The sequence below is a fragment of the Aliivibrio fischeri genome (genome assembly GCA_038993745.2).
In the GTDB taxonomy this organism is placed as follows: Bacteria; Pseudomonadota; Gammaproteobacteria; order Enterobacterales; family Vibrionaceae; genus Aliivibrio; species Aliivibrio fischeri_B.
Window position 1 is genome coordinate 977938 of the sequence record CP160629.1, and the last position, 115343, is coordinate 1093280.

99 protein-coding genes, 3 tRNA genes, 1 other RNA gene, 10 pseudogenes and 1 riboswitch (2 of these 114 only partly in view) are annotated in these 115343 nt (G+C 38.2%); of the genes and pseudogenes, 67 read left to right on the forward strand and 46 right to left on the reverse strand.

Annotated elements, in window-relative coordinates:
• Nucleotides 1-375: the 3' portion of a DNA transformation protein TfoX gene (gene tfoX / locus AAFX60_004795; GenBank protein XDF78473.1), read on the forward strand. Its footprint begins 255 nt before the window's first position; the window shows 375 of its 630 coding nt (coding positions 256-630); the start codon falls outside the window, past its left edge; it ends in the stop codon at nucleotides 373-375.
• Nucleotides 376-466: 91 nt separating this feature from the next.
• Here the strand turns inward: tfoX and AAFX60_004800 are convergent, their stop codons facing one another.
• A complete protein-coding gene (locus tag AAFX60_004800) occupies nucleotides 467-1015 on the reverse strand; it encodes a hypothetical protein (protein ID XDF78474.1) in 549 nt (182 codons plus the stop codon).
• Between the two features lie 275 nt (nucleotides 1016-1290).
• On the opposite strand from AAFX60_004800, the gene AAFX60_004805 reads away from it, so the two are divergent.
• Both AAFX60_004805 and serC read left to right on the forward strand, forming a co-directional pair.
• Nucleotides 1291-2592, forward strand: a complete 1302-nt coding sequence (locus tag AAFX60_004805) for a DUF945 family protein (GenBank protein ID XDF78475.1) — start codon at nucleotides 1291-1293, stop codon at nucleotides 2590-2592.
• Nucleotides 2593-2789: 197 nt separating this feature from the next.
• Nucleotides 2790-3872 carry a 3-phosphoserine/phosphohydroxythreonine transaminase gene (serC, locus tag AAFX60_004810; GenBank protein ID XDF78476.1) on the forward strand — a complete coding sequence of 361 codons (1083 nt, stop codon included), beginning with the start codon at nucleotides 2790-2792 and terminating at the stop codon, nucleotides 3870-3872.
• Nucleotides 3873-3962: 90 nt separating this feature from the next.
• On the opposite strand, the pseudogene cydC reads toward serC, so the two are convergent.
• The 4 genes and pseudogenes from cydC to ald all read right to left on the reverse strand — a co-directional run bounded on the left by cydC (nucleotide 3963) and on the right by ald (nucleotide 9832).
• Nucleotides 3963-5683 (reverse strand): annotated as a pseudogene (cydC, locus tag AAFX60_004815) (cysteine/glutathione ABC transporter ATP-binding protein/permease CydC).
• On the reverse strand, nucleotides 5676-7448 hold the full coding sequence (gene cydD, locus AAFX60_004820; GenBank protein XDF78477.1) for a cysteine/glutathione ABC transporter permease/ATP-binding protein CydD: 1773 nt from the start codon (nucleotides 7446-7448) through the stop codon (nucleotides 5676-5678). Before cydD ends, cydC begins: the two are co-directional and overlap by 8 nt.
• A 153-nt stretch (nucleotides 7449-7601) precedes the next feature.
• The gene (gene trxB / locus AAFX60_004825) at nucleotides 7602-8567 is read right to left on the reverse strand and encodes a thioredoxin-disulfide reductase (protein ID XDF78478.1); all 966 of its coding nucleotides are present in this window, start codon (nucleotides 8565-8567) and stop codon (nucleotides 7602-7604) included.
• 147 nt (nucleotides 8568-8714) lie between these two features.
• A pseudogene (gene ald / locus AAFX60_004830) lies at nucleotides 8715-9832 on the reverse strand (alanine dehydrogenase).
• A gap of 156 nt (nucleotides 9833-9988) precedes the next feature.
• Between ald and lrp the strand changes: the two are divergent.
• The 5 genes and pseudogenes from lrp to serS all read left to right on the forward strand — a co-directional run bounded on the left by lrp (nucleotide 9989) and on the right by serS (nucleotide 17548).
• Nucleotides 9989-10478: pseudogene (gene lrp / locus AAFX60_004835) on the forward strand (leucine-responsive transcriptional regulator Lrp).
• Nucleotides 10479-10700: 222 nt separating this feature from the next.
• Complete coding sequence (locus AAFX60_004840; GenBank protein ID XDF78479.1) at nucleotides 10701-14117, forward strand: DNA translocase FtsK 4TM domain-containing protein; 3417 nt, start codon at nucleotides 10701-10703, stop codon at nucleotides 14115-14117.
• A gap of 25 nt (nucleotides 14118-14142) precedes the next feature.
• Nucleotides 14143-14739 carry an outer membrane lipoprotein chaperone LolA gene (gene lolA / locus AAFX60_004845; GenBank protein XDF78480.1) on the forward strand — a complete coding sequence of 199 codons (597 nt, stop codon included), beginning with the start codon at nucleotides 14143-14145 and terminating at the stop codon, nucleotides 14737-14739.
• 27 nt (nucleotides 14740-14766) lie between these two features.
• The gene (locus AAFX60_004850) at nucleotides 14767-16119 is read left to right on the forward strand and encodes a replication-associated recombination protein A (GenBank protein XDF78884.1); all 1353 of its coding nucleotides are present in this window, start codon (nucleotides 14767-14769) and stop codon (nucleotides 16117-16119) included.
• A 121-nt stretch (nucleotides 16120-16240) separates the two neighbouring features.
• Nucleotides 16241-17548, forward strand: coding sequence for a serine--tRNA ligase (gene serS / locus AAFX60_004855; protein XDF78481.1), 1308 nt, complete (start codon nucleotides 16241-16243; stop codon nucleotides 17546-17548).
• Nucleotides 17549-17636: 88 nt separating this feature from the next.
• Here serS and trxC read toward each other — a convergent pair whose 3' ends face one another.
• The gene (gene trxC / locus AAFX60_004860; protein XDF78482.1) at nucleotides 17637-18071 is read right to left on the reverse strand and encodes a thioredoxin TrxC; all 435 of its coding nucleotides are present in this window, start codon (nucleotides 18069-18071) and stop codon (nucleotides 17637-17639) included.
• A gap of 171 nt (nucleotides 18072-18242) precedes the next feature.
• Complete coding sequence (locus AAFX60_004865; protein ID XDF78483.1) at nucleotides 18243-18566, reverse strand: HI1450 family dsDNA-mimic protein; 324 nt, start codon at nucleotides 18564-18566, stop codon at nucleotides 18243-18245.
• 182 nt (nucleotides 18567-18748) lie between these two features.
• On the opposite strand from AAFX60_004865, the gene AAFX60_004870 reads away from it, so the two are divergent.
• Nucleotides 18749-20053, forward strand: a complete 1305-nt coding sequence (locus AAFX60_004870) for an inosine/guanosine kinase (protein ID XDF78484.1) — start codon at nucleotides 18749-18751, stop codon at nucleotides 20051-20053.
• Nucleotides 20054-20145: 92 nt separating this feature from the next.
• Here AAFX60_004870 and AAFX60_004875 read toward each other — a convergent pair whose 3' ends face one another.
• Both AAFX60_004875 and gap read right to left on the reverse strand, forming a co-directional pair.
• Nucleotides 20146-21021, reverse strand: a complete 876-nt coding sequence (locus tag AAFX60_004875; protein ID XDF78485.1) for a D-hexose-6-phosphate mutarotase — start codon at nucleotides 21019-21021, stop codon at nucleotides 20146-20148.
• Nucleotides 21022-21215: 194 nt separating this feature from the next.
• A complete protein-coding gene (gap, locus tag AAFX60_004880) occupies nucleotides 21216-22211 on the reverse strand; it encodes a type I glyceraldehyde-3-phosphate dehydrogenase (protein ID XDF78486.1) in 996 nt (331 codons plus the stop codon).
• Between the two features lie 336 nt (nucleotides 22212-22547).
• On the opposite strand from gap, the gene msrB reads away from it, so the two are divergent.
• Entirely contained in the window at nucleotides 22548-22955 is a 408-nt protein-coding gene (msrB, locus tag AAFX60_004885) for a peptide-methionine (R)-S-oxide reductase MsrB (protein ID XDF78487.1), read from the forward strand.
• Nucleotides 22956-23013: 58 nt separating this feature from the next.
• Here msrB and AAFX60_004890 read toward each other — a convergent pair whose 3' ends face one another.
• Nucleotides 23014-23856, reverse strand: coding sequence for a DUF2989 domain-containing protein (locus AAFX60_004890; protein XDF78488.1), 843 nt, complete (start codon nucleotides 23854-23856; stop codon nucleotides 23014-23016).
• A gap of 123 nt (nucleotides 23857-23979) precedes the next feature.
• Here AAFX60_004890 and AAFX60_004895 point away from each other — a divergent pair, with 123 nt between their 5' ends.
• On the forward strand, nucleotides 23980-24264 hold the full coding sequence (locus AAFX60_004895) for a DUF1315 family protein (GenBank protein XDF78885.1): 285 nt from the start codon (nucleotides 23980-23982) through the stop codon (nucleotides 24262-24264).
• A gap of 146 nt (nucleotides 24265-24410) precedes the next feature.
• Complete coding sequence (locus AAFX60_004900) at nucleotides 24411-24542, forward strand: hypothetical protein (protein ID XDF78489.1); 132 nt, start codon at nucleotides 24411-24413, stop codon at nucleotides 24540-24542.
• A 38-nt stretch (nucleotides 24543-24580) separates the two neighbouring features.
• Here the strand turns inward: AAFX60_004900 and AAFX60_004905 are convergent, their stop codons facing one another.
• The gene (locus tag AAFX60_004905) at nucleotides 24581-25441 is read right to left on the reverse strand and encodes an ion transporter (protein XDF78490.1); all 861 of its coding nucleotides are present in this window, start codon (nucleotides 25439-25441) and stop codon (nucleotides 24581-24583) included.
• Between the two features lie 583 nt (nucleotides 25442-26024).
• Here AAFX60_004905 and adhE point away from each other — a divergent pair.
• A pseudogene (adhE, locus tag AAFX60_004910) lies at nucleotides 26025-28699 on the forward strand (bifunctional acetaldehyde-CoA/alcohol dehydrogenase).
• A gap of 188 nt (nucleotides 28700-28887) precedes the next feature.
• On the opposite strand, the gene AAFX60_004915 reads toward adhE, so the two are convergent.
• From AAFX60_004915 to sodB, 3 genes are all read right to left on the reverse strand, one after another.
• Complete coding sequence (locus AAFX60_004915; protein XDF78491.1) at nucleotides 28888-29559, reverse strand: SDR family oxidoreductase; 672 nt, start codon at nucleotides 29557-29559, stop codon at nucleotides 28888-28890.
• 222 nt (nucleotides 29560-29781) lie between these two features.
• A complete protein-coding gene (locus AAFX60_004920) occupies nucleotides 29782-30288 on the reverse strand; it encodes a VC2046/SO_2500 family protein (protein XDF78492.1) in 507 nt (168 codons plus the stop codon).
• 202 nt (nucleotides 30289-30490) lie between these two features.
• A complete protein-coding gene (gene sodB / locus AAFX60_004925) occupies nucleotides 30491-31075 on the reverse strand; it encodes a superoxide dismutase [Fe] (protein ID XDF78493.1) in 585 nt (194 codons plus the stop codon).
• A 234-nt stretch (nucleotides 31076-31309) separates the two neighbouring features.
• On the opposite strand from sodB, the gene AAFX60_004930 reads away from it, so the two are divergent.
• On the forward strand, nucleotides 31310-31645 hold the full coding sequence (locus tag AAFX60_004930; protein ID XDF78494.1) for a Grx4 family monothiol glutaredoxin: 336 nt from the start codon (nucleotides 31310-31312) through the stop codon (nucleotides 31643-31645).
• 48 nt (nucleotides 31646-31693) lie between these two features.
• On the opposite strand, the gene AAFX60_004935 is transcribed toward AAFX60_004930, so the two are convergent.
• The 3 genes from AAFX60_004935 to rnt all read right to left on the reverse strand — a co-directional run bounded on the left by AAFX60_004935 (nucleotide 31694) and on the right by rnt (nucleotide 35223).
• Nucleotides 31694-33013, reverse strand: coding sequence for a response regulator (locus AAFX60_004935; GenBank protein ID XDF78495.1), 1320 nt, complete (start codon nucleotides 33011-33013; stop codon nucleotides 31694-31696).
• 169 nt (nucleotides 33014-33182) lie between these two features.
• Nucleotides 33183-34511: a Na+/H+ antiporter family protein gene (locus tag AAFX60_004940; GenBank protein ID XDF78496.1), complete on the reverse strand. Its 1329-nt coding sequence runs from the start codon at nucleotides 34509-34511 to the stop codon at nucleotides 33183-33185.
• Nucleotides 34512-34557: 46 nt separating this feature from the next.
• Nucleotides 34558-35223 carry a ribonuclease T gene (gene rnt / locus AAFX60_004945; protein XDF78886.1) on the reverse strand — a complete coding sequence of 222 codons (666 nt, stop codon included), beginning with the start codon at nucleotides 35221-35223 and terminating at the stop codon, nucleotides 34558-34560.
• Nucleotides 35224-35412: 189 nt separating this feature from the next.
• Between rnt and AAFX60_004950 the strand changes: the two genes are divergently transcribed.
• Nucleotides 35413-36291, forward strand: coding sequence for an OmpA family protein (locus AAFX60_004950; protein ID XDF78497.1), 879 nt, complete (start codon nucleotides 35413-35415; stop codon nucleotides 36289-36291).
• 51 nt (nucleotides 36292-36342) lie between these two features.
• Here the strand turns inward: AAFX60_004950 and AAFX60_004955 are convergent, their stop codons facing one another.
• The 11 genes from AAFX60_004955 to AAFX60_005005 form a co-directional block, all read right to left on the reverse strand.
• Nucleotides 36343-36777, reverse strand: coding sequence for a DUF2753 domain-containing protein (locus AAFX60_004955; GenBank protein XDF78498.1), 435 nt, complete (start codon nucleotides 36775-36777; stop codon nucleotides 36343-36345).
• 141 nt (nucleotides 36778-36918) lie between these two features.
• Entirely contained in the window at nucleotides 36919-37335 is a 417-nt protein-coding gene (gloA, locus tag AAFX60_004960; protein ID XDF78499.1) for a lactoylglutathione lyase, read from the reverse strand.
• Nucleotides 37336-37348: 13 nt separating this feature from the next.
• Nucleotides 37349-37984 carry an endonuclease III gene (gene nth, locus AAFX60_004965; GenBank protein ID XDF78500.1) on the reverse strand — a complete coding sequence of 212 codons (636 nt, stop codon included), beginning with the start codon at nucleotides 37982-37984 and terminating at the stop codon, nucleotides 37349-37351.
• A gap of 58 nt (nucleotides 37985-38042) precedes the next feature.
• Nucleotides 38043-38726: an electron transport complex subunit E gene (locus tag AAFX60_004970; GenBank protein ID XDF78501.1), complete on the reverse strand. Its 684-nt coding sequence runs from the start codon at nucleotides 38724-38726 to the stop codon at nucleotides 38043-38045.
• Nucleotides 38726-39358, reverse strand: coding sequence for an electron transport complex subunit RsxG (gene rsxG / locus AAFX60_004975; GenBank protein ID XDF78502.1), 633 nt, complete (start codon nucleotides 39356-39358; stop codon nucleotides 38726-38728). Before rsxG ends, AAFX60_004970 begins: the two co-directional genes overlap by 1 nt.
• A gap of 4 nt (nucleotides 39359-39362) precedes the next feature.
• A complete protein-coding gene (rsxD, locus tag AAFX60_004980; protein XDF78503.1) occupies nucleotides 39363-40418 on the reverse strand; it encodes an electron transport complex subunit RsxD in 1056 nt (351 codons plus the stop codon).
• A gap of 2 nt (nucleotides 40419-40420) precedes the next feature.
• Entirely contained in the window at nucleotides 40421-42775 is a 2355-nt protein-coding gene (gene rsxC / locus AAFX60_004985; protein ID XDF78504.1) for an electron transport complex subunit RsxC, read from the reverse strand.
• Nucleotides 42776-42778: 3 nt separating this feature from the next.
• Nucleotides 42779-43363 (reverse strand): electron transport complex subunit RsxB, encoded by a 585-nt coding sequence (rsxB, locus tag AAFX60_004990; protein XDF78505.1) that lies wholly within the window; start codon nucleotides 43361-43363, stop codon nucleotides 42779-42781.
• A gap of 2 nt (nucleotides 43364-43365) precedes the next feature.
• Complete coding sequence (gene rsxA, locus AAFX60_004995; protein ID XDF78506.1) at nucleotides 43366-43947, reverse strand: electron transport complex subunit RsxA; 582 nt, start codon at nucleotides 43945-43947, stop codon at nucleotides 43366-43368.
• Between the two features lie 133 nt (nucleotides 43948-44080).
• A tRNA-Asn gene (locus tag AAFX60_005000) sits at nucleotides 44081-44156 on the reverse strand.
• A gap of 61 nt (nucleotides 44157-44217) precedes the next feature.
• Nucleotides 44218-44293: transfer RNA gene (locus AAFX60_005005), tRNA-Asn, on the reverse strand.
• A 478-nt stretch (nucleotides 44294-44771) separates the two neighbouring features.
• On the opposite strand from AAFX60_005005, the gene uvrB reads away from it, so the two are divergent.
• The 3 genes from uvrB (at nucleotide 44772) to AAFX60_005020 (ending at nucleotide 48872) form a co-directional block, all read left to right on the forward strand.
• Entirely contained in the window at nucleotides 44772-46802 is a 2031-nt protein-coding gene (gene uvrB, locus AAFX60_005010; protein XDF78507.1) for an excinuclease ABC subunit UvrB, read from the forward strand.
• A gap of 293 nt (nucleotides 46803-47095) precedes the next feature.
• Nucleotides 47096-48526, forward strand: coding sequence for a quorum-sensing sigma-54 dependent transcriptional regulator LuxO (gene luxO / locus AAFX60_005015; GenBank protein XDF78508.1), 1431 nt, complete (start codon nucleotides 47096-47098; stop codon nucleotides 48524-48526).
• 10 nt (nucleotides 48527-48536) lie between these two features.
• Nucleotides 48537-48872, forward strand: a complete 336-nt coding sequence (locus tag AAFX60_005020) for an Hpt domain-containing protein (protein ID XDF78509.1) — start codon at nucleotides 48537-48539, stop codon at nucleotides 48870-48872.
• On the opposite strand, the gene yvcK is transcribed toward AAFX60_005020, so the two are convergent.
• Nucleotides 48861-49739 (reverse strand): uridine diphosphate-N-acetylglucosamine-binding protein YvcK, encoded by an 879-nt coding sequence (yvcK, locus tag AAFX60_005025; GenBank protein ID XDF78510.1) that lies wholly within the window; start codon nucleotides 49737-49739, stop codon nucleotides 48861-48863. The two genes, AAFX60_005020 and yvcK, sit on opposite strands and share 12 nt — an antisense overlap.
• Nucleotides 49740-49984: 245 nt before the next feature.
• A riboswitch (molybdenum cofactor riboswitch) is annotated at nucleotides 49985-50133 on the forward strand.
• Between yvcK and moaA the strand changes: the two genes are divergently transcribed.
• The 4 genes from moaA (at nucleotide 50121) to moaE (ending at nucleotide 52292) form a co-directional block, all read left to right on the forward strand.
• On the forward strand, nucleotides 50121-51110 hold the full coding sequence (gene moaA, locus AAFX60_005030; protein ID XDF78511.1) for a GTP 3',8-cyclase MoaA: 990 nt from the start codon (nucleotides 50121-50123) through the stop codon (nucleotides 51108-51110). It overlaps the preceding riboswitch by 13 nt.
• A gap of 12 nt (nucleotides 51111-51122) precedes the next feature.
• Complete coding sequence (gene moaC, locus AAFX60_005035) at nucleotides 51123-51602, forward strand: cyclic pyranopterin monophosphate synthase MoaC (protein XDF78512.1); 480 nt, start codon at nucleotides 51123-51125, stop codon at nucleotides 51600-51602.
• Nucleotides 51599-51844, forward strand: a complete 246-nt coding sequence (moaD, locus tag AAFX60_005040) for a molybdopterin synthase sulfur carrier subunit (GenBank protein ID XDF78513.1) — start codon at nucleotides 51599-51601, stop codon at nucleotides 51842-51844. Before moaC ends, moaD begins: the two co-directional genes overlap by 4 nt.
• 1 nt (nucleotide 51845) lies before the next feature.
• On the forward strand, nucleotides 51846-52292 hold the full coding sequence (moaE, locus tag AAFX60_005045; GenBank protein ID XDF78514.1) for a molybdopterin synthase catalytic subunit MoaE: 447 nt from the start codon (nucleotides 51846-51848) through the stop codon (nucleotides 52290-52292).
• A 105-nt stretch (nucleotides 52293-52397) separates the two neighbouring features.
• Here moaE and AAFX60_005050 read toward each other — a convergent pair whose 3' ends face one another.
• The 5 genes and pseudogenes from AAFX60_005050 to cmoA all read right to left on the reverse strand — a co-directional run bounded on the left by AAFX60_005050 (nucleotide 52398) and on the right by cmoA (nucleotide 57572).
• Nucleotides 52398-53363 (reverse strand): alpha-L-glutamate ligase-like protein, encoded by a 966-nt coding sequence (locus AAFX60_005050; GenBank protein ID XDF78515.1) that lies wholly within the window; start codon nucleotides 53361-53363, stop codon nucleotides 52398-52400.
• Nucleotides 53364-53366: 3 nt separating this feature from the next.
• Complete coding sequence (locus AAFX60_005055) at nucleotides 53367-54875, reverse strand: inactive transglutaminase family protein (GenBank protein ID XDF78516.1); 1509 nt, start codon at nucleotides 54873-54875, stop codon at nucleotides 53367-53369.
• A gap of 108 nt (nucleotides 54876-54983) precedes the next feature.
• Nucleotides 54984-55753, reverse strand: a pseudogene (locus AAFX60_005060) (ATP-dependent zinc protease).
• 79 nt (nucleotides 55754-55832) lie between these two features.
• Nucleotides 55833-56807 (reverse strand): tRNA 5-methoxyuridine(34)/uridine 5-oxyacetic acid(34) synthase CmoB, encoded by a 975-nt coding sequence (gene cmoB, locus AAFX60_005065; protein ID XDF78517.1) that lies wholly within the window; start codon nucleotides 56805-56807, stop codon nucleotides 55833-55835.
• A gap of 36 nt (nucleotides 56808-56843) precedes the next feature.
• Nucleotides 56844-57572 (reverse strand): carboxy-S-adenosyl-L-methionine synthase CmoA, encoded by a 729-nt coding sequence (cmoA, locus tag AAFX60_005070; GenBank protein XDF78518.1) that lies wholly within the window; start codon nucleotides 57570-57572, stop codon nucleotides 56844-56846.
• A 386-nt stretch (nucleotides 57573-57958) separates the two neighbouring features.
• Between cmoA and aspS the strand changes: the two genes are divergently transcribed.
• The 16 genes and pseudogenes from aspS to nadA all read left to right on the forward strand — a co-directional run bounded on the left by aspS (nucleotide 57959) and on the right by nadA (nucleotide 72424).
• Nucleotides 57959-59734, forward strand: coding sequence for an aspartate--tRNA ligase (gene aspS, locus AAFX60_005075; protein ID XDF78519.1), 1776 nt, complete (start codon nucleotides 57959-57961; stop codon nucleotides 59732-59734).
• A gap of 151 nt (nucleotides 59735-59885) precedes the next feature.
• Nucleotides 59886-60406, forward strand: a pseudogene (gene ruvC / locus AAFX60_005080) (crossover junction endodeoxyribonuclease RuvC).
• Nucleotides 60407-60511: 105 nt separating this feature from the next.
• Nucleotides 60512-61135 carry a Holliday junction branch migration protein RuvA gene (gene ruvA, locus AAFX60_005085; protein ID XDF78520.1) on the forward strand — a complete coding sequence of 208 codons (624 nt, stop codon included), beginning with the start codon at nucleotides 60512-60514 and terminating at the stop codon, nucleotides 61133-61135.
• A 27-nt stretch (nucleotides 61136-61162) separates the two neighbouring features.
• The gene (gene ruvB / locus AAFX60_005090; GenBank protein XDF78521.1) at nucleotides 61163-62176 is read left to right on the forward strand and encodes a Holliday junction branch migration DNA helicase RuvB; all 1014 of its coding nucleotides are present in this window, start codon (nucleotides 61163-61165) and stop codon (nucleotides 62174-62176) included.
• 380 nt (nucleotides 62177-62556) lie between these two features.
• Nucleotides 62557-64143 (forward strand): cytochrome ubiquinol oxidase subunit I, encoded by a 1587-nt coding sequence (cydA, locus tag AAFX60_005095; protein XDF78887.1) that lies wholly within the window; start codon nucleotides 62557-62559, stop codon nucleotides 64141-64143.
• 17 nt (nucleotides 64144-64160) lie between these two features.
• Nucleotides 64161-65297 carry a cytochrome d ubiquinol oxidase subunit II gene (gene cydB, locus AAFX60_005100; GenBank protein XDF78522.1) on the forward strand — a complete coding sequence of 379 codons (1137 nt, stop codon included), beginning with the start codon at nucleotides 64161-64163 and terminating at the stop codon, nucleotides 65295-65297.
• Nucleotides 65298-65309: 12 nt separating this feature from the next.
• Nucleotides 65310-65417 carry a cytochrome bd-I oxidase subunit CydX gene (gene cydX, locus AAFX60_005105; protein XDF78523.1) on the forward strand — a complete coding sequence of 36 codons (108 nt, stop codon included), beginning with the start codon at nucleotides 65310-65312 and terminating at the stop codon, nucleotides 65415-65417.
• A complete protein-coding gene (locus AAFX60_005110) occupies nucleotides 65410-65712 on the forward strand; it encodes a cyd operon YbgE family protein (protein XDF78524.1) in 303 nt (100 codons plus the stop codon). The genes cydX and AAFX60_005110 overlap by 8 nt, the downstream gene beginning before the upstream one ends.
• 177 nt (nucleotides 65713-65889) lie before the next feature.
• Nucleotides 65890-66300, forward strand: coding sequence for a tol-pal system-associated acyl-CoA thioesterase (ybgC, locus tag AAFX60_005115; protein ID XDF78525.1), 411 nt, complete (start codon nucleotides 65890-65892; stop codon nucleotides 66298-66300).
• A complete protein-coding gene (tolQ, locus tag AAFX60_005120; GenBank protein XDF78526.1) occupies nucleotides 66290-66976 on the forward strand; it encodes a protein TolQ in 687 nt (228 codons plus the stop codon). The genes ybgC and tolQ overlap by 11 nt, the downstream gene beginning before the upstream one ends.
• Nucleotides 66976-67422: a protein TolR gene (tolR, locus tag AAFX60_005125; protein ID XDF78527.1), complete on the forward strand. Its 447-nt coding sequence runs from the start codon at nucleotides 66976-66978 to the stop codon at nucleotides 67420-67422. The genes tolQ and tolR overlap by 1 nt, the downstream gene beginning before the upstream one ends.
• A gap of 16 nt (nucleotides 67423-67438) precedes the next feature.
• Nucleotides 67439-68479: a cell envelope integrity protein TolA gene (gene tolA / locus AAFX60_005130; protein ID XDF78528.1), complete on the forward strand. Its 1041-nt coding sequence runs from the start codon at nucleotides 67439-67441 to the stop codon at nucleotides 68477-68479.
• Between the two features lie 10 nt (nucleotides 68480-68489).
• The gene (gene tolB / locus AAFX60_005135) at nucleotides 68490-69842 is read left to right on the forward strand and encodes a Tol-Pal system beta propeller repeat protein TolB (GenBank protein ID XDF78529.1); all 1353 of its coding nucleotides are present in this window, start codon (nucleotides 68490-68492) and stop codon (nucleotides 69840-69842) included.
• 35 nt (nucleotides 69843-69877) lie between these two features.
• Complete coding sequence (gene pal, locus AAFX60_005140) at nucleotides 69878-70444, forward strand: peptidoglycan-associated lipoprotein Pal (GenBank protein XDF78530.1); 567 nt, start codon at nucleotides 69878-69880, stop codon at nucleotides 70442-70444.
• Between the two features lie 25 nt (nucleotides 70445-70469).
• The gene (gene ybgF, locus AAFX60_005145; protein XDF78531.1) at nucleotides 70470-71243 is read left to right on the forward strand and encodes a tol-pal system protein YbgF; all 774 of its coding nucleotides are present in this window, start codon (nucleotides 70470-70472) and stop codon (nucleotides 71241-71243) included.
• A gap of 131 nt (nucleotides 71244-71374) precedes the next feature.
• Nucleotides 71375-72424 carry a quinolinate synthase NadA gene (gene nadA, locus AAFX60_005150; protein XDF78532.1) on the forward strand — a complete coding sequence of 350 codons (1050 nt, stop codon included), beginning with the start codon at nucleotides 71375-71377 and terminating at the stop codon, nucleotides 72422-72424.
• Nucleotides 72425-72475: 51 nt separating this feature from the next.
• On the opposite strand, the gene AAFX60_005155 is transcribed toward nadA, so the two are convergent.
• Nucleotides 72476-72928, reverse strand: a complete 453-nt coding sequence (locus tag AAFX60_005155) for a hypothetical protein (GenBank protein ID XDF78533.1) — start codon at nucleotides 72926-72928, stop codon at nucleotides 72476-72478.
• Between the two features lie 216 nt (nucleotides 72929-73144).
• Here AAFX60_005155 and AAFX60_005160 point away from each other — a divergent pair, with 216 nt between their 5' ends.
• From AAFX60_005160 to AAFX60_005185, 6 genes are all read left to right on the forward strand, one after another.
• A complete protein-coding gene (locus AAFX60_005160) occupies nucleotides 73145-73924 on the forward strand; it encodes a hypothetical protein (GenBank protein XDF78534.1) in 780 nt (259 codons plus the stop codon).
• A 299-nt stretch (nucleotides 73925-74223) separates the two neighbouring features.
• Complete coding sequence (locus AAFX60_005165; protein ID XDF78535.1) at nucleotides 74224-75243, forward strand: helix-turn-helix transcriptional regulator; 1020 nt, start codon at nucleotides 74224-74226, stop codon at nucleotides 75241-75243.
• 176 nt (nucleotides 75244-75419) lie between these two features.
• Nucleotides 75420-76796, forward strand: a complete 1377-nt coding sequence (locus AAFX60_005170; protein XDF78536.1) for an amidohydrolase family protein — start codon at nucleotides 75420-75422, stop codon at nucleotides 76794-76796.
• Nucleotides 76797-76854: 58 nt separating this feature from the next.
• Nucleotides 76855-77496, forward strand: a complete 642-nt coding sequence (locus AAFX60_005175; GenBank protein XDF78537.1) for a DUF3299 domain-containing protein — start codon at nucleotides 76855-76857, stop codon at nucleotides 77494-77496.
• 32 nt (nucleotides 77497-77528) lie between these two features.
• Nucleotides 77529-78785 carry a carbohydrate porin gene (locus tag AAFX60_005180; protein XDF78888.1) on the forward strand — a complete coding sequence of 419 codons (1257 nt, stop codon included), beginning with the start codon at nucleotides 77529-77531 and terminating at the stop codon, nucleotides 78783-78785.
• Between the two features lie 198 nt (nucleotides 78786-78983).
• Complete coding sequence (locus AAFX60_005185; GenBank protein XDF78538.1) at nucleotides 78984-80243, forward strand: amidohydrolase family protein; 1260 nt, start codon at nucleotides 78984-78986, stop codon at nucleotides 80241-80243.
• Between the two features lie 17 nt (nucleotides 80244-80260).
• Here AAFX60_005185 and AAFX60_005190 read toward each other — a convergent pair whose 3' ends face one another.
• Nucleotides 80261-81268, reverse strand: a complete 1008-nt coding sequence (locus AAFX60_005190; protein XDF78539.1) for a helix-turn-helix transcriptional regulator — start codon at nucleotides 81266-81268, stop codon at nucleotides 80261-80263.
• A gap of 266 nt (nucleotides 81269-81534) precedes the next feature.
• On the opposite strand from AAFX60_005190, the gene AAFX60_005195 reads away from it, so the two are divergent.
• From AAFX60_005195 to AAFX60_005210, 4 genes and pseudogenes are all read left to right on the forward strand, one after another.
• Entirely contained in the window at nucleotides 81535-82662 is a 1128-nt protein-coding gene (locus AAFX60_005195; protein ID XDF78540.1) for an HlyD family secretion protein, read from the forward strand.
• Nucleotides 82652-83671 (forward strand): DUF2955 domain-containing protein, encoded by a 1020-nt coding sequence (locus AAFX60_005200; protein ID XDF78541.1) that lies wholly within the window; start codon nucleotides 82652-82654, stop codon nucleotides 83669-83671. Before AAFX60_005195 ends, AAFX60_005200 begins: the two co-directional genes overlap by 11 nt.
• Nucleotides 83672-83696: 25 nt before the next feature.
• Complete coding sequence (locus AAFX60_005205) at nucleotides 83697-84758, forward strand: AI-2E family transporter (GenBank protein ID XDF78542.1); 1062 nt, start codon at nucleotides 83697-83699, stop codon at nucleotides 84756-84758.
• Nucleotides 84739-85412: pseudogene (locus AAFX60_005210) on the forward strand (potassium channel family protein). The gene AAFX60_005205 and the pseudogene AAFX60_005210 overlap by 20 nt, the downstream one beginning before the upstream one ends.
• Nucleotides 85413-85466: 54 nt before the next feature.
• On the opposite strand, the gene AAFX60_005215 reads toward AAFX60_005210, so the two are convergent.
• Both AAFX60_005215 and AAFX60_005220 read right to left on the reverse strand, forming a co-directional pair.
• Entirely contained in the window at nucleotides 85467-86006 is a 540-nt protein-coding gene (locus AAFX60_005215) for a DUF3332 family protein (GenBank protein XDF78543.1), read from the reverse strand.
• 424 nt (nucleotides 86007-86430) lie between these two features.
• Nucleotides 86431-87021 (reverse strand): UPF0149 family protein, encoded by a 591-nt coding sequence (locus tag AAFX60_005220; protein ID XDF78544.1) that lies wholly within the window; start codon nucleotides 87019-87021, stop codon nucleotides 86431-86433.
• 310 nt (nucleotides 87022-87331) lie between these two features.
• Here AAFX60_005220 and AAFX60_005225 point away from each other — a divergent pair, with 310 nt between their 5' ends.
• The 12 genes and pseudogenes from AAFX60_005225 to AAFX60_005280 all read left to right on the forward strand — a co-directional run bounded on the left by AAFX60_005225 (nucleotide 87332) and on the right by AAFX60_005280 (nucleotide 99343).
• Nucleotides 87332-87784: an L-alanine exporter AlaE gene (locus tag AAFX60_005225; protein ID XDF78545.1), complete on the forward strand. Its 453-nt coding sequence runs from the start codon at nucleotides 87332-87334 to the stop codon at nucleotides 87782-87784.
• 178 nt (nucleotides 87785-87962) lie between these two features.
• Nucleotides 87963-88050, forward strand: a tRNA-Ser gene (locus AAFX60_005230).
• A gap of 175 nt (nucleotides 88051-88225) precedes the next feature.
• Nucleotides 88226-88612: a DUF393 domain-containing protein gene (locus tag AAFX60_005235; protein XDF78546.1), complete on the forward strand. Its 387-nt coding sequence runs from the start codon at nucleotides 88226-88228 to the stop codon at nucleotides 88610-88612.
• A 34-nt stretch (nucleotides 88613-88646) separates the two neighbouring features.
• A pseudogene (locus tag AAFX60_005240) lies at nucleotides 88647-89353 on the forward strand (SDR family oxidoreductase).
• Between the two features lie 204 nt (nucleotides 89354-89557).
• Complete coding sequence (gene hflX, locus AAFX60_005245; protein XDF78547.1) at nucleotides 89558-90916, forward strand: GTPase HflX; 1359 nt, start codon at nucleotides 89558-89560, stop codon at nucleotides 90914-90916.
• 296 nt (nucleotides 90917-91212) lie between these two features.
• The gene (gene sigZ, locus AAFX60_005250) at nucleotides 91213-91638 is read left to right on the forward strand and encodes an RNA polymerase sigma factor SigZ (GenBank protein ID XDF78548.1); all 426 of its coding nucleotides are present in this window, start codon (nucleotides 91213-91215) and stop codon (nucleotides 91636-91638) included.
• 156 nt (nucleotides 91639-91794) lie between these two features.
• Nucleotides 91795-93393, forward strand: coding sequence for a glutamate--cysteine ligase (gene gshA, locus AAFX60_005255; protein XDF78549.1), 1599 nt, complete (start codon nucleotides 91795-91797; stop codon nucleotides 93391-93393).
• Between the two features lie 4 nt (nucleotides 93394-93397).
• Nucleotides 93398-95196: pseudogene (locus AAFX60_005260) on the forward strand (ABC transporter transmembrane domain-containing protein).
• On the forward strand, nucleotides 95189-97006 hold the full coding sequence (locus AAFX60_005265) for an ABC transporter ATP-binding protein (protein ID XDF78550.1): 1818 nt from the start codon (nucleotides 95189-95191) through the stop codon (nucleotides 97004-97006). Before AAFX60_005260 ends, AAFX60_005265 begins: the two are co-directional and overlap by 8 nt.
• Nucleotides 97007-97030: 24 nt before the next feature.
• Nucleotides 97031-98491: a glutathione synthase gene (locus tag AAFX60_005270; protein XDF78551.1), complete on the forward strand. Its 1461-nt coding sequence runs from the start codon at nucleotides 97031-97033 to the stop codon at nucleotides 98489-98491.
• A 129-nt stretch (nucleotides 98492-98620) separates the two neighbouring features.
• Nucleotides 98621-98854 carry a hypothetical protein gene (locus tag AAFX60_005275; GenBank protein ID XDF78552.1) on the forward strand — a complete coding sequence of 78 codons (234 nt, stop codon included), beginning with the start codon at nucleotides 98621-98623 and terminating at the stop codon, nucleotides 98852-98854.
• Between the two features lie 66 nt (nucleotides 98855-98920).
• Nucleotides 98921-99343 (forward strand): GNAT family N-acetyltransferase, encoded by a 423-nt coding sequence (locus AAFX60_005280; protein ID XDF78553.1) that lies wholly within the window; start codon nucleotides 98921-98923, stop codon nucleotides 99341-99343.
• Nucleotides 99344-99360: 17 nt separating this feature from the next.
• On the opposite strand, the gene AAFX60_005285 is transcribed toward AAFX60_005280, so the two are convergent.
• The 3 genes from AAFX60_005285 to AAFX60_005295 all read right to left on the reverse strand — a co-directional run bounded on the left by AAFX60_005285 (nucleotide 99361) and on the right by AAFX60_005295 (nucleotide 102014).
• Entirely contained in the window at nucleotides 99361-100401 is a 1041-nt protein-coding gene (locus tag AAFX60_005285; protein ID XDF78554.1) for a zinc-dependent alcohol dehydrogenase family protein, read from the reverse strand.
• A 71-nt stretch (nucleotides 100402-100472) separates the two neighbouring features.
• Nucleotides 100473-100790, reverse strand: coding sequence for a hypothetical protein (locus tag AAFX60_005290; protein ID XDF78555.1), 318 nt, complete (start codon nucleotides 100788-100790; stop codon nucleotides 100473-100475).
• A 63-nt stretch (nucleotides 100791-100853) separates the two neighbouring features.
• Complete coding sequence (locus AAFX60_005295) at nucleotides 100854-102014, reverse strand: MFS transporter (protein ID XDF78556.1); 1161 nt, start codon at nucleotides 102012-102014, stop codon at nucleotides 100854-100856.
• Between the two features lie 239 nt (nucleotides 102015-102253).
• On the opposite strand from AAFX60_005295, the gene AAFX60_005300 reads away from it, so the two are divergent.
• Entirely contained in the window at nucleotides 102254-102889 is a 636-nt protein-coding gene (locus AAFX60_005300) for an oxidase (protein XDF78557.1), read from the forward strand.
• Between the two features lie 51 nt (nucleotides 102890-102940).
• On the opposite strand, the gene AAFX60_005305 is transcribed toward AAFX60_005300, so the two are convergent.
• The 3 genes from AAFX60_005305 to AAFX60_005315 all read right to left on the reverse strand — a co-directional run bounded on the left by AAFX60_005305 (nucleotide 102941) and on the right by AAFX60_005315 (nucleotide 104698).
• Nucleotides 102941-103798, reverse strand: coding sequence for a carboxylate/amino acid/amine transporter (locus tag AAFX60_005305; GenBank protein XDF78558.1), 858 nt, complete (start codon nucleotides 103796-103798; stop codon nucleotides 102941-102943).
• A gap of 120 nt (nucleotides 103799-103918) precedes the next feature.
• Nucleotides 103919-104281, reverse strand: a complete 363-nt coding sequence (locus tag AAFX60_005310) for a DUF333 domain-containing protein (protein XDF78559.1) — start codon at nucleotides 104279-104281, stop codon at nucleotides 103919-103921.
• Nucleotides 104282-104308: 27 nt separating this feature from the next.
• Nucleotides 104309-104698 (reverse strand): cystatin domain-containing protein, encoded by a 390-nt coding sequence (locus AAFX60_005315; GenBank protein XDF78560.1) that lies wholly within the window; start codon nucleotides 104696-104698, stop codon nucleotides 104309-104311.
• 343 nt (nucleotides 104699-105041) lie between these two features.
• Here AAFX60_005315 and AAFX60_005320 point away from each other — a divergent pair.
• Together AAFX60_005320 and AAFX60_005325 are read left to right on the forward strand one after the other, a co-directional pair.
• Nucleotides 105042-106615, forward strand: a pseudogene (locus tag AAFX60_005320) (cache domain-containing protein).
• Nucleotides 106589-107479 carry an EAL domain-containing protein gene (locus AAFX60_005325; protein ID XDF78889.1) on the forward strand — a complete coding sequence of 297 codons (891 nt, stop codon included), beginning with the start codon at nucleotides 106589-106591 and terminating at the stop codon, nucleotides 107477-107479. Before AAFX60_005320 ends, AAFX60_005325 begins: the two are co-directional and overlap by 27 nt.
• Before the next feature lie 83 nt (nucleotides 107480-107562).
• On the opposite strand, the gene AAFX60_005330 is transcribed toward AAFX60_005325, so the two are convergent.
• Nucleotides 107563-110727, reverse strand: coding sequence for a glycosyl hydrolase family 18 protein (locus tag AAFX60_005330; GenBank protein XDF78561.1), 3165 nt, complete (start codon nucleotides 110725-110727; stop codon nucleotides 107563-107565).
• Between the two features lie 528 nt (nucleotides 110728-111255).
• Here AAFX60_005330 and AAFX60_005335 point away from each other — a divergent pair.
• On the forward strand, nucleotides 111256-112584 hold the full coding sequence (locus AAFX60_005335; protein ID XDF78562.1) for a methyl-accepting chemotaxis protein: 1329 nt from the start codon (nucleotides 111256-111258) through the stop codon (nucleotides 112582-112584).
• Between the two features lie 2 nt (nucleotides 112585-112586).
• Nucleotides 112587-113207, forward strand: coding sequence for a methyl-accepting chemotaxis protein (locus AAFX60_005340; GenBank protein XDF78563.1), 621 nt, complete (start codon nucleotides 112587-112589; stop codon nucleotides 113205-113207).
• A gap of 137 nt (nucleotides 113208-113344) precedes the next feature.
• Here AAFX60_005340 and ffs read toward each other — a convergent pair.
• Nucleotides 113345-113440: signal recognition particle sRNA small type (ffs, locus tag AAFX60_005345), an RNA gene on the reverse strand.
• A 238-nt stretch (nucleotides 113441-113678) separates the two neighbouring features.
• Between ffs and AAFX60_005350 the strand changes: the two genes are divergently transcribed.
• Entirely contained in the window at nucleotides 113679-114428 is a 750-nt protein-coding gene (locus AAFX60_005350; protein ID XDF78564.1) for a DUF481 domain-containing protein, read from the forward strand.
• A gap of 186 nt (nucleotides 114429-114614) precedes the next feature.
• On the forward strand, nucleotides 114615-115343 hold the 5' portion of the coding sequence (locus AAFX60_005355; GenBank protein ID XDF78565.1) for a sensor domain-containing diguanylate cyclase. 1167 nt of this gene lie beyond the right edge of the window; only the first 729 of its 1896 coding nucleotides appear in the window; it begins with the start codon at nucleotides 114615-114617; its stop codon lies beyond the right edge, outside the window.

The window sequence follows — 115343 nt, forward strand, 5'->3', positions numbered from 1 at the left end:
ACAATTGCTACTGTAAATTATTTTGATGTTACTGAGTTATTTGAAAAGAAACCGGCTTCTCTTCTTTCTATTGTTCAAGAAGCTATGGAAAATTCTCGTTTAGAAAGAGAGTTTAAAAAATCAAAAGAAAACCGCCGTTTACGTGACTTACCAAATATGCAACTGACATTAGAAAGGATGGTCAAAAAAGCAGGAGTTCCTGATGTTGATTCATTTCTGGAAATTGGTGCTGTTGATGTATTTAAAAAAGTGAATCACACCTATGGTGGTGATGTGGATGTTAAGCTACTTTGGAAATTTGCTGGAGCGGAGTCAGGCGTTCATTGGACTTTATTACAAGAGCCTGCAAAGCAAGCATTATTGCAGCAAGTTTAAATTGTTTATTTCATAAAAAAACCTCGTTATACCGAAACAAATAAAGTTAAGGGATAACGAGGTTTTTTTGTATTTAAATATCTAATTTAAATTAGTATTTAAAACGAGCTGTTAGCAGAAGCTGATCACCGTAGATACCATTGAAGCGACCTTCAGCACCAATAGAGAATAGCTCTGTTGAGTGGAAGCGACCGTATACTGAGAATAGAGTATCGTCGTTATCATCGATAGATAGGTAACCTACTTTACCACCAACTTCAAGTTGTGGACCTAACCATTGACGTACGCCAAGGTTCAGTTCCATACCTGTGTCATTGTGGTATTTATGGTTGTCATCAACAACACGTAATAACATTTCACCTGTGATGTCAGCCCAATTGTTTACTGGAGCGTGGAAACCAAGACCAGCAGCTAGGTCGTAATCGCCGTCTAGCTCTGAATCAATGTTTGCGATAGCGTGAGCATTTGGGTGAATTGATTTGCTGAAACCAGCACCGAATGTTGAAGGGCTAAAGCCAATGCGAGCTTCAACGTAATCGTAGCTGAAGTTGCTCATGATGGCATTGTTTGCGTCATCTGCAGCCATTGAAGTTGCAGAAATAAACATTAGGCTTGATGCTAAAAGTGTTTTACGGATCATGATATTTGAAACCTATCAAATTGAGTGCTGTAAACAAAAAATATGGCCTAGATACTAACAGAAATCGGTATTTTTGCTAGAAAGCAATATATAAATTTGAAGTAACAACAAATCGTCAAAAAATGAACATGTATATATATTTAATAAAATAAAGCAAAAATTAAGCCAAGCATAGTAAGTTTTGTTATATATGACGCAGTTATTTACTAATTAGAGTTGTGTTGGGCTTATTGTGTTAGGTAAACTGATCGAAATAGATAACGTTGGATAACAATATGAACGAGTTAAAAAAATACGCGGCTATAGGTGGTGCAATCGCTCTTGTTGCTTGCTGGCCATTTGCAACAGGTAAGATTGGTGAGGCTATTTTTAAAGATGGGATTGCTTCTTATGATAATTCAGTCATCGCTATTGAAAATTTGTCTTATGACCGTGGTTATTTAAGTTCTACTGCGCAAAGTCGAATTCATGTTGTTGATCCTGGTTTAAGTGCTGAGCTAGAACATGCTGGATATCCGACTGACATTATTGTGAATCATGAAATATCTCATGGTTTATTGTCGATCTCTTCGGTATCAACATTTGAAACTGAAGCCAATAAGTCTGATTTTATTAAAGGACTTAAGTTAACTACTGAGAGTCAATTAACAGGCACAACTGATTTACTTCTTTCAAGTCAAGATGCTAACTTTGTGAATGACGATTTGCGTGCACAGGGTGTTGAAAAGTTATTTGTTGCCGCAAGTGAAGTGTCGGCAACGGTACAAAAAGATGGTCAATTCTCTTTAGTCTATAACCTTCCTAAAACGGAATTACGTTTAGATAATCAGTCAGAATTTATTGTTGATAACGTAAAGGGTCAAAGTGTTGGTCATTATGTAGGTGATATCTTCATTGGTGAAGCAAACATCGGTATGGATAAATTGCTGTTAAATGACGTAGAAGGTCAAAATCACAATGAAGTGAAAGGCTTTAACTATACGAGCATTAACCAAATCAAAGAAGTAAAAGATAAACCAGAAGACAATGTACTTACCTCTAGCAATAAACTAACGATAAATGAAGTTGTTACGGATAGTGGTACGTTAGAAAATGGTGTTTTTGATTTAAGTTTTGAAGAGCTAAACTATGATGCATTAATTAAGTTAGTTCCTCTATTACAAGAGCAAGAAATCACGCCAGAAAAAGTACAACAACTGATGCTGTCTTTTGATTTACTTGCCGCTAAAGGTTTTAAAGTAAATTTAAATGAATTCAGTGCTGATGTTCTAGGTAGTAAAGTGAATAGCCAAATTCTACTTACTTTACCAGCAGGGACAGCACGAGCTTCTCAAAATGCGGATAAATTAGTTCAAACATTACAAGGCAGTTCTGAGCTAGTTATTGCGAAAAAATTGGTAGATGAAACGCCAGAACTTCGTATGCAAATGGATGAATTACTAGTTAATGAATTTGCAACGGAAGAGGGCGATAATTATCGGTTATCTGCGAAGATTGCTAATGGTCAAATTGAGTTACCAAATGGTCAAAAAATGCCTCTATTTATGCTATTAGGCTTTTTAACTTATCTTCGTTAATTCATCTATATTTATACAAATAGCTCACTTTGGTGGGCTATTTTTTTAATTAATATTTTTAATTTGAATCTGTCATCGTTATAGATTTAGTGAAATAGATCACTTTCTGATTCCTTTATGAGATGAAAGGTGTTATTAATTTCGTAATCATTTTTTGTCAGTTAGTGTTGTAAACATCAACAGGAGTTTTAAGAAACATGGAAAAAGTATTTAACTTTTGTGCTGGACCAGCAATGTTACCAGTAGACGTTCTCGCCCAAGCTCAAAAGGAATTGGTAAATTGGAACGGCTTAGGCACATCTGTGATGGAAATAAGCCACCGTAGTAAAGAGTTTATTAAAGTCGCTGAAGAATCAGAGCAAGATTTGCGTGATTTATTAGCCATTCCAAACAACTATAAAGTATTGTTTTGCCAAGGTGGTGCCAGAGCTCAGTTTGCTGCTGTCCCTTTAAATTTATTGGGCGGTAATACTAAAGCTGATTATGTTGATGCAGGTTATTGGGCTCAAAGTGCGGTTGAAGAAGCGCAAAAATATTGTACTCCAAATGTCATTAATACCATTATTGATGTTGATGGTAAAAAAGCGGTTCAACCGGCTTCTGAGTGGGCATTAAGCGATGATGCTGCGTATGTTCATTTTTGTCCAAATGAAACCATCGATGGAATAGAGATTAATGATTTACCAGTAACAGACAAACCGATTGTTGCTGATATGTCTTCAACTATCTTGTCTCGTAAAATCGATGTGTCGAAATACGGTGTTATTTATGCCGGAGCACAAAAGAATATTGGTCCTGCGGGCTTAACGATTGTTATTGTACGTGATGATTTATTGGATTTAGCCTCTCAAGCACTGCCTAGTGTATTAAATTATGGTGTTTTGGCTGATAAAGAATCTATGTTCAATACGCCTCCAACGTACGCTTGGTACCTTGCGGGATTAGTTTTCAAATGGTTGAAATCTAATGGTGGTATTGATGCAATGGAAACACACAACCGTAAGAAAGCAGCGGTTCTGTACGATTACATTGATCAATCTGATTTTTACCGTAACGATGTGCATTCTGATAATCGCTCATTAATGAACGTACCATTTCAACTGGCAAACCCAGAGCTTGATACGAAGTTTCTTGAATTAGCAGATGAAGCGGGTTTAAAAGCATTGAAAGGACACCGAGTTGTCGGTGGTATGCGTGCATCAATTTATAATGCAATGCCATTAGAAGGTGTTGAAGCGCTTGTGCAATTTATGAAAGAGTTTGAAGAGAAGTACGTTTAGGTATTGCTCTTATTAACTGATACAAAAAAGCCGATATGATGATGGTCATATCGGCTTTTTTTATATCCTTAGGTTATCTATCTAAGGTAATTAAAAGCGTTGCCATAATTGGTGGTAAGCACCTTTAAGAGATAGGAGGCTATCATGCGTACCTTGCTCAACGATTTCACCGTGATCCATTAAACAAATATGATCCATCTGTTCTAGGTTCACAAGACGGTGTGTAATAAACACAACGGTTTTATGTTCAATGTGTTTATTAAGTACCGACATGATTTGTTGTTCGGTTTTTTGATCTAAACCTTCTGTTGGTTCATCCAATAATACAATAGGTGCATCATGTAATAACGCTCGTGCAATCCCAATTCGACGACGTTCACCACCAGAGAGTTGTCGACCACCATCGCCTAACCAAGCATTCAGACCTTCGTCGGTTGTTAAATCTTCCAAACCAACTTGATTTAACGTTTCCGTCAGTTTTTCATCGCTTGCTGTATCATCGGCAAGCAGTAAGTTATCTCGCAGAGAGCCATTTAAAATATCCACTCGTTGGCTTACCACTGACATTGCACTACGAAGATTTGTTTCTTTCCATTTAGGTAACTTCACACCATCAATAGCAATGTAGCCTGATTTAGGATCCCACTGACGAGTTAGCAACTGTAGTAAGGTTGATTTACCAGAGCCAGTTTGACCTACAATGGCCATTTTTTGTCCTGCAAGTAGATCAAGTGAGATGGCATTAATTGCATTGGTATCGGCATCCATGTATTGGTAATCAACATTTGAGATGGTTAAATTACCTTTGATGGCTTGATCTACGCCGTTTTCATCAAAAACAGTATCTGGTGCTGCTGTGATGATTTCATTCAAGCGACGAGCCGAGCTTAGTGTTTGCCCTAGATATTGAAAGGCGCCGGCTATTGGCATAAGTAGTTCAAAACTTGCCATTGTCGCAAATGCAACCATCGCAACCATAGGGTCAGGTGTCATTCCTGCAATACCGTCGCCTGCAATCCACAACATTAATAGCAGCGTCCAGCCGTTAGCTAGTAGTAATAGACCATTTGCTAATCCTGTTAATGCTGCCATACGGTGCTGGTTAGCTAATAGTGCCGTTTGTGCATCAAGAATACGTTGACGGTATTGAGCTTCCGCACCAAAAATGCGTAATTCAGCATTACCTTGTAGCCAATCTAAGGTTTTGATCCTCAGTATTGCTTTATTTTGAGTTAACTCTGAGCCATTGTGCTTACCTAACTTGTAGAATAGCGTTGGCCAGATTAGCAATAGAGAAAGTAAAATAGCTCCAAGAGTTAGACCGATAGTGATATCAAACCATGCAAGAAATGCAGTCAGTCCAATAATACCTAAAGTACCGACAATAATAGGGCTAACTAAACGCAAATATACATGGTCCATTGCATCAACATCAGCAACAAGACGGTTTAATAAATCCGCATCACGTAGCTTTGAGAAACGACCTGGGATAAGCGGTATTAGTTTCTTAAAGAAGAAAATACGTAATTCAGTTAGCAGTTTGAATGTGGCGTTATGACTAACAACACGTTCACCCCATCGTCCAGCAGTACGGCCAATAGAGAAACACGAACGGCACCGGCTGGAAGCATGTAGTTGAATGTTTCTCTTGCAATGGTTAAACCTGCAATAGCTGAAGCTGAGATAAACCAGCCAGAAATTGTTAGCAAACCAATAGAAGCAAACAAAGTAGCAAAGCTGAGTAGCATACCAAGCGTTAAGCCGAACCAATGTTTTTTATAGAGTTTGATATAAGGAAGTAAATCACGCATCGAGATCACCTTGCACTGGTTGTTTTGCCGCTAGCATATTCGCAAATAGGCCAGAATCTTTTATCTCATCAAATGAGCCAGATTGAACTATTTTCCCTTTATCTAATACAAGGATAGAGTCCATTGCATGAAGTTGATCTAAGCGGTGAGTGATCATTAATGTAGTTAAGCCTTGAGTCGCTTGATTTAAGCTCTTCATGACTAAACGTTCACTTTTTGCATCAAGACTTGCTGTTGGTTCATCTAAGATCCATAAACGCCCTTGTTGCAATAATGCTCTTGCTAATGCCAGTCGCTGTGCTTGTCCTACAGATAAACCACCTGAACGATCAGAAATCGCATGTTGATAACCAAGATCAGCAATAAACTCGTTAGCGAATGCATGCTCACATGCCGTATCTAGTTGTTCTTGAGTAATCTCTTGTTTACCTAGAGTGATGTTTTCTTGAATAGTACCGTGAACCAATGTTGGGTTTTGACCGACCCAGTTGATTTCTTTATACCATTCAGTTTTATCTAATTCTGATAATTCAATGCCATTAATTTTGATACTTCCTTGATATGGAAGGAAGCCAAGAATGGCATTAATCAAACTTGTTTTACCAGCACCACTAGGACCAATAAGTGCAGTTTGAGAGCCTTCTTCTAGATGGAAACTAATAGGACCTAAGAGGTTTTTTCCATCGTGAGTCGTTACGATTAACTCTTCAACTTGAATATCGAGGGTTGAAGATTCAGAGACTTTTTTATCACCTTGAGCTTGCTGTTCTGTTTTGGTGTCTAGAAATTCAACCAGCGATTCTGCAGCACCGATCGCTTGTGCTTTGGCGTGATAGAAGGTACCTAAATCACGGAGTGGCTGATAGAACTCTGGAGCAAGAATAAGAATAAATAGGCCTGTAAACAGAGTAACAGTTGTTCCGTAATGACCGAAATCTAGCTCACCAATAAAAGTAAAACCGAAGTAAACCGCAACAATAGCAATTGAAATTGAAGTGAAAAACTCTAGAACAGCTGACGATAAGAATGCCAGTCTTAGTACTTCCATCGTACGTTTACGGAAAATTTCCGAAGCACCATGTAAGTGTTCAGTTTCTTGTGCTGTTTTATTGAATAAGCGTATGGTTGTCATTGATTGCAGACGATCATAAAAATGACCAGATAAACGTTGCAATGCTTTAAAATTTCGTCGGTTAGCATCTGCAGCTCCCATACCAACCAGTGCCATAAATAATGGAACTAACGGAGCGGTAAGCAAAAAGATTAACCCGGCAGCCCAGTTTTGAGGGAACACCACGATTAATATAACAAACGGAATTAAAACCGATAGAGACATTTGTGGAAGGTAGCGAGAGAAGAAGTCTTGCATGTCTTCAACTTGTTCAAGTAATAAGGTTGCCCATGTACCAGCAGGTTTCCCTTTGATATAAGCTGGACCTAATTCTTGAAGTTTATTCAAAATCAATTGTCGAATGTGTACTCGAATGTGTTCACCACACCGGTAACCTGCAATCTCTCGTCCCCAACTACAAAGGGCACGAATAGCAACAAACACTAAGATAGCAACAAAGTGCGAAATCAGTTCGTATTTATCGACTTGTTCTACGATTAATTGGTGCAGAATATCGGCAAGTAATGCCGCTTGAGCAATAAGAAAAAGACTGGAAAGAAAGCCGAGCCCGATAGAGAGGGTGAGCCATTTTTTTGCAAGCTTGCTTTGACCCTTGAGCCATTTACCTAACTCGCGTTGTTGTATTTTATCCATAATATTGAAAGCTTACGTTTTGTATTATTTTGCACGCACTACTTTTTCTATTTTAATAATTTGAATATCAGAAAAAATAGGCACATCAACAAAATAAGATGAGCAAAAGAAACCCGAAGCATTAACTTCGGGTTTAACGTTAACATAGATAGTTTAACTTTCTTTTGCTTCTAACGCATCTAAAAAGCGTTCTGCATCTAAAGCGGCCATACAGCCAGTACCTGCAGACGTAATTGCTTGGCGGTAATTATGATCCATAACGTCACCTGCAGCAAAAATACCTTCAACACTTGTTTGAGTCGCATTACCTTCAAGGCCTGATTTTACTTTGATATAGCCATTTTCCATATCAAGCTGACCATTGAAAATAGCGGTATTTGGTTGGTGGCCAATAGCAATAAACGCGCCCATAACTTCTAAATCTTCAGTAGCATCCGATTTGGTGTCTTTTAAGCGAACACCGGTTACGCCCATATCATCACCTAGTACTTCTTCTAATGTACGGTCGGTATGTAGGATGATGTTTCCGTTTTCTACTTTATCCATCAGACGATCGATTAAGATCTTTTCAGAGCGGAAAGAGTCACGACGGTGGATTAAGTGCACTTCAGCCGCAATGTTTGATAAATATAATGCTTCTTCAACAGCAGTATTACCGCCACCAACAACCGCTACTTTTTGGTTACGGTAGAAGAAACCATCGCATGTTGCACAAGCAGAAACGCCACGACCTTTAAATGCTTCTTCAGATTCTAAACCTAAATATTTAGCTGAAGCGCCTGTTGAGATAATTAACGCATCACAAGTGTATTCACCTGAGTCACCTTTTAGACGGAAAGGACGTTGGCTAAAATCGGTTTCATTGATATGGTCAAAAATGATTTCAGTATTGAAGCGCTCTGCGTGTGCCTTCATTTCTTCCATTAAGCCTGGGCCAGTCATATCGGCAGCACCGCCAGGCCAGTTTTCAACTTCAGTAGTCGTTGTTAATTGACCACCTTGTTGCATACCTGTGATCATCACTGGATTTAAGTTAGCTCGTGCAGCGTAAACAGCAGCTGTGTAACCCGCAGGACCAGAACCAAGAATTAGTAATTTTGAATGCTTAACGTTGCTCATAGGATCTCCGAGCTAAAACAAAAAATAGAGAAAGAGGAAGGTAACATCGAGTTATCAACCAATATCCTGATTGTAGGGAATTTATTCGATGAAAGAAAGGGCACCGTAATAGGTGCCCTCAAATGATTTGGTTATAGGATATGCTTTTTAAGCACTGATAGCCGTTTCAGGAGCAACGTATTCTAAGTCGAAACTTTCTGCTACTTCTTTGCAGGTTACTTTTCGTGAATAACGTTCAAACCACCTAAAAAGCCTTTATCTTCTAATAAAGCCGCTTTATATCCCTTATCTGCTAATTTAATTATGTAAGGAAGTGTTGCATTATTTAGGGCAAATGTAGAGGTTCGAGCAACCGCTCCTGGCATGTTAGCAACACAATAATGAACAACGTCATCCACAATATAAGTTGGGTCAGCATGAGTGGTGGCATGAGAGGTTTCAAAACAACCGCCTTGGTCAATGGCAACATCAACAACGGCTGCGCCCGGTTTCATGCGTTTAATATGTTCTGCTGTAATTAACTTAGGTGCTGCTGCGCCCGGAATAAGTACGGCACCAACGACTAAATCAGCTTCTAGAACGTGTTTTTCAATGGCATCCACCGTAGAATAAACGACTTTAGCTCGACCTTGAAACTCTTCATCTAGATGACGTAGCGTATCGATATTGCGATCTAATATGGTGACATCAGCACGCATTCCTACGGCCATACGAGCAGCATTTGCTCCAACAACACCACCGCCAACAATGACGACTTTCGCAGGTTCAACACCCGGAACACCACCTAAAAGTAAGCCTCGACCACCGTTTGATTTCTCTAATGTTTGTGCGCCTGCTTGAATGGACATTCGACCTGCAACTTCTGACATTGGCGCTAATAGTGGCAGACGACCCATATTATCTGTTACAGTCTCATATGCGATGCAGACAGCTTTACTCTTGATTAGGTCTTTAGTTTGTGGAAGATCTGGTGCAAGATGTAAATACGTGAATAAAATTTGCCCTTCACGAAGCATTGCACGCTCAACAGCCTGAGGTTCTTTAACTTTAATAATCATTTCAGCTTTAGCAAATACGTCTTCAGCTGTAGGAAGAATGGATGCACCAACCGCGATGTAGTCTTCGTCGGTAAAACCAATGCCTGAGCCGGCTTTTGTTTCGACAAATACGGTGTGGCCATGAGATATTAATTCGCGAACACTCGCAGGGATCATACCAACGCGATATTCATGATTTTTTATTTCTTTAGGTACTCCAATGATCATCCTGATTTCCTTTTGTTTTATGGTTATTATGACTGGTTGTAGGGTTTTTGTTTCGAGTTTTTATCTAGTATAGATTGTAAATGGCAAAATTTGATGCTAAATATTAAAAAGTTGTAGTATATTTTTTTGCAAGGAAGTAATAAGGTGGAATAAAAAATGGTAGATAATAAGAAACCTTCCAAGGAACTGGATCGTATCGATCGCAATATTTTGAATGAACTCCAGAAAGATGGTCGAATTTCAAATGTTGAATTATCTAAGAGAGTAGGCCTGTCGCCAACTCCATGTTTAGAGCGCGTTCGCCGTCTAGAACGCCAAGGGTATATCAATGGTTATACAGCATTGCTAAACCACAATATCTTGATGCGTCATTATTAGTATTTGTTGAAATCACGTTAAACCGTGGTGCACCGGATGTATTTGAACAATTTAATGCTGCAGTACAGTTATTAGACGATATTCAAGAGTGTCATCTTGTATCGGGTGATTTTGACTATCTTTTAAAGACTCGTGTATCAGATATGAGTGCTTATCGTCGATTACTTGGTGATACACTATTACGACTTCCGGCGTTAACGACACTCGTACTTATGTTGTTATGGAAGAAGTAAAACAAACGAACCATTTAGTGATTAAGACTCGCTAATTGAAGCAAGATTGTAAATATCGAGATATTTTCTTTATTTTTACAAAAACTTGCAGAGCTTAATGGCATTTTAGGTATATTATTTACCTGTGATTACTATTAAGTAATGACGAGCGGCGTAGTGCCGCTCGACTTGTTTTTATTTTATAGAGATTCAGTGATCCTTACTTCTCCTCGAATTCGCATTTTAAAGAGGGATGACTAAATCTAAGTATCGTATCAATGGACAGTATTTTGTTTACAAAGATTAAAGAAAAAATTGCAGAAAGAAAAATGCAGCTTACGACATTAAAAGTTGAGGCCGTGGCAGAACCTGAAAAAGAGCGTTTGAATGGCAACCAACGTCTACAAGAAGCGCTTTTTATCGTAGGTTTACTCGCAACAATATTCATCACGATTTCATTATTGAGTTTTAATCCTGCCGATCCATCATGGACTCAAACTGCATGGGCGGGCTCAGTAGAAAATGCGGGTGGTTCATTTGGTGCGTGGATTGCTGATACGCTTTTTTTTGCTTTTGGGTCTTTAGCTTATTTACTACCAGTGATCTTACTTGGTTGTACTTGGATTGTTTTCCGTAGAAGAGAAGAAGAGCAAGAAACTGAATTAGATTTTATGATGATTGGTACTCGTATTTTAGGGTTACTGATCTTGTTCTTAACAAGCTGTGCTTTAGCGGATACTAACTTTGATGATCTTTGGTATTTCTCATCTGGCGGTGTCGTTGGTGATGTTTTAACTAGCATTACAAACCCTATTTTAAATGTATTGGGTTCTACGCTTATCTTCATGTTCTTATGGGGCGCAGGTTTAACTTTATTCACTGGTGTATCTTGGCTAACGATAGTCGATAACCTAGGTGGTTTTGTTTTAGAAGCAACTCGTGCTTTAGTAAATAAGGTTCGTAAAACAGAAGATGAAACTTATGAAGTTGAGAATGAACAACCAATCGTAGAAAGCAAACCTGAATCTTCTCAACCATTTGTTTCTGCACCGTCGATGACGGCGGTTGAAGACGATGAACCTCTTGACCCGTATGCGACACCTAAGATCTCTGCAAGTGAGTTACCACGTTTTGGTGCCGCTGGGGCGGGTGTGGTTGTTTCGGCTGCGAAAGCGGATGATGATTTTTATTCGACAGATGATGACCCTCTGTTTTCAACATCGACGGTTGATGTATTTTCTGATAATTCAGAAGTGTCTCAACCTTATGAAGATCCACTATTTACAACGAATACGCACATTGATGAGCCAAATGTGGCTGATTCAACAGTAGCTCCAGAAGAGTTTAATACTCAAGAGGTTACTGAAGTTGCTCAAGACTTAGAAAGCAATGTTGAAACGATGCAGGTAAATCAAGAACCTGAACTATTAGAAGATGGTTTGAATTTATCTATGCGTAGTAATGCGACGATTGCAGAGCTTGATCATGAGGCTTTAGAACAAGATCCATTATTGAGTCAAGTTGATGCTGAAACTGCCTTTGTGCAGAATGCTACCGCAGCTGCTGTTACTACTGCAGCTATGAGCAGTGACGCTTTATCTGACGTTTCAATTGATGCTCCAGAAATGCCTACATCAGGATTTGAAACGCAGGATAGTGCATTTGAACCATCGTTTAGTGCAGCACAAGAAGTAGAAGAAAATACAGAACAAGACCATTCTGTTTTTGCTAAAGAAGAGCCTGTAACGTCACCTGTTTCAACTTCAGAAGTGAGTGAGGGCTATGCCACTTCTTTTGAAGAAGATAATACCGTCGGATCTGATGCAGTTAGCTTTGATTCTGCTGATTATGACGTTGAAGAAGGTGACGAATTAACGACTCAAGCTCACTTCTCTGCTCAAGAAGCATCAGAAAGTGAGGAAGAATCTACGTTACTAACATTCAGTGCAGTAGAGGCTGATGATATTGATGATGAACCAAGCTTCGTTCAATCTCAACATCAGGTTGCTGATACGCTTGAAGTTAATGTTACGCCTGTTGCAGAGCCTGTTTTTGAAGAAGTAGAAGATGAAACGCCAACGCATTCTGATGCTGATGTAGCTGCGTTCCAAGCGCTAGTTGCAAAAGAAAAGGCGACTCAGGCAGCATTACAAAATCCGTTTTTAGTACAGTCAGAGCCAAATTTACCAAAACCAACATCACCAATGCCGACGTTGGATTTGCTTTACTCACCAGATACGCGTGAAGAGTTAGAGTCTCGTGAATCGTTAGAACATACGGCACGTTTGGTTGAAGCTAAATTAGCGGATTACAAAATTAAAGCTCGTGTGGTGGATATTTTCCCAGGGCCTGTAATTACCCGATTTGAATTAGATTTAGCGCCGGGTGTTAAGGTTAGTCGTATCTCAGGTCTAGCGATGGACTTAGCTCGTTCACTATCAGCAATGGCTGTGCGTGTCGTTGAAGTTATTCCGGGCAAACCATATGTTGGTCTTGAATTACCTAACTTTAATCGACAAACCGTTTTCTTCTCTGATGTTGTAGGTAGCCAGAAGTTTATTGAAGCGAAGTCTCCAACAACGGTTGTAATGGGACAAGATATTGCTGGTGAAGCGATCATTGCTGACCTTGCGAAAATGCCTCACGTATTGGTTGCCGGTACAACAGGTTCAGGTAAATCAGTTGGTGTAAACGTAATGATCTTGAGTGTGCTTTATAAAGCGACACCAGAAGATGTACGTTTCATTATGATCGATCCAAAAATGTTGGAACTTTCTATCTATGAAGGAATCCCACACTTATTGACGGAAGTGGTAACGGACATGAAAGACGCAGGTAATGCTCTGCGTTGGTGTGTTGGTGAAATGGAACGTCGTTATAAGTTAATGTCTGCATTAGGTGTTCGAAATCTAAAAGGCTTTAACGATAAATTAAAAATGGCAGCTGAAGCGGGACACCCAATCCACGATCCATTATGGAAACCGGGTGACAGCATGGACGAAATGCCGCCATTGCTTGAGAAGTTACCATCTATCGTTGTTATCGTTGATGAATTTGCTGACTTAATGATGGTTGTTGGTAAGAAAGTAGAAGAATTGATTGCACGATTGGCTCAAAAAGCACGTGCAGCCGGTATTCACTTAATTCTAGCAACACAACGTCCATCTGTTGATGTTATTACGGGTTTGATTAAAGCAAACATCCCAACACGTGTGGCGTTTACAGTATCAACTAAAACTGACTCAAGAACCATTCTTGACCAAGGTGGTGCAGAGTCACTACTAGGTATGGGTGACATGCTTTATCTAGCGCCGGGTTCTAACCACACAGTACGTGTTCATGGTGCTTTTGCATCAGATGATGATGTACATGCGGTAGTGAACGATTGGAAAGCGCGTGGTCGTCCAAATTATATTGATGCGATTACTAAGAGTGATCAAGGTGCTGAAGCATTACTTCCAGGAGAAAAACCTGAAGGTGAAGAAGAGCTAGATCAGTTGTTTGATCAGGTGGTTGAGTTTGTAACAACATCACGTCGTGGTTCAGTGTCAGGTGTTCAGCGTCAATTTAGAATCGGCTATAACCGAGCTGCTCGTATTGTCGAACAATTAGAAGCGCATGGCATTGTTAGTACTCCAGGTCACAATGGTAACCGTGAAGTAATTGCACCGCCTCCAGTAGGTATGCACGATTAATCCAAATTTTTAGAAGTGAAGTGTAATGAAAAAGATTTTATTTTCTCTCTGTTTATTAAGTTCGACGGTATTGGCATCACCTCAAAGTGAACTAACCGAACGATTGAACCAGAATGCAGGTTTTGAAGCTGGTTTTACACAAAAAGTATTAAGCCCAGAAGGTGATGTACTAATGCAAGGCGAGGGTGATGTGAAGATCCTGCGCCCTAATTTGTTTCGTTGGCATACACAAACGCCTGATGAAAACCTATTAGTTACCGATGGCAACACCTTGTGGTATTACAACCCATTTGTTGAGCAAGTAACATTAATGGGGTTAGAGAAAGCAACAACTCAAACACCATTCGTATTATTAACTCGTAATAAAGCGTCGGATTGGGACAATTATTCAGTAAGCCAAAATGGTGATGCGTTTACGGTTTCACCAAAAGCAGATTCTGCTGTAAAAAGTGAATTTATTGTTCGCATCCAAGAAAACGGCAAAGTAACGGGTTTTTCGGTTGTTGAGCAAGATGGCCAACGTAGTGATTTTGATTTCACAAAGTTTGAAGCGAAGAAGCCTGCCAAAGATAATTTTACATTTGCGATTCCTGATGGTGTAGATATTGACGATCAACGTTAATAAGCGTGCATCTAAGAAACTAAAAGGATAAACGTGAGTAATTTCAGTTTAGATTTTTCAGCAGGGGACGATTATCGTCCCCTTGCTGCTAGAATGCGTCCGCAAAATATTGAGCAATATATTGGTCAACAACACTTGCTAGGTGTTGGTAAACCACTGCGTCGAGCGTTAGAAGCGGGTCAAATCCACTCTATGATTTTGTGGGGACCTCCGGGAACGGGTAAAACAACATTAGCGGAAGTCGCTGCCAATTATGCGAACGCAGAAGTTGAACGTGTTTCAGCGGTAACCTCTGGTGTTAAAGATATTCGAGCGGCAATCGAAAAGGCCAAAGAAAATCAAATTACGGGTCGAAGAACCATCATGTTTGTGGATGAGGTGCATCGCTTTAATAAAAGCCAGCAAGATGCATTCTTACCGCATATTGAAGACGGCACGATTACCTTTATTGGTGCAACAACAGAAAACCCGTCTTTTGAACTTAATAACGCCTTGTTATCTCGTGCACGTGTATACAAATTAAAATCACTAGAAAAAGAAGACATTGTTCAAGTCATTGACCAAGCTTTAATAGATAAAGATCGTGGTTTAAATGATGAAAATTTTGTACTACCTGATGCTGTTAAATTGCAGCTAGCTGATTTAGTATCAGGCGATGCTCGTATGTCTCTAAACTATTTAGAGCTTTTGCATGATATGGCAGAAGAAAACGCACAAGGTAAAAAAGTCGTCGATTTACCATTATTAGCGGAAGTAGCAGGTGAAAAAGTTGCACGCTTCGATAATAAAGGTGATATGTGGTATGACTTAATATCAGCGGTTCATAAGTCCATTCGTGGTTCAAATCCTGATGCGGCTCTTTACTGGACGGCTCGAATTATTGCCGCAGGTGGTGACCCTCTGTATGTAGCTCGTCGTTTACTTGCTATTGCTTCAGAAGATATCGGTAACGCTGATCCTAGAGCGATGGAAGTCGCAATGAATGCATGGGATTGTTTTACTCGCATTGGTCCTGCTGAAGGTGAACGAGCCATTGCTCAAGCCGTGGTTTATTTAGCGTGTGCTCCAAAAAGTAATGCGGTTTATACGGCATGGAAACAAGCACAAATGGATGCGATAAATTCACCAGATTATGAAGTGCCTAATCATCTTCGTAATGCTCCGACCTCATTAATGAAAGATATGGGGTATGGGTCAGATTATCGTTATGCTCATGATGAGCCAAATGCTTATGCGGCGGGTGAGAACTATTTCCCACCTGAAATGCGTGATCGTAAGTATTATTTTCCTACAAAACGTGGCTTAGAAACCAAAATTAGTGAAAAGCTAGAATATTTAGCCCAATTAGATCAAAACAGTCCGTTAAAACGCTACCAATAAAAGGGCATTTTCGGTATCTTATTCGAATCGCAATTTGGAAATGAAAATTGCACAGGATTTTATTATTAAGTGGGTTCTTTTTATTTTGAACACACCATTACTATAAGGCATAGGATTACAAATGCTTGATTCAAAATTACTTCGTACAGAGCTGGATGAAACAGCTGAAAAACTGGCACGTCGTGGCTTTAAGCTAGACGTAGAGACACTTCGCAACCTTGAAGAACAACGTAAGTCCCTTCAAGTAAAAACTGAAGAGCTTCAAGCGCAGCGTAACTCCCGTTCGAAGTCCATTGGTCAAGCAAAAGCGAAAGGTGATCACGAAGAAGCTGATCGCATTATGGCTGATGTTGCGAATCTGGGTTCTGAACTGGATGAAGCAAAAGCAGCACTAGCAGAGCTTCAACAACAAATCGAAGACATCGCGCTTTCTGTACCTAACATCCCTGATGATTCAGTACCACTAGGTAAAGATGAGAACGAAAACGTAGAGGTATTACGTTGGGGTACACCTTTAGCGTATGACTTTGAAGTTAAAGATCACGTTGATCTAGGTGAAATGGCTGATGGTCTTGATTTCGCAAGTGCGGTTAAGATCTCTGGTTCTCGTTTCATCGTAATGAAAGGTCAATTTGCTCGCCTTCACCGTGCTCTTTCTCAGTTTATGCTTGATCTTCACACTGAAGAGCATGGCTACACAGAAATGTACGTACCATACCTTGTAAACCCAGATAGCCTATTTGGTACTGGCCAGCTTCCTAAATTTGGTGAAGACTTGTTCCACACAAGTCCACTAACAGAGCAAGTAAGTGATGTTCCACTTAAGAAACTATCACTTATCCCAACAGCTGAAGTTCCAGTAACTAACATGGTGCGCGATACCATTACTGATGAAGCTGATATGCCACTTAAGATGACGGCTCACACTCCATGTTTCCGTTCTGAAGCGGGTTCTTACGGTCGTGATACTCGCGGTCTTATCCGTATGCACCAATTCGACAAAGTTGAATTAGTACAAATCACTAAACCTGAAGACTCAATGGCTGCACTTGAAGAACTAACAGGTCATGCTGAGAAAGTTCTTCAACTATTAGAACTTCCTTACCGTAAAGTGGTTCTATGTACAGGTGATATGGGCTTCGGCTCTCGTAAAACTTACGATTTAGAAGTATGGGTTCCAGCACAAGAAACGTACCGTGAAATCTCTTCTTGTTCAAACATGTGGGATTTCCAAGCTCGTCGTATGCAAGCTCGTTTCCGTCGTAAAGGCGAGAAAAAACCTGAACTTGTGCATACACTAAACGGTTCTGGTCTTGCTGTAGGTCGTACAATGGTTGCGATTCTTGAGAACTTCCAACAAGCTGATGGTAAAATTGCAATCCCACAAGTACTACGTAAGTACATGAATGGTGTTGAGTTTATCGGTTAATCTATATTAATAGATAACACATAATAAATAGTAAAAAGCCCCTTTATGCAGAGTCATAAAGGGGCTTTTTGTTTGTCTGCTATTTACATTATTTAAGCAGTGCTTGATTTAACCATTGATCAAATTGACCTTTAGGTAATGCACCATTAATCATGTCTACACGCTGACCGTTTTTAAATACCATGATCGTTGGTATTGAGCGGATCTGATATTGTGCTGCAATTTGTTGTTCAGCTTCTGTGTTGACTTTAATACAACGAATTTGTCCATTACGTTCTGCGGCAACATCTTCAAAAACTGGCGAAAAGCCAACGCATGGGTTACACCAAGGTGCCCAGAAATCGATAACAACGGCTTTATCGCTATTAAGTAAAGCGGCTAGGTTATCCATTGTCCCTTCTACTGGTTTACCATCTAATAATGGTTCCTTACAGCGACCACAAGTTGCACTATCGTCGACTCGTTCAGTAGGAAGACGGTTTAACCCATGACAAGATGGGCATCGAGTTTGAAATTGTGACATGGTATTCCTTTATCGTTATTCTGTGTTAATACCAATTATTATTGGGAAATTGGTTTAAACAGTTTGTGAGCATAAAGAAATAATGGGGATGCGAAGAGCTAGATTCAATAAATACAGAAATAAAAAAGGAGCAAATGAATGCTCCTTTTTAACAATATGGTAGGGATTAACTTAATCACGTTTCCATAGCATGTGACAGAATTTATGTTCAGGATCACGGCTAACTAGCATGCGAGCAAAAACATCATCTAATGCATCAGATTCTTCATTTACTAAGCCGATTAATACTTCAGCATATGTTTCTTTATCTACTTCAAATCCAACGTGTTCAGCCCAGTCATCACGGGTATCAACAACCTCAGCTGCGCCACGATCATCAAATTGCAAAGTGAATAAAGCAACGTCTGCAGGTTCAAGATTATCTTGAGCCATTTCTAGGAAGATATCGTAAGCGACTTCAATTACGTCGTCGTAGCTAATTAGTTCAGTAGTCATGGTTATTACTCTTAAAAAATACGCTTTAAATTACCACGAAATCGCTTCCTAAGGCTAGATGTATAAACAAATAGAAAGAGCAAACGTTTGCTATTGATGGTAGTGTATATCAGTAGTTGCGGCAGAGTTATTGAGCGGCTAAACTTCGCAGTTCTTCCATTAGCCAGTTGAATGATTATTTTATGAAATTTCCAGGTCAGCGTAAATCTAAGCATTATTTTCCTGTTCACGCACGTGATCCATTAGTTAGCCAAGCTCAAGAAGCTAAGAAAATGTCTCGTACCCATATTATAGGTATCGACCAAACGCTAGTGGATATTGAAGCGAAAGTAGATGATGCTTTTATTGAAAAATATGGCTTGAGTAAAGGACACTCACTGGTTATTGATAACGATAAAGCAGAGATGCTTTATAATGAATTAAAAGACAATAATATGATCAGCAATGAATTTGCTGGTGGTACGATTGGTAATACGCTTCATAACTACTCTGTTCTTGCTGATGATAAATCAACATTATTAGGTGTTATGAGTGAAGATATTCACATAGGCAGTTATTCATACCGTTATTTATGTAACACATCTAGCCGAATGGACTTAAACTACCTTCAACCTGTTCCGGGTGCGATTGGTCGTTGTTTTGCACTGATAAGTGAAGATGGTGAGCGTACGTTTGCAATTAGCGAAGGCGACATGAACCAACTTCGTGCAGAGAGCATTCCTGAGAAGATTTTCAAAAATGCATCAGCACTAGTGCTAACAGCATATCTAGTTCGTTGTAAAGAAGGCGACCCAATGCCTGAAGCAACAATGAAAGCGATTGAATATGCGAAGAAATACGATGTGCCAGTTGTATTAACTATGGGTACTAAGTTTGTGGTTCAAGATGATCCACAATACTGGCGTGATTTCTTAAATGACCACATAACAGTTGTTGCAATGAATGAAGAGGAAGGTGAGGCGCTTACTGGTGCTACAGACCCTCTAGAAGCTGCAAATAAGGCTCTTGAGTGGGTTGACCTAGTTCTTTGTACTGCAGGCCCTGTAGGTCTGTATATGGCAGGTTACACGGAAGATTCTGCAAAACGTGAAACATCACTACCATTACTTCCAGGTACAATTGCTGAATTTAACCAGTTTGAATTTAGTCGTCCAGCAGTGAAGGACAGCTGTGAAAACCCAATTAAGGTATTTTCACACATTTCACCATACATGGGTGGCCCTGAAAAAATTAAGAACACTAATGGTGCTGGCGATGGTGCATTATCTGCTTTATTACATGATATGGCTGCAAACCATTACCACCGTAATAACGTACCAAACTCAAGCAAGCATCAGCACTCTTTCTTGACGTATTCTTCTTTCTCACAAGTATGTAAATACTCAAACCGTGTAAGTTTTGAAGTATTAGCTCAGCACTCTCCACGTTTATCTCGTGGCTTGCCAGAGCGTGAAGACAGCTTAGAAGAAGCGTACTGGGAAAGATAAGAAACAATCTTTATTTTCCAAACAATAAAAAACGGAAGCCACAGTGGCTTCCGTTTTTGTTTAGGTAAATATCGAAGTCGGTTACCTTGATCTTACGCTTTAATCGTTGTGGTTAGCGTAAATGCATTACCTGGTTCAACGGTTTGGGCTTCTTCTAAGCTAGTTGCATGGTAAGTAGACTCAATACACACCATGGTTTTGTAGCCATCATCATTCATATCAGTCATCGATTCAGCGCCTTCAATCCAAGGGTTCCAAATAACCGCAGCATTATGGCCTGAATTTGTCACCGTTAATGTACGCTGAGAGTCTGAAACTGATACGGTATTTTCTGGTTGAGTATATACACGGTCAATGGCAGCACTTATTGATAGAGTATCTTCGCCTGTACATAGTTTGGCATTTTGAAGGCCGTCAATATATGTTGGACCCATGCCCGTAATTGTTGTTGAAGCAATATCCGCAACGTTAAGATAAGTGTGTAAAGCACCAGAACAATTCCATGCTTTGTTATCCGTATTTTTTGCATCAAGCGTAATACGTAACTCATCACCGATTTCAACGGTTAAGCGTGCTTCAAATTCAAAAGGCCAAATAGCTTTAGTTGCTTCAGATGCTTCTAATCCTAGAACGATAATAACGCCATTATCATTTTCACGGTGTTCAATAAGCGTCCACTCATTATTACGAGCAAAACCGTGAGCAGGATCGGCGATACGACCAAACCATGGCCAACAAACAGGAACGCCGCCACGAATTGCTTTTTCAGGGTTAAAGATGGCTTCTTTACTCATCCAAATAAGATCGTCTTGTCCTTTTGGCGTAAAAGATAAAACGTGGCCACCATGAAGAGAAATGGCTGCATTGGCTTTGTCATGAATGACACGAATCACTTTTACATCATCTAATTGAGCAACAGTGACGTTATCAGATAATACACTGATAATTGGAAGCTGAGTAAGATTCATAGGTAACTCCTAAAATAATAAATATGCATTCTTCTTCTATTTAATATTCAGAGAAATAGTTTCTTTTTGATTGAATAGAAAAAGGATAAATACTGAATTACAGGTATAAAAAAGGCGACAATTAAGTCGCCTTTCATTCTTAAAAGATAGTAAAACCTTTTAAGTTAGCTTTCAAAGAAAGTCTAAACTAATGCTTACTTAGAAACGTGAGCGATTAGGTCAAGAACTTTGTTTGAGTAACCGATTTCGTTGTCGTACCAAGATACAACTTTAACGAATTTGTCAGTTAGTGCAACACCAGCTGCAGCATCGAATACTGAAGTTTGAACTTCACCGATGAAGTCTTGAGAAACAACAGCGTCTTCTGTGTAACCTAGAACACCTTTAAGCTCGCCTTCAGATGCTTCTTTCATAGCAGCACAGATTGCTTCGTAAGATGCAGCAGTTTTTAGGTTAACTGTTAGGTCAACTACAGAAACGTTAGCAGTTGGTACACGGAAAGCCATACCAGTTAGAAGGCCGTTTAGTTCTGGAAGAACAACGCCTACAGCTTTAGCAGCACCAGTTGAAGATGGGATGATGTTTTGAGAAGCACCACGGCCACCGCGCCAGTCTTTAGCAGAAGGACCATCTACAGTTTTTTGAGTTGCTGTAGTAGCGTGAACTGTAGTCATAAGACCAGATTCGATACCGAACTTGTCGTTAAGAACTTTAGCAACAGGTGCTAGACAGTTAGTAGTACAAGAAGCGTTAGAAACGATGTCTTGACCAGCGTAAGATTCGTGGTTAACACCCATTACGAACATTGGAGTAGCGTCTTTTGAAGGACCAGTTAGAACAACTTTCTTAGCACCAGCAGTGATGTGCTTACGTGCAGTTGCGTCGTCTAGGAATAGACCAGTTGCTTCAGCAACAACGTCAACGTTGATTGCATCCCACTTAAGGTCTTCTGGGTTACGCTCAGCAGTTACACGTACAGTTTTGCCGTTTACTACTAGGTTACCATCTACAACTTCAACTGTACCGTTGAAACGGCCGTGAGTTGAATCGTACTTAAGCATGTAAGCCATGTATTCAACGTCGATAAGATCGTTAATACCAACAACTTCGATGTCATTGCGCTCTACAGATGCACGGAATACGAAACGTCCAATACGGCCAAAACCGTTAATACCTACTTTGATAGTCATTATAGTTGCTCCACAACTTAAATTTGAATTTCAGGTTTAAATTAACTGGTAGTAAAATTACAAAATCCTGAGCCAACCTGCAAGTGAAAATCCAAATTTAATTGTTTAAAATCAAAAAATAGACCATATCCTGTTAACATAAAGAAAAATTCTTACGTAATTCGAATAATTTGTGGTTATTTAGTAACCTAAATGACACTTTGTGAAAAAAAGTGACATAACAATTAATGTGATTTCGCTTGGTTGCTGTAAAATTACTTTGGCAAAGTATGTGCTACAAAGGTGATATATAGCAAGGTTTAATTTAAAGAAGTCTAAGAAAGGAGTTTTATAAAAATGGAGACACAAAAAACATTTTTAGAATACACCGATGAAGAGTGGCGAAAAAAGCTTACAAAAGAAGAGTTTGATATTTGTAGAAAACAAGGAACAGAAGCGCCTTTCTCAGGAACGTTATTACATAATAAAGAAAAAGGCTATTACGCCTGTACTTGTTGCCAAACCATTTTATTTGTATCTGATAATAAATATGACTCAGGTTGTGGGTGGCCAAGCTTTGATGCCCCAGTGAACGATCAAGTCATAAGATATATTGAAGATAACAGCCACGGGATGAAAAGAATTGAAATCCGCTGTCGTCATTGTGATAGTCATTTAGGGCATGTTTTTGATGATGGCCCCAAAACAACCAACGAAAGATATTGCGTGAATTCGGTTTCTTTAAATTTTTCGCAAGATAAATAAATCCATATAAAATAAAAAAGGAGCACATTTCGGCTCCTTTTTTATTTACATCAGTAAATTAATTTTTCTCAGCTATCTTTGGTAGTAGCTGTGCTGAGAATTTTTGCTCTTTGATGCTTTTTACTATTACTTCACTTGCTTGTTGTAGTTTTTGTTTTTCTGCATCTGAGAATGAATACAACAGGTCAAGTTGTTGTTGAGAAGAAACTTGTAGGTCAAATTCTTTCCCGACTAAAGCCCAAATATAAGCATGTTCTGTGTTTTGCTCTTTATGATTGATACTTGCTAGCGATTTAATAATCGTTGCATGGAAATCGTTTTTATAATCATCTTTAGTTAATAGTTCTAATGAGTGATTTAATAACGTGATGGTTTTATTTCCATTGCGTAATGCATAAAAGGTAGCAAGTGCATATTGAAGCTCTGCTGTTTCAAGAGAGCGAGAACCTTCAAGTTGTAAAAACTCTCTTAATGCAGACTTATCACCTGTACTCCAACGATAATAAAGAACTTTGGGTTCTTTAGATTCTTTCAATTCGATGCTCAATAGATCAATAGCATCATAGGTATGTATCAGTGCTTCTGAACGTTTTGTTTTAATTTCTTTTGCGGTGATGGGTTCAATTTGTGCAGCGGATGTTAAACATGATTGATATTGATAGGTTGCTTGAATGGTTTTTAGCTTATCTAAATCGCTTTGGCTTTTTAAAGTAGCAAAGCGACTTAATATAAGCGCATCGCGTTGATTAAGACATTGTCCATCTCGCATATTTAATTGATCACATTGTAGCTCAGAATGATCTTCACATAACTGCGTTGTTGTTGGAGTAGTATCAAAACAGCCAGATAAGGAAAATGCAGTAAACGTTATTAGCGAAAATCGTTGAATAGTAGAAAACATGATAAACCTATTGATTGAGAAAATGGAAACGTGATCCGTTACTCCTATTTATCGGCATAATATTGACTAACATTAATGAAAAGATATCGTTTGTTCATATTTTTATAAATAAAAGAGTAGATGATGAATATTGAGACATTATTAGAATCCATGACTCCTGAGGTTTTTAAAAACCTGCAATACGCGGTTGAAACAGGGAAGTGGCATAATGGGACACCATTGTCTGCTGATCAGAGAAGCACATGTATGCAAGCCGTTATGATTTATCAATCTAAATACAATACAGATGCGCAGCATATGACGGTGGCTGAGGGGGGAGAGATCAGTTTTAAGTCAAAATCTGAGTTAAAAAAACAGTTTTCGAAAGACCAACAAGATATTGTTCGCGTGAATGTTTCTTCTGATTAATGGCTTATTTGTACTTTTTATTACGGTAAATAAGCAAATAAGAAAAACAAATGCAACATTGATCCCAAAAGTGGCTTATAAAATTGTCGATAACCTAACAGTCTAGTAGATTATCGCCAATTTCATAAATTATAGAATGACGTAAGATGAAAAAGACCAAAGGACAAGTTCTAACAAAATTTGCTGCGTTTGCCGCTGTATTCTTTTTATTAGCAGTAATTGCTGCACCAAAGTTCCTTGTAATGATTCTGATGCTCATGCGTCGAAAAGTTCGTTAAGTTTATACACTGAATAGCGTCTTTTAAAATGAGTACTATTATTCTTTTGCATTAATAGTATTCACAATTCTCTTGTCTGGTTCTGGTAACCGACTTCCGCAATGCTTACAGTGTATTGCGTCTGACTCATGTCCACCTTTCAAACAATTAGGACAACGAACAAGATCTCTGTGAGTATTCATCTCTTGATTTAATTCCGCAGTAATGATCCCTGTTGGTACAGCAAGTATCGAGTAACCTAATAGCATAGTTAAAGAGGCGATTGCTTTACCGAGTGGGGTGTGAGGAACTAAATCACCATATCCTACAGTAGTAATTGTTACTATAGCCCAGTAGATACTTTGTGGAATACTTGTAAATCCATTCTCCGGCCCTTCAATTACAAACATTAATGAACCAAAAACAGAAACAAGAATCGCAACGGTACTAAAAAATATGAGTATTTTGCGTTTGGCCATTAAGAGTGAGCGCAATAGAATATTTGAATCTTGCAAGTAACGAACAAGTTTCAAAATTCGGAAAATACGCATTACTCGAAGCAAACGAATTATGGCTATATAGCTAGCGCTAGGGAAGAAGAGAGCTAGGTATGTAGGTAATATTGCCAATAAATCAATAATGCCATAGAAGCTTTTTGCATAAGAGCTTGGTCGTGGAGAGCAATAAAGACGCAAAACATACTCAAGTGTGAAGATAGCAGTAAATAAATACTCAAGCTTCCATAATACTTCTCCATACTGTAAACGTACAGAGCTTATAGAATCTAATATCAAAGTTGCTTGTGATAATAAGATTAAAATAATTAAGGCGATATCAAACCTTCTGCCACCTTTAGTATGGGTGCCAAAGATGATTGTATATAGATGATGTTTTATTGGGCTTTTTCTTGTTTTTGTCATTTATCTGTATTTATAAGCTATTGCTGTGCACCAAGAATAATCAAAAAACTCTGACCTCTCTAGTATTTCTTTTAATCAATTTCTAATCCTATCTTTTTAAAAACACTAAAATTTTACAATAAAGTGATCTAGAGCAAATTATTCACGATATAAATGATGTGAATTTTCTGAGACTTATACTACTCTTTAGTGGCACGAATAATTCGCCTTAACTTGTCATTTTTTGCCGCGTTTATGTAATTTTATTACATTTTGATTTTCTGCTATTGACTGATTTATTAAGAGTTGAATGTTTGAAGTGCTTCTATTTTTGTATTAAGTATGTGATATAAATCACTTTTTAAATGTGCTACCCGTAAGAGGTAAGTCGAAAGTGGTAAATATTTTCTGATAACTGATCTGAATCAATACTTTTAAAAATGTGAAAGAATATAATCAGTTTTGAAAGCAATTTACTAAGAAAGTACAGCGAGAACGTGAAGGGAATTTTCGGTCTTGTTATACAAATGAAATAAAAAAATCAAAGTTCTTACTAAATAGTTTTTAATGATTTATATAGTTTTTTAATTTTAGGAGAAACACTATGCCTGTAACTAACCTAGCTGAATTAGATGCTCTAGTAGCACGCGTTAAAGCAGCACAAGAAGAGTTCGCAACTTTTTCTCAAGAGCAAGTTGATGCAATCTTCCGTGCAGCATCTCTAGCAGCTAACCAAGCTCGTATCCCGCTAGCACAACAAGCGGTTGCTGAGTCTGGCATGGGTATCGTTGAAGATAAGGTTATCAAAAACCACTTCGCATCAGAGTTCATCTACAACAAATATAAAGATGAAAAACATGTGGCATTCTTGAAGAAGACGATAACCTAGGAACAATGACTATCGCAGAACCTGTAGGTATTATCTGTGGTATCGTTCCAACAACTAACCCAACATCTACTGCAATCTTCAAATCTCTAATCTCTCTAAAAACTCGTAACGGTATCATTTTCTCGCCACACCCACGTGCGAAAAACTCTACTAATGATGCAGCGAAACTTGTTTTAGACGCAGCAGTTGCAGCTGGTGCTCCAAAAGACATCATCGGTTGGATTGACCAACCATCTGTAGAACTTTCTAATGCACTAATGAAGCACGACGGTATCGCTCTTATCCTTGCTACTGGTGGCCCAGGCATGGTTAAAGCAGCATACTCTTCAGGTAAACCTGCAATCGGTGTTGGTGCTGGTAACGTTCCTGTTGTTATCGATGACACAGCTGATGTTAAACGTGCTGTAGCTTCTGTTCTTATGTCTAAAACATTCGATAACGGCGTAGTTTGTGCTTCTGAGCAAGCTGTAATCGTAATGGATGAAGTATACGACGAAGTTAAAGAGCGTTTTGCTTCTCACAAAGGTTACGTACTATCTAAAGCTGAAGCAGATAAAGTTCGTAAAGTTCTACTTATCGACGGTAACCTAAACGCAAACATCGTAGGTCAACCTGCAACAGCTATCGCTGAAATGGCTGGCGTTAAAGTTCCAGCTGATACTAAGATCCTTGTTGGTGAAGGTATCGGTGAAGTATCTTACGATGACGAATTCGCTCATGAGAAACTATCTCCAACACTAGGTATGTTCCGTGCGTCTTCTTTCGAGAACGCGGTAGACCAAGCTGTTAAAATGGTAGAAATTGGCGGTATCGGCCACACATCTGGTCTGTACACTAACCAAGATGTTAACGCTGACCGTATCCGTTACTTTGGTGACAAACTAAAAACAGCACGTATTCTTGTAAACATCCCAACTACTCACGGTGGTATCGGTGACCTTTACAACTTTAACGTTGCACCTTCTCTAACTCTTGGTTGTGGTTCATGGGGTGGTAACTCTATCTCTGAGAACGTGGGTCCTAAGCACCTTATCAACAAGAAAACTGTAGCGAAGCGAGCTGAAAATATGTTATGGCACAAACTACCTAAGTCTATCTACTTCCGTCGTGGCAGCCTTCCAATCGCAATGAGCGACCTAGAAGGTAAGAAACGTGCATTCCTTGTAACTGACCGTTTCCTATTCAACAATGGTTACGCTGATGACGTAGTTCAACTACTTAAAGCTCAAGGTATCGAAGTTCAAACATTCTTTGATGTAGAAGCGGATCCAACACTATCTGTTGTTGAGAAAGGCGCTGAAGCAATGAAGAGCTTCCAACCTGACGTAATCCTTGCTCTAGGTGGTGGTTCACCAATGGATGCTGCTAAGATTATGTGGGTAATGTACGAGCACCCAGAAACTCACTTCGCAGAACTAGCAATGCGCTTTATGGATATCCGTAAACGTATCTACAAGTTCCCTAAAATGGGTAAAAAAGCTGAGCTTGTATGTATCACTACAACTTCAGGTACGGGTTCAGAAGTTACTCCATTCGCTGTTGTTACAGACGACAAGACTGGTGCTAAATACCCACTAGCTGATTACGAAATTACGCCAAACATGGCAATCGTTGATGCTAACCTAGTAATGAACATGCCTAAGTCTCTAACAGCATTTGGTGGTTACGATGCAGTAACTCACGCATTAGAAGCTTACGTATCTGTTCTTGCTAATGAATACTCTGACGGTCAAGCGCTTCAAGCTCTTAAGATGCTTAAAGAATACTTACCATCAAGCTACAAAAATGGTGCGAACGACCCAATCGCTCGTGAGAAAGTACATAATGCTGCAACTATCGCTGGTATCGCGTTTGCTAACGCATTCCTAGGTGTGTGTCACTCAATGGCTCACAAAATCGGTGCTGAGTTCCACTTACCACACGGTTTAGCTAACGCATTACTTATCTCTAACGTTGTACGTTACAACGCGAACGATAACCCAACTAAACAAACAGCATTCTCTCAGTACGACCGTCCACAAGCACGTCGTCGTTACGCAGAAGTTGCTGACCACCTAGGCCTAAGCCAAGCTGGTGACCGTACTGCTCAGAAGATTGAGCGTCTACTAACTTGGTTAGAAGAGCTTAAGAAAGATTTAGATATTCCACTATCTATCAAAGATGCAGGTGTTAACGAAGCAGACTTCATCGCTAAACTAGATGAACTATCTGTTGAAGCGTTCGATGACCAATGTACTGGTGCGAACCCACGTTACCCTCTAATCACAGAGCTAAAAGAAGTACTAACAACTTCTTACTACGGCAAACCTTTTGTTGAAGGTGAAACGTTTGAAGGCACAACAGTAATTAAAAAAACTGAAGAGCCAAAAGCGAAAAAAGCAAAGAAATAATTGATTGCTAAACGCTGAGTTACTTTCACTAGCAATTTGAAAGTGATAAATAAGAAAGCCACCTAATATTAGGTGGCTTTTTTGCATCTAGAGGTTTGTGCTTAAAAATGTTTATTGAACTGATAATACTAATTTAAATAAGTACCTGACCATTCATCTCACTGCTTATTCAGATTGGTATTAAATTATTAAGCTGTTGCTTCAATAATTCGACCACTAAAATATTCATTAGCAAGAATGTATTCAGTGTTTTTTATTAGTTCTTGATTGATGGTACTTAGATTAGGCGCAGTATCATTATTTGTTATTCTTGGTGTCACACCACCAATTCTTATTTTGAATGGATTTAGCTCTTTAGCCCAACTCTTAGTTAACCCTGCTAAAAGAGCTGTTGAGTTATCTGCTTGGTGCAAATGCGATAAGTCATTGTGATAACCAAGGTTAATAATTACGCCTTCTTTCTTATGAGAACGCATATTTTGAGCGGCAAATTGACCATAGGTGAATAAAGTTGTTGCTAACTCTGTGAGTTGGAATGGACTATTTTGACTTTGAGAATCCAGCAAGCTTGGTAACGTCACAGCAGTATAGTTATTGATTAGCACATCTATGCCGTTATTAAACTCATTATCGATGGCATGAAACAAATGGCGAATACTTTCTTGGCTTTGGTCTTCTAGTTGATAGCTGACAATATTGGATGTTAATTGACTGCAAAAACGATGCGTTTCATTTAACGCTTCTGCATCAGAATCTGTAATGATTAAATAAGCGCCAAGAGAAGCGAAATGACATGAAATGGAACGACCCATAACATTTCCAGCTGATGTGATCAGTATGGTTGAATGTTTTATTTGCATAGCATTCTTTCCTTAGAGCATGAATTGCTTTAATAGCGTTAGTTACTCGATGCTTTAATAATGGAATAGAAATATGACATCTGCTGTGAGATGGGCTTTAAATGATGATTAAATATCAATCAATATTGTGAATTATGCACTAACTCACATATTGCTCAATGATTAATGAGAAGGGAAAGTTAAAACTGTTAATGGCTAATATGGAATGAATGTAATACCGTATTAAACATAAAAATTCATTTCAGAATGACGTTTAGCGGTTACAAGTTCATTATAAAGATCTTGTGGGATAGCATTAAAAATATCATTACCTGATTCTAACTGACGACGTTGGTGGCCTGATAGGTTGTGATAAATTTCTTCAGGTAGGTCACAAGTGTCTTGCGGCATATAAGCCATTGCATCCGGCGCTAGGCCGTGTTGTAGCTTAGCACTCGCCATTCCACCATTGTGGAATTGATAAGCTTGAGCAGCAGAACGAGAATAACTTTCTTCATTACTACGTAATGTTTGTGCATCAGCTAACTGAAAGCGTTGACGTAACAGATCTTCAGTTACTTTTTTCTCGTTAATTTTTTCAACAGGCGTGTTTTCACGTAAGTCATTAGATAGTAATGACATCATTAAAGCGAAATCAGCACGACGACCCGCTTCTACAGCGTGGTTTAGGTTCGAGCCAAATTGAACTTCGCTAATTAATTCTGCTTTGTCTAATGTATGTACTTTCATGAATCAATCCTCTTGGTGATAACTATTTATCGGTAAGGGATTGGAAAGCTTTAGTCTTTTTAGGAAAAAAATTGCCGTTTTTTAAATTATTTTTAGAAATAGGGCAAAGAGTTACCGCAATGGAAGGTAATAAAAAAGGCCAGTATAAAAACTGACCTTTGAAGTGTTTAGCCGCAAGATGCGTCTATTTATAATTCGAAAATTATTTTGCTAGGTTTTCTTCTACGAAAGACCAGTTTACAAGGTTCCAGAATGCACTCATGTAATCAGGACGAACATTACGGAAATCGATGTAGTAAGCGTGTTCCCACAGGTCAACTGTTAGAAGTGGTGTTGTACCTTCTTCTGTTAGTGGTGTTGCTGCGTTAGACGTGTTAACGATTTCTAGAGAACCGTCCGCTTTTTTCACTAACCAAGTCCAAGAAGAACCAAAGTTATTGATTGCTGAATCTGTGAATTGAGCTTTAAATTCTTCAAAAGAACCGAATGCAGCGTTGATAGCTTCTGCTACAGCACCTGTTGGTTCGCCACCAGCGTTTGGAGCTAAACAGTGCCAGTAGAACGTGTGGTTCCAGATTTGTGCTGCGTTATTGAAAACACCACCAGTAGAAGTTTTAATGATCTCTTCTAGTGTTTTACCTTCAAACTCAGTACCAGGGATAAGACCGTTTAGTTTAACAACGTATGTGTTGTGGTGTTTACCGTGGTGGAAATCCAGTGTTTCTGCTGAGATATGTGGTTCTAGTGCATCTTTTGCATACGGTAGAGCTGGTAATTCAAATGACATCGCTCGTGTCTCCATTTAAAAGAGGTCTATGCCTCATTAATTTTCCAAAAATATGTGCTCAATTATAATTAGAGCTTATCTGACTTCGCTTTGATTCTAGCAAGTTTTAAGTTTATTTAAAGAAAAAGTACCGATTTTTCAATAAATAATAACACTACAAATAATAGGTATTTTTTTCTTCACACATAACAAGTAGAATGGATACAACTTAAATGTCGACCATTAGAGGATACAATGGAAACTATCGATAAGATCAAACAACAAATTTCTGAAAACCACATCCTTTTATACATGAAAGGTTCTCCTAAGCTACCTAGCTGTGGTTTCTCTTCTCAAGCTGCACAAGCTTTAATGAATTGTGGTGAGAAGTTTGCGTACGTAGATATTCTACAAAACCCTGATATTCGTGCAGAGCTTCCAGCATACGCACAATGGCCAACATTCCCACAATTATGGGTTGAAGGCGAACTAGTTGGTGGCTGTGACATTATCATTGAAATGTTCCAAAAGGGTGAACTTCAGCCATTAATTAAAGAAGCTGCAGAGCGTAACGCACCAGCTGCTGAATAATCAGAATATTAAAAAAGCCACGTTATTTAACGTGGTTTTTTTTTATCTTTAAAACGAAGACGATGATTTTTGTTGCTTTATGAATGCCATCGTTTGTAACTGAGTTAGAGTTGATGTTCCTTTCTGTAGTTTAGTAAGCCACTTTTCTTCTAACTGAGCTTTTTCGTCGTCTAGCTTCATTTCACAATAAACAAGATACACAATGAATGCGGTTTCATAATCGGCAATATCGTTTATTTGAATGTCTGATATGTGTCGATTTGCTTCACCGTACCGATTAATTTTTAATTGAAATAATGCAGACAGTGCTCGTTGTGCTGCAATACACGGGATCCCACGTAGGCGTCCTTTTAATTTGGCGCTAACACGTTGCCATGCACTTTCTGGTGACCATTCTTGAAGGATGTCTTCAGAAGCTAAATATAAATCGCCCCAAGCGGCCATAGCTCGTTTACCTGCGGAATCAAATGCAGAGTTTGGTAGTAGATAAGCGTATTTAGTGAGTAGGTCAAAAGCGTCGTATTTTTCCCCTTTTGCAAGTAAAGACCAAACGAGTTTGCAAAAGCGAATGTATGAATAAGGGGAGAGTTCAAAGCCTCTTTTCCAAAATCGAGCGGCGATGCCAATATCATCTCTAGCAAAAGAAACTTCAGCTTTTAGATCAATTAACTGCAAGTTATCTTTATTTTTTTGTAGCAGACCATCGATGTGTTGGTTCGCTTGTTCATATTCTTTTTTAGCTAACAGTATTTCAGCATATTGAATATCCGCTTCGATAGATTCTTTGATAATTGAAAGTAAGGCTTTATTGACACTTAGTGCCTCTTGAAGACGGTTTACTTTAATTAGGCGTGATGCCAATTTCAGCATTGAATCTTTTAGGATCACTTTGTTGGGCGCTTGAAAGATTAAGGGTTTAACTCCGGCTAACCCATCTTTTGTATATGCGGCAATCATCCCAGTAGAAAATTGACGTTTAATCAAATCATGATTAATGACTTTAATAATTTCTTCTGGACGAATTGGTTTTTGAATGTATTTAGCCGGCATGTAATCACTGTATGCTAGCTCAATTTGCGGGTCTTCATTACCCGTGACGATATAAATAAGTGTGTTGTCTGTGATAAGACGCAGCAACTTAAGTTGCTCTAGCATTTGTAGACCTGTGCTACCGTGACCTAAATTATGATCAACGAATAACACATCAAATTTCTGACGTTTGCAGTTACCAACGGCTGCACCCGCTGTAGGGCAGCATGAAATATTGTTGGTTGGGACACCTATACGACTGAGTAATGCTCTAAGCGCATTTTGAATGACAGTGCTGTCGTCAATGATAAGAAATGAAGAAAGCTTAATTAATTTCATACAAGATTATAGGTGGTGATTAAACAATGGCAGAGTATAGCAACTGTATCAGTTAAAGATACGTTCAAACAAAGAGATAACGGGGTATTTTTTTGATCTTTATGCAAAAAAACGGCAGAAACATCTGCCATTTTAACGTTTTTTTAAATAAAAATGCAATTCAGTTACATTATAGAACCATTGCTGCAATCCATCCAAAGATAATTAGTGGCAGGTTATAATGCAAAAAGGTAGGTACAACGGTTTCCCAAACGTGTTCATGTTGGCCATCAGAGTTTAAGCCTGATGTTGGACCTAATGTTGAATCCGAGGCTGGAGAACCTGCATCACCAAGCGCTGCCGCAGTACCAACAAGTGCGATGGTTGCCATTGGAGAAAAGCCAAAAGCAATAGCAAGAGGGACATAGATAGTTGCAATGATTGGAATAGTTGAGAACGAAGAGCCGATTCCCATTGTAACTAATAGACCAACAATTAGCATAAGTAGGGCAGCTAGGGGTTTATTATCACCAATAGAGGTAGATAAAGCTTGAACTAGGGTTTCTACGCCACCTGTGGCTTTCATTACAGCGGCAAAGCCAGCAGCTGAAATCATAATAAAGCCAATCATTGCCATCATGTGAACACCACGAGTGAATACGTCTTGAGTTTCTTTCCAAGCAATCACACCACCAAAAGTAAACACCATGAAACCAGCAAGAGCACCAATGATCATTGAGCCAGCATATAACTGAACCGATAGGGCAGCAACGATAGCTAAAATAGAAATTTGGATATGACGTTTATTAAATGTAGGCTCTACTGATGTTGGGGCTAACTCAGAGTTATCAACTTCGGCATACGTTCTTGGCTTACGGTATGAAATAAATACGGCGATTAATAAACCGACAACCATGCCAAGTGCTGGTAAAGCCATTGCTAGTGGTACTTGGCTTGCAAGTACATCTAAATGGTTGTCATGTAGGTTTTTAAGCAGGATGTTATTTAAGAAGATACCGCCAAAACCGACAGGTAAAATCATATAAGGTGTCACTAAACCAAAAGTAAGAACACAAGCAACCAAACGACGATCAAGCTTTAGTTTATTAAAAACTTGAAGTAGTGGTGGGATCAAAATTGGAATAAAGGCAATATGAACTGGCACTACGTTTTGAGATGAAATCGTAACGAGAAGTATCAAGCATAATAGTAAATATTTTACACCGGTTGCGGCGTGGATATTGTCTTTACCATTTATACGTTTGATCACACTGTGAGCAAGCAAATCAGTAACGCCTGATTTTGAAATAGCAACTGCAAAAGCGCCAAGCATAGCGTAACTTAATGCAATAGTTGCACCGCCACCTAGGCCACCTTCGAAAGCTGAAATGGTTTCAGATAATGATAATCCACCTACTAATCCACCGATTAGTGCGCTAAATGTTAAGGCAACAACAACGTTAACTCTAAGCAAAGCAAGGATAAGCATAACTGAAACAGAAAGAATGATTGGATTCATTGTGTTTAGTTCCCTGTAAATTATTATGTAGTTAGCAATTAGCCAATTAATTATTATTAGTATCGTTTTCTGGTTCTGGCATTACAGGCCAGCCACCAAGATCTTTCCATTTATTCACAATACGACAGAATAGTTCTGCCGTCTTTTCTGTATCATAAAGAGCTGAGTGAGCTTCTTTACCATCAAAATCCATTCCTGCTGTTTTACACGCCTTTGCCAATACAGTTTGACCAAGTGCAAGGCCACTGATTGCCGCTGTATCAAAGGTGCAAAATGGATGGAAAGGAATGCGTTTTAATTTTGTTCGTGCCGCTGCTTCCATAACAAAGCTATGGTCAAAATGAGCGTTATGAGCAACCATTATTGCACGTTGGCAATCGTGTTGTTTTTGTTCTTTACGGACAAGTTTGAAGATTTCTTTTAATGCAACGTCTTCAGTGACAGCACCACGTAATGGGCTAAATGGGTCACGTATACCATTAAATTCAAGTGCTTCTTTTTCAATATTAGCACCTTCAAAAGGAGTGACATGGAAGTGGATGGTGGTAGCAGGTTTTAAATTACCTTGCTCATCCATAGCGAGAGTAACAGCACAAATCTCAAGTAATGCATCAGTTTTAGCATTAAAACCTGCTGTTTCAACATCAATAACTACAGGAAAATAGCCACGAAAACGGTTTTTTAATAAATTGTGTTGTTCTACTTCAGTCATCATTCGGTACGTAAGAAAATGTTATGACTATTATTGCAGATTATCCGTAGCATAAAAACTGTAAATAAGGTGTGATAGAGATATATTTATTAGTATCTAACTGAAATTGGCAAGTTGTAAGTAATTATTGGTCTAATTATTGCTTTATTAATAGCATCGTCAACGGCATGACCCATAGATTTAGGTATTATGAAAAAAATATTTGTTACATCTGCTTTATTAGTGAGCTCTTTGATTGCTACTCCTGTATTAGCAAATAAGAATTATGTCGCTAAGCCAGAGCAATCGAAGTGGACGATGTTAGAAAACTCGCCTTTAGAGTGTCGTTTGTCTCATAACATTCCTAATTATGGTAGTGCACAGTTTTCATCTTATGCAAATAAGAAGATGAATCTGGATTTTGAATTAAAAATGAACCGCCCAATGGGTGAAACTCGTGCTGTTAATCTTGTGTCTATGCCTGCTCGCTGGATGCCGGGTGATGGCGCGGAAAGTATGTTGAATTTAAAGTTCTTTAAACAATTTGATGGCTATGTTGGTGGTCCAACAGCTTGGTCTATGCTTGCTGAACTTGAAAGTGGTCGATTCCCAACATTTACTTATGCTGATTGGCAAAGTCCTAAGCAAATGATTGAAGTGGCGTTATCACCCGTTTTATTTCAAGAGCAATATAATGTGTTTAGTATGTGTATTGCTAACTTATTGCCATACAGTTTTGAAGACATCTCATTCACTATTTTGCATTTTGATAAAAACAGCGATGAATTAAATAAGGCATCAAAAAAGCGTTTGTCACAAATTGCTGATTTTATTAAATACACTAAAGATGTGGATTTAGTGTTGGTAGCAACTTATACCGACTCTAGTGGTGGTAAAAATGTGAACCAACAAGTGTCAGAAAGACGTGCGTTAAAATTACAAAATTACTTTGAGTCAATTGGTTTACCTGCTGATCGTATTCGTGTTCATTCGTATGGTGAACGTCGTCCAATTGCAGATAACGCAACACCGATTGGTAAGAATAAAAACCGTCGTGTTGTCATTTCTCTAGGACGAACAATTATCTAATTATTCGTTTTAACATCATCATAAAAAGACGCCTCATAGTAGGCGTCTTTTTTATTGTAATTTAAAACTGGCTATTAACTCACATTGAACTGTAGTATCAATATGTTGTATATGTCGAGCAATTGATGGGTTAGGGTGGCGCTTCATAAAATCCAATAATGCATTCTTGCAACAACCCAAATTATCAACGAAAGATTCACACTCACTATGTGGGCATTGAGGGACGAGTGTTAATATTTTTTCTGATGCGAGTTCAAGGTATTTTAATTCAAAACGACTGTCGTTTTGGCTTCTCCAAAACTGAGCCAGATTATGACAAGAAATAACGGATATGGTTATTTGGTCATTTAAACTGGCTTCATTTCTCTTTATCAGTTCTTCTGAAATAGCAAAGGCTTGCTGATAATGAAGAATGGTTCGCCATGGATCCTCATTCTTAAAAGCTTGTTCAGCTAATAATGTATGTTTTTCCCATAATTCAATCATAGTTAAGCCTCAATTAGTTTATTAAGAATTCCATTATCGAGATAAATCTAACTGAGAACTATTATCAATTAAAGTTTGATGTATAAAAAAACCTGCCTAGATCGCAGGTTTTTTACTGTAAAGTGGATTATAAGGTATTTTTTAACCTTCTAATCCCGCTGATGCACTGCTGTTTTGGATTAACTCAATCATGTAACCATCAGGATCTTTTACGAAAGCAATATGTGTTGAACCACCTTTTACAGGGCCTGCTTCACGCGTAACATTGCCTCCTGCAGCTTTAATGGCGTCACAAGTTGCATAGATATCATCAACACCAATAGCAATGTGACCAAAAGCAGTACCCATGTCGTATTCTTCTGTGCCCCAGTTATAGGTAAGTTCAATTACGGCACCTTGGGATTCATCACCATAGCCAAGAAAAGCCAGTGTGTATTTGTATTCTTCATTCGTATTTTGACGAAGAAGATCCATTCCCATTACTTTTGTATAAAATTCGATGGATTTATCTAAGTTACCCACGCGGATCATGGTATGTAAAATGCGTCCATTAGCCATTGTCTTACTCCTATTAATCTTCTGTTTTTTCTTTGAATTCACATAAATCTTCAATCATACAGCTACCACAACGAGGTTTGCGAGCTATACAAGTATAACGGCCATGTAAGATTAACCAATGATGAACATCTAACTTAAACTCTTTTGGAACTACTTTTAGTAGCTTCTTCTCTACATCATTAACCGTTTTACCCATGGCAAATTTAGTTCGATTAGATACTCGGTAAATATGTGTATCAACGGCAATAGTAGGCCAGCCAAATGCGGTATTTAATACGACATTTGCTGTTTTATGTCCAACACCTGGAAGCGCTTCTAATGCATCTTGGTCTTCAGGAATTTCTCCATCGTGCAAATCAATAAGCATACGGCAGGTCTTAATGACATTTTCTGCTTTCGTATTAAATAACCCGATGGTTTTTATATATGTTTTTAGTCCATCTACCCCTAAATCTAAAATGCTTTGTGGGGTATTTGCTACTGGATATAATTTTCTTGTTGCCTTGTTAACACTCACATCGGTTGCTTGCGCTGAAAGCAGTACAGCAATTAATAATTCAAATGGTGTTGACCACTCAAGTTCGGTTTGAGGATTGGGATTTTCTGAACGTAAGCGTTCTAAAATTTCTAAACGTTTTACATTATTCATACAGCAATTAAATCCTTTTCTTTTTCACGATATTTGAAGTTAACCTATGGTGTTACAGTTACGAAATACGAGCTCGCTCTATCTCTGCTTTTTCTTTAGGTTGACGATCGGCCATTTTCTTATCAATGACGTTTTTTAAAGCAATAAGAAATCCAACGCCAAGGAATGCACCTGGAGGTAGCATAGCCAGTAGGAAGTGGCTATCAACATGGAAAAGTTCAATTCTTAGCATAGTTGCCCAATCACCAAGCAGCAGATCGGCACCATCAAACAAAGTACCGTTACCAAGGATCTCACGCATTGCGCCGAGTAAAACCAAGACCGCTGTCATTCCCATACCCATCCATAATCCATCTAAAACGGCAGGAAGTGGGTCATTTTTTGAAGCAAATGATTCTGCTCGTCCAATGATAATGCAGTTGGTAACAATTAGAGGAATAAATATTCCAAGAGATAAATAAAGACCATAAGCATAGGCGTTCATCAGTAATTGCACACAAGTTACTAGTGAAGCGATGATCATTACGAATACAGGAATACGCACCTCTTGTGGTATCCACTGACGAACCAAAGAAACAATTAGGTTTGAGCCAACCAAAACTAGGATGGTAGCAATGCCTAAACCAAGTGCGTTAGTCACTGTGGCAGAAACAGCAAGTAAGGGACAAAGACCTAATAGTTGAACTAGGGCAGGGTTGTTATCCCATAAACCGTTTTTAATTAATTCTTTATGACTTGCCATTATTTTGTCTCACAATTTAATGGAAGAGTTTGCAGCTCTTCTTGATGTGTCTTATAGAACCAAACCGCTCTTTTTACGGCTTTAACTACCGCTCTTGGTGTGATTGTTGCGCCAGTAAATTGATCAAATTGGCCGCCATCTTTTTGTACAGCCCAATTTTTATCTTCTGCGTTTTCAACCGTTTTTCCTAAAAATCCGTCGACCCAGCGAGTTATTCGAATATCAATTTTATCACCTAGCCCTGGCGTTTCTTGGTGTGAAAGAACACGAACACCAGTGACCATTGCATCGGAATCAACTCCAACGATGATTTTAATGTTGCCACTGTATCCATCTGGCGCTATTGCTTCAATGGCTGCTCCAGAATGTTGGCCATTTAATGAGGCAAGGTAAATTGGCATCGCCTGTTTTGAGCCCAAAGCATCTTTATTTTTTACAAGAACACAAGCTTTATATAGTTCATTATCATGTTGCTCTTTAGGAACAACCTGATTGAGAACTGACAATAACTGCTGTTGTTGTTGATACGCAATTTGATCTTTAGTTAATGCATAAGTAATGGTAACTAGTGCGGTTGCTGCTATCGCAAACAGAGCCAAAACAAGGCTACTTTTTTTCATTGTGGTTAGCATTGTTTTATCCTTTAGTATGGCCGTAAGTTCTTGGTTTTGTGTAGTAATCAATTAATGGAACGCACATATTTGCTAATAAAACAGCAAAGGCGACACCATCAGGAAAACCACCCCAAGTTCGTATGATATAAACTAAAGCACCAATGAGAGCACCGTAATATAAACGCCCTTTTGGTGTGGTTGCAGCCGAAACAGGATCAGTAGCAATAAAGAATGCCCCTAGCATGGTTGCACCAGAAAACAGATTAAATAACGGCGATGTTGCTGTATCTGGTGAGAATAAAGCAAATACGCTGCTAATAATAAATAAGCTGACTAAAAAACTAACCGGTATATGCCAGTGAATTAGACGTTGTTGAAGAAGGAATAAACCACCTAATAAGAATCCAACGTTAACCCATAACCAACCTAAACCTGCGAAACCATTAAAAATAGGTAAGGAAAGTACTTCTGAGGTAGTAAGCCCTGATTTTAATCCTGTTTTGATCGTATCTAATGGCGTAGCCATTGTCATGCCATCAACATTCATCGTTAATTGATGAACAGAGAATCCATCTTGGCTTAATCCATGAAATATAAGCCACAGTGAATCAAGTAAGCTAATATTTTCTGTTAGCAGCTCTTTTACTGGTAGCCAAGTTGTCATTTGTACTGGGAATGAAATTAGTAAGACAACATAAGCAGCCATCGCTGGGTTAAATACGTTTTGTCCTAAACCACCGTATAAGTGTTTAGCGATAACGATAGCGAAAACAACACCGATAACGGTTACCCACCAAGGTGCGAGTGGTGGAATTGCTAATGCTAATAATAGACCAGTTAAGAGAGCGCTATTATCACTTAGATAGGGAGCAAGAGGTCTCTTTCTAAATTTTAAAATAATCGCTTCGGATGCAATTGCGGTAAAAATAGCAATAAGCACTTGTATGATATTACCCCAACCGAAGAAGTAGGTTTGTGCTAATAAGCCAGGAATAGTTGCAAGAGCAACCATCTTCATAATGTGTTTTGTGCTCTTTTTGCTATGAGCGTGGGGTGAGCTAGTGATAAAAAAGGCCACTGTTACTCTTCCTTCTTGTTATTTTCTTGTGCTGCTTTATGTGCTTTTGCACGAGCAATAGCGGCAGCGACGGCTGCTTTTTTTGGATCAGCAGATTTTTCAGTGTTTTGATTCTTCTCTTCAGAGGTCACTGGCGTTTCCGTTTTCTCTTCAGCCTGTGCTGCTTTGCGTGCTTTTGCACGAGCAATAGCGGCGGCGACGGCTGCTTTTTTCGGATCAGCAGATTCTTCAGTGTTTTGATTCTTCTCTTCAGAGGTCACTGGCGTTTCCGTTTTCTCTTCAGCCTGTGCTGCTTTGCGTGCTTTTGCACGAGCAATAGCGGCGGCGATGGCTGCTTTTTTCGGATCAGCAGATTCTTTAGTGTTTTGATTATTCTCTTCAGAGACTACTGACGTTTCTGTTTTCTCTTCAGCTTGTGCAGCTTTGCGTGCTTTTGCACGAGCAATAGCGGCAGCGACGGCTGCTTTTTTCGGATCAGCAGATTCTTCAGTGTTTTGATTATTATCTTCAGAGACTACTGACGTTTCTGTTTTCTCTTCAGCTTGTGCAGCTTTGCGTGCTTTTGCACGAGCAATAGCGGCAGCCACGGCATCTTTTTTCTCTGATTTGTCTGAATCAGTTGCTGTGGTTTCTTCCGCAAGTTTTGCTTTTCTTTCTCTTGCTTGCTGCTTACGCTCTTCACGTAGTTTAGCCATTTCAGAGTTATCTGGTACTGAAGTCTCCGATTTTGCTGCTTCTGCTTGTTTTGCTTTTGCGCGAGCAATTGCAGCAGCAACAGCCGGTTTTGGTGCAGCTACGCCAGATTCTTGAGCTGCTTTTTGTGCTTTGACACGAGCAATAGCTGCAACGATTGCATCATCACCACCTTTATTCTCTGTCTTCATCTCTTTGCGACGGTTTTCAGCGGCTTGTTTAAATTTATTTTCACGTTCAAGTTTATCGCGTTCCAAACGAGCATTTTTTTCTTCAAAACGTAATTTTGCTCGTTCTGCAGCTAATGCATCTTGCTTACGAGAATAAATTTCTGATTTGGCTTGGCGATAATATTGAACTAGCGGTATTTCACTTGGACAGACATAAGCACAGGCACCACACTCAATACAATCGTCAAGGTTATACTCATTACATTTGTCATAATCTTCTGATTTTGAGTACCAGTATAGCTGCTGAGGAAGTAACGATGTTGGGCAGGCATCAGCACAGCTACTGCATCGAATACAAGCCATTTCATGGTTGTACAGAGGCAGTTCTTTTTTATCTGGTGTGATAATACAGTTGGTAATTTTAGTAATTGGAACTTGCTGATGGGGTAAAGTAAAGCCCATTAATGAACCGCCCATGATGATTCGTGGGTGTTTCTTATCAGCTTTATAGCCAACTAATTCCATAAGGTAATCAATACAAGTACCTAGGCGAACCCACAGGTTACCTGGTGTTGACATGCTGTTACCTGTTAATGTGACGATTCGCTCAATAAGAGGTTCGGCATCGCAAATAGCGCGCTTTATGGCAAATACCGTTCCGACGTTTTGAACAATGACCCCAATATCTGTTGAACGGCCATTTGCAGGTACTTCTTGCCCTGTAATTATTTTTGTCAGTTGACGAGAACCACCAGATGGATATTTGGTTGGTATGACTCGAATAATGATATTGTCATGGTCAGTAACCGCTTGGTTAAGTGCTTTTACGGCTTCTGGTTTGTTATCTTCAATGGCAATGATACATACTTTTGGTGTCAGAATGTGTTGTAGGATCTTAATACCATCAATGATCTCTTCAGCATGCTCTCGCATTAAACGATCATCTGCAGTGATGTAGGGTTCACATTCAGCAGCGTTGATAATGAGCATTTCAGCTTTGCCAATACCACTTTGAATCTTACGGCTAGTAGGGAAACCAGCACCACCCATTCCTGATATACCAGATTGACGGATTCTCTCGATAAGATCGATGGGATCTACTGATGAAAAGTCATCAATTGGTGTACGATCTTCAATCCAACGATCTTCGCCATCCGATTCGATTACGATACACAGATCTGTTAATCCTGATGGATGAGCTACGGTGCGAGGCTCAATGGCGGTAATTCTTCCTGATGTTGGTGCGTGAACAGGAACACACATAGCAATATTGCCCTGTGTTAGAGGTTGGCCTTTTAGTACGACATCACCAACAGAGACAAGAATGTCACCTTTTCCACCAATGTGCTGTTTTAAAGGAAGAACAAGTTGAGAAGGGATCCCCGCTTGTTGAATTGCAGCTTGATTAGAGATTGTTTTATTTTCTTCAGGATGAATACCACCGTGAAAGTCCCACAGTTGGCCTTGTTTAATTTGTTCGATAATGGACAACATGTATTACAGCTCCGATGATTTAGAAGGTTGGTCTGTAGAAATATTTACAACAGGGATAGTGTTTAAATCCCATTTCCAATTATCAGGTGTTGTTTTTACAGGGATCATCTCAATACAGTCTGTTGGACATGGAGCGACACATAAATCACATCCAGTACATTCCGATTCAATAACGGTATGTAAGGCTTTTGTTCCGCCAACAATGGCATCAACAGGACAAGCCTGAATACATTTAGTACATCCAATACACATATCTTCATGAATAAAAGCGACTTTTTTAATGCTTTTTTCTTCATCGTGAGCAGAGCTAGGAACATCAACGCCCATTAGGTCTGCAAGTTTTTCGATCGTTGCCTGACCACCAGGAGGGCATTTATTTATCATATCGCCATTTGCGATAGCTTCAGCGTAGGGCTTACAGCCAGGGTAACCACATTGACCACATTGCGTCTGAGGAAGAATTGCATCGATTTGTTCGACAATAGGGTCGGACTCAACTTTAAATTTAATTGATGCAAACCCCAGTATTAAGCCAAATACTAGGGCAAGAGCAGCAATAGCTATAACAGCAATTAAGATTGAACTCATGTTTATAATTTCACTAAACCAGTAAAGCCCATAAAGGCTAAAGACATTAAACCTGCAGTGATCATCGCAATAGAAGCACCTTTAAAAGGTAAAGGTACATCGGCAGCAGCAATTCGTTCACGCATTGCAGAAAATAAGATAAGAACTAAAGAAAAACCAACGGCAGCACCAAAGCCATAAATAATAGATTCTACGAAATTATGATTTTCAGTGACATTTAGAAGAGCAACACCAAGAACGGCACAGTTGGTTGTAATTAATGGTAAGAAAATACCCAATACACGATACAAAGTTGGGCTTGTTTTGTGTACAACCATTTCGGTGAATTGCACCACAACTGCAATAACAAGAATAAAGCTCATTGTTCTGAGGTATTCAATACCTAGTGGAGACAAGATGTATGTTTCGACAAGATACGAACACACTGATGCTAAGGTAAGAACAAATGTGGTTGCTAATCCCATTCCAATAGCGCTTTCTAGTTTTTTAGACACGCCCATAAATGGACAAAGTCCTAAGAACTTAACTAGTACAAAGTTGTTTACTAGAACGGTACCAATAAGTAGTAAGAGATACTCAGTCATGCCAATGATTTTTATGATAATAGATGATCTGGTTATTATCGGACTTTAAGCGCGTGATAACAACCTTAGAAAGAATAGGTTTTTAATATTTTAAGTAAAAAAAAGCCTCGTCGTTAGACAAGGCTTTTAAAAGTGGCTCCTCTTGCTGGACTTGAACCAGCGACATACGGATTAACAGTCCGCCGTTCTACCAACTGAACTAAAGAGGAATTAACTTTTTATATAGTCACGTAATGCTTAAAAAAGAGCAGTAACCTAACTATTTAAATGTGGCTCCCTTTGCTGGACTTGAACCAGCGACATACGGATTAACAGTCCGCCGTTCTACCGACTGAACTAAAAGGGAATCATTTTAAAGCGGGATATTATCTATTCTAAAAAAAACTGTCAACAGTAAAAATTGAAAAAAATTGAGTTCGTTTATTTTGCGGTCAACAGAACAATTTTGAGTAAAAAAGGATTGACATCTCTCTTAAGCTAAAGAGGATAAGGGTTGTGGGTAGTTATCCACTAAAACTGTGGATAACTATGTTAATGGATCTTTGTTAACTGTCTCTAAGCATGATTAAATATAGCTTCAGCGCTTAATAAGTAAAATGAGAAATGAGAACTGGCGACAAAAATCAATAACTTACACCTATTATATGTTTTACTTATCAATAGCAATGATTATTCACGATAAAAATAAAGAGTAAAGTTAAATTGATTATAAATTAATCTTTTCTGGGGAAAACTTTTCTTATTTAAGAGTTTCTATAAAAAAGGGAAGGGATTTGATAGGGTAGTGTCTTATAAAAATAAGTAGGAAAGTGGAGCAGTATAAAATGTCTAGTGCGTATGAACTCGTATCTAATTATCAACCTGCGGGCGATCAACCTCAAGCGATAAAAACACTTAATGAAGGTCTTGAAAATGGGTTAGCTCATCAAACGTTATTGGGGGTTACTGGTTCAGGTAAAACATTTACTCTTGCTAATGTTATTGCTCATTCTGGTCGCCCAACGATCATTATGGCTCATAACAAAACATTAGCGGCACAGTTATATGGTGAAATGAAAGCTTTCTTTCCAAATAACGCCGTTGAATATTTTGTTTCTTATTTTGATTATTACCAACCAGAAGCCTATGTACCAACGACGGATACATTTATAGAAAAAGACTCATCGGTTAATGAGCACATTGAGCAAATGCGTCTATCAGCAACCAAAGCATTATTAGAGCGTAAAGATGCGATTATTATTGCTTCAGTTTCTGCAATATATGGCTTAGGTGATCCAAAAGCCTATTTAAGTATGATGCTGCACTTACGCCGTGGTGACATTATTAATCAAAGAGACATGCTGCGTCGTTTAGCCGAATTGCAATATAAGCGTAATGACATGGCTTTTGAACGAGGTACATTTCGAGTTCGTGGGGAAGTGTTGGATATTTTCCCAGCAGAGTCTGAACATGAAGCCATTCGTATTGAAATGTTTGATGATGAAGTTGAACGTATCAGTAAATTTGATCCACTAACTGGATCAATCATAACGAAAGATATGCCACGTTGTACTATTTACCCTAAAACGCACTATGTAACCCCTCGTGAGCAGGTTTTAGATGCGATCGAAAAGATCAAAGTTGATCTTGCTATTAGACAAAAAGAATTGCTAGAAAATAACAAGCTTGTTGAAGAACAACGTATCACTCAACGAACTCAATTTGATATTGAAATGATGAACGAATTGGGTTTTTGCTCAGGTATAGAAAACTATTCACGTTATTTGAGTGGACGTCCGGAAGGTGAAGCTCCTCCAACCTTGTTTGATTATTTACCACAAGATGGCCTATTAATTATCGATGAATCTCATATAACTGTTTCTCAAATTGGTGCTATGTATAAGGGTGACCGCTCACGTAAAGAGAATTTAGTTGAGTATGGATTCAGATTACCGTCAGCTTTGGATAATCGTCCGTTACGATTTGAAGAATTTGAAGCATTAGCGCCTCAGACTATTTATGTCTCAGCCACACCGGGTAAATATGAGATTGAAAAGTCAGATGGTGAAATTGCAGAGCAAGTAGTACGTCCAACTGGATTATTAGACCCTGTAATTGAAGTTCGCCCAGTAGCGACACAAGTTGATGATTTATTATCTGAGATCCGTATACGAACTAAAAACAATGAACGGGTATTAGTGACAACACTGACGAAACGTATGGCTGAAGACTTAACGGAATATCTTGATGAGCATGGCGTAAAAGTTCGTTATTTACACTCAGATATTGATACGGTTGAGCGTGTTGAAATTATACGTGATTTACGCTTAGGTGAGTTTGATGTCCTTGTTGGTATTAACTTACTTCGAGAAGGTCTAGACATGCCTGAGGTTTCATTGGTTGCGATTTTAGATGCAGATAAAGAAGGATTTTTACGTTCTGAACGTTCGCTAATTCAAACGATTGGTCGTGCTGCTCGTAACTTAGAGGGTAAAGCCATTCTTTACGCTGATAAGATCACAGGTTCAATGGAAAAAGCCATTGGTGAAACAGAAAGACGAAGAGAGAAGCAACAATTACACAATGAAGCGTTAGGTATTGTTCCACAAGCGCTTAAGAAAGACGTTGCCGATATTCTTGAATTGGGTGATATGACTAAAAATAAACGTAAAGTTGTTGCACCTAAGATTAAGTTATCGGAAGTTGCAGAAGAAGGCGCTAGTTACAGTGCGATGTCGCCACAGCAGTTAGAAAAGGCGATTCAGAAGCTAGAAAGTAAGATGTATCAACATGCGAAAGACTTGGAATTTGAACAAGCGGCACAAGTTCGAGATGAGATTGATAATTTAAGAAAACAATTTATAGTGAATAGTTAGTTATTGATTTTATAGCAGAAAAAAAGAAGCCAACCGCAATATCCCGGTTGGCTTTATTGTTCATGTGAAAGTAAATTTCACTAACAACGTCAGTTGGCTAGGTGACCCTTTGGCTTAAAGGGTCAATATACCTATTGCAGGGAGCGTGCCAACTTTTTTACCCGTAAAAATAAGCTAAATAAGCCTAAATAGTGCGCAAAGTCATCCTTTTTTGCATTTTGCAAATTGCGTTTTGCGAATCCTGATTGCATAATGCAAATATCAACCGCGTTTTTACCCTCAAGTTGGATTTGATGATACAAAAAAAATATTTATTAATGGTAGAAGATACCGCTTCCGTTGCTGCGTTATATCGTTCTTATTTAAACCCGTTAGGTTTTGATATTGATGTCGTAGCTAAAGGTGTTGAAGCCATTGAGAAAATCAAATTAAGAACCCCTGATCTTGTGTTACTAGATTTGCGCCTGCCTGACATGACAGGTTTTGATGTGTTGGCTGAAATTCGCAAAGATAACCAAAGTATTCCTGTTGTATTAATGACGGCTCATGGCTCAATTGATGCTGCAGTAGAAGCCATGCAGTTAGGGGCTCAAGATTTCTTAATCAAACCATGTGAAGCTGACCGTTTGAGGGTTACGGTAAATAACGCATTACGACGTGCACAAAAAGATCAGAAAGAATTCCAAGAGAATCCAAAAGATACCAATAAACAGTATCAAGGATTTATTGGTAGTAGCTCTCAAATGCATCAGGTGTATCGCACCATAGATTCCGCCGCACCAAGTAAAGCCACGGTATTTATTACTGGTGAATCGGGGACGGGTAAAGAGGTGTGTGCTGAAGCCATTCATGCGGCTAGTAAGCGTGGAGACGGGCCTTTCATCGCTATTAACTGTGCGGCAATTCCAAAAGATTTAATTGAAAGTGAGCTTTTTGGTCACGTTAAAGGTGCATTTACAGGTGCCTCTGTTGATCGCAAAGGTGCTGCCGAACAAGCAGATGGAGGTACACTTTTCCTCGATGAATTATGTGAAATGGATTTGGATTTACAGACCAAATTACTGCGATTTATTCAAACCGGAACCTTCCAAAAGGTAGGTTCATCTAAAATGAGTCGAGTAGATGTTCGATTTGTGTGTGCGACTAACCGAGACCCTTGGTTAGAAGTACAAGCCGGTCGATTTAGAGAGGATTTATATTATCGTTTACATGTTATTCCTTTAACATTACCTCCTCTAAGAGACAGAGGAAATGATATTATCGAAATTGGTCACTCAATCCTTGGGCACTTTTCTCACGAGGAAGGTCGTGAATTTATTACATTTAGTCCTGAGGTTGTGGATAGATTTTTGAATTACGATTGGCCTGGAAACGTACGACAATTACAAAATGTTATTAGGAATGTAGTCGTATTAAATAAAGGAAAAGAAGTCGAATTATCCATGTTGCCCCCTCCATTATCATTAGATAGTAAGAGTGGTGTAAATATTGCATCTAATGTATCCATAAGCGATTCAACTAAGCCTACAGAATCTATTCTGCCTAGTAATAGGATCTTAGATAGTAAAGATCAAGAAACTATTATTCCGTTATGGCAATCTGAAAAACAGATCATTGAAAACGCAATTGAACTATGTGGTGGGAACATTCCACAAGCCGCTAAGCAATTAGAGGTTAGTCCTTCTACAATATATAGAAAACTACAGTCTTGGAATGAAAGATAAGGGGACTATCGTGAGTCAGTATGTTAATCAAATCGCTGTAAATCAATTAATGCAGGAAGTTGGAGATGAGAATATCCCTGTGCTTTTTGGTATTTTTTGTGATGAGTTAGATGATTTTATTGGGGCGCTTAGTAGTCATCCTGAAATTGATAAAGTAAGAGAGATTAGCCATTGTCTGAAGAGTAGTGCGGGCAGTTTTGGTGCAGATAAGCTTGCAACAATGGCAATTCATATTGAAGAAAAAGCGAAGCAGAAACAAGAAAAGTGGGTTGAGCGCAATATTTCTGAGTTTGTAGACATTGCGCGTCAAACTGAAATGGCTTATCGAGAACTTTTACTTAAGTAAATCAATAATCGCGTCTTTTAACTTTTCTCTATCGTGTCGCCAATCATGATTTGGCGATGCGAGATCAGTCTTCTTGCAATCGTATTCTTGTTGTAATCCATTTAATTCTTTATCTGTTAGGATAATGTCTACTTTTCGCCCTGAACATGCGCGTTCACACCACTCAAGCATCATCCTATGATCCATCTTACCTGCTGGGCCAAATTCTTTAGATAAGTTATCAATAAATACTACTTTGGCTTTCTTGTTTGAATTAATGGCTTTTCCGATACCCGGAAGTAATAGAGGTGGCATAATACTGGTTAAAAAGCTTCCAGGGCCAAGCAATATTAAATCCGCTTGTTTGACAGCATCAATGGCTTCAAGTGTTGCTGGTACTTCAGGGTCGAGAAATAAACGTAAAGGAAGTTCATCCATTTCATCGACATTGGTTTCGCCAGATATTTTACGTAAATCTGAGGTTAATGCTCCCAAGTCTGATGGATGCTCGGACATTGGAATGATATGAGTTTCAACTTTTAGCATGTCACGAATTAGATTAATAGCATCTAATGGACGAACACTTAAGTTATCCAGTGCCGTTAGCATTAGGTTACCCAAATTGTGCCCGTGCAGCTCACCTTGACCTTTAAAGCGATACTCAAACATCATCGAACTGATTGAAGGGTCCATAATTAATTGATTGATACAGTTACGTGTATCACCCCAGGCTATTCCGCCTTGGCATTCACGTATACGGCCTGTGGAACCACCGTTATCTGTTGTTGCAACAATTCCAGTTGCGTTGCCACCAAAGTCACTTAATGCTGCGAGAACTCGACCTAGTCCGTGTCCGCCGCCAATAGCAACTATTTTATGTTCAATCATAGTTTTGATACTTAATTATGTAGTGATAGTTATTAAAGTGTGCTTGATAATGAAAATCAGGACAAGTCAGTATTAGTGAAATGATGAAGTTATCACAGAATACTTTGGTATTTATTATCGAATCGTTACCACTTTATAGATAGTTAGTCATAAATATGGGCTAAAAACGTCTGTAATAGCAAAAAAATTGGAAAAACAGATGAATATTGAGTATTTTAATAAGAGCACCAAACTGAAAATCAGTATGGCTGCCATAACTCCGAGCTCAAGCTACTAAGTTGTTTTTAAGAAGCACTCAATATGTAGCGTGAGCCAGTGACAATTCGGTCACAAGGGTTTGTTTGGAAATGAACAAGCCTCCCGTGTTTGGAAAGGTGTTCCGTGGCGCAACAATTCGCAGATAATTTTGATCGTAAGTTCTATTATTTACGATTATCAGTTACAGACGTCTGTAACTTTAAATGTACTTATTGCTTACCTGATGGTTATAAACCAGAAAATGGAAAGCGTGAGTCCTTCCTTGAACTTGATGAAATCGAACGTACTGTCAGTGCGTTTGCTCGTTGTGGTACGTCTAAAGTACGTATTACAGGGGGAGAACCAAGTCTTCGCAAAGATTTCACTGATATTATTCGTACTGTCGCCTCTCAGCCTGGTATTACTAAGGTTGCAACTACTACCAACGGTTATCGTATGGAAAAGCACGTTGCAGAATGGAGAGAAGCAGGATTAACCGATATTAATGTGAGTGTTGATAGTTTAAATCCACATATGTTTTACCAGATCACCGGCGAAAATAAATTTGCTGAAGTGATGGCTGGTATTGATAAAGCGCTTGAAGTTGGGTTTAAGCAAGTCAAAGTAAATACCGTATTATTAAAAGATCTCAATAGCACCGAACTTCCTTTATTTTTAAAGTGGATTCAAACTCGCCCGATTCAATTGCGTTTTATTGAATTAATGCAAACGGGTGAAATGAATGACCTATTTAAAAATCACCATCAATCTGGTGTGTCTATTCGAAATCATCTTATTGCTAATGGTTGGTTATTAAAAGCTCGTGGCGAAAGTGATGGTCCTGCGCAGGTATTTATTCATCCTGATTACGTGGGTGAAATTGGACTTATCATGCCATATGAAAAAGATTTTTGTCAGAGCTGTAACCGACTTCGTGTGTCGGCAAAAGGCAAGTTGCATATGTGCTTATTTGGTGATTATGGTGTAGATCTTCGTGATTTATTACAGCAAGACTCTCAACAAGATGAATTAATCCAACGAATTCAAACTCAGCTAGATAATAAAGCTGAAGGCCATTTTTTACATGATGGTCACGCAGGAATGACCCCTCATTTAGCCTCAATTGGCGGATAATAAAGAAGAATTATGTCAAATTTTACTCATATTAATGCCTCTGGTGAGGCAAACATGGTTGATGTTTCTGCGAAACAAGAAACCGTTCGTGAAGCTCGTGCTGAAGCTTTTGTTCATATGGCTCCAGAAACGTTAGAGCTTATCGTTTCAGGCTCTCATCATAAAGGTGATGTTTTTGCTACAGCACGTATCGCTGGTATTCAAGCGGCCAAAAAAACATGGGATTTAATCCCACTTTGTCATCCTTTATTACTTTCTAAAGTTGAAGTTCAACTTGAAGCGATTGAGGCTGAAAACATGGTTCGAATCGAGTCAGTATGCAAGCTAGCAGGTAAAACAGGTGTTGAAATGGAAGCATTAACAGCGGCATCCGTTGCGGCATTAACCATTTATGACATGTGTAAAGCGGTCCAAAAAGATATGGTTATTGGTCAAGTTCGTTTATTAGAAAAAACGGGCGGTAAATCTGGACACTTTAAGGCAGACGCATGATTACAGTATTATTTTTCGCACAAACAAAAGAGTTAGTTGGCACTGATAAACTGGAACTATCTGGTGAATACGCAACGGCGGAAGCCATTCGTCAGGAATTAAGCCATAAGGGCGATAAGTGGGATTTAGCGTTAGAAAAAGGCAAGCTGCTTGTTGCTATTAATCAAACGATTTCAAGCTTAGATTCTACTGTTTCTGATGGCGATGAAGTTGCTTTTTTCCCACCAGTAACAGGTGGTTAATATGATTTCTGTTCAAGAACATGATTTTAATGTTGGTGATGAATATCAATTACTAGCAGAAGGTACAGCTGCGGGCGCTGTGGTTACTTTCATTGGTAAAGTTCGTGATATGAACCTAGGTGATGATGTTACAGGTCTATCCTTAGAACATTACCCTGGAATGACTGAGAAGTCTCTTAACGATATCGTGGCACAAGCTAAAGAGCGCTGGCCTCTACTTAAGGTGAAGGTAATTCATAGAGTTGGTGACTTAGAACTTGGCGATCAAATTGTATTTGTAGGTGTATCAAGTGCTCACCGTGGTGCTGCGTTTGATTCTTGTGAATTCATTATGGATTACTTGAAAACCAATGCTCCGTTCTGGAAAAAAGAACGAACAACAAAAGAAGTACGTTGGGTTGAATCTCGTGATACGGATAAAACAGCGGCAGAGCGTTGGGAAAAATAAACGTATAAGAACTGAATTATATCGGTATAAAGAAAAAGGGAAGATAGCATAAGCTCTCTTCCCTTTTTTAATGTTATAGACCCTACAAACAAGTAGGGCTATATATTATTTGTTATAAATACCAAACTGCTCCATAGCGTAGGCTACACGAGCTTCAGGAGTAGGGTAAGGAACGGTTTCTTCTAAGCTTTCAATATGCTTAAGTCTAGGTAATAAACCTGTACCATTTGCAATTTGAATCGCAAGGCCTGGGCGAGCATTCAGCTCTAGAACCATAGGACCATATTCCTTATCAAGAACCATATCTGTTCCCATATAGCCTAAGCCCGTCATTTCCCAAGCACTTGATGCCAGAGTTAATAACTTTTCCCAATGAGGTACTTCAAGTGTGCTTAGTAGCTTACCTGTGTCAGGGTGGGTTTCTACTGGTAAATCAAACTGTACGGCACGTACTGCTCTACCTGTACCAATATCTATACCAACACCCACAGCCCCTTGGTGTAGGTTCGCTTTACCATCTGAGTCTGATGTTGATAAACGCATCATAGCCATAACAGGGTAGCCTTTAAATACGATAATTCGTACATCAGGTACACCTTCATAACTGAATCCATCAAAAACATCATCAAATTGGATTAAGTTCTCGATAACCGCAACGTCATTCTTACCACCCAATGAGAAAAGACCTGCAAGGGTATTGGTAATATGGCGTTCAACATCTTGCTTTGATGCTTCAGCACCAGATGGCTTAGTATAAACGCCATCTTTGTGTGATGTTACAACAAGTATACCTTTACCACCGCTACCTTGAGCAGGCTTAATAACAAAGCCTGGCCAGTCTTTAACGATGTTGTGAATATTTTTTACTTCAGCTTGGCTATCGATCACACCAATTAGCTTTGGAACTGTTGCTCCTGCTTTTTCGGCAATGATCTTGGTTTTCAATTTGTCATCAACCAATGGGTATTTGCTTCTGTCGTTGTAACGGCCAATATAGCTGCCGTTACGTTGGTTCATACCCATGATGCCTTTTGCTTTTAGTTTTGACGGAGAAGTAAATCTACTAAACATAGGTTAGTCCTCCGCTAGTGGCTTAAAGCGACGAAGCTCACTTAGTCGGTAACCTGTGTAGTTACCTAGCATTAGAATAAGTGCTAAGACAATTAGCTGTATACCAATGAAGTTAAATGTAAGGTGCTGTACAAATGGGTTTGTCATTGCGATATAAATAATTACCGCTGTTAGTAATGAACCGCCACCTTGTGTAGCAACTTCTTTCCAACCTTCTTCTTCCCAAAGGATAGACATACGTTCAACCGTCCAAGATAGAATGATCATTGGGAAGAACGTGATACTCAGACCTGCTGTTAATCCAATCTTGAATGCAACGATAGTAAACAGAGAAATGATCATAATAACCGTGATGATAACGGCTGAGATCCTGGCAACTAAGAGTAAGTTAAGTTTTGATAAGTAACTTCGGATAATCAAGCCAGTACCAACAATTAACAAGAAGCCTACAATACCTGTTACTAATTGTGTTTGTACAAATGCAACCGCAATTAGAACGGGCATGAAAGTACCAGATGTTTTTAAGCCGATAATGATTCTTAAGAAAACAACAATCAAGGCTCCAATTGGAATCAACATGATGGTTTTAAACATCGATTGTTCTTCCAGAGGTAGACTGTGAATCGAGAAGTTTAATAGGTTATCTGCTTCTACTTTTTTATCCGTAGCTGCGGCAGGAGAAATTTCCTGTGCAATCATAGAGAAGTGAATTTGACTGTTTTTACCACCAACAACATCTAGTAATGAAACGTTAGTCTCATCCCAAAGAAGTAGATTTGACGGTTGGCCTTGTTCGCCTGTTTCTGGATTAAACAGTATCCAATGTTCACCGCTCCACACTTCAATCATGTGCTGAACTGATTGGCGACGGCGACCATCTTCTAACCAAAGAGTACCAACTACTTTATTGTGGATATTCTCAAAGCTCAGTAATTTAGAGATAGCTTGAACTTTAGTCAGGTCATTAAGAAGTAATGATGCATTTTGGTTATCATTATCATTAAACTGCTTAATAAGCTCACGAGTCAGTGTAATGTCATTAGAAGAACGTTGGCGCGCTTGTTCTAGTAATGAAATTGCTGCTGCTTCATGTGGTCCTTCAAATGTTACAGCTTCTGGCTTCTCTGTTTTAGGTGGCTCAATCGTTGCACTAGCTTGAGGGTCAACTAAAATTTGAGTTTTGTAGTACAGAGTTTGAGGGCCATCAGCTTGACGAATTGTCCATTCAGCTCGACGTCCATGCTCTGTTGTTAGATAAGCAATACCATAGCCTGGAGACGAAGCACTTTCATCGACAATAGTAAAACCGGTTTGAGTTTGTGGAGCAGCCATAGAAACCTTAACAGGTTTATTTATAGCATCAAATTGAATACGGGCTTCAACATCCCATACTTGGCTTCTTTCTCCTGGAGTCCAAGGCACACCATATGAGTCATGGCGAAGCCAGCTCAATGTAAGTCCTGCAACAATTAATAGCGAGATAAGAAAATAAAAAGGCACTCTTGATGGCATAACGTCCTCATTGTAATGGCATAAGTGGAAGATAATTATAATTGTAATTCATGCGGTAATTTATGCTACTAAGATATTGAATAAATTACCGCTTATTTGAGGTAGGAGCTATTTTTTGCTTTGAACGAATTCTTTGCTGACATCAACAACAGCGATATCTTGAATAAACTCACGACCTAATAAAACAGAATGGGTCATGTGAGATCGATCTGCAAGAGTAAATTGAACTTTTTCATGAATTGCACCAAGTTTGATCCATAATTCAACTACTGGACGGCGTTCTGCATCATCAGCTGTTGCTTGACGAATTTTTACGTTACGAATAACAGGTGCTGTAATCCACTCCAATTTGCCATCGTCAGCTTTTACGTCTTGGTTTACTAAATGGAATCGAACCCATTGGCTACCATTACGTTCAAATTCTTGTAAATCAACTGCATTTAAAGAAGAGGTTGTTGCACCTGTATCAATACGAGCGGTAAATGCTTGTTTGATATCAGCGATTTCAACGTTTTCAATTGCGCCAAGCACAATGGTGTCTTTTAGAGCTTGAGATTGCATAGAAACAGGAAGCGGGGCAAGACGTTTTTTCTTAGATGTCGCGACTCTAATGCTGTTTTGAATTTTTGTTTGTTCTGAACGAACAATAGATAATTCTTCAGAAACGTTAGATAACTCTTTTTCTAATGTAGAAATATAGTCATTTTGAGTCTCAATTTTTGTTTCCATATTATCCAAACGGTGTTTAGATTGGTTTCCATTGATTTAATTGCAGCGACGGTTTCTGAATTGTCTGAAGCTAAAGGTTGAGTCTGTTGTGTAAGAGCACAGCCAGAAAGGCTTAAAACTGCAACCAGTGGTAGAATTCGTTGGATCATTTTATGTTCCGTTGAGTTAAATTAACGAGTGCATGATAACGATAATCAATGGGAGCGAATAGCCCCCAAATGTTAAAGTTTAGTCAGGTTTCTTTGCTATTAAAATCGCACGTTTTGGTGCCGGGTGACCTTCAATGGTTTTTGTTGAATCATTTGGGTCTAAGTATTCAGGCAGAGAGTTGTGTTTCATCCATTCAGTAGAGCGTTGCTCGCCTGTTGTTGTCACACATTCATCTACTATTTTTACATCGACAAATCCCACGCTCTCTAACCATACTTTTAGTGCTCGAGCTGATGGGAAGAAGTATACATTGCGCATTTGAGCGTAGCGATCAACTGGCATTAATACTGCGTTTTCGTCGCCATCAATAACTAATGTTTCTAGCACCAACTCTCCACCTGCAACTAATTGATTTTTTAGTTGAATTAGATGATCTAGAGGAGAACGACGGTGATACAACACACCCATGCTAAATACGGTGTCAAACGCATTCAATTCAGGAAGCTGCTCAATTCCTAATGGCAATAAGTGAGCACGTTGGTCATTCCCCATTAGTTTACGAATTGCTTCAAACTGGATTAAAAACAAATGTGAAGGGTCAATACCCACACACAAACGTGCATCTTCACCAAGCATGCGCCACATATGATATCCGTTACCGCAGCCAACATCTAAAACTGAACGATTTTTTAGTGGTGTAATGTGAGGTAACAAACGATCCCACTTCCAATCTGATCGCCATTCAGTATCAATATGAATGTCATGAACCGTAAATGGGCCTTTGCGCCACGGATGGAACGTTTGTAATAAGTTTTCTAATTTTTTGCGTTCGCCATCAATTAATGGTGTGTTATTTGATAGCGTTACTGATGATTTTAAGTCGATATTATCAGCGCATCCCTCTGGGATTTTTTTCAACGCTTTTATCCAACGCTCAATATCACCATGTTCTGCATTCTGCCAATCTGTTAGTTGTTGAGGCAATGTATTTAACCAAGGTTGAAGAACGGTATCTTGGGCAATTAGTTGATAAAAATTAGCAAAATTAAACATAAATATCTTTATATAGTTGGTGATAACAAAACAGGGTTATTTGATAGCAAACATTGAGCCAAAGTTAAAACATTGGAACCATACTTCAGAGCTTTTAAAGCCAATCTCATTAAAGCGCTTTTTGTGCACATCAATTGTGTCAGGTAGCATCACGTTTTCAATAGCACTGCGTTTTTGACTTATTTCTAGTTCGCTGTAACCATTTGCACGTTTAAAGTCATGATGTAGGTCAATCAGTAATTCGTTAGCATTTTCATCTTCAAAAATGTATTTCTCAGATAAAATTAAAATGCCGCCAGGACGCAAGCCTGCATAAATTTTTTCAAGTAATGCGTGACGGTCAGCAGGCGCTAAAAATTGCAATGTGAAGTTCAAAACAACAACAGAAGCATCTTGAATATCAACATCACGTATATCTGCTTCTAGAATCGTTACTGGTGTATCTGAGCGGTAAGCATTAATAAGTAAGCGACAACGCTCGACCATAGCGGATGAATTATCCACTCCAATAATTTGGCAACCTTCTTGATCGATACTTCGGCGCATTGAAAGCGTTGCCGCTCCAAGTGAACAACCTAAATCATAAACATTTGAATGTGGCTTAGCATAGCGCTCGGCCAGCATACCAATAGCTGAAATAATATTGCTGTAGCCTGGAATTGATCGTTGGATCATGTCAGGAAAAACTTCAGCAACGCGTTCATCAAATGTGAAATCACCAATTTTATCGATTGGTGTTGAAAAAATAGTATCAGGGTTAGCCATGGGATTCTCACTAAGGCTTGGTTATGACATCCATACGAAACTCATACAACTCTAGGTAAATATTGAACTCTACTTACCTAGAACGGCATGATTCATAGCACTCCAGCTTATGATGGCGCTATTGTAGTGAATTCTTTAGTTAATGTCTTTAGGGCAATGAAAATTGAAAGCGAACTTTTTCAGAGACCTAACAGACTGGAAGTTACTTGGGTATACGTTATTTTTCCTTTATAATATCGGCATATTTTTGCGTTTTGTATATTAATTCAGCAGATTGGCTGGTAAATACGTCATTTAAGCAAGCGTGAATAGAATTATGAAAAATGCAGCACTCCTTTTTTGCTGCATTTACTATTGAACATGTATATTAGATTGGGAAAATCATCATGCGCACCCATTACTGTGGTAACCTGAACAAGTCCCTTGCAGGGCAAACTGTAGAACTTTGCGGCTGGGTAAACCGTCGCCGTGATTTAGGCGGTCTTATCTTTATTGATATGCGAGATCGTGAAGGTATCGTTCAGGTAGTTGTTGACCCAGATATGAAAGACGTATTTGAGGTTGCAAGTCAACTGCGTAATGAATTCTGTATCAAATTTACTGGTGAAGTTCGTGTTCGTCCTGATAGCCAAGTAAACAAAGATATGGCTACTGGTGAAGTTGAACTTCTAGCGACAGGCCTTGAGATCATCAACCGTTCTGCGGCGCTTCCATTAGACTTCAACCAAACTAACTCAGAAGAGCAACGTCTGAAGTATCGTTACATTGATTTACGTCGTCCAGAAATGAGTGACCGTATCAAGTTACGTGCTCGTGCATCAAGCTTCGTTCGTCGTTTCTTAGATGAAAACTTATTCCTAGATATCGAAACGCCAGTATTAACGAAAGCAACACCAGAAGGTGCTCGTGACTACTTAGTACCAAGCCGTGTTCATAAAGGTAGCTTCTACGCTCTACCACAATCACCACAGCTATTTAAACAATTGCTAATGATGTCTGGTTTTGATCGTTACTACCAAATCGTAAAATGTTTCCGTGATGAAGATTTACGTGCTGACCGTCAACCTGAATTTACTCAAATCGATATCGAAACCTCATTCATGACTTCTCAAGAAGTTCGTAATGTGACTGAGCGTCTTGTTCACGATATGTGGAAAGAGCTTCTAGATGTTGAACTTGGTCAATTCCCTGTAATGCCATTCTCTGAAGCGATGCGTCGTTTTGGTTCTGATAAACCAGATCTACGTAACCCGCTTGAACTTGTTGACGTTGCTGACCTTGTTAAAGATGTAGACTTCAAAGTGTTCTCAGGTCCTGCAAATGATGAAAAAGGTCGTGTAGCAGTTATCCGTGTACCAGGTGGTGCTTCATTATCTCGTAAGCAAATCGATGAGTATGGTAACTTCGTAGGTATCTACGGTGCGAAAGGTCTAGCTTGGATGAAAGTGAACGATCGTGCTGCAGGTTTTGAAGGTGTTCAATCTCCAGTTGCTAAGTTCTTAAATGAAGAAGTAGTAAACGCAATTCTTGAGCGTACTCAAGCTGAAACAGGCGACATCATCCTATTTGGTGCCGATAAAGCGGGTATCGTATCGGAAGCTATGGGTGCACTACGTCTTAAGTTAGGTACTGACCTTGAGCTAACAGATACATCTGCATGGGCTCCATTATGGGTTGTTGATTTCCCAATGTTTGAAGAAGACGGTGAAGGTAACTTGCATGCGATGCACCACCCATTCACATCTCCTTTAGGTGTTTCTGCTGAAGAGCTACAAGCTAACCCAGCAGCAGCTAACTCTGATGCATACGATATGGTAATTAACGGCTACGAAGTTGGTGGTGGTTCTGTACGTATCCATAATGCAGAAATGCAAACAGCGGTATTTGGTATCCTAGGTATCGAAGCTAAAGAACAACAAGAGAAATTTGGTTTCTTACTTGAAGCTCTAAAATACGGCACGCCGCCACACGCAGGTCTTGCTTTTGGTCTTGACCGTCTAGCAATGCTACTTTGTGGTACAGAAAACATCCGTGATGTTATCGCGTTCCCTAAAACAACGGCTGCAGCATGTCTACTTACAGACGCTCCAAGCCTAGCAAACCCTGCTTCTTTAGAAGAATTGGCGATTGCAGTTAAACTTGCAGAGAAAAAAGACGCATAATTAGCGTTTAACTCTTTGTAAAAATGCCCGTATTTATGCGGGCATTTTTGTATCTATACTATGTAAAGTGAGACAGCTCTTTATTACTAATACCTTGAGTTTATAGTGGTATCTAGCTAATATACATGTATAAATAATCAGTGGTTTTTATATGTCTATCATTTTAGGGATTGATCCCGGCTCACGTATTACTGGATATGGTGTTATTCGCCAGAATGGCCGTCATCTGCAATATCTTGGCAGCGGTTGTATTCGTATGTCTGAAAAAGAACTACCTGGTCGATTAAAGCAAATTTATGCGGGGTTTCTGAAATCATCACGCAATTCCAACCTGATGTGTTTGCGATTGAACAAGTATTTATGTCAAAAAATGCTGACTCAGCATTAAAGCTTGGTCAAGCAAGAGGCAGTGCAATTGTCGCCGCGGTGAATGCAGACTTACCCGTTTACGAATATGCAGCTCGTTTAATTAAGCAAGCAGTAACAGGGACGGGGGCTGCTGATAAATCTCAAGTTCAACATATGGTCATGAGTATGCTGAAATTACCGGCTAAACCACAAGCCGATGCCGCTGATGCATTAGGCGCAGCTATTTGTCATGCAAATACCAATAAAACATTAATTGCGCTAGCCGGAAAAGCAACGGGTGCACGTCGTGGGCGTTATAGATAAAGAACACCAGTGTCGCTTGTTATAAATTCTCATTTCTTTTACTGGATATCTATCCAGTTCTTTATTACTATCTTAACTTATTATTTATTTTAAAGAGTATCTATTGTGATTGGACGTCTTCGCGGAAATTTATTAGAAAAACAACCACCAGAATTATTAATTGAAGTGAGTGGTATTGGCTATGAAGTACAGATGCCAATGAGCTGTTTTTATGAATTACCAGAAGTGGGTTCGGAAGCCATTATTTATACTCATTATGTTGTACGTGAAGATGCACAGCTACTATATGGTTTTAATACTAAAAATGAACGAGCGTTGTTTCGTGAAGTAATTAAAGCAAATGGTGTTGGTCCTAAACTGGGCTTAGCTATTCTATCAGGAATGACGGCAGCGCAATTTGTGCAAAGTGTTGAACGTGAAGATATCTCAACTTTAGTTAAGTTACCGGGTGTTGGTAAAAAGACAGCGGAAAGACTTGTTGTTGAAATGAAAGATAGATTAAAAGGATGGGGAGCGGGTGATCTGTTTACGCCAGCTACCGATGCAGCGCCAATGGATGATGGTTCAGAGTTCATTACTTCTCCACAAAGTGCTGTGGATGAAGCCGTCAGTGCATTAATTGCATTAGGTTATAAACCTCAGCAAGCATCCAAAACTGTTTCTCAAATTGCTAAGCCGGACATGACCAGCGAAGTATTGATCCGTGAATCATTAAAGTCGATGATTTAATCATCTTCTAATTGTTGAGTACTTATTATGATTGAAGCTGATCGTTTAATTGCAGCAGATAACCCAACTTTTCGTGAAGAGGATGTGATTGATAGAGCCATCCGTCCTAAAAAGCTAGATGATTACCAAGGCCAAGACCATGTTCGTAGCCAAATGGAGATTTTCATTAAAGCTGCACAAATGCGTGAAGAAGCACTGGATCACTTACTCATTTTTGGCCCTCCAGGTTTAGGTAAGACAACATTAGCCAATATTGTAGCTAATGAGATGGGCGTGAATATAAGAACGACATCAGGACCTGTTCTTGAAAAAGCAGGGGACTTAGCTGCATTACTGACTAATTTAGAAGAAAACGACATTTTATTTATTGATGAAATTCATCGTTTAAGTCCTATGGTTGAAGAAGTGCTTTATCCTGCGATGGAAGACTATCAACTTGATATCATGATAGGTGAAGGCCCAGCAGCACGTTCAATAAAGATAGATTTACCTCCGTTTACTTTAATTGGTGCAACGACAAGGGCTGGATCATTAACATCTCCGCTTCGTGATCGTTTTGGTATTGTCCAACGTTTAGAATATTACAAGGTAGAAGATCTTCAACATATTGTTCAACGCAGTGCAGATTGTTTGAATTTATCCATGGAATCTGAAGGTGCATTAGAAGTGGCTCGTCGTGCACGCGGTACTCCACGTATTGCCAACCGTTTATTACGTCGTGTTCGTGACTATGCTGAAGTCATGAGTGACGGGAACATTTCATCTGAGATTGCTGATAAAGCGCTTAATATGCTCGATGTGGACGTTCGTGGTTTTGATTACATGGACAGAAAGTTATTGTTAGCTATTATGGAAAAGTTTGATGGTGGGCCTGTTGGTTTAGATAATATTGCAGCAGCCATTGGTGAAGAGCGTGATACCATTGAAGATGTTATTGAACCTTATCTCATTCAGCAAGGTTATCTGCAAAGAACGCCTAGAGGACGAATTGTATCCGATAGAGCGTATCTACATTTTGGAATTGATAAGCCTGATAAATAGATTTCGTTACAGTATTAATATATTTACACAGTCTATTAATATTTCAAGCTGAGTTAATTGAAAGCGAGTGATCAAAATCACTCGTTTTTTCGTATATGGATTATTGAAAGTGTGAAAAATGAACACTTACTAAAAATAAATGTAATTAACTTACAATTTTGAGACAAACCTTTTGAAAGAAATCTTGTTTCCTATTAATATTAGCGGGTTCTATATTAGAGTTAACTTAACATTAAATTAACCTGATTTACACATTTATGTAACACTTTGTGGTTATTAATACGCTAATGAATATTAAGACTACATAAATAAGGTGTTTACGCTCACTTAAAAGTATGGAAGTACTGTGTCATTCAGCCTGACACAAAGGAGTTCTCATGATCACTGATGTAGTGGAGTTATCGCGTCTGCAATTTGCAATGACAGCGATGTATCACTTCCTATTCGTTCCTCTGACTCTAGGTATGGCCTTTTTATTGGCTATTATGGAGTCTTTATATGTAATGACCGACAAACAAATCTACAAGGACATGACAAAGTTCTGGGGTAAATTGTTCGGTATTAACTTTGCACTAGGTGTAGCAACTGGTTTAACAATGGAATTCCAGTTTGGTACTAACTGGTCTTACTATTCACACTACGTTGGTGATATTTTCGGGGCTCCTCTTGCCATCGAAGCACTAATGGCTTTCTTCTTAGAATCTACTTTTGTTGGTTTATTCTTCTTTGGTTGGGATCGTTTATCTAAACGTCAACACCTTGCAGTAACTTGGTTAGTTGCTTTAGGTTCAAACTTCTCAGCTCTTTGGATTCTAGTAGCTAACGGCTGGATGCAAAACCCAGTAGGTGCAGAATTTAACTTTGAAACAATGCGTATGGAAATGGTGAGCTTCGCTGAAGTTGTACTAAACCCAGTAGCACAAGTTAAATTTGTTCACACTGTAGCATCAGGTTACACATGTGGCGCAATGTTCGTACTAGGTATCAGTTCTTACTACCTACTAAAAGGCCGTGATATTGCATTTGCACGTCGTTCATTCGCAATCGCAGCTTCTTTTGGTATGGCATCAATCCTATCTGTAATGGTTCTTGGTGATGAGTCTGGCTATGAGCTAGGTGAAGTACAACAAGTTAAACTTGCTGCTATCGAAGCTGAATGGCATACAGAAGAAGCGCCTGCTGCGTTTACTGTGATTGGTTTACCAAATCAAGAATCTATGGAAACAGATTACGCAATTAAGATCCCATATGTAATGGGTATTATTGCGACTCGTTCTTTAGATAAGCAAGTGACTGGTTTACGTGATCTTAAAGACCAACATGAACTTCGCATCCGAAACGGTATGGTTGCGTACGGTCTACTTGAGAAATTACGTAATGGTGAGAAAACACCTGAAAACATTGCTGCATTTGATGATGTAAAACATGACTTAGGTTATGGCTTACTTCTTAAGCGTTATACAGATAACGTAGTTGATGCAACAGAAGACCAAATCAAAGCGGCTGCGGATGATTCTATTCCAACTGTATGGCCATTGTTCTTCTCATTCCGAATCATGGTTGCGTGTGGCGTATTAATGCTTGGTATCTTTGCTTTTGCATTCATTCAAACATGTCGTCAAAAAATCGAAGCGAAGCCTTGGTTACTTAAAGCTGCACTATTTGGTATGCCATTACCATGGATTGCGATTGAAGCAGGTTGGTTCGTAGCAGAATATGGTCGTCAACCATGGGCTGTTGGTGAGATCTTACCTGTAAACGTAGCGGCATCAGCACTAACTGCAACTGAAATTCTAATTTCAATGGCTGCAATTATTGGCTTGTACACGATTTTCTTGATTGCTGAAGTTTACCTAATGGTTAAATTTGCTCGTAAAGGCCCAAGTAGCTTGAAAACAGGCCGCTACCACTTTGAGCAAAATGGTCAAGATTCAGAAGCGAAATTAACTCGCCAAGTAGAAGCATAAAAACGGAGATTTGAGCAATGTTTGATTACGAAGTATTGCGATTTGTTTGGTGGGCATTAATCGGTGTATTGCTGATTGGCTTCGCTGTAACAGATGGATTCGATATGGGTGTTGGTGCACTAGTACCTGTTATCGGTAAAACAGATTCAGAACGTCGAGTTATGATTAACTCAATTGCCCCTCACTGGGATGGTAACCAAGTATGGTTAATCACAGCAGGTGGTGCATTATTCGCAGCATGGCCATTAGTATACGCAACATCATTCTCAGGTTTTTACCTAGCAATGATCGTAACGTTAGCAGCACTATGGTTCCGTCCTGTTGGATTTGATTACCGTTCTAAAATTGAAGATAAGCGCTGGCGTTCAGCGTGGGATGCAGCGATCTTTATTGGTAGCTTCGTTCCACCAGTTATCTTTGGTGTTGCGTTTGGTAACCTTTTACAAGGCGTACCATTCCAACTAGATAACCTAATGATGCCAACATACCATGGTTCATTCTTTGGTCTGTTAAACCCATTTGCACTAGTGTGTGGCCTAGTAAGTTCATTTATGTTCATTACTCAAGGCGCTACATGGCTACAAATGAAAACAACGGGTGAGTTGCACACTCGCGCACGAAATATGGCGATGATCTTTAGCGCTCTTGTGGTTGTTTTGTTTGTAATTGCTGGTATCTGGGCTCAAAGCATTGAAGGTTATGTGATTGTAGGTAGCTTAGATCACTTTGCTCCGTCAAACCCATTAAATAAAGAAGTCGCTCGTGAAGTAGGTGCTTTGTTCCATAACTTCAACGAATACCCATTACTATGGATTGCTCCAGCATTAGCTGTGATCATGCCTATCGTTACAATTATTGCATCTCGTGCAAATATTGGTGGTCTTGCGTTCTTAAGCTCAAGCTTAACTAACGCTGGTGTTATCTTAACTTCTGGTTTTGCGTTATTCCCATTCGTAATGCCATCGAGCTTGAACCCTAACCATAGCTTAACTATGTGGGATTCAACTTCAAGTGAGTTAACACTTACGCTAATGACATACGTTGCTATCGTAATGGTACCAATTATTCTTGCTTACACTATCTGGACGTACATTAAAATGTTTGGTCGTCTTGATAATAAATTCATTGAAGAGAACAAAACGTCTCTATACTAAGGAGTATTTACTATGTGGTATTTCGCATGGATTCTAGGTGTTCTACTTGCTTGTGCATTTGGTATCATCAATGCTCTTTGGTTAGAGCACTCAGAAATGATGGATAAAGACAGTGAGTAATCTCGCTGACAAAATCGATAGCGTACAATCTCCAATCAACAATATCGTCATTCGTTTATTGTTGGTTGGTGTTGCAGTGTTCCATATGGCAATGCTTATGTGGGAACCGACAATATACGCTGAACGAATTGGTGGGTTTAGTGGGTTATTGGCTCCAGCTCTAATTTATTCAGTGTGTACCGCTTTCATTTTTGTTGTTGGATTCATTCCTCAAAAATGGGGATGGAAACTTCTGTTTAGCCCATATTTTTCAATGTTGATTTTGATATATTTCAGTTACTTATACTTTATGTAGTTTGCTTGCATTAAAGTCATCAGTTGAAACATAATATTGAGTGGTTTGTTACTTATTTAAGTGACAAACCATTTTTTTTTACGATTTAACCTCAAAATGTAAATATCATATAGTTACCTAGGGTTAAGATCAGTTATAGTTAGCAATTGATTTTTCAATAATAATGAGAAAGGTGAGATGAATACGAATCCATTTAAATGGCCTATAACCATTTATTATGAAGATACCGATGCTGGTGGCGTTGTATATCATTCAAACTACCTTAAGTTCTTTGAGCGTGCACGAACTGAACTATTACGAGATAAAGGGGTCTCCCAACAAGTAATGTTGAATGAATCTATAGGCTTTGTTGTAAAGAGTTTACAGATTGATTTCATTTCAGCTGCTCGTTTAGATGAACAACTTATTGTTGAAACATTAATAACAGAAATTAAAAAAGTATCGCTAACCTTTTGTCAAATATTGGTTAATTCTGACGGTAAAGTATTGTGCAAAGCTACGGTTAAGGTAGCCTGTGTCGATAATTCAGTTATGAAACCAACGGCGATCCCATCGTTTATTTTATCGGAGATATCTTGTGACAGGTGAACTATCAATTCTCGATCTATTTTTACAAGCTAGTTTATTAGTTAAGATCGTGATGCTTATTCTATTAAGCTTGTCTGTAATTTCATGGGCGATGATCTTTAAACGCTCAAAAGTATTATCTGTAGCTCGTAGCGATGCGGAACGTTTTGAAGATAAATTTTGGTCTGGTATGGATCTATCTCAACTGTTCAATGAAGTGAAAGTTCGTAAAGATCGAATTAGCGGAACAGAGAAAATCTTTTATTCAGGTTTTAACGAATTTGCTCGTTTATCTCGAGTAAACTCTTCTTCATCAGAAGCGGTAATGGACGGAACGGCTCGTGCTATGCGTGTGACGGTTTCTCGTGAAGTAGATAACTTAGAGACGAATCTACCTTTCCTAGCAACAGTTGGCTCTATTACACCTTATATCGGCCTGTTTGGTACGGTATGGGGTATTATGCACGCATTCATTGCTTTGGGTGCAGTAAAACAAGCAACACTTGCTATGGTGGCACCGGGTATCGCAGAAGCACTTGTAGCGACAGCTATGGGTTTATTTGCTGCTATCCCAGCAGTTATCGCTTATAACCGTTTAAGTGTTAAAGTAGGCAAGTTAGAACACAACTATGCTGCATTTATGGATGAGTTCTCAAGTATTCTTCACCGTCAAGCTATGGCGAGTCAGGAGAAGTAATGTCTGGTTATCAACCTAAAAAACGTAAGTTAACTGCTGAAATCAATGTAGTTCCATACATTGATGTAATGTTAGTACTATTAATTATTTTCATGGTAACCGCTCCTTTTGTGACTCAAGGTGTTGATGTTGATTTACCTGAAATGACCAATACGAAATCAGCACAAGCAATGGCAGGAGAAGATCCTAATGCGACATTTATTATCGTTGAAGTAGATAAAGACGGTAATTTAGGTTTAAGTGTTGATAACCAAGAAGTGCGCCGACCTATGTCGATGCAAGAAATGATCACTAATGTAAAAGCTGAATTAAGTATTAAACCAAACTCTCCAGTAGCGGTGGGTGGGGATGCTAGTACACCTTATGCTGAAATTGTTTTGGTTTTGGATGAATTGAGTCGAGCGGGTGTTAGTAAAGTAGGCTTGCTCACTGATCTCAAGGAATAGAAGTGAATAACCATTGATGAAAGCGGATAATAATTACACATTTGCCATTGGTGTTTCTGTAGTGCTTCACTTACTGTTAGTGATAGCACTGATATTTGGTAGCGATTTTTCTTTAGATGACAAAGCTAAGCCAAATACGATTCAAGCGGTTGTGATTGATCCTGGCACGATAGCTAAGCAAGCAAATCAAATTCGACAAGAACGAGAAAGAGCTGAGCGAGCTGAGCAAGAACGTTTGAAGAAATTAAAACAGCAAGCGGCACAGTTAGAAAAGAATCGTAAGGCAGAAGAAGAACGTATTCGTCGATTAAAAGAAAAGCAAGTTCAAGAGAAAAAAGCCGCTCGTCAGGCGGAAGAAGAACGCAAAAAAGCAGTAGCTGAAGCGAAAAAAGAGAAAGAACGTGCAGTAGCTGCAGAGGCTGAGCGTAAACGAAAAGCAGACGCAGCAGCTAAAGCAGAAGCGGCAAAACAGGCTAAAATTAAAGCGGATAAAGAAAAAGCAGCGAAAGAGGCTGCTAAGAAAGCGCAATTAGAAAAAGAGAGAGCAGCTAAAGCTGAAGCAGATCGTAAGGCAAAAGAAAAAGCGGCCAAAGCAGAAGCTGAAAGAAAAGCGAAAGCAGAGGCTGAGCGAGTAGCTAAAGCCAAAGCAGCAGAAAAAGCTCGTAAAGAAAAAGCAGCGAGAGCAGAAGCTGAGCGTAAACAGAAAGAAGCAGCATTAAATGATATCTTTGCAGGTTTAGAAGATGAGACGGTTCAGAACTCATCAGCTAAACAACAGCATATTGATAATGAAGTTAATCGCCATGCGGCAATTTATACTCAAATGATTCAGCAAAACTTGCTGGTTGATGAGACATATGTAGGTAAAAGCTGTCGAGTGAAAATTAAGTTGGCCTCTTCCGGATTACTTTTATCTGTGACCACTTTAGGTGGTGATGCTCAAGTTTGTCGAGCTGCAAAAACAGCAGTAACAAAAGTGAATGTGTTTCCTATGCCAAAGGATGCAGATGTTGTTGCTAAGTTAACGAATATAAACCTTACCGTTCAACCAGAATAAGGAAGAGCAAGTGCTTAAACGATGGATATTAACCCTATTTGTGGTTTGTTTAGGTTTTAGTCAGGTTGCAAGAGCCGAGCTAGAACTGGTTATTACAGAAGGTATTGATTCAGCAAGACCAATTGGTATTGTGCCTTTTAAATGGCATGGAGAGGGCAAGTTACCGCAAGATATATCTGCGATTATTTCGTCTGATTTACAGCGTAGTGGTAAGTTTAGTCCTATTGCAACCAATAAAATGCCACAAACACCTTATAAAGATTCGGATATTAATTACGAAGCTTGGACAAAAATGGGTGTGGATGCCATTGTTACTGGCGAGGTTAAATTAAACGCACAAGGTAAGTATGAAGTTACATACAAACTTATCGATGTTGTTCGTGGTCAGTTAACTAAAGGTCAATCTAAGGCATTAGATGAATCAGGTAAGTTAGTACTTACTCGAGATCATATTTTAGTTAATAAAGTGGCGTCATTATCGACAAAGCAATTGCGTAAATATGCACACCGTATTTCTGATGTGGTGTATGAAAAATTGACAGGTGAAAGAGGTGCGTTTTTAACTCGTATCGCTTATGTGGTTGTAAATGACAAAGCACAATACCCATACCAGTTAAGAATTGCTGACTATGATGGTTATAATGAACGCTTAGTTCTGAAATCGAAACAACCTATCATGTCACCAGCATGGTCACCTGATGGTAAAAAGCTTGCATATGTAAGTTTTGAAAATAGAAAGTCACAAATTTTCATTATGAATATTTATACGGGTAAGAGAGAGTTAATTGCTTCTTATCCGCGTCATAATGGAGCACCGCGCTTCTCACATGATGGTGATAAGTTAGCGATAGTATTATCAAAATCTGGAAGTCTACAAATTTATGTTGTGGATTTGAAGACCAAAAAAATGAGTCAAATTACTCGCGGTAGAGCGAATAATACCGAACCTTTTTGGGCTCCAGATAACAAGTCACTTATATTTACATCAGATCGGGGTGGTAAACCTCAGATATATAGAGTAAATTTAGGGGATGGTTCGACTAAACGTTTAACCTGGCAAGGCAGTCAGAATCTTGGTGGGCAGATTACTCCAGACGGTAAATACATCGTTATGGTAAATCGCTCAGAGACTGGATTTAATCTAGCGAAACAAGATTTAGAAACCGGTGCTGTCCAGGTCTTAACAAAGACACTACTGGATGAGTCACCAAGTATTGCGCCAAATGGTGGCATGGTGATTTACAGTTCAATCTATAGAAAACAAAATGTTCTTTCTATGGTTTCTATAGATGGCCGTTTTAAAGCTCGCTTACCAGCGACTAACGGTCGTGTAAGGGCACCAGCGTGGTCGCCATTTTTATAGCTACTAAAAATATTTAGGAAAATAAGGAAAATACAATGCAACTAAATAAACTTCTTAAGAGCCTTTTAATCGCGTTGCCTGTGGTTGCTCTTTCAGCTTGTAGTTCTAGCGACAGCGCAACTGACAGTACTGCTGGCCAAGAATCAACTAATGCTGCAGAGACTCAAACAACTAACGGTGCAGAAGGTCAAACAGATACAGCTGTTCTATCTTCTATCGAAGCTGATGAAGCAATGAACGAAGCTGAAGTACGTGCTCAAGCTGAGCAAGAACTTCGTAAAGTTCAAACTGTTTACTTCGCATTTGATAACTCAACAATCTCTTCAGAATACGAAGATATGCTTGCAGCTCACGCAGCTTTCCTAAGTGCTGATCCTTCAATCAAAGTAACTGTTGAAGGTCACGCTGATGAGCGCGGTACTCCTGAATACAACATCGCTCTAGGCGAGCGTCGTGCTAAAGCAGTATCTAAGTACCTACAAGCTCTAGGTGTTTCTGCAGACCAAATCTCTATCGTAAGCTACGGTGAAGAGAAGCCACTAGTTCTTGGCCAAACAGCTGAAGACTACGCTAAAAACCGTCGTGCAGTATTAGTATACTAATCGATAGTTTATAAGGCTGACTTATATGAAATACAGTAACCTTAAGCGAATCATTCCGCTTACGTTGCTGGCTAGTGCGGCGACCCTTGTGGTCGCCGCACCTGCTCCAGTCACAGATTTAAATGCCAGTTCCAATTCTCCCTCTTCTGCTCCTGCATCATCGGCAAGTATTGAACGCCTAGAACGTTTAATTAAAAGTCGTAATCAAATTCAGCTTCAATTACAACAGCAGTTGGATGGTTTATCTCAAGAACTTTCAGAGATGCGAGGCACGGTAGAGCGCAATAGCTATGAACTTGATCAGATGCTTGAGCGTCAACGTCAGCTGTATATTGAAATAGACAACATAAGAACAGCTAAACCAACTGTAGAAGCGAAGCCTGAAGCAACAGAAGGTGGATCAACAGAAGGTGCTTATGCTGCTGATACTAATGAAAATGCGGCTTATCAAAATGCAGTGGATTTGATCTTAAAAGAGAAAAACTACGCAGGGGCAACAAAAGCATTTCAAGAATTTGTAACGGCATACCCTGATTCAGTATATAGCTCGAATGCACATTACTGGTTAGGACAGTTGTACTTTGCTCAAAAAAATGATGTAGAAGCAGCCAAGAGTTTTGCTAAAGTCGTTAGTTATGAAGACTCAAATAAACGAGCTGATGCTCTACTGAAGTTAGGCGAAGTAGCTAAACGCAATAATAATAATGCGGCAGCAAAAAAATATTATCAAAAAGTAGTTAATGAATACCCAGATAGTACGACTGCAAAAACTGCAGCATCTAAACTGGAATCACTGTAACTTTGCTGAATTTTTAGTATTTTTAAAACATAAAGGAGCCTAAGGCTCCTTTTTTATTTCCCCTAACTTGCTGACTAAATCATTAGGGGTATAATGCTCAAACTATTTGAAAAAAGTTACTGAGCTGAGCAATGGGCCATATTCTAGATCACATCGATACCGTTTATCCTTTCCCTCCAAAGCCAATCGCATTAAGTGCGGAAGAGAAAGTAGAATACATTTCTAAAATCAAACAATTACTTAAAGATAAAAATGCGGTATTAATTGCCCATTATTATACTGATCCTGAAATTCAAGCATTAGCTGAAGAGACTGGTGGTTTTGTTGGTGATTCACTTGAAATGGCTAAATTTGGTAATCGTCATGAAGCAAAAACATTAGTGATTGCTGGTGTTCGTTTCATGGGAGAATCTGCAAAAATTCTAACGCCTGAAAAAACCATTTTGATGCCGACATTAGAGGCAGAGTGCTCACTAGATTTAGGCTGTCCAGCAGACAAGTTTACTGAGTTTTGTGACGCGCACCCTGATCATACGGTTGTGGTTTATGCTAATACTTCTGCAGCAGTAAAAGCTCGAGCTGATTGGGTGGTAACATCAAGCATTGCTTTAGAAATCGTAGAGCACCTAGATGATGAAGATAAAAAAATCATTTGGGGACCAGATCGTCATTTAGGCTCATATATTGCGAATAAAACTGGCGCAGATATGCTTCTATGGCAAGGTGAGTGTATTGTTCATGATGAATTCTCAGCAAAAGCTTTAAAAGATGCTAAAGCACTGCACCCTGATGCTGCTGTGTTAGTTCACCCTGAATCACCAGCAAGTGTTGTTGAGTTAGCGGACGCTGTTGGTTCTACAAGTCAATTAATCAAAGCAGCTAAAGAGCTACCACAACAAAAAATGATTGTTGCAACAGATAAAGGTATTTTCTTTAAAATGCAGCAAATGGTGCCAGAGAAAGAATTACTTGAAGCACCAACTGCAGGTGCTGGCGCAACATGTCGTAGTTGTGCTCACTGTCCTTGGATGGCGATGAATGGCTTAGTTGCTATTGAGAAGTCACTTCGAGAAGGTGGGTCTGAGCATGAGATTTTTGTAGATGAAGAAACACGCTTAAAATCTCTTATTCCATTAAATCGTATGTTAGATTTTGCTGAGCAATTAAACGCAAATAGATAATGCGATAAATGTTTTATATAAAAATGGCGACCATATTGGTCGCCATTTTTTTTATTCTTTATCGCTAAGTGCGAAGTAAATTTTTGATACGATAATTTCTGCTATAAGAATCGTAAATACCACAGCGAAGAAGGCTACGACACCATTTAGAGGGCCTTCAAATGATACTTTATCTCCAAACAGAATATTTATTGCCTCAAGCATAATGAATTTACTACCAACTAAAATCACATAGCTACTTAAACCACGGTATATTTTCGGTGCTGTGCCTGGTTTCGATTTAAAGTAATCTGCAATTCTGTGTTCTGCATTAATTGAAAGTTTCAGTAATAATTGCAATAAAATAGCGGCCGCAAAAGAAACAGTAAATGATTCTATATTTACAAAGTCCCAGTATTCATCAAAAAAGTTTAAAACAGTTAAATCTACAAGTACAGCCAATGTATAGCCGACAAATAAACGTTGTGGAGTATTAAAACCATATTCTTTAGTTGCTGAGCTCATAATGTATTCCTAATTATTTATTAATGTCGTTTTCATTTTCTGTTTATTATATTGCCTAATAATTTACTGTATTAAAAGGCTATCAGAAATGGTTGGCGCTAAATGGTAAATTTATATATTGAATTGCTGACCTAAGTCGTAACTTAATGATTATCCTTCCATCAAATAAAATAAATGTTCTATATTAATAATGTATTTGTTTTTATGGAATTATGTATGAAATATGGATTGTTTCTTTTAGTGTTTTTGAGTGCTTCTGTTTTTGCCAACGAAGAGGAAGAATGGGATTTCTTGCTTGTTTTTCCTATGGTGTGGGCTCCTAGTATTGAAGGAAGTGTATCTTCGGGCCAAGATGTGGTTCGTGTCGATGTCCCATTTGAGAACATATGGGATGGGTTAGCGTTTGGTTTAATGGGGGACTTTTACGCTACAAAAGGAAAATGGTTAGTTGGTGCACGAGCAAATTATCTCTATATGAAAGATTCGACGCAAACTAAAGGCCTTAATGGGCCGATTACGGGTTCTGTTATTTCCCCTGGCCACGATATCACAACAAGAATGCACCTTTCTGTAAATGATTTATTTTTTGGTTATGAAGTCTTCCCTAATCTTGAACTACTAACGGGGGTTCGCCATACATACAGCCAAGTTGAATTGGACATTAATGCATTATCAAATGGTGGTTTGATTAATGTAAATGGATCGGCTTTATTAGCGAAAGAACATTTATTTGATTGGCTTGTTGGGATTAAATATAACAAATATTTTGATGATCGTTGGGGGATATCAGTAAGCGCAGATTTCAATGTTGTTGGTGATAATGATGTTAATCATGGTTTTAATATTATGGGGATTTACCGATTTACAGAAGCACATAATTTATGGTTTGGATACCGCTATTTGAATATTGCAAACGAAATGAAGCAAGATGGTATGAATTTAGAAATTGATCTAGTTGAAAAAGGACCACAGCTAGGATACGCGTATCGATTTTAAACTCAGAGCTGAATACTCATCGTAGTAAATAACTGAGTATCCTCGTAGATTACAAGGCTTGAGAGCTCTTATCTATTGCCATAGGTATAATTTATTTTTCTCATGACTGTTAAATTAACCTTTGGCGTGAAATGGTAAGTAATTTTGTTATGTTTTATTAGAGTAATTAATTTTTGATAAGAAGGTTATTATGATTATTTTCTCTAAAATAAAAGACATTAATGAGTTGGGATTGAATACTGATTTAGCAAGCTTACTTCAGCAATATTTCTTCATCAATGAAGACAGAGCACAACACAATGAGTAGAAGCAATAATATTCAATTAGTGACTAAAGATAGTGTCAAAATCTTCACCACTATATTTAAAGAGTTAGACAGTAAGAGCCATCTTTTGTTAAGAGAGGCAACCATTCCAATTGATATTATTGATGACGATAAAAGGCATTACTTGTACCTTCCAGAGTCTTGTTTAAAGAATTTAATGGAGGTATTAAGTCGTAATGTTGAAAATCATCGACTTGGGGTTTTATTTTGGCGCTTATGTAAAGATACTTATATTCCTAGTTTTATTGAAAGGTTAACTATTGGTGGTGATTTAAAGTCAACGTTAGATGAATTTTCTAATCTGTTGATAAGTGACTCAACTAACTCAAAAGTTTATCTACAAGAAAAGGGGGATACTTGGTGGTTGGTTCGTGAAAAATCAGGTATAGATGAACCTTGGTTTAAATTTGCAGAAATGTTTTCTGTGATTTTTATGTGTGAATTACTACGAAACCTGACAAGTCATGAATGGGCACCAAGCCGTATTGGGATTCGTTGCGATAATGATAGTGATTTTGTAGCACTTCCTGCGTTAAAGAGTGTTCAATTTTTTACTGAAAGACCGGTTACTGCAATTGAGATCCCCAAAGCATTTATATATAAAAAAGTGAATCTGATTCAAAAACAACGGACTCACAACATTTCAAATAATCCATTGAATATAAAGAATATCTGCTTTGTTGAACAATTTAAAATGGCGATATCTCCATATCTTCCTGTTGGAAAATTACCAATTAAACTGGCAGCTGAGATTTTACGGATGAATGTGAGAACACTTCAGCGAAAACTTAAGAATGAAGGAGCTATCTACCAAGTATTAATTGAAGAGATGTGTTTCGAACTCATTACACGAGATATTGTAGAAACAACAAAACCGATTACCATCATAGCCACTCAGTATGGTTATTCCGATGCAGGTCATTTCTCGCGTGCGTTTAAGCGTATTTATGGCATGTCGCCAACTCTGTATCGTAAAAATAATAGTTTAGTTTGAAATCATCTCTAATTTCTATTGTCGTCAAATGGCAATTAAATCGTATTGAATTCCTTTATGTTAGCAACTAGTCTCTATTATGTTTGCATTATGTTTTATTTTGCTGCTGTATATTTTAGTACTTTGAATCTGAATGCAAATGTAAGGGAATTATTTACATACTAAGGAATTTATTTATGAAAAATGCTTTAAGGTTTAGTGTCATAGCTTTGTCATGTGGCGCTGTTTTTTCTGCTTCGGCATCATCAACTCTGTTTACGAATGTAGATATCTTTAATGGAACGAAAAATAAATTATATGAAGATCATTATGTTTTGGTTGAAAATAATTTAATTAAAGCCATTTCAGCCAAACCGATTGAGGCAGGTGATGCATTAGTAATTAATGGCGAAGGTAAAACATTAATGCCAGGTTTAATTGAAGGCCATGGTCACCTTTTATTGAATGCCGGAACGTTAAATGATCATGAAAATAATAGAACAATTGAAGAATTAGCATCTAGAGCAACCGTAAATGCGAATGCAGCATTTCAGTCTGGTTTTACTACATGGCGAGATGCTGGTGGCTTAAATACGGGTTTACGTAAAACCATTGACTCAGGCATGCTCGAAGGACCTCGTTTATATACTTCTGGTGCTTTTATTGGGCCAACGGGTTCTCATGCGGATTTCAGTAATTTAACCACGCCAAATCAACATATTAATGGACCCCAAACATCAATGAGCCGCAGTAATGTGAGTGTGAATACAGACACTGTAGGTGAAATTAAATCGGCAGCTCGTCAAAACTTCAAACAAGGTAACTCTCAGCTCAAAATCATGTCTTCTGGTGGTGTTGCATCATCATTTGACCCGTGGCAATTAAACGCAATGTCTGCAGAAGAAATTGGTGCCGCTGTAGAGGTTGCTGACGCTTATGGTTCGTATGTAATGTCGCATGCTTACAGTAAAAAAGCGATTTTACGCAATCTAGATGCAGGCGTTAAGACCATTGAGCATGGCTTTATGTTTGATGGTGAAATTAATAAAAAAATGAAAGAAAAGGGCGCTTATATTACGACGAATATGACGGCTTTCTCTCCTTATTTAAGTCAAATCGAAGCGATCAATAGTAATCCTGCATCAAAACGCAAAGCTGAATCAGCAACCAAAGCATTCAAAAACTATATTTCTAATGTGAAAAAGTACCAACCGAAATGGGGATTCCATACCGATTGTGTTGGTGATGTAACGTCATGTATTAAACAAACTGACCATACGATTTATCTTGCAGGGAAAGAGCTAGGCAATTTTTATACTCTTAAAGGCATGACATCTGTAAATGGTGAAATTGTGAAATTATCAGGAGTGATGGATCCGTATCCTGAAGGTAAATTAGGTGTAGTTGAAGTGGGTGCTTATGCTGATTTATTGGTGGTAGATGGTAATCCTCTTGAAGACTTATCTGTGCTTGGCGCTAATGAAAAGTGGTTTGATGCGAAAGAGCGAGATCCTGCGCTTGATACGATTAAAGTTATCATGAAAGACGGCAAAATTTACAAAAATACGTTGTAGCAGTTGATGAACCTTTTTGTATAGCCTACTTAATGTAGGCTAGTTATAAGGATCCATAATGAAGAAAATTATCTTTTTATTGGTGCTATGTATCCCGTTCTATTCAATGAGTGACGAACTAATTGAATTAAAGTGGCAGGAATTAGCCATTAAACAAACTGAAGTTAATGTACGTTTACCTGAATTAACTGACCAACAAAAACTGACTCTTAAGCAAATTTTAATATTACAGAATGATGCTACAGCAAAAGCTGAAGAGCAGCGTTTAGAACTAATGAATCAACTAAAAAAAGAGGGGGTTAATGCAACAGAGGCGATTGCTGCAAGACAAGCATACATGACAGCAAAGCAAAAGAATGCAGAAGCAATAACTCAAGAATACGATGGAAAAAAAGTACGTATGCCAGGGTTCATTGTCCCTATTGAGTTTGACGGTTTAAAAACAACCGAGTTTTTATTAGTCCCCGTAGCAGGAGCTTGCATTCATATGCCTCCGCCACCTGCAAATCAAATTGTTCGAGTTTCATATCCAGAAGGCTTTACTGTGCAAAATGTGCAATATCCAGTTTGGATTGAGGGTGATTTTCATTCGAAAAAAGTGACGGAAGAAGTATTTTTAGTGGATGGTCAAAGTAATATCACAATGGGATATGAAATGAATGCATCGTTGATTGAAGATTATTATGAACCCGAAAGTTAATAAACTAGGAGATGACATTGAGTAATAACAATATGATAAAAAATAGTTTATTGATCACGGCGTTAACTTCACCTTTTGCGTTTGCTGCAAATTTCGAAAGTCCCGACTCTGTAGAAAATACCATTGAAAGTAAATCGTCTCTAAAACCACACTGGCGAGAAGAACTATCGAATAAAGGCATCACTTTTGGCATTGATTATTTGGCATTAGGTCTTTCTTCTCCTAATGGTTCTCAAGGAAACAGCATTGATCGTTCATCCGGTATTGCGCGGTTTTATGGGGCTTGGCATTTAGTTGGTAATGGCACAGAGGATACTGGTGGCATTGTTTGGAAGGTTGAGCATAGGCATGCTTACAGTTCAACACCACCTAAAAACATGGCTTTCATTGATGATATTAGTAATGGCCCAGAGGGCTTAGGTTATGTGGGAATGATAGCCCCAGCTTATAACGATCAAGGAACAAGGGTTACTAATCTACACTGGAAACAAAAATTCAATAATGGAAAAACATCTCTGCTCATTGGTTGGCAAGATGTGACTGATTATGTAGATGCATATGCTTTGGCGAGTCCGTGGACTGGGTTTACAAATTTAGCATTTAGTACAGGGGCTGGGGTCATGGGTTTACCTGACGATGGTATCTTAGCTATTTCTGCCGGGCATATGGTCACAGATAATTTTTATGTCGTTGCTGGCATTGCAGATGCAAAAGGAAAGTCTGATGATATTTTTGAAGGGTTTGATACAGCCTTTCATGACAGCACTTATTTTAAAACCCTTGAGTTAGGGTGGACGGATTCACAAGACCAAATTTATACCGACAATTTTCATGTAACGTTGTGGCATTTTGATGAAGGATCAAGACACAGTTTATCATCAACGGTGTTATCTGATGGAAGCGTTATTGGCGGTGAGAGTGGACAAGGTGTTAACTTTTCATGGAGTCAGTTTGTTACTGCTCAATTTATGCCTTTTGTTCGTGGTGGTATATCTGAAGGAGATGTTGCCTTATTCGATAAATCGTTAAGTGTCGGTGTTGGGTACTTTGGACTAGGTACTGGTAATAATAATTTAGGTTTTGCTGTTAACTGGTCTGAAACCAACAGTGATACATTGCAAAAATTTATGGGGGCTGAAAAGTATCAAACTACGGCTGAGTTATATTACAACATGCAAATAGGGGATAATTTTCAGATCACTCCAGATATTCAATATATAAATAATCCAGCTCTTTCAAGTGAAAGCAGTGCGTGGGTCTTTGGCTTACGAGCAAGAATTTTTATATAAATAGAAAGGCATCTAGCAACTTAAATAAGCAATTAATTTTAATGGCTTATTTAAGTTGCTAGATGCCTTTTTTTGGTTGCTGTGTATCTAAAGATTAAAGTAATAAAGCAAAGTGCCCACTTGTCGTCAAATGGCAATTCTCCGGACTAAATTTAACCTATTATCTCTCTGTCCCCACAAAATTAAAGAGAGAAAAATATGACTACAGTAATAACTAATGCAAACGTATTTAATGGCGTAGATAATCAATTACAAGAAAATGTGTCTTTGCTCATTGAAAATAATGTGATCACTCAAATTGGTGATGTTGACTTATCTTTAGCAAGCGAAATTATTGATGCTAAAGGTGGCACAGTGATGCCGGGTCTTATGGATGCACACGTTCATATCACGATGTCTGCGCCTTTTCATGAACTTGATAAAATGACCAGAGAAGAAGTTGCAATCCGCTCTGCAAAAGTTGCAGAAGGAATGCTGATGCGTGGTTTTACAACGGTTCGTGACGTAGCGGGCAATACACTAGGGCTTAAAAACTGTATTGATAATGGTTATGCTACAGGTCCTCGAATTCTGCCTTCTCAAGCGGCTATTTCACAAACTTGTGGTCATTCAGATTATCGTCAAAACCAAGCACAAGAACGTACTGGCAGTCATGAAGATTCTCCTTTAATGAAAACGGGCGCATTTAAAGTAGCAGATGGCCGCTCAGAAGTGCTTAGAGCGGTACGTGAGCAGTTATTTATGGGCGCATCGCAAATTAAAATGATGGCCGGTGGTGGCGCTTCATCGACATTTGATCCACTTGATACGATTCAATACACATTAGATGAAATGAAAGCAGCGGTTGAAGCCGCATCCGATTACGGTACCTATGTCGCTGCGCATATTCATACTGCTGATACCATGAGAAGAGCTGCCGAGGCTGGGGTAATGTCATTTGAGCATGCCACTATTATGGATGATGACATTGCTAAAACCATTAAAGATAAAGGGATCTTTGTTATTCCATCGTACTTTACGTCATCACTGATTGCTGAACGAAAAATACCTCTAGGCAGTGAAACCTTGTATCAAAAAACAGAGCGAGTGGGTAAAGCGATGTTTAAGTCAGCAGAGTTAATTAAAAAGTACGATATCCAAAATATTTGTTTTGGTACCGATTGTGTAGGCACGCTTGATGTCCATAAAACACAGTCAGAAGAACTTCAAGCTATTGAGACGGTATTTGATTCATTGACTGCTCTTAAAATGGTGACATCGAATTGTGGACGTTTGTTTGAGATGTCAACATACAAGCATCCATACCAAGAAGGTAAGCTAGGTCAAATTACTGAAGGGGCTTATGCTGACTTACTTATCATTGAAGGGAATCCTTTGAATGGTGTGTCATGTGTTACTAATACTGAAACACAAAAGCTCATCATGAAAGATGGAGTGGTGTACAAAAATACACTATGAGCAATTCGCATGAGTTGTTAATTTTGTAGACCAAGAATGGTCTTCTTATATAACTTAGGGGTTAATCCGCTGATCCGTTTAAATGCTCGTGAAAAATGCGAGATATTATTATAACCAAGTTGGTTTGATATATGGGTTAGCGAATGCCCCTCTTCCATAAGCTCACAAGAGACAGATAGCATAAGACTTTCTTTTATTTGTCTAAATGATGTGCGTTCTTCTTTTAAGCGTCTTTGAAATGTTCTTGAGGTCATATTTAGCAGTTTTGCAGCTTGATTAACCGTTAAAGAATGCTCTCTCACATAAGGTAGTAAAGCGGTAAATACACTGTCACTAAAGCTAGAGTGCCATTCAACTAATGGCTGCTTTTGTTCGGTATCGGAATGCGATATATGGATTTCTTTGTGCAGTATATCGTCATCAATCAAAACGGCTGTAGTATGCTGACCAATAAACAATTGGGTCTTGCCATTTAATGAAGACAATAAAGCGTCGGCATCGTTGTGTTGAATTCGGATTTGTTGAGGGAACCAATTCGTTTTGGTTAATGCCTGAATGAGTTCTATGATATATAAAACGGCAAACACTTCGCTCCACAAAAAGTAAACACTGTTTTCATAAGGTGTAGATCGACAAAACCAGTGTTTATTGTATTCTTCTTCAAATGAAATTGAGCTTCCCGGTGAGTCACTCTTAAATACATCACTTGCTTTTTCAAGCGCCTCTTTAACGGTAACCGCTTCACTAAATTGTTTGAGTATTTGCGGAATAATGCGTTGTCGGAAAGCTAACCGTAAAAGTTCACTAAAATTGTTAATACCAACTTGAGATGAGAGTAAATAGATCAAACGTTTTACGGGCTCAGTTGGTAAATAATCTTTATCGGTATTAAACAGATCTGGAGGCAGTCCAGAGTCACGTAACAGTTCTTGAATATTTATTCCGTGCTTTGCAAACACATCAATAAGAATTTTTGTATAACCCGTACGGATCATAGGTAATGGTGCTGTGTTAGAAGACGGCATAAATAACTCATTCTATGTAAAACGAATAATAAGTATTGGCGTAAAATGGTAAGTAATCATTCTCTATTTGCTGATATTTTTATCTTTTAGTTCAATTTGCGACACACAACACAATATTGCTGTACTGTTGTATATTGATGAGTATTAGATCTTATATAAATAACTAATTAAATAATAAGTATTTTCTATATAAGTTTCTCGATTTTTTTCAAATAGCGACTATAAATATAGTTTAGGAATGGATTCCAATAGCGGTAGGTAACGGTATGACAGAAGAAATAAAAGCACCAAAAGAAGAGAGTGAAAATACCTCACAAGAAAATAACGCGCCTAAAAAAAATAAGGTTCGAAAAATTACGAATTATTTGTTAATTACGGTTGCTGCTCTACTGTTATTTAGCATTATTTCTGATCGCATTATTCCTTTAACCGATAATGCCCGAGTAAAGGGCTATGTCGTTCCTATAAAGCCTGAAGTCTCTGGGCAAGTTTTAGATATTTTAGTTCAACCTAATCAACTAATTAAAGAAGGCGATGTACTTGCTAAATTAAATCCTGTTGATTATGAAATCGCATTAAAACAAGCAGAACAAAGTTTAGAAATTGCAGGGCAAAATGTAGGTGCTCAAACTGCGGTGATTGCTTCATCTCAAGCAAGATTAACTAGCGCAAATGTTGAATTGGAAAATACGCGACTTCAATCTAATCGTATTCTTGAAATGGCAGAGCGTGGTGTTGTATCTAAAGCTGATGCAGATAAAGCACGAGCGGCATTAGCTACAGCAAAAGCGAATGTTGTTAATGCTCAAGCTGATCTCGAAAAATCGAAGAAACAATTGGGTGCTGATGGTGCTGAAAACAGTCAGATTAAAGCTGCGTTGTTGGCATTAGAGCAAGCTCAAATTAATTTAGAGAGAACGGAAATTAAAGCGCCTACTGATGGCGGAGTGTCTAATTTTAGTTTATCTGAAGGGTTTTATGCTTCTGCTGGTCAGCCAATTATGACGTTTGTTTCAACGGAAAGTATTTGGATTGAAGCGTATTTTAGAGAAAATAGCTTAGGAAATATTCAACCGGGCGATAAAGTTGAAATCGCATTGGATTTTGCTCCAGGCAAAGTGATTCAAGGTACGGTAAGCAGCGTTGATTGGGGCGTTGATTGGGGTCAAAGCAATCAAGCGGGCAAGTTAGCTCAAGCGAATAATCAAACTGGATGGTTACGCCAAACTCAGATGCTACCTATTGCCATTGAGTTTGATCATTCACAAACAACTGGACAATTGCGTATCGGCGGGCAAGCGGATGTAATTGTGTATAGTGGTGATAACGTTATTTTTAATACGATAGGCAAACTGTGGATCCGCTTTGTGAGCTTGATGTCTTATGTCAGATAACGTCATTGAAGATACTCGAATTCAAACTAAGATACTGAGATACACGGTAGGGGTAGGTCTTGCCGTGTTTCTTGCTGCACTAATAGATTGGCCATTAGCCTTCGTTGCCCCTGTTTTTGTGGCTAAGTTTCTGATTGATAAACCTGAGTTAAATAAAGAAACTTTATATGAATTAACCATCGCTATGGTTGCTACCATGGTGCTTGGTTTGTTGCTATCAAATGGAATAACTCAATACCCAATTCCAATGCTTATTTTGGTCGGGATTATGATGTTGTGGGGATACTATTTGTTTACGGACCCTAAATGGAATTTGTTTGCAACCATATTGATTATTGCCATATTAATGCTTCCGTTTATGGCGATATCCAATCCGGGTATGTCGGTTTTTCTTGCGACAGGTTTAGCAAGCTCGGGGGTTGTGGCGGTTATTATTTTTGCTTTAGTTCATATTTATTTTCCTGAGAAAGAATCCTCTTTTTCTGGGTATCAACCTTCACCATTATCCAAGCAACAGCGATGGTATGCAGCATTTAGAGCGATGATTATTTCGTTTCCCGTCGTTTGCTTTTTCTTCATATTTCAAATATCAGAGGCTCTATTAACTATGATGTTTATCGCCTTGTTATCTTTAATGATTACAGGTGAGAAATCAGTTAAATTGAGCGCATTTTTGATTATCGCCAATAGTATTGGCGGTGCTTTGGCGATCGGTGTTTTTTCAGTGTTAAGCCTCGCACCTAATATTTTATTTTATACGTTATTTATTTCATTAATTGCTTTGATAATGGCAACTCAAATCTATACAAAACCAGCAAAAGCTCCAGTTTATGCTACGGCTTTTAGTACTGTACTTGTATTGTTAGGAAGCACATTAATGAGCTCTGGTGATATCGATAGCAATATGTTTATACGTATCTTTCAACTGTTTATGATTGGTATTTATATGATTATCGTTTCTTTCTTTTTAGAAACACGACAATGGGCGTTTTTAAAAATGCAGCCATAGTTTTCATTACGAACAAGGATTGTTTATGAAATTAGAAAATGATTTTTCGAATAAGGCAATAGACGCATTTATTAAAATATCAGCGATCGCTATTTTGGTGTTTTGGTGCTTTTCTATTTTAAAACCATTTATGCTGTTGGTCGTGTGGGGAGGGATCATCGCCACCGCTTTATACCCAATCGTCACTTGGGGGCATAATAAATTTGGAATTTCAAAAGGCAAGGTTAGCGCAGGTTTAGCCTTTATTGGTGTGGTTCTTCTGGTTATTCCTTTAGTTGCACTCTCTACGGGGTTGTATACCAGTGGTTCAGAATTAGTGGCAGGCTATCAAAATGGCACTATATCCATACCTAAACCCAGTATAAACGTTAAAGAGTGGCCATTAATAGGCGATAAGGCGTATGCTTTTGGTATTCATGCGTCTTCAAACTTAGAAAGTGTTTTACTTAAATATGGGGAAGAGGTGAAAGCCATTGTAGGCAAATTGGCGTCGATAGTTGGTTCATTAGGTGGCGGCTTTATTCAGTTTATTATCTCGACCATCATTGCTGGTGCTTTTATGGCAAATGCAGATAAGTGTGAACGTGCTTTTGTATTAGTCGCAAATCGCTTAACGGGTGAACATGGTGAGGCATTAACAACCTTATCTAAAACAACCGTAAGAAGTGTTGTTCAAGGTGTTATTGGGGTCGCTGTGATTCAATCGGTAATGGCGGGCTTAGGTATGGCTTTCGTTGGTGTTCCTGCCATTGGGTTATGGATGCTGCTTGTTATGCTTATTGCCATTATTCAACTCCCACCCATTCTTGCTCTATTGCCCGTCATTCTTTATGTCTTTAGTGTTGATACCACAACAACTGCCGTTCTTTTTCTTATATGGTGTATTGTGGTTAGCGGTAGTGATGCGATATTAAAACCAATGCTACTTAGCCGTGGTTCAGAGACGCCGATGCTGGTTATTTTACTTGGTGCGTTAGGTGGAATGGCAATGTCAGGTATTGTTGGTTTATTTGTCGGTGCAGTAATTTTAAGTCTAACTTATCAATTATTTATGGTTTGGTTAGATAATGAATCGGCAGGGAAATAACAATGAAAAAAGTGTCTGCGACGATAATTTCTATTTTTTGTTTTTTGCTCTACTGGGTTTGCTATTTATGAGTGCTGTTATGCAGCAACTTTTCAGTGGTGGACAGAAAACCGTATTAGCTTTGATCATTATTTGTTTGGCAGTGTCTATTGTTGGTGTCAATCGTAAGCAAGCACTGTATAGAACTTGGTATGGTTTTTTATTAAGTATCGCTTCAATATCTGGAGGATTGTCTTTCTTAGAAGGATATGATCTGTCTTTGATTACCTTAGGGGCACTCTTATTTTTTTTATTGTCTCATACTTATACTGCTTTAAAGCAGGTAATGTTGCCTGATAATGTCAGCCGTAATCAAATTGTGGGTTCCATTTGCGTTTATTTATTATTAGGCGTTTCTTGGGCAATTATTTATCTCATTCAAATAGAGCTTTTTCCTGATTCATTTAATGGAATAGAGCCTAAACCTTGGATGGATAATCTGTTTGATGCGATATATTTCAGTTTTATCACATTAACCACTGTGGTTATGGTGATATTTCACCAATATTGCCTATTCCAAGATTCTTTGTTTTTATTGAATCAATCTTAGGTGGGTTCTATTTGGCGATAATGGTTGCAAGCTTAGTGAGTAGTCACTTAAGTCAATCTCGTTAAAATTAATGATAAAGCCCCGTATTAATTTATATAGGTTACGGGCTTAGTTATTAATTAAACACTTTCTTCTTTAAGTGTTTTTAATTGAGGTATTGTAGTCTGCGATATCAGTTCATCATCAATATAGTAATTAACTTTTTCACCATCACGAACGCCTGTCAGAATGCCGGTATCGCCATTGTTATATACGATATCCATTTGAATGGTATTTTCATCAATGGCTTTCATTTCACCTGTTTTAATCTTTCTATTATTCGTAATTGGTGCGATAGGCGCATCTCTTAATGATGGGTCTAATTCGTCATTTACTTTAAACTGTGTGTCTACTTTTGAATCAAAAATATGTGAATTACCGTTTAAAGGGTTTGTTCCTGTCCAGAATTCTAATGAGTTAAATAGAGTGTAATCAACAGCACTGGTAATGCCATACACTGGAGCAAGAAGTAAGTTAACACCAGCTCTCGCATATCGATTATCTACAACCTCGACATTAAATTTCATTACTTTTCCGGTAACAGCATTACTCCCAATGCAGCCTGTTAATGTTGATGCAAGAAGGATAATGCCAGCTGTTTTTACAAAGATACGTTTCATTTTAAAATTCCAATTATTAATAAGTAAATTTACTTGGTGAGTTGAATGTTTTATTTCATAACGTAGTTATAAGTAGATTTGGCAGTCCAAGCTAAAAGACGAAATGCAAATAGACTTAACTTAATCGTAAATTTTGTTATTGAAATAATGAGTTCTTTAGAGACTTTTAAAATTTGAAATATATCGGTGTGTTTAAAGTCGCTTAATATCATGGTTTAGTTCCAAAAATAAATGGCATCCAATTCCGAGTGAGTGTTATTTGATGAAGTGAATGATACGTTGAAATAAAAATGATATTTACCACTTTGCGCCATGGCAGGTATTTAATCGATAAGCCGGTTATTTATAAGAGGTAGGGTATTGCGGATATAAAAATGGCGACCAGTGCGGTCGCCATTTTTGTAATTTTATTTTTGGACTTTATTTATTCGTCGCGACTTGCTTCTGCTTCTGCAAGTTCATAACCACGCATGGTTAATCCTGATAGCATCATAGGTACAGCATTGTAAATTTCAGTGAATTCGCCTAAACCTTCGATACCTTGTTCTTCTAATGCAGATAGCGCCGTCTCTGGGTCAAAAAGCATGCTAATAGAAAGTAATACACCACCAAGTAGGGCGTTGTTTTCACTTTCTTCTGGCATTAAGGTTTCCCAATCATCACGAGTTAGTTGCCAGCCTTGTAATAGACCTTCTGAAAATTGACGAGTTTCAGAAGTAACGATTTCTTCATCATCTAATTTACACTCTTCAGGCCATTGCCATGTGCCAGATAAAAACGCTTCACGATAATCATTCCATAAGTTAACAACGATGTTCGCATAAGCTTCTAGATCTTCTGCATTAGTAAATGGAGAAGTTTCTTCACCACCCCATAAAAAAGCTAACCATTCATTTGGATTAATCAGATTAGGGGCTGCTGCCATAGCGGCAATAAAACCTTGAGTTTGCGCTTCAGTAAGCAGTTTATTTTCTAATTCAGGGTTTGAAAGAATTGTCGTAAGTGATAAAGACATAGTGTTCTCATTCCATTCAATTTTTTACTATTGTACCAAGAAGTTTTTGCCTTGTCTGAAATGAAATTATGTAGCAATTTTGTATGTAATTTTATTACCTATACTGCCAAGTAGTTGATCAAACTGATTTTGAACGTAAAAGTAGCTGTAAATTTACTACATAGTTTCAACTTCAGTATCTAATTCTGTATACATTGTGGTCTAATAGCCATAATTGCTAGTCAGATCTACCTGTCTAGTTCATTCCACTGGATGCGTTTCATCATCCAGTCCATTAGTCTGATATTTGTGTGTTGGAGAGAGTAAGTTAATGTCTAAGAAAGGGCCATTTAATATCCGCAATGCTGCGGCTGATACATTTGCAATGGTGGTTTTTTGTTTTATTACAGGCATGTTTATTGAAATATTAATTTCAGGAATGACATTTGAGCAGTCGTTGGCTTCTCGAACTCTTTCCATACCAGTTAACATCGCAATCGCATGGCCTTATGGGGTTTTCCGTGATTTTATGCTTCGTCAAGGTGCTCGTATCTCACCGAGTAAATTTATGAAGAATATTGCAGACTTAGTCGCGTATGTGACATTCCAGTCGCCAGCTTACGCCATGATTTTATTAGTCGTGGGGGCAACACCAGAGCAAATCATTACTGCTGTTTCAAGTAACGTTGTTGTCTCATGTGTAATGGGTGTGTTTTATGGTTACTTTTTAGATGCTTGCCGTAAAGCATTTAAAGTTCCAGGTTACTACACACCACAAGCGTAAGTATAAACTTTTATGTTATAGATAGAGCCAGCATATAATTATGCTGGCTTTTTTGTTTATAACACGAGCAAGACGTGTAAAAATGAAGCAACCAATTGAGATTCTGCAAGAAACTCCTTGACCCCTAGAGGCTAAATCATTAAATTAGCGCTCGTTGTTTCAAAAAGAACAACAATTCGGTGAGTTGTCCGAGTGGCTGAAGGAGCACGCCTGGAAAGTGTGTGTACGGCAACGTACCGAGAGTTCGAATCTCTCACTCACCGCCACATTTAAGCCCTAGCAGAAATGCTGGGGCTTTTTCGTATTTATAGCCTACATATCATTCTTATCCATTTTTCTGCAAAATTATCTGACCATTTATTTGGGTTGGTATAAACCTTCTCTTGATCTGAAAAGTCACCTCTGACGTATAACATAGAGAACTTAAACATAGAGGTACATATGTATCAGTTAACCGTTTTTTATGATGGAACTTGTCCATTGTGTGCAAAAGAGATGAGATCGCTCAAACAGCAAGACAAAAACAATGTGATAAAAACCATTGATATTTATAGTGAAGCATTTTCTGAATACCCTAATATTGACCCAAAGGCTGCAAATACGGTTTTACATGCATTAAATCAGAAAGGCGAGTTGATTCTCGGGTTAGATGTAACGTATCTCGCATGGAAATTAGTGGGTAAAGGTTGGCTTTATGCTCCTCTCAGATGGCCGGGAATTAAGGTGCTCGCAGATTGGTGCTATCTACACTTTGCTAAAAATCGTTATCGAGTGTCTTATTGGTTAACGGGAGTATCTCGTTGCAATAAAACCAGTTGTTCAAAATAGATTGTGATGTGACAGAGCTTTACGAGGAATCATGATGAATATACTCATTGTTGGAGGAAACGGAGGTATAGGTTTTGCGATGATAAAGAAGTGCCTTACTCAGTATTCAGATGCTCATATCCATGCAACTTATCGTCAAACTAAACCACGGTTTCAGCATGAAAGAGTGAGCTGGTATCAAGTCGATGTTAGCCATGATGATGAAGTGAAATTATTCAGTGAATTATTTGATGATATCGATTGGGTTATTAATTGTGTTGGTATGTTACATACATCAGATAAAGGGCCTGAGAAAAATTTAGGCGCATTAGATAGTACTTATTTTCAGCAAATAATATTGGCAAATACATTACCAACGCTATTATTAGCCAAATATTTCACCCCAAAACTTAAAAATACAAATCATCCTAAATTTGCCGTTATTTCTGCGAGAGTAGGTAGCATTTCAGACAATGAATTGGGGGATGGTATAGCTATAGAGCATCAAAAGCTGCGTTAAATATGTTCATTAAAACCATGTCAATTGAATGGCAAAGGAGTGTGAAAAATGGTGTGGTATTAGCTCTTCACCCGGGAACGACAGACACTGCATTGTCTAAGCCATTTCAAGCAAACGTTTCACAAAATAAATTATTTTCACCAGAAAAAGTAGCAGGTGATCTTATTGGGTTGATGAAATCTAGTTCACCTCAAGAGAGTGGTAAGTTTTTGGCTTATAATGGGGAAACTCTACCTTGGTAATAAATCAGTTACTTTGCAACAGAGTGATACATCACCATGCTTTACCAGTTTAAGTTTACAGTGTTATATCTATGAGCTCTCACCACCCAAAAGATTATTCTTTATTTAATTTCTATTTACCTATCAAGCTTCTTAATAACAGCGTAGGATTAGACTAACTTTAGCTAAAATCAGGCTTGCACTCCGGTGCTTTAAGATAAAATCATGAAACTAACCGAAAAACCGTTGCTTAATAACGCCTTACTTATTTCTATTTGTACACCGCAATTTAAAGGTGAGGAAGCCAAACAATCCTTGGCTGAACTTGCTCGCTTGGTGACAACCTTAGGTTTTAAAGTTGTTGGAACGCAATCTCAAAAGCAAACCTCTACGCAAAAGATGAGTGTACTAGGTGCTGGGAAATTGGCAGAGATCGCACACATCACAGGTAATCAAGGAGAGGGTACGGATGCCGATACCGAAGATTTCTTTGATGAAACTGATTTTGATGATATTCCTTCAGAGAACTTACCGTTTGGTTGTGCTGATGTTGTTGTCTTTGATTGTGATTTAAGTCCATCTCAACTGCGTAATGTTGAGAATCAACTTGGTGTTCAGGTATACGATCGCACGGGTATTATCATTGAAATATTTAGCCGTCATGCTCGTACACGTACCGCTCGTCTTCAAGTTGAGATGGCTCGACTGAATTATGTCGCCCCAAGATTGAGAGAATCTTCAATCGGTGACAGTGAACGCCAAATGGGTAAAGGTTCAGGTGAGACAAGTTTAGAGCTGGACCGTCGTAAAGTTCGTGATCAATTAGCTGAATTACGTCGAGAGTTAGACAGTGTTCAAGATGAACTGAAAGGTAGACGAGCTCAGCGTTCTGAACTGTTTTGTGTTGCTTTAGTGGGTTACACCAATGCTGGTAAATCTTCAATGATGCGTGCATTAACAGGTAGTGAAGTACTGGTTGAAAATAAATTGTTTGCAACACTAGATACAACAGTGCGTGCGCTGTATCCAGAAACTCAACCTCGAATTCTTGTTTCAGATACCGTAGGGTTCATAAAAAAATTACCCCATGATTTGGTCGCTTCTTTCCACTCAACGTTAGCAGAAGCGCACGATGCTTCATTATTACTGTATGTAGTAGATGCCTCAGATCCCACCTTTAGAACTCAGCTTGATGTAGTTCATGAGGTACTTGGAGAAGTGGGTGTTGATGGCATTGATAAGTTATTAGTTTTAAATAAATCAGATCAACTGACTCCTGAGCAGCAACAAGCATTAATGGAAGAGTTTCCTGATGCGATGATGACATCAACTCGTAATCCACTTGATGTAGCCAAATTGCATAAATATATCGTTAACGCTTCAGAGAAAGGGATGATCGAAGAAGAACTCATTGTTCCTTACGATGCAAAAGGCATAATGGGAGAGATCCGCTCAAGCATGAGTGTGGTGAATGAAGAATATGATTACGATCATATGAAGTTGACGGTACGCTCTAGTGCAATTGATTTAGCAAGATTAAAAAAGCTGATGTCGAATGTATTAAACGAAAATGATAGTGAGTGATCACATAGTAAATAGAGTGATACATACCTATTTAAGTTAAGCCTTAGCAGAAATGTTGAGGCTTTTTCGTATTTATATTGTCATGAATTTGCTGTTTGATGATTAAATACTTATTTTGTTCAAATGCTAGAGCTGATAATGTTAGGGGGGTATTTAGTTTATTTGAGGCCGGTCTTTATGTTGTCAGAATGGCAAAATCACAAAGCACAATTACATAATTATATTCATAAACGAGTGATGATGAGAGTGCAGTTGATGACATACTTCAAGATGTGTACATAAAAGCCAGCAGCAATTTGCATCAGCTAAAATCAAAAGGCAGCTTGAAAGGCTGGTTGTATAAGATTGCCTATAATACGATTATGGATTTTTATCGAGATAAATTGTCTTATGATGAACTACCGGAAGATTTAGCAGCAGAAGATGAAGATGCTGTAGAGGAGGCTCGGAAAGAAATCGCAGAGTGTATGCGTCCGTTAATCGATGAGCTTCCTGATAAATACAGTGTTCCTCTTCGTTTAGCGGAATTAGAAGGTATTCCTCAGCAAGAAATTGCAGATAAATTAGGATTATCATTGTCGGGAGCTAAAAGTCGAATTCAGCGCGGGAGAGTTAAGTTTCGCGAAAATCTTATGACTTGTTGCGATTTTGAAATCAATGATGGGGGAATGGTTACAGGTTATACCCCTAAGAAAACTAACTGCTCTTCACCTAAGAGATAATCTTACTCTCTCTTTTTCAACTGGACGGTAAATAAACGCATTATTTACCGTTTGTCTAATTACTTTATCATTTTTCATTTTATTGAAATTTTTTTGCGTCTTTTTCTTTATCTGTGCGTCTTCAAGTTGTTAGAAACATTTTTATGAAGAACATAAATGAAAAATACAGATGTGAAATACCTAGAACCTCATATTCTTTCTTTTTTAAACAATGAAAATGCCATGAATACACTGCATGACATTCGACGTGGAATTGAAAGAGAATTGATCCGTACGACGCCTGAAAGCCGCATTTCAAACTTACCTCATCCAGAAGAGTTAGGCTCTGCTTTAACACACCCTTACATCACAACTGATTTTGCGGAAGCACAATTAGAGTTGGTGACTCCTGCAATGACAGAAAGAAAGACGACGTTTGATTCGTTAGCTTCTTTACACCATTTTGTCGCTACTCATCTACCTGACAATGAAATCATGTGGGGAGCAAGTATGCCACCTGAGCTGCCAAGTGATGATGAGATTAAGATCGCAGCGTATGGAACATCAAACGCTGGATTACATAAGGTACGTTATCGTGAAGGATTGGCGAATCGTTATGGAAAAAGAATGCAACTAATTTCAGGTATTCATTATAACTTTTCATTACCTGATTCTTTTTGGGAAATCTTACATTCACATATTGGTAGTGAATTATCCTTAAATGATTTCATTTCAGAACGTTATTTTCATTTGATTCGTAATGTCCTACGTAATGGTTGGATTATTCCATATTTATTTGGTGCGTCACCTGCGGTAGATAAAAGTTATTTAATCAATCAAGAACACGCTTTAAATCTTCTTGATGACGAGACTTATTATTTGCCATGGGCGACATCTTTACGCTTGAGTAACATGGGATATAGCAGTAATGAGCAATCTTTTTATCCAACAAGCTTTAATAGTAAGCAAGAGTATTTGGCTGATTTATGTCACGCATTAACGACGCCAAGTGAGCGCTATACTCATTTAAATGGAGATCAGCAACTGAATGCATCGGTCTTACAATTAGAAAATGAGCTATACGGTTCTGTGAGACCTAAAATCGTTAGTGATCAATTACGTCCTTTGTATGCGATGTGTCATCACGGTATTCAATATATTGAACTACGTAGTCTAGATAACAATCCACTATTACCATTAGGTATCAGTGAAGATCAAAGCTATTTTTTAGATGCTTTTCTTACATATAACGCCTTAGCACCAAGCCCTGAGTTAACTGATTCTGAACGAGAGTTAATTGCTCGTCGTCAAGAGTTAGTGGCAACCGAAGGGAGAAAAGAAGGGCTATTATTACCAACGCAACAAGGTGATAGAGAGCTTAAAGAGCTTGGCTTGACTTTATTATCATCAATGATGCCAGTTGCGTCGTGGTTAGATAATGTGTTTGCTACAGAAGGGCATAAACAAGGCATTGAGCGTGAAAAGGTTAAGTTTATAGATAGTAATTTAACGCCATCAGCGCAAATATTAACAATAATGAAAGATGAAAAACTGTCATATAAACACGTAACACAGAGATTATCTGAAATGCATTTTAAACAGCATAAAGATGTCGAAATTAATAAAGAAGAAATGGCAGGTTTATCCCGATTAGTTGGCGAGTCTTTAGCTAAACAGCAAAGAATAGAGACGCTACAAGATATGAGTTTTGATGAATTTATTCAGAAAAAAAACGATTTGCAGTGTGATTGTGAGATAGAAGAGGTCGTAGCGTAATTTAATGAATATTTTGTGGAAATTGCGCGGTTACATCAAGATGTTTTCACGCCAGTACATTATCGCCATCATTGCATTGCAAGTGGTGGCTTTATTAAGTTTGGTACCTTCTTGGTTGATTGGCCGCATTGTTGATAGCGTTAGTAATAATGAGCTTACAGTACCATATTTGTTAGTCCACATTGGTGGTATTGTCATTTCAGCGATTGCTATGTATGGCTTACGTTATGTATGGCAAAGTCAGTTATACGGTGCTTCGATTGCTATTGCGAAAGTACTACGTCGAGATTTATTTAGAAAGTTTTCAATGCTGTCACCGTCGTTTTATTCTCGTCGCAGTACGGGCGATTTAATGGCTCATGCAACGAATGATTTGAATGCCGTTGAAGAAGCGACAGGTATGGGGATCATGACTTTAGTTGATTCCTTTATCGCTGGCTTAACTGTAATTTTCGGAATGATTTTTATCGTAAGTGGTGAGCTTACTGCAGTGGCATTATTGCCATTTCCATTTTTGGTTTATATCACTAAGCATTATGGTATTAATTTACATAAAACATTTGGTCGCGCACAAGCCAGTTTTGCTCATTTAAATGAAGAAGCTCGTGAAACTGTTTCGGGGATTCGTGCGGTTCGTTCTCATGGAATTGGGCAACGTCAAGAGCTACGTTTTGGTAAAACACTGGACGAAACTCTGGAAGCTAATTTAGCTGTTGCAAAAGTGGATGCCGCATTCGCACCGACAATTCAACTTATTTACGGCTTATCATTTGTTATTTCATTGGCTTATGGCGCGTGGTTAATTAACCATGATCAGATTTCAGTGGGTTATTTACTACGTTTACGTTATATCTTGGTCAATTGTTAGGACCATTTTTACAATTTGGCTGGCAATTTAATGTTTTCCAACGAGGTAGTACGTCATGGAAACGTTTAGATGCACTTTTTTCAGAAAAAGAAGAAGTGGTTGAAGGTGGTGTTACATTACCTTCCGATGCGAAAGCGTCATTGGATATTAATATAACTTCATTTTCTTATCAAAATACGAACCGACGGGCACTTGAAAGAATAAATATGACGGTTGATGAAGGTGGATTTATAGGTATTACAGGGCCAACTGGTAGCGGCAAAAGTACCTTGCTGCATTTGATTCTAAGACAGTTTGAGTTAGAACATTCATCAAACATAAGTATTGATAGTTATCCAGTGCAATCATTAACTTTTCATTCTTTGCGTAGCAAGATTGCATGGGTTCCGCAAAAGCCGTTCTTATTTTCAGGGACCATTGCTGAAAATATCGCATTAGCTAAACCAGAGGCCACGGAAGCGCAAATCCAATACGTGGCAGAAATGGCAGGAATTAAAAACGAAATTGATGCCATGCCTGACGGGTTTAATACTGAGTTACGAGAAGGTGGTGGAAACCTTTCTGGTGGACAGCGTCAAAGATTAACGCTTGCAAGAGCCTTATTATCTGATGCGGATATTTTGCTGTTAGATGATCCGTTCAGTGCATTAGATATTAAAACTGAAGTGATTATTCGTCGAAATTTAAAAGAAAATTACAACCATAAAACCATGTTGTTAGTAACACAACGTTTACCTAATTTAATCGAAGCTGATCGAATTTTTGTATTAAATGAAGGGCAAATTGAAGAGCAAGGGTCACATCATGACTTACTGGCTAATCAAGGTTGGTATTCGATGGTTTACCAGAGACAAAGTCAACTAAACACCGTTATTGGAGAGATCTCAATTCCTAATGGTACAGAGATGAAGAAACTAGGAGATCATAATGAGTAAAGAACAAGCACAGCAACCAAGTGATATGTTCTTGTTTAAACGATTGGTCGCTTATTCTCTTCCACATAAAATGCGATTTATTGTCGCGTTTATGATGCTATCGGTAGCGATAAGTGCTGAAATGGCGATTCCATGGATGGCGAAGATTATCCTTGATGACGTTATCGTACCACAGCAATTTGAATGGCCACATCTGATAGGGCTTGTTAGCTTAGTAATGGTGTTTTATGTGATATCGGCGTTATTTACGTATTTGCAAGCGGTGTCATTTCGTCACAGTGCTTTGTTGGTGATTAATGATGTGAGAAAACAGCTGTTTAATCATGTGCTGAATTTTCCAATCAGTACCTTTGATAAATTATCCGCTGGTAAGTTGGTTTCTTATATTACAAATGATACTGAATCGATGCGTGATATGTTTGTTTCAACGATACCTACAATCATTCAAGGTAGCTTACGCATCATTGCGATATTTATTGCGATAGCGATCTTGGATTGGCGCTTGATGTTATTGAGCTTAGTTTTGATCCCGATACTACTGACAACAATGCATTTGTATCGAAAAATCTCAATGCCAGTGTTTAATGGGATTAGAGAGCAGGTCAGTAATATTAATGGACGTATTAACGAATCGTTACAAGGAATGTCACTGATTCAGGCGTTTAATCAAGAAAAAGTGTTTAAAGATAAGTTTGAAAAAGAAAACCAACGTTGGTTTGAGTTTAGAACGAAATCAATCGCGATTGATAGCTTAATGCTTATTCCATTAACACGTTTAGTCTCCAATTTAACGGCTGTTGGTATTGTAGCGTGGTTCGCTAATGCATCATTAACGACAGTGGTTGAAATCGGAACGCTATATGCATTTCTAAATTATATAGAACGTTTTTTTGACCCATTCCGACAGCTTTCAATGGAGTTACGTAAATTACAAGTGGCGACTGTTGCATCAAAACGAGTGTTTGAGTTGCTAGATGAAAAATCAGAACAGAATCGTTACCCTCAAGAATTTGCAGAGTTAGTAACACCGCATGATATTGAGTTTAAGAATGTGAATCTAAGTTATGATGAGGAACATTTGGTTTTATCTGATGTGAGTTTTGTAGCTAAAGGTGGGAAGTTTACGGCGATAGTAGGTCATACGGGCAGTGGAAAAAGTTCAGTAATAAATTTGCTTATGCGATTCTACCAACATCAAAAAGGTTCCATCTTAATTGGAGGTCAACCGATTGAATCACTATCAGAAATCCAATTGAGAAAAATGTTTGGTTTAGTATCTCAAGACCCAACTATATTTAGTGGCTCGATAATTGAAAATATTGATTTATCACATTCAACCCCAGATAAAGAAAAGGTAATTGCAGCAGCACAGCAGGTAAAAGCACATCAATTTATTAATCGATTAACTAATGGTTATGAGCATCAACCAGGGCATGGCGGCGCATCACTTTCAGTGGGAGAAAGGCAGCTTTTAGCATTAGCTCGTGCTATTTCGCACCAACCAAGTATTTTCTTATTGGATGAAGCGACTGCAAATATTGATAGTGAAACGGAAGAAGCAGTAAAAGAAGCATTAGAAAATATTCAAGATGGGAGAACAGTAATCATGGTCGCTCATCGATTATCAACGATAAAAAATGCGGATCAAATTTTGGTCATGAATAAAGGAAAAGTGGTTCAAAGTGGCACGCATGACGAGCTTATTATTCAAGATGGTGATTACCGAAGTTTATATTTAGCGCAAAAAGCGCAAGAAGAAAATGAACATCAGAATAGCACACTTGGTTTAGCTGGAATTAACGCAGCTTGAGTTATTGAATTTAGAGTTATAAAAATGAATACAGAAAAAAAACTGTTGGTTTCTCAACAAATCATTGAAGATGCATGTGAATGGGCAATCATGCATGGGGTAGCATTCAGACAAGCAGATAATACGGCAAGACATTGTCCATTTAGTATCGCTCCTATGAGTATCGAGCGTGATGTGTATCAACATTTGCTGAGAGTGACTCCGTTAATCACTAAATTAATCCATAACGTTTCTGAAGATCATGATTTTCTCCAATCATCATTAAGTGATATGGCAAAAGCTGATCCGTTCTTTGGTTTATTAATGTCATTACATCAACAACTGCATGGTGACGCTCATAATAAACTTGTTGCTGAGCGTCAGCCGTTATTATTGATGCGAACTGATTTTATGGATGATCGTCAACACGGTGCAAAAGTCATTGAATTTAATGGTATTGCAGCTGGCATGGGGCCTTTTGGTCAACGAGCGGCAGAACTTCATGCGTTTATGAAACAGCAATGGCCAAATACGTATCACCAATGGATTGAAGATGCATCGGCTGTGCCTGCTGAAAATCAAGGTTTAGAACAACTTGCATATGGTATTGCAGCGGCAGCGAAATCGGTAAATGCGCATTTTGGTAATGAAAGTAAACCGACATTCTTGATGGTTGTACAAAAGAATGAAGATAACGTGTATGACCAACATTTGTTGGAAGTTGAACTCCAAAAGCAAGGTGTTCGAACGGTTCGAAGAACGTTTGAACAATTAAGAACTCAGCTATCTAGTGGTGATAATAAACGTTTATTGCTAGAAAACGTTGGTGCTGTTGATGTGGTTTATTTACGTGCAGGCTATCAGTATGAGGATTATTTCTCAGCAGAGCTTAATGAGCCTATTTGTTGTCATACGTTGAGCCAAACAAGGTTATTTATTGAACAGCATCATGTTGCCGTTAATGCAACGATTAGTCAGCAATTAGCGACCAGTAAATCAATGCAAATGTTGTTAACTATGATGCCAGAAAGTGAATATGCTCGTTGGGGATTGAGTATAGATGAAGCATCATTGGTTAAAAGCGTTTTAGCTGATATGAAACCGATTAATACCGATACTATTCATTGGTTTACCCTTAATGCAAATAAGTCTGAATGGGTATTAAAAAATCAAGGTGAAGGTGGTGGTCATTGCGTTTTTGGTGATGATATTACCCAAAAGCTTAATCAATTACATGTTGCAGAATATGATGCATGGGCGTTAATGCAGCGCTTATATCCTCATGAACGTGATACACCAACGGTTGCGGTTCGAGATGGTGAACAGACTCTTGTAAATGATTTAGTGAGCGAAATAGGGCTGTTTACCGCTTATTACAATGGTAAGCCGGTCACTGAGCTGAATGGTTATGCGGGTTATTTAATTCGTAGTAAGCCTGCCAGTGAAAATGAAGGTGGAATTCATAGCGGAAAAGGCATTTTAGATTCTCTGGTTTTAGTGGATTAACTTTTCCTTAATACAAACTGAACCAAACATTAAAATAGCTCGCAAAAAATACGAGTCTCAATTGTGGACTCACACTCAGTTTATGCATTTAAGTACCTTATGGTCATTGAATAAATGAGGTGTTTTTTAATGGCTGATATTTTTGTTTGGCTCGGTGTTGTCGTGTTTCTCGTTGGCGGTGCTTTGCTAGTCTTAGAGGCTTTTAGCCAGAGTATTGTGTGGGGGATGTTGTGCATCATTTTTAATCCTATTGCGATTGTCTTTTGTAGTATGCATTGGAAAGATGCCAAATACCCTTTTGCCATTCAGAGTATAGGGCTTGTCATCACATTATTAAGTTTATTGTTACAGTCTAATTATTGATTTTCACTTTATTCATACGATGACTTTCGGTACATTGAGTGAATCGTTAATAAAGAGAACGGAAACATGTTTGAAGTAAAAAATGTTGCGTATATAAATAAAGAAAAAGAAGAAATCCGTTCTATTCGAGATTCGGTTTTTATTCAAGAGCAAGAGATCGATCCTGAAATTGAATTTGATGGTTTAGACTCAAGTGCTGTTCATGCGCTTGTGTATTGTGATGGAGAAGCGGTTGGAACAGGCCGTATTTTAAGTGATGGTCATATTGGACGCATTGCGATTTTAAAAGCATATCGCTCTAAAGGTTTAGGCTCTAAAATTGTATTATCACTTATAGAAGAAGCGGTAAGCCAAAACTATGAGCGTGTATATTTAGGCTCTCAAAAACACGCGATTCAGTTTTATGAAAAACTAGGTTTTCGACCTTATGGCGAAGAGTTTATTGAAGCCGATATTCCACACCTGTCGATGGAAAAAATACTTAAGTAATTATTTAAAGGTTTTTATTAAAAAGTGATAAGAACCTTTCCTTTATTAACCGTTCTGTTTTTTTCAATATATTGAATCGCATGATGAATTTCTTTTAAAGAGAAATAACGATCAATTTTTGTATCTGCAATTCCTTGATGAACAAGATTCATTACTTCATTCAATTTGTTTTGAATCAGCGGCTTTTCAGCTGAATGTATCCACTGCCTAAGATGAAAATATGAAAATTGAATGTCAGGGCGTTGAATCCAGAAATCAGCAGGAATTGGTTGCTTAGACAATAAACCATAATTAATAAACTGAGCGTGTTCTTTTACGATGTGGGTGTATAAAAGAGCATCATCTCCACCAATGCAGTCTAATACAGCATCGATTTTATTATTTTTTGTTATATCGAGTAGCTGTTGGTAATCAGCATTATTTGATGTATTGATGATGGTGTGAACTCTGCAGTTTTCAAATTCTTCTATAGTGTTGTCTCGGCGAACTAAAGCAATCGGTGTAATGCCTAAGTGATTTAACATTCGAATAAGCATCAATCCGATTGCCGAGTTGGCAGCATTCACAATAATAGACATATCAGAATGAATATTGAGAGCTTCAGTTAGTATTAACCATGCAGTCATCGGATTTATATATGACGTTGCTGCTTGCTCATCGCTCAAATTTTCTGGAATGGTAAAGCACCACTCCTCTTTTGTGTTTCGGTATTTTTGCCATGCGCCAGCAGTACCAATAGGCAGCACTCTGTCACCAATTGAAAATATAGATGTTGAATCTGAGTATTTTGTTACCTTTCCTATACCTTCAAATCCAGGTACAAATGGTAACGTTATTCGAGAGCGATAGGCTCCTGAAATTGTTATTAGATCTGAGGGATTAATCGTGCTGAGCTTCATTTCTACTTGAAGTTCATTAATTAGTGGTTCTGAAGGGGAGTAATGTTCGAGTTGAACAGACTCTAATGCAGGTCCAAATTGTTGAATGATGGCTCTCATTGAATTTAAGGTATTGGTAAATAATGCTTTATGTGTAGCATAATGAGCGTGTAATACCAAGCTTACCAGTGATACCTATTAAAAAAGCACAACATACTTATGTTGTGCTTTTTAGTATTCAAGACTGTGCTTTAGTAATCGCTATCACTTGGTTCAATGAAGAATTCACCATCAATGGTTTCTGCAATTTCCAGAATTTTAACGATTTCACCATTAATGGTGATGTTAGCTAAACGAACAGGATCTTCATCATAAGGATGGAAAGGAGCCATTTGAACTTCAATACGGTACTCTTCACCATCTTTACCCTGAAACCAGCCTTCACCGAATTCAAGTTCAGTTTCATCACCTTCTTCTTCACAAGTATGGTAAGCAGAAACTAATTGAGCACCTTCAAAATTTAATGTGGTGTTTTCTTCCCACTCAACAACGTATTGTGCGTCTTCCATTTTAATATCTCATAATTATTTAAGTGCGCATTGTAGCGCGCACCGTAATAAGAATCTAAGGAATTATTCGCCGGCAACCATCGGACGGTGTTGACGAATATTAGCGAATATCATGTAAATAGCTGTTGCTAATAAAATAGCAAACAAGTAGCTCATAAGACCTTCGGCAGTATTCATTAATGTATTCGCCATAACAGGGCCACATACCGAACCAATACTGTAGCTAAAAAGCATTACTTGTGTTGCTGATACAATATAAGATTCATCCAGTTGATCACATCCAAGAGAGATCGCAATTGGATAAAGTGCAAACGCAGCCATACCAAGAAGAACTAAAGCGACGGCTAGTACAGCAGCGTGATCACTCAATGCAGTTAAACCAACAGAGAAAACACCTAAAATACAAAATAGAGCCATTAATAGTGTTTTAGCAAAATGCTTCGATAAGTAAGAAACAATCGGTTGTACCGCCATGCCACCAAGAACAATAAGAGCCATCAGACTGCCGATTTGTGCAGTATTAATATTGCGATGTTTCAATTCTAACGGCATTAAACCATATACTGCACCCAGTAGTAGGCCAGACACAACACAGCCCATGATAGAAGCTTTGTTTAGTTTTAGTATTTGTTTAAAGTTCAAAACATTGTGGTGTTGAACTTGAGGTTGTGCCCCTTTACCAAATAATAAACAAGCAATAGCCATCATGATTAAGCCGATGATCATGTAATATGGTAGTAGGCCCTCAATACCGATAAAACCGATACCTAGTTGTCCTAGAGACGAACCACCATAAAGCGCACCCATGTATAAGCCTAAACGTTTTGGTCGACTTTCTGCATCGCCAATTAATAGCCAAGACTCAACAACAACAAATACACCTGCAACTGCGATACCGGCAACGAATCTTGCTACCATCCAAAATAATTCATCAGGAATAGCAGGAAGAGCTATAATTGTTGCTGCAAGCAGGGCTAAGAATAAAACGAATGAGTTTTTATGGCCTAAACGAGCCACAAAAGGTTCGATAACACCGGCACCAACAAGTAGACCTGCATAAAAAGCACTGGCTAACCAACTGGCGTATTTCGCCTCAATCCCATATTGACTTAGCATTAGGGGGATTAAGCTCATTAAATACCCTGATGCAATAGCAAATAAAGAGAGAGCAATCACAGGAATAAGTAGACCAGATTGTGATTGAGTTGATGTTGTTTGTTCCACCGCAGTGCCTCAAAAAAAGTAATAGATAGGAAGTAATTTTCCGCGACTATGAGGCTAAAGAGTAACCAAGTAAAACGAGTAATTTTTCTCGTAAAGATAAATTTTGCTAATGGAAATATAATGAATAAATTAGTGAATGGCTTATCTCACTTATGCAACAAATGTGATCTTGATCTTGTTTCTCAAAAGATAGATTATTGCGCCACATTTATTACAAGAAATAACTAAAGAGGTGTGTTTTGAACACTATTTTACGTCAGATTTTTAATCCTAAAAGAATACTATCTTATTGTTTATTGGCTTTAATCCCTGCTATTGCATTTTATGCATTATCATTGTTTGCTCTTAACAAGGCACTAGGTTTCACTCCTATGGAAGTGTTGAGAGACTTGGCACAACAAACAGAAGTGCACAGCTTCCGTGGCTTTCTTTCAAACATTGGTGTGTGGTTTTGGGTTGGTTCAATTTCAATTGCTTTTTTCAGTGCAATTTTTATTCAAAGTGGTAAGACACAACGTTTACTTTTTCTAATGGGAACGTTAGCATCAATTTTAGCTGTTGATGATTTTTTCTTAATTCATGATCGATACGTAAATCAATATATTTGTTATTTCTTTTATGCTGTCGTTGCACTTGCCATTTTAGCGTTACACTACAAAGATATTATTGAAATTGATGGTTTCTCATTTTTACTGGCTGGTGGGTTGCTAGCAGGTTCTATTGGCACTGATGTGATTCAAGGTTATTTACCTTTTGGTTACGAAATTACTCAAATTTTTGAGGAAGGCTGTAAATTTGCTGGTGCGGTATCTTGGTTCTACTTTACTTGTGTTGTCGCATCATTTGGAGTGGCAAGAGTTAAGCACCAAGCTTGATAAGGATTGAGCAGTATTGTAAACATGAATACTGCTCTTTTTTAATACAGATTAAGATTGATGATGTCTTTTTTCTAATTTCTGATTAACAAGAAGCGCCAATAAAATTAAAGCACCGCCAATGCTCAGTCTTAGAATATCTGCATCTCGATTCCATATTAATAGATTAACTAAAATACCCGCAGGAATAAGTAGATTATTCATTACGGCTAAAACACCAACATTCACCAGTGTTGCACCTTTATTCCACATAAAATACCCCATGCCTGATGCTATCACGCCAAGATAAATTAATACTCCCCACTGAATGGATGTTGTTGGTAGCTTTTCGCTATTTCCGAATAATAAATAGCAAGTACTGGCAACAATAAATGCACCTATAAAGAAGAAACCAAAAACCGTCTTTTGTTCAATTTCTTGATCTTTCATTAAACGTTTATAGCAAACTTGCCCAGTCGCAAAACAAAGGTTTGCCCCTTGAACGAGTCCAAATCCTAATAAAAATCCTGCATCAATTCCATTATATCGAATGGCAATTGCACCTAGTGTTGCTATTACGGCACTGATCATAAAGTGCGAATGAAATTTACCTTCAAATGCGTCATTTAATAAAGTGATATAAATAGGAGTCATTACAGTAAAAAGCAAAACTTCAGGAACAGTAAGATATAAGAAGGATTGGTAGTAGAAAACGTACATTAATCCTAATTGAATCGCACCAATAGCCATTAATTTAAGCGCTGTATTCAATGAGATATTTTTTGGGCGTAGGAAAGGAAGAAAAACTAAGGTAGCTAAACCAATACGCATTAACACAGAAAACCAAGCATCAACTTGGCCAGCTAAATATACGCCGATAAGGCTAAATGAAAAAGCCCATAGTAGAGTAATTGAAAGTAAATATGACATATCTCATCTCGTAATAAAAACAATGTACGCATTCTAAATGAGATTTACTATCAGTAAAGGAAAAAGACAAATAAAAAAGGCTGAAGAGTCAGCCTTTATTATTTTTAGATATGGTTCGTGTTATTTCTGGCTGCTACGAAAGAAATCCCAAGCATTAACTTTCTCACCCGTCTTTAACACGCATGTGCTGTCATTTAAGTTGTATGTGCCTTCTTGCTCAACACAATATGTTGCGGCAGGATTTGGTTTGCCAACAGGCTTAGTCATGGATTGTTTATGGTTACGGTAGTATTCCCAAGCGTTAACTACATCGCCATTGCCAAGTGTACAGTTACCTGTATCTAAGTCATAAGTTCCGCGCTCTGCACAAAATGTTGCTGCTGGATTGGTTGCATTTGCTTTAGTTGGTTTTGGAGTTTCAGATGAACTGCATGCAGCTAATGTTAATAGCATCGAAATGGTAATTACTGTTTTTTTAAGCATTAGAGTGTCCTTTGAATTATGGTGTTGTTATTGGCAATCTTGAGTCATGCTGCCTTGCTGAGCAGGTTGAGTCATTTGATATTGACCTTTAAGGCTGCGATACACACGAGTATTCCAGACTTGGCCATCATCAAGCTCAAAATCAATCGCGTAATTAATGCCATTCACTACCTGAGTTTTTACATCTAATATTTGTTTAAGTTTAGCAGATGTATTCATCATACTTAAAACGTGCTCAACCGCTTCTTTTGCTTCTGGTGTTACAGTAGATGTGACCCAACCACCGGCCATATTATTATCTACATTACAAATTGGATTGATATTATCTGAGGAAATCGCTGGTGTTTTTTCTGATTGCGTTGAACACCCTGCGATAAATAATGCTGAGGTTATTGCAATTATTATTGATTTATTCATGGTGACTCCATGTATGGTAAGAATTTTTTCTTAAGTTTAATCTAATCCTTAAAAGGAGGAATTCCAAATTATTCGTATTTTTTTAATAAGTAATCTCATTTTCAATGCAGTTTTTTATCTCAAGTGAGATATCTAAAGCATTTATTCATTATTTATCTGCTCAATGAATGAACAATTATTTTATGGCAGGCTTCACATCTTTTTGTGTTTCTGGTTAAAGATATAGAGAAGGTTCTATTATTTTGTAATAAACATTATTAGCATTGGTCGGTTGTTTCTAAATTGTAAATGGTTATTTATGCTGCATAAGTCTGATAAAAGGCTGTTGACTTTTATTTCGTTAATGCCGATTGTTTTAATTGGTATTTTTACTTTGGTTTTAAACGCGATTGTAATTCATGAGAATCAAACCAAAGTCGGCTCATTAATAGAATCATTATATTCGGATGCGCTTACGCAAGAAAAAGGTCGTGTAAAGCAACAAGTTGACAGTATTTATGAACAAATTATTTATGAAGATAATTTGGCAGAACAAACGCTAAGAAAATCAATTCAACATCATATAGACGATGCCTACGGTATTATTAATTTTATATATCAACAAAATGAAGAAAAAACCAAACCTGAAATAATAAAGTTAATATCAGATGCTCTTCGTCAAACTCGTTTTAATGATGGTCGAGGTTACTTTTTTATTTATGATATGAATGGCACGAATTTAATGCATCCTATTTTTCCTGAATATGAAGGAAAGAATCTGATTAATTTTACGGATATTCACGGTAAAAGAGTCGTAGAAGACCATGTGAAAATGATGAGAGAAAAGGGGGAAGGTTTTAGTCAGTGGTGGTATCCAAAGCCAGATAATAAAGATGAAGCATTTGAGAAGATAGGGTATGCAAAATATTTTGAACCATTAGATATTTATATAGGGACAGGTGAATACGTTGTTGATGTTGAAGAAGATATACAACAAATATTACTTGCATGGATATCTGAGGTTCGATATGGCGAAGACGGCTATATATTTGTTTTTGATCATTCAGGTAATATCTTATCTCATCAGGATAAAAGTTTAATAAATACGAATATTTATAATAAAACGGATATTAATCCTCGTGAATTTATGAATACATTAAATTCAAAGTTTGGTGATAATAATAGTCGTTTTTCTAAGTATTTAAATCGACTTGATGCATTTAAAAGTGGTTCTGATTCACAACTAAGTTATATAAAAAAATACGATAAATGGGATTGGGTGATTAGTGGTGGGGTTTATACCGATACAAATAAGCGTCTTTTAGAGAAAAAAGAAAAATTATTAATTCAGCAAAATCAAGATGAGTTAAAGAAAATACTATTACTAACACTAACCTTGGCGTTGATTCTTACCTTATTATCATTGAGTGTTAGTAAATATGTTGCGATGCGTTTTAATAAATTTCAGGATCGAATTTGTAATGATTTTAAGGTGTTAGAGAAAACAAAAAATAAAATGCAATACATGGCTCTACATGATGGATTAACGCAATTACCCAATAGGGTCATGCTAGAGTCAAGAATTGAAGAAGAAATTGTTAAAGCTCAGCAATCCGGAAAGATGATAGCTTTGATGTTTGTTGATTTAGATGACTTTAAAAAGTAAATGATCATTATGGGCATGATGTTGGTGATAAGCTATTAACGTTGATTAGCTCTAGATTTAGTCACTTTATTGAAAAAGACGAAATGGTTGCACGTTTTGGTGGAGATGAATTTGTTTTTTGTTTTTCTAATTTAACGTCTCAACAAGATGCGGAGTTATGGGTTGAGAAGATTCAATCCGTTTTTGAAGATGTTTTCTCTATAAACGGTAAGGAGATTACAACTGGATGTAGTATTGGGGTAGCAATGTACCCTAAGGATGCAACTTGTTCTTCAGAACTTATTTCTAAAGCTGATATTGTGCTTTATAAATCAAAAGATGTTCATAAAGGTGCATCACTTTTCTTTGATAAAAGCATTGATGAGCAAGTGAGCTATGAATTTAGTTTAGAAGAAGAGCTAAAAAATGCGTTAGATAAGCGTGAGGTTACTTTAGTATATCAACCTCAAATTGATACTAAAACAGGTGAGATTTATGGTGTAGAGGTGCTTTCTCGATGGTGCAATAACAAATTAGGTTCTGTTTCTCCCGTTAAATTTATTGCTGTAGCTGAAGAAATAGGGATGATAGATCAGCTTGGCGATTTTGTTTTGCAGCAAGCATGTGAAGATATTCAAGAAGTGATGCCCAATGGTACGAATGCCATTATGCTTTCAGTTAATATTTCACCTAAGCAGTTAATTAAAAAGGGATTTGTATCTCGTATTATGAAGATTGTTTCGAGAACAGGTATTGATGTGTCACGGATCACCTTCGAAATAACAGAAAATATTCTAATCAGTGATTTAAAAAGTGTATCGCCCATTTTGTTGGAACTACAGAAACTTGGGTTTGGTATTTCATTAGATGATTTTGGTACAGGTTATTCATCATTAAGCTATCTTAATATTTTACCGATTACAGAAATTAAGATTGATCGTTCTTTTGTCAGCAGTTTATTTACCAATGATCAAAGTGAATCTTTGATTAAAGCGATTATTGCTATCGGAGCTTCATGTCAAATGACGGTAGTTGCAGAAGGGGTTGAGACTAAAGAACAATTAGATAAATTAAAAGAGTATCAATGTGATTTGGTTCAAGGGTATTACTTAGATAAACCACTTTCAATTAGTGAATTAAAAGAAAAATATGCATAAAAGTTTTTTGTTTAGAATATTAAAAAAGAAAGAGCAGTGATGGTATATCACTGCTCTTTTTATTAGGTATCGTTAATCATTAATTATAAGTTACACACTTTAGTCCAACTGCCGTCACTACCTGGCTCTGCTGCTGTCCACCAATTTGCTTGGTAAATAACGTTATTGTGAACCACTTGATCTCCAGTGTTTGCGTGGCTAGGGTTACCTGCCCAATCTTTTTGTGGAAGATCTGGATAAGTAACAAGTCCTGTAGCATCACAGCCCACATCAGGTGTACCGCCATTACCACCACCATTGTTACCACCAGAGTTTAAATCCGCTAGAGGTAAATCTGGTTGCTCAAACTTGAAGGCATAATCAACGTTGTTGATATTGACTGTATAGTTTGCAGGGCCAGAAATTGGTAGATAGTAAACCATATCCAATTCATACACGCCGCCTGCTGGTAGTGCTTTCCATGCTGGAAGAGTGAAAGCAACACGGTGCATTGTTCCATCTAAACCACCAATATTATTTGGACGAGTATGACCAGAAGCAATGACTTGTAAACCGCCACCAGATTGATCTTTCGCATTATCAGGAGCTGATACTGGAATATCGAATTGGAATTCAGTTCCTCCAGGAATATCTTGACCGGTGTTGTTTGTGAAGGTCACTTTTGGATTAATTGGGTAGTTTTGATCACCCACTTTAAAGCCACCTACGTTTACAGCAATATCAACCGTTTCTGTTGGAATAGCTCCTGTAGCTACGGTGTTGCCATATGGTGTTGCTGATTTAAATTTCTCATAAATCGCTTTAGTCATGGTGTTACCCATATGGTATTCACCATTACCTGTTTGACAAGCCGCTTCAGTTGCATCTACAGAAGTACGATTACCATTTGCATCCAGTACGTAACAGCTGTAATCCCCAGCCAGTTCCCAGAACATGATGCCACCAATCTCTTGGTCGATAACGTAGTCCGCTTTTACATTGATAGAGTCTTTATCTTCTGTTGATAAGAATACTTTTTTCTCGGCGTTCCATAACCATGGCGCAACAGCAACACTGTCATAGTGGCGAGTATAAGTGCCTACTAATTGATCTGCTGGGTCATTTGCTGGATCTAAACCATAGATATTTGCGTAAGAGCCAAAGATACCTTCTTGTAGGTTTTTAGCATGCCACATAGGGTTAGAACCTGCGCCCATTTCTTGGCCATATGAGTTCTTATCATGCCACATGTTATCGATACCTAGAGCACCGTAACCACAATTGTTTTTCTCACCTTCACCAGTACCTGGTTCACATTTAGCTTGATCTGGAAGCGGAGCTCGACCCCATAAGCCATTTTCACCGCCAGTTACGCCTTGCCAGCCACGAGTATAATAAGGGACACCAATATTGATACGACCTGCCGGCATTGAACCGCGGAAGTAATGGTAAGCCCAATCGGTATTTAGATAGCCGATACCACCGTAAGCTTCAGTGCCATAAACATTCCATTGGGCTAGTTCAGAATCTTTACCTGTATCATATAGAGCGGCATTGTGACCAACATGGTCGTTCCATGCGCCGTGTAAGTCATATGACATGATATTTACATAATCTAAGTACTGCGTAACATCAAATGTTTCCATGCCACGTAATAAATAGCCAGATGATGGAGCTGCGATAGTTAGCATGTAGTGAATATCATCTTGTGCAGATGCAACATCAAGTTTTTCACGTAATGTTTTCATCAGTACTTGATACGATGCCCACAGGTATTGGCGACGAGGTTCCATGAATTCTTTATCATCAGGGTTACCGGCACCAGCCATTGACGTAGGGTATTCATAATCGATGTCTAAGCCATCAAATTTGTACTTACGCATCATTTCAACGGCTGATACTGCAAATTTTTCGATAGCTGCGTGGTTGATGCTGCCATCTGCATTGGTTGTCATGGTATAAAAACCACCATCTGCAACACGGTTACCATCAGCACCGAAGTGACCACCAGTTTCAGCCCAGCCACCAATAGAGATTAATGTTTTAACTCCATGTTTTGCTTTAGCTGTCGCTAGTGCACCAAAATGGCCTTTAAATCCAAGTGCAGGATCAATTTCAACGCCTGCCCACTCTTTACCAGTTGCAGCATTATTTGGATCGGTAACATCACCGACATTCACTTTTCCATCTGAACCAATGCTTACGAAAGCGTAGTTAATATGGGTTAGCTGCTCCCAAGGGATATCTTTTACTAAGTAACTATTTTGTTCGTCGCCGCCATCACGCCAACTTGTAAAGTAACCGATTACACGACGAGGGTGATCAGCCCCCATTTTCTCACGGCCTTCTTTATCATAGATAGTACAGTAAGGCACTGTTACACCTTCTGTTTGATATAAACCATCAGGACGACAGTTATCTGCAACTGGCAATGAACTTGTAACCGTTAAATTAGCGGAAGCTGAATTTGCGGTTGCGCCTAAATTGTCTGTCGCTTTAGCATAGACAGAAAGAGAACCTACAGCCGTTGTAGTGTATTGAAGGGTATAAGGTGCTGTTGCAGCTGTGCCAACAAGAGTGTTATCGACATAAAAATCAACTTTATCTACTGTGCCATCTGAGTCTGCGGCATCTGCTGTTAGTGTAACGACAGAACCAAGTTCAACATTTGTTGCAGATAAGCTTAATGTTGCTGTTGGTGCGATATTGTCAGTAGGAGTATTTGTCACATTAATTGCAACAGAGCTTACTGTACTTTGTGCACCTTTATCATCATAAGATTGCGCACTAATTGTATGATTGCCTTCAAGAGCTGTCCATGTAGTAGAGTATGGCGAGGCTGTTACTGAGCTAATTACGACACCATCAACAGAGAAGTCGACGCGAACTATATTGCCATCGCTATCAGCCGCTGATGCTGTTAACGTGACAAGGTCACCTGTAGTGAGTTGTTCCGTTGCACTAGGAGATGTTAGGTCTACCGTTGGCGCTTCATTTGGTACTTCTCCTGAACATACTCCGAGATCTTGCCATGCACCCCATTCACCAGCGGTCGCGGGGTCATTATTTTGAGTCCAATATTTGGCTTTATAGGCATTAGTACCTTGTTTTACTTCTTCTCCACCATTGTACACCTTCCCAGCATCCCAAGCCTCCAGTAGTGAGCAATCAACGGCCGCTTGAGCATTAAATGCCATTAAACAAGAAAGGGTTAGGGTTGAGATAGTAAATTTATAATTATGTTTTTTTCTTAAATTTGAATGTTCCATTTCATATCCTTAAAGGTAATTCAAAAATCATCAATTACTTTTTAATTGATGTGAAATAAGATTAGGATATAAAAAAAATTCTGCTAAGAATGATTTATAAATTACAAAGCGACTCGCAATAAAACTAATGTAAGTAAACAAGGTTACATTTGTTTTTGTATCAAGGTTACTTGTTTACCATGTACCTATCTGGTTAACATTACTTATTGTTAGTAATAATCATTATTTTTCATTTATTTATTAAATTTTACATGCGGCTTTAAGCTGTTGAATCTAATGGTTTTTCTTTGTGTTTTTATGTTTAATCTGATTTAAGGTATACGCTTTAGCTATAATAATTTAGATAATTTTCATTATTTAAATTAATTATCGTTTTATTTAAAGAGCCTATTTTTTTACTTTTTAACCCACGGTATAACACCTAAAAAAGCGCGATAACGTTAATTAGTTAAGGGAAGCGTTTTAGTTATTAGTATTCATTCTTCATGGTTGAGTTTATGAATGAACTTGCTTTTATAAGGTATATAAATGGGTTTGCTCCTTCAATATTATCGTAATTCTTTACAGCTACGTTATCAGCTAATGGTTCCATTTATTGGAACCTTCATAATATTCTTTTGTAGTGCTACATTTTTGCATACAAACCTTATTCGCACAGAAAATAATATTATGTCTTCAATGGTGAGTAATTCTATTTCTGAGGATTACATTGAACTGGATAATTTGTTTTCGAGATTAAGAACGGCTGCAATTCGCAGTGAGATGTTTGATCCAGTACGAGGACAAAATGAATATAACCAAGCTTATCCTAAGATCTTAGAAGATAAAGATAAAGTGATTAGTCGTTTAAGAAACATGGGAGAGTTAACTCGTCAGGATCTAAATGATTTAGAAAGAATTTCTCAATCTTTTGATGAATTTCATTCTATTTCAAAAAAGATGATTGATGAAAAAGTAGATGGACATAATATATTTTTAAATGTCTTACCGTGGTTAGCTCCATATTTGGAAAATTTAGACGAAAATCATCATCCATCAAATGCGGATGAATGGCCTATTATTCGTAATAAGCTATCGGTTATCTCTGAAGGGATTGGATATAAATCTTCAGGAGTGTTCTATTTGCGTCTACAAGAAGATGGTGATGAGCTTCATGCATTGCTAGACCAAATGGAAGAATTGATTGAACCAATGTATAAGGGCCCAGCTCTAAAGAAATTACAGACTGAATTTCTTGATGTATGGCGCAAAGAGCTAACAACGTTAGAAAGTATTACGTCGCGTTGGGTTGGATACCAAGCTAAGCGTGCTGAAATTAGAAGTGTTGCTCGAGAACTAATTGATAATTCAGTTGCAAGCAGTAAAAAGTACTTAGAAAAGAACTTTAATAATACAATAGAAAATGCCGAAAATAGTATTGTTGTCAACATTGTTGGTTTATTAATTGGTGCTGTATTGGCTTCTATTCTAGTTACTATTTTAACCCGTATCATTATTACTCAATTAAATTCAGTACAAAGTGTTATTCGTGGTTTAGCTGAACGTAATTTGATCTTTCATACCAATTTAAAAGGTGAGAATGAAGTTTCTCAGCTTGGCGAGAATACCGATATAACGATTAATACGCTAAGAGGAACAATTAAAGACCTAAACTCACATGGTCAAGAATTGGCATCTGCATCATTACAATTACGTTCAGTTATGGAATTAAGTGCAGAAAACAGTAGTGTTCAAAATGATCAAGTGAGCATGATTGCTGCAGCAATTACAGAACTATCGGCATCAGCAAATCAAGTTGAAGCATCAGCGAAAGCGGCGGAAACAAGAATGGGGGTGTACAAGAGTTATGTCGCTTAGAGATGCGTTCTTCACGTGAAAATGGTGATCGCGCTAGTGCTTTGCAAGAGCAATTAAATGATACGTCTTTAGTGGTTGAGCATCTAAATAAAGAATGTGAGCAAATTGGTAATGTTATTGCCGTGATTCAGAATATTTCTGAGCAAACTAACTTACTTGCACTTAATGCTGCAATTGAAGCAGCTCGAGCTGGTGAAATGGGGCGTGGTTTTGCTGTCGTTGCTGATGAAGTTCGAGTACTAGCAACAAGAACACAAGACTCAACGGAAACCATTCAACGAATTATTGAACAACTGCAAAGTAAATCGACAGATGCTCAGCAAAATATGCAACGTTGTTTATCTATGATTGATGAAACTGCAGCATCAGTATTAAAGTCACGCGATCAATTGTCGTCAATGAATGAAGCGATGGATGAGTTATCACAATCGAATGCTGAAGTAGCAACGGCGGTTTCTGAACAGTCACGTACTATGGTTGAAATTAGCGAGAATATTACAACAATTAGAGACATTACGAACCAAAATGTCGCAGGCATTGAAGAAGCAACAGTGACAAGTACACACCTATCAGAGCTAGCTGAAAAACAACAGCAACAATTGGCTACTTTTAGGGTTGATTAAAGTACTTAAAACATCATAAAACTAAGTGGGTGGGAAATAATTATTTCTTGCCCATTTTTTTATTAAGAACAAAAAATGAAGTAAGGCTAAAGGAAATCGTAGAGAAGTATTGGAATTTGCAAACGCTAGATGGGTGGAAGCCCCAGCCACATCCCGGCACACACGTCGCCCGCTGCGGCTGCTCCCTTCCGGCCTGACCGAGTTCACGAGTTAGTGTTGCGGGAGGACCAGGGCCTCCATAGATTCTGTTGTTCCTAGGAACGAGAGGATTATTCAACATGCACGGTGAGATTGCAAGTAGAAATAAATAAAAACAAACTAAGTGATTAATAAATAAACGCTTAGAGTATGTTTAGGAATCATTGAAAAAAAGACACAGTCTCGATTTTGAGATCTAACAGTACTTTAGCCGATAAATGGAATTCTCTTGGTTATAATTACAGCACTTTAATTATTGTATAGAGGAAATTCATGTCACAGTTAACCGCAACTGCATTATTTATCTCATCATTAAGCTTGTTGAGTTTTTCATCTTTAGCAGTAGAACCATCAGCTGATGATGGGGCGTTTAGTGGAGATGCAAAGATCGGTTTTATCTATACCAAAACAGACGAAACCTCAATGTCGGTTAATTCAGGAGCGACTCTAAAGTATGAAGAAGCACTGTGGCACCATAAAGCGGCCTTCTCAACTTACTACACAAAAGGTAATGAGAGTGACGATGGTACAAACAAAAATAAAACAGTTTATGATGTAAAATATGACATGACAGATTCATTGTTTGTATTTGGTAATGCTAAGTATGAACATGACCAATTTGCGACTTATCGTGAACAAGTGTTATTAGTTAGTGGTTTTGGTGCAACGTTAATTGATTCATCAAACTCAAAATTAGATGTAGGGGCTGGTCCGGGTTATCGTTATTCTAAACGACAAGCTTTTGATGAAGATTTACCAAACAATTCGGAAGATGAAGTCATCGCAAACTTGTTTATTGAAGGGGACAGCAAAATCACTGATGGTTTAGAGCTTGGTGGTGGTGTTCGTATGGATTATGGTGAATCAAATACAACAACAACGACTCATGTTTATTTAAAAAATAAATTAATGGAAAGCTTGTCTTTGTTGATTGATGCTGAGTATATATACAATAGTGTTGTGGCGACAGGTAAAGAACACGATGAAATATATAGTACAATCAGCCTAAATTATGATTTCTAGATAATTGTTAATTATATTTAAGCTGAATGGTTATAGGTTTAATTAATTAGTCTGGATACATAATTGTCGTCAATATAACGGCGCCATTAATTGAGTTATTCATCTAAACTATTAGAGTGCGATCACTAATTTATTTTCTATATTTGATAAAATACCCATGAAAAAATTAGTTATTTATTAGGTTACATGAATCTCAAGCAAATAAAATATTTTATCGTTACATTTATATTAATCGGAGCTACTCCGATTTTTTATTTTTGGACACTATATCAAACAGAGCTGAACGCCATTCAATCTTTAAGAGAGACTGAGGCTAAGCATCAGCTAAATTATAGTCAAAATGCCATCAATGAAATCTCTTCAGAGTTATCTACTTCATTACGATTATTGTCAGACAGTCGTGCATTATTGCAGTTTATCCAATCACCATCTTTAAAAAATAGAGCATTACTTGAATCTCTATGGGCATTAACTGCAACTAACTATTCATATATCTCACAAGTGCGTTTTATTGATACCAATGGTATAGAGCAATCTCGGGTTGATGATATTAATGGTGAAATAAAAGTTACCCCTATTTACCAATTACAAGATAAGTCTAAGCGTAACTATTTTCTATATGCACAAACATTAAAGGCGGAAGAGGTTGGTACTTTTGGTATTGATCTTGAAGTAGAAAATGGAAAAGTAGTTATACCTCTTCAACCAACATTACGTATTTTTACCCCTGTAGAAGTGGCTGATGAGCGAAAAGGGTATCTGGTTTTTAATTTAGATGTTTACGAAATAATTGAAGAGATCGATTATTCGATCGATAGTCATTATAACCTAGAATTTGTTGACCTGGAGGGGTATTACCTAGCATCAAAAAATAAAGAAAAGATGTTAGGTAATCTTATAGAAGAAAGAGATAGT

Bases quoted from the DNA above. Each gene is read 5' to 3' on its own strand.
- AAFX60_004805 (XDF78475.1), top strand. From the start codon at position 1,291: ATGAACGAGTTAAAAAAATACGCGGCTATAGGTGGTGCAATCGCTCTT.
- pal (XDF78530.1), top strand. From the start codon at position 69,878: ATGCAACTAAATAAACTTCTTAAGAGCCTTTTAATCGCGTTGCCTGTG.
- AAFX60_005330 (XDF78561.1), bottom strand. From the start codon at position 110,727: ATGGAACATTCAAATTTAAGAAAAAAACATAATTATAAATTTACTATC.
- trxC (XDF78482.1), bottom strand. From the start codon at position 18,071: ATGTCACAATTTCAAACTCGATGCCCATCTTGTCATGGGTTAAACCGT.
- AAFX60_005205 (XDF78542.1), top strand. From the start codon at position 83,697: ATGAAATTAGAAAATGATTTTTCGAATAAGGCAATAGACGCATTTATT.
- gap (XDF78486.1), bottom strand. From the start codon at position 22,211: ATGACTATCAAAGTAGGTATTAACGGTTTTGGCCGTATTGGACGTTTC.
- AAFX60_004955 (XDF78498.1), bottom strand. From the start codon at position 36,777: ATGATTGAATTATGGGAAAAACATACATTATTAGCTGAACAAGCTTTT.
- AAFX60_005170 (XDF78536.1), top strand. From the start codon at position 75,420: ATGAAAAATGCTTTAAGGTTTAGTGTCATAGCTTTGTCATGTGGCGCT.
- AAFX60_005340 (XDF78563.1), top strand. From the start codon at position 112,587: ATGCGTTCTTCACGTGAAAATGGTGATCGCGCTAGTGCTTTGCAAGAG.
- AAFX60_005350 (XDF78564.1), top strand. From the start codon at position 113,679: ATGTCACAGTTAACCGCAACTGCATTATTTATCTCATCATTAAGCTTG.
- nth (XDF78500.1), bottom strand. From the start codon at position 37,984: ATGAATAATGTAAAACGTTTAGAAATTTTAGAACGCTTACGTTCAGAA.
- ruvB (XDF78521.1), top strand. From the start codon at position 61,163: ATGATTGAAGCTGATCGTTTAATTGCAGCAGATAACCCAACTTTTCGT.
- gloA (XDF78499.1), bottom strand. From the start codon at position 37,335: ATGGCTAATGGACGCATTTTACATACCATGATCCGCGTGGGTAACTTA.
- ybgC (XDF78525.1), top strand. From the start codon at position 65,890: ATGAATACGAATCCATTTAAATGGCCTATAACCATTTATTATGAAGAT.
- AAFX60_005290 (XDF78555.1), bottom strand. From the start codon at position 100,790: ATGGAAGACGCACAATACGTTGTTGAGTGGGAAGAAAACACCACATTA.
- tolR (XDF78527.1), top strand. From the start codon at position 66,976: ATGTCTGGTTATCAACCTAAAAAACGTAAGTTAACTGCTGAAATCAAT.
- gshA (XDF78549.1), top strand. From the start codon at position 91,795: ATGAAAAATACAGATGTGAAATACCTAGAACCTCATATTCTTTCTTTT.
- rsxG (XDF78502.1), bottom strand. From the start codon at position 39,358: ATGCTAACCACAATGAAAAAAAGTAGCCTTGTTTTGGCTCTGTTTGCG.
- AAFX60_004920 (XDF78492.1), bottom strand. From the start codon at position 30,288: ATGAAAGTACATACATTAGACAAAGCAGAATTAATTAGCGAAGTTCAA.
- AAFX60_005155 (XDF78533.1), bottom strand. From the start codon at position 72,928: ATGAGCTCAGCAACTAAAGAATATGGTTTTAATACTCCACAACGTTTA.
- cmoB (XDF78517.1), bottom strand. From the start codon at position 56,807: ATGTTTAATTTTGCTAATTTTTATCAACTAATTGCCCAAGATACCGTT.
- AAFX60_004800 (XDF78474.1), bottom strand. From the start codon at position 1,015: ATGATCCGTAAAACACTTTTAGCATCAAGCCTAATGTTTATTTCTGCA.
- AAFX60_004970 (XDF78501.1), bottom strand. From the start codon at position 38,726: ATGGCAAGTCATAAAGAATTAATTAAAAACGGTTTATGGGATAACAAC.
- AAFX60_004900 (XDF78489.1), top strand. From the start codon at position 24,411: ATGAAAAAGACCAAAGGACAAGTTCTAACAAAATTTGCTGCGTTTGCC.
- msrB (XDF78487.1), top strand. From the start codon at position 22,548: ATGGAGACACAAAAAACATTTTTAGAATACACCGATGAAGAGTGGCGA.
- AAFX60_005165 (XDF78535.1), top strand. From the start codon at position 74,224: ATGAGTAGAAGCAATAATATTCAATTAGTGACTAAAGATAGTGTCAAA.
- AAFX60_004840 (XDF78479.1), top strand. From the start codon at position 10,701: ATGGACAGTATTTTGTTTACAAAGATTAAAGAAAAAATTGCAGAAAGA.
- uvrB (XDF78507.1), top strand. From the start codon at position 44,772: ATGTCTAGTGCGTATGAACTCGTATCTAATTATCAACCTGCGGGCGAT.
- AAFX60_005335 (XDF78562.1), top strand. From the start codon at position 111,256: ATGGGTTTGCTCCTTCAATATTATCGTAATTCTTTACAGCTACGTTAT.
- AAFX60_005310 (XDF78559.1), bottom strand. From the start codon at position 104,281: ATGCTTAAAAAAACAGTAATTACCATTTCGATGCTATTAACATTAGCT.
- ybgF (XDF78531.1), top strand. From the start codon at position 70,470: ATGAAATACAGTAACCTTAAGCGAATCATTCCGCTTACGTTGCTGGCT.
- yvcK (XDF78510.1), bottom strand. From the start codon at position 49,739: ATGATTGAACATAAAATAGTTGCTATTGGCGGCGGACACGGACTAGGT.
- cydD (XDF78477.1), bottom strand. From the start codon at position 7,448: ATGGATAAAATACAACAACGCGAGTTAGGTAAATGGCTCAAGGGTCAA.
- AAFX60_005055 (XDF78516.1), bottom strand. From the start codon at position 54,875: ATGCCATCAAGAGTGCCTTTTTATTTTCTTATCTCGCTATTAATTGTT.
- hflX (XDF78547.1), top strand. From the start codon at position 89,558: ATGAAACTAACCGAAAAACCGTTGCTTAATAACGCCTTACTTATTTCT.
- AAFX60_005050 (XDF78515.1), bottom strand. From the start codon at position 53,363: ATGTTTAGTAGATTTACTTCTCCGTCAAAACTAAAAGCAAAAGGCATC.
- cydB (XDF78522.1), top strand. From the start codon at position 64,161: ATGTTTGATTACGAAGTATTGCGATTTGTTTGGTGGGCATTAATCGGT.
- rnt (XDF78886.1), bottom strand. From the start codon at position 35,223: ATGACTGAAGTAGAACAACACAATTTATTAAAAAACCGTTTTCGTGGC.
- lolA (XDF78480.1), top strand. From the start codon at position 14,143: ATGAAAAAGATTTTATTTTCTCTCTGTTTATTAAGTTCGACGGTATTG.
- AAFX60_005265 (XDF78550.1), top strand. From the start codon at position 95,189: ATGAGTAAAGAACAAGCACAGCAACCAAGTGATATGTTCTTGTTTAAA.
- AAFX60_005215 (XDF78543.1), bottom strand. From the start codon at position 86,006: ATGAAACGTATCTTTGTAAAAACAGCTGGCATTATCCTTCTTGCATCA.
- moaC (XDF78512.1), top strand. From the start codon at position 51,123: ATGTCAAATTTTACTCATATTAATGCCTCTGGTGAGGCAAACATGGTT.
- AAFX60_004890 (XDF78488.1), bottom strand. From the start codon at position 23,856: ATGTTTTCTACTATTCAACGATTTTCGCTAATAACGTTTACTGCATTT.
- serC (XDF78476.1), top strand. From the start codon at position 2,790: ATGGAAAAAGTATTTAACTTTTGTGCTGGACCAGCAATGTTACCAGTA.
- moaE (XDF78514.1), top strand. From the start codon at position 51,846: ATGATTTCTGTTCAAGAACATGATTTTAATGTTGGTGATGAATATCAA.
- AAFX60_004930 (XDF78494.1), top strand. From the start codon at position 31,310: ATGGAAACTATCGATAAGATCAAACAACAAATTTCTGAAAACCACATC.
- AAFX60_005225 (XDF78545.1), top strand. From the start codon at position 87,332: ATGTCTAAGAAAGGGCCATTTAATATCCGCAATGCTGCGGCTGATACA.
- AAFX60_005315 (XDF78560.1), bottom strand. From the start codon at position 104,698: ATGAATAAATCAATAATAATTGCAATAACCTCAGCATTATTTATCGCA.
- AAFX60_004950 (XDF78497.1), top strand. From the start codon at position 35,413: ATGAAAAAAATATTTGTTACATCTGCTTTATTAGTGAGCTCTTTGATT.
- AAFX60_005185 (XDF78538.1), top strand. From the start codon at position 78,984: ATGACTACAGTAATAACTAATGCAAACGTATTTAATGGCGTAGATAAT.
- AAFX60_004895 (XDF78885.1), top strand. From the start codon at position 23,980: ATGAATATTGAGACATTATTAGAATCCATGACTCCTGAGGTTTTTAAA.
- AAFX60_004870 (XDF78484.1), top strand. From the start codon at position 18,749: ATGAAATTTCCAGGTCAGCGTAAATCTAAGCATTATTTTCCTGTTCAC.
- rsxC (XDF78504.1), bottom strand. From the start codon at position 42,775: ATGTTGTCCATTATCGAACAAATTAAACAAGGCCAACTGTGGGACTTT.
- luxO (XDF78508.1), top strand. From the start codon at position 47,096: ATGATACAAAAAAAATATTTATTAATGGTAGAAGATACCGCTTCCGTT.
- cydX (XDF78523.1), top strand. From the start codon at position 65,310: ATGTGGTATTTCGCATGGATTCTAGGTGTTCTACTTGCTTGTGCATTT.
- AAFX60_005325 (XDF78889.1), top strand. From the start codon at position 106,589: ATGTACCCTAAGGATGCAACTTGTTCTTCAGAACTTATTTCTAAAGCT.
- rsxB (XDF78505.1), bottom strand. From the start codon at position 43,363: ATGAGTTCAATCTTAATTGCTGTTATAGCTATTGCTGCTCTTGCCCTA.
- tolA (XDF78528.1), top strand. From the start codon at position 67,439: ATGAAAGCGGATAATAATTACACATTTGCCATTGGTGTTTCTGTAGTG.
- AAFX60_005180 (XDF78888.1), top strand. From the start codon at position 77,529: ATGATAAAAAATAGTTTATTGATCACGGCGTTAACTTCACCTTTTGCG.
- nadA (XDF78532.1), top strand. From the start codon at position 71,375: ATGGGCCATATTCTAGATCACATCGATACCGTTTATCCTTTCCCTCCA.
- rsxA (XDF78506.1), bottom strand. From the start codon at position 43,947: ATGACTGAGTATCTCTTACTACTTATTGGTACCGTTCTAGTAAACAAC.
- AAFX60_005175 (XDF78537.1), top strand. From the start codon at position 76,855: ATGAAGAAAATTATCTTTTTATTGGTGCTATGTATCCCGTTCTATTCA.
- AAFX60_004865 (XDF78483.1), bottom strand. From the start codon at position 18,566: ATGACTACTGAACTAATTAGCTACGACGACGTAATTGAAGTCGCTTAC.
- AAFX60_005195 (XDF78540.1), top strand. From the start codon at position 81,535: ATGACAGAAGAAATAAAAGCACCAAAAGAAGAGAGTGAAAATACCTCA.
- AAFX60_005270 (XDF78551.1), top strand. From the start codon at position 97,031: ATGAATACAGAAAAAAAACTGTTGGTTTCTCAACAAATCATTGAAGAT.
- sodB (XDF78493.1), bottom strand. From the start codon at position 31,075: ATGTCATTTGAATTACCAGCTCTACCGTATGCAAAAGATGCACTAGAA.
- AAFX60_004875 (XDF78485.1), bottom strand. From the start codon at position 21,021: ATGAATCTTACTCAGCTTCCAATTATCAGTGTATTATCTGATAACGTC.
- moaD (XDF78513.1), top strand. From the start codon at position 51,599: ATGATTACAGTATTATTTTTCGCACAAACAAAAGAGTTAGTTGGCACT.
- AAFX60_005235 (XDF78546.1), top strand. From the start codon at position 88,226: ATGTATCAGTTAACCGTTTTTTATGATGGAACTTGTCCATTGTGTGCA.
- AAFX60_004915 (XDF78491.1), bottom strand. From the start codon at position 29,559: ATGCAAATAAAACATTCAACCATACTGATCACATCAGCTGGAAATGTT.
- AAFX60_005275 (XDF78552.1), top strand. From the start codon at position 98,621: ATGGCTGATATTTTTGTTTGGCTCGGTGTTGTCGTGTTTCTCGTTGGC.
- trxB (XDF78478.1), bottom strand. From the start codon at position 8,567: ATGAGCAACGTTAAGCATTCAAAATTACTAATTCTTGGTTCTGGTCCT.
- AAFX60_005160 (XDF78534.1), top strand. From the start codon at position 73,145: ATGAAATATGGATTGTTTCTTTTAGTGTTTTTGAGTGCTTCTGTTTTT.
- AAFX60_005305 (XDF78558.1), bottom strand. From the start codon at position 103,798: ATGTCATATTTACTTTCAATTACTCTACTATGGGCTTTTTCATTTAGC.
- aspS (XDF78519.1), top strand. From the start codon at position 57,959: ATGCGCACCCATTACTGTGGTAACCTGAACAAGTCCCTTGCAGGGCAA.
- AAFX60_004935 (XDF78495.1), bottom strand. From the start codon at position 33,013: ATGAAATTAATTAAGCTTTCTTCATTTCTTATCATTGACGACAGCACT.
- AAFX60_005280 (XDF78553.1), top strand. From the start codon at position 98,921: ATGTTTGAAGTAAAAAATGTTGCGTATATAAATAAAGAAAAAGAAGAA.
- cmoA (XDF78518.1), bottom strand. From the start codon at position 57,572: ATGGCTAACCCTGATACTATTTTTTCAACACCAATCGATAAAATTGGT.
- AAFX60_005200 (XDF78541.1), top strand. From the start codon at position 82,652: ATGTCAGATAACGTCATTGAAGATACTCGAATTCAAACTAAGATACTG.
- AAFX60_005220 (XDF78544.1), bottom strand. From the start codon at position 87,021: ATGTCTTTATCACTTACGACAATTCTTTCAAACCCTGAATTAGAAAAT.
- serS (XDF78481.1), top strand. From the start codon at position 16,241: ATGCTTGATTCAAAATTACTTCGTACAGAGCTGGATGAAACAGCTGAA.
- AAFX60_004940 (XDF78496.1), bottom strand. From the start codon at position 34,511: ATGAATCCAATCATTCTTTCTGTTTCAGTTATGCTTATCCTTGCTTTG.
- AAFX60_005190 (XDF78539.1), bottom strand. From the start codon at position 81,268: ATGCCGTCTTCTAACACAGCACCATTACCTATGATCCGTACGGGTTAT.
- AAFX60_004905 (XDF78490.1), bottom strand. From the start codon at position 25,441: ATGACAAAAACAAGAAAAAGCCCAATAAAACATCATCTATATACAATC.